Origin of the sequence: Paraburkholderia sp. DHOC27 (assembly GCF_003429005.1) — a bacterium.
Classification (GTDB): Bacteria; Pseudomonadota; Gammaproteobacteria; order Burkholderiales; family Burkholderiaceae; genus Paraburkholderia.
This window is the reverse complement of record NZ_QVQV01000006.1, coordinates 57,672-171,795: the sequence shown is the minus strand read 5'-3', so window position 1 is coordinate 171,795 and position 114,124 is coordinate 57,672. Positions and strand designations below refer to the sequence as shown.

The 114,124-nt window shown below is 63.0% G+C and carries 103 protein-coding genes and 1 other RNA gene (1 of these 104 running past the window's edge); 45 read left to right on the top strand and 59 right to left on the bottom strand.

The window, feature by feature from the left end; translation table 11 throughout:
* Nucleotides 1-112: 112 nt before the first annotated feature.
* A complete protein-coding gene (gene secD, locus D0B32_RS19480; protein ID WP_117335929.1) occupies nt 113-2,155 on the top strand; it encodes a protein translocase subunit SecD in 2,043 nt (680 codons plus the stop codon).
* Between the two features lie 19 nt (nt 2,156-2,174).
* Nucleotides 2,175-3,125: a protein translocase subunit SecF gene (gene secF / locus D0B32_RS19475; RefSeq protein WP_117335928.1), complete on the top strand. Its 951-nt coding sequence runs from the start codon at nt 2,175-2,177 to the stop codon at nt 3,123-3,125.
* 93 nt (nt 3,126-3,218) lie between these two features.
* On the opposite strand, the gene D0B32_RS19470 is transcribed toward secF, so the two are convergent.
* Nucleotides 3,219-3,791 carry a YceI family protein gene (locus D0B32_RS19470; protein WP_117336299.1) on the bottom strand — a complete coding sequence of 191 codons (573 nt, stop codon included), beginning with the start codon at nt 3,789-3,791 and terminating at the stop codon, nt 3,219-3,221.
* Nucleotides 3,792-4,220: 429 nt separating this feature from the next.
* Here D0B32_RS19470 and D0B32_RS19465 point away from each other — a divergent pair, with 429 nt between their 5' ends.
* The 8 genes from D0B32_RS19465 (at nt 4,221) to D0B32_RS19425 (ending at nt 13,575) form a co-directional block, all read left to right on the top strand.
* Nucleotides 4,221-4,931, top strand: a complete 711-nt coding sequence (locus tag D0B32_RS19465) for a paraquat-inducible protein A (RefSeq protein ID WP_117335927.1) — start codon at nt 4,221-4,223, stop codon at nt 4,929-4,931.
* Between the two features lie 7 nt (nt 4,932-4,938).
* Nucleotides 4,939-5,685 carry a paraquat-inducible protein A gene (locus tag D0B32_RS19460; RefSeq protein ID WP_259295054.1) on the top strand — a complete coding sequence of 249 codons (747 nt, stop codon included), beginning with the start codon at nt 4,939-4,941 and terminating at the stop codon, nt 5,683-5,685.
* Nucleotides 5,678-7,333, top strand: a complete 1,656-nt coding sequence (locus D0B32_RS19455; protein WP_117335926.1) for an intermembrane transport protein PqiB — start codon at nt 5,678-5,680, stop codon at nt 7,331-7,333. Before D0B32_RS19460 ends, D0B32_RS19455 begins: the two co-directional genes overlap by 8 nt.
* Complete coding sequence (locus D0B32_RS19450; RefSeq protein WP_117335925.1) at nt 7,330-8,163, top strand: membrane integrity-associated transporter subunit PqiC; 834 nt, start codon at nt 7,330-7,332, stop codon at nt 8,161-8,163. Before D0B32_RS19455 ends, D0B32_RS19450 begins: the two co-directional genes overlap by 4 nt.
* 292 nt (nt 8,164-8,455) lie before the next feature.
* The gene (locus tag D0B32_RS19445; RefSeq protein ID WP_117335924.1) at nt 8,456-10,579 is read left to right on the top strand and encodes a site-specific recombinase; all 2,124 of its coding nucleotides are present in this window, start codon (nt 8,456-8,458) and stop codon (nt 10,577-10,579) included.
* A gap of 30 nt (nt 10,580-10,609) precedes the next feature.
* Nucleotides 10,610-11,902, top strand: coding sequence for a class I SAM-dependent RNA methyltransferase (locus D0B32_RS19440; protein ID WP_117335923.1), 1,293 nt, complete (start codon nt 10,610-10,612; stop codon nt 11,900-11,902).
* Between the two features lie 421 nt (nt 11,903-12,323).
* Complete coding sequence (locus D0B32_RS19430) at nt 12,324-12,710, top strand: VOC family protein (RefSeq protein WP_117335921.1); 387 nt, start codon at nt 12,324-12,326, stop codon at nt 12,708-12,710.
* Nucleotides 12,711-12,834: 124 nt separating this feature from the next.
* Entirely contained in the window at nt 12,835-13,575 is a 741-nt protein-coding gene (locus D0B32_RS19425) for a YafY family protein (RefSeq protein ID WP_117335920.1), read from the top strand.
* A gap of 117 nt (nt 13,576-13,692) precedes the next feature.
* Here D0B32_RS19425 and D0B32_RS19420 read toward each other — a convergent pair whose 3' ends face one another.
* Genes D0B32_RS19420 through D0B32_RS19410 form a run of 3 tightly spaced genes read right to left on the bottom strand, consistent with a single transcriptional unit; the run spans nt 13,693 to nt 16,660 of the window.
* Nucleotides 13,693-15,147 (bottom strand): NAD(P)(+) transhydrogenase (Re/Si-specific) subunit beta, encoded by a 1,455-nt coding sequence (locus tag D0B32_RS19420; protein ID WP_117335919.1) that lies wholly within the window; start codon nt 15,145-15,147, stop codon nt 13,693-13,695.
* The gene (locus tag D0B32_RS19415; protein WP_117335918.1) at nt 15,144-15,473 is read right to left on the bottom strand and encodes an NAD(P) transhydrogenase subunit alpha; all 330 of its coding nucleotides are present in this window, start codon (nt 15,471-15,473) and stop codon (nt 15,144-15,146) included. Before D0B32_RS19415 ends, D0B32_RS19420 begins: the two co-directional genes overlap by 4 nt.
* Before the next feature lie 44 nt (nt 15,474-15,517).
* Nucleotides 15,518-16,660: a Re/Si-specific NAD(P)(+) transhydrogenase subunit alpha gene (locus D0B32_RS19410; RefSeq protein ID WP_117335917.1), complete on the bottom strand. Its 1,143-nt coding sequence runs from the start codon at nt 16,658-16,660 to the stop codon at nt 15,518-15,520.
* A gap of 194 nt (nt 16,661-16,854) precedes the next feature.
* On the opposite strand from D0B32_RS19410, the gene D0B32_RS32970 reads away from it, so the two are divergent.
* The 4 genes from D0B32_RS32970 (at nt 16,855) to D0B32_RS19390 (ending at nt 21,359) form a co-directional block, all read left to right on the top strand.
* Complete coding sequence (locus tag D0B32_RS32970; protein WP_259295053.1) at nt 16,855-17,358, top strand: NUDIX hydrolase; 504 nt, start codon at nt 16,855-16,857, stop codon at nt 17,356-17,358.
* A complete protein-coding gene (mnmA, locus tag D0B32_RS19400; protein ID WP_259295052.1) occupies nt 17,355-18,500 on the top strand; it encodes a tRNA 2-thiouridine(34) synthase MnmA in 1,146 nt (381 codons plus the stop codon). Before D0B32_RS32970 ends, mnmA begins: the two co-directional genes overlap by 4 nt.
* A gap of 238 nt (nt 18,501-18,738) precedes the next feature.
* Entirely contained in the window at nt 18,739-20,349 is a 1,611-nt protein-coding gene (locus D0B32_RS19395) for an FMN-binding glutamate synthase family protein (RefSeq protein WP_117335914.1), read from the top strand.
* Between the two features lie 143 nt (nt 20,350-20,492).
* Nucleotides 20,493-21,359, top strand: a complete 867-nt coding sequence (locus D0B32_RS19390; RefSeq protein ID WP_220444946.1) for an FkbM family methyltransferase — start codon at nt 20,493-20,495, stop codon at nt 21,357-21,359.
* Nucleotides 21,360-21,378: 19 nt separating this feature from the next.
* On the opposite strand, the gene D0B32_RS19385 is transcribed toward D0B32_RS19390, so the two are convergent.
* Nucleotides 21,379-21,993, bottom strand: a complete 615-nt coding sequence (locus D0B32_RS19385) for a glutathione S-transferase N-terminal domain-containing protein (RefSeq protein WP_117335912.1) — start codon at nt 21,991-21,993, stop codon at nt 21,379-21,381.
* 230 nt (nt 21,994-22,223) lie between these two features.
* Here D0B32_RS19385 and D0B32_RS19380 point away from each other — a divergent pair, with 230 nt between their 5' ends.
* From D0B32_RS19380 to purH, 5 genes are all read left to right on the top strand, one after another.
* Nucleotides 22,224-23,636, top strand: a complete 1,413-nt coding sequence (locus D0B32_RS19380; protein WP_117335911.1) for an aminopeptidase P N-terminal domain-containing protein — start codon at nt 22,224-22,226, stop codon at nt 23,634-23,636.
* Nucleotides 23,637-23,658: 22 nt separating this feature from the next.
* Nucleotides 23,659-24,927 (top strand): UbiH/UbiF/VisC/COQ6 family ubiquinone biosynthesis hydroxylase, encoded by a 1,269-nt coding sequence (locus D0B32_RS19375; protein WP_117335910.1) that lies wholly within the window; start codon nt 23,659-23,661, stop codon nt 24,925-24,927.
* A 280-nt stretch (nt 24,928-25,207) separates the two neighbouring features.
* Nucleotides 25,208-26,272, top strand: coding sequence for a tRNA dihydrouridine synthase DusB (gene dusB, locus D0B32_RS19370; RefSeq protein ID WP_117335909.1), 1,065 nt, complete (start codon nt 25,208-25,210; stop codon nt 26,270-26,272).
* Entirely contained in the window at nt 26,269-26,502 is a 234-nt protein-coding gene (locus tag D0B32_RS19365; protein WP_007180440.1) for a Fis family transcriptional regulator, read from the top strand. The genes dusB and D0B32_RS19365 overlap by 4 nt, the downstream gene beginning before the upstream one ends.
* A 56-nt stretch (nt 26,503-26,558) precedes the next feature.
* Nucleotides 26,559-28,124 (top strand): bifunctional phosphoribosylaminoimidazolecarboxamide formyltransferase/IMP cyclohydrolase, encoded by a 1,566-nt coding sequence (gene purH, locus D0B32_RS19360; protein WP_117335908.1) that lies wholly within the window; start codon nt 26,559-26,561, stop codon nt 28,122-28,124.
* Between the two features lie 128 nt (nt 28,125-28,252).
* Here purH and D0B32_RS19355 read toward each other — a convergent pair whose 3' ends face one another.
* Entirely contained in the window at nt 28,253-28,492 is a 240-nt protein-coding gene (locus D0B32_RS19355) for a hypothetical protein (protein WP_117336298.1), read from the bottom strand.
* Between the two features lie 142 nt (nt 28,493-28,634).
* On the opposite strand from D0B32_RS19355, the gene ruvC reads away from it, so the two are divergent.
* From ruvC to D0B32_RS19335, 4 genes are all read left to right on the top strand, one after another.
* Nucleotides 28,635-29,177 carry a crossover junction endodeoxyribonuclease RuvC gene (ruvC, locus tag D0B32_RS19350; RefSeq protein WP_117335907.1) on the top strand — a complete coding sequence of 181 codons (543 nt, stop codon included), beginning with the start codon at nt 28,635-28,637 and terminating at the stop codon, nt 29,175-29,177.
* 71 nt (nt 29,178-29,248) lie between these two features.
* The gene (gene ruvA, locus D0B32_RS19345; protein WP_117335906.1) at nt 29,249-29,830 is read left to right on the top strand and encodes a Holliday junction branch migration protein RuvA; all 582 of its coding nucleotides are present in this window, start codon (nt 29,249-29,251) and stop codon (nt 29,828-29,830) included.
* Nucleotides 29,831-29,985: 155 nt separating this feature from the next.
* Nucleotides 29,986-31,050: a Holliday junction branch migration DNA helicase RuvB gene (gene ruvB, locus D0B32_RS19340; protein ID WP_117335905.1), complete on the top strand. Its 1,065-nt coding sequence runs from the start codon at nt 29,986-29,988 to the stop codon at nt 31,048-31,050.
* 34 nt (nt 31,051-31,084) lie between these two features.
* On the top strand, nt 31,085-32,047 hold the full coding sequence (locus tag D0B32_RS19335; protein WP_117335904.1) for an oxygenase MpaB family protein: 963 nt from the start codon (nt 31,085-31,087) through the stop codon (nt 32,045-32,047).
* Here the strand turns inward: D0B32_RS19335 and D0B32_RS19330 are convergent.
* The 3 genes from D0B32_RS19330 to tyrS all read right to left on the bottom strand — a co-directional run bounded on the left by D0B32_RS19330 (nt 32,044) and on the right by tyrS (nt 34,620).
* Nucleotides 32,044-32,715, bottom strand: a complete 672-nt coding sequence (locus D0B32_RS19330; protein WP_117335903.1) for a histidine phosphatase family protein — start codon at nt 32,713-32,715, stop codon at nt 32,044-32,046. The two genes, D0B32_RS19335 and D0B32_RS19330, sit on opposite strands and share 4 nt — an antisense overlap.
* Before the next feature lie 59 nt (nt 32,716-32,774).
* On the bottom strand, nt 32,775-33,233 hold the full coding sequence (gene dtd, locus D0B32_RS19325; RefSeq protein WP_117335902.1) for a D-aminoacyl-tRNA deacylase: 459 nt from the start codon (nt 33,231-33,233) through the stop codon (nt 32,775-32,777).
* Between the two features lie 139 nt (nt 33,234-33,372).
* Nucleotides 33,373-34,620, bottom strand: a complete 1,248-nt coding sequence (gene tyrS, locus D0B32_RS19320) for a tyrosine--tRNA ligase (RefSeq protein ID WP_117335901.1) — start codon at nt 34,618-34,620, stop codon at nt 33,373-33,375.
* Nucleotides 34,621-34,855: 235 nt separating this feature from the next.
* Between tyrS and D0B32_RS19315 the strand changes: the two genes are divergently transcribed.
* Complete coding sequence (locus D0B32_RS19315; RefSeq protein ID WP_259295051.1) at nt 34,856-35,989, top strand: anhydro-N-acetylmuramic acid kinase; 1,134 nt, start codon at nt 34,856-34,858, stop codon at nt 35,987-35,989.
* A gap of 140 nt (nt 35,990-36,129) precedes the next feature.
* Here D0B32_RS19315 and erpA read toward each other — a convergent pair whose 3' ends face one another.
* From erpA to rplM, 3 genes are all read right to left on the bottom strand, one after another.
* Nucleotides 36,130-36,495, bottom strand: a complete 366-nt coding sequence (gene erpA, locus D0B32_RS19310) for an iron-sulfur cluster insertion protein ErpA (protein WP_117335900.1) — start codon at nt 36,493-36,495, stop codon at nt 36,130-36,132.
* 266 nt (nt 36,496-36,761) lie between these two features.
* On the bottom strand, nt 36,762-37,154 hold the full coding sequence (rpsI, locus tag D0B32_RS19305; protein WP_117335899.1) for a 30S ribosomal protein S9: 393 nt from the start codon (nt 37,152-37,154) through the stop codon (nt 36,762-36,764).
* 11 nt (nt 37,155-37,165) lie between these two features.
* Nucleotides 37,166-37,594 carry a 50S ribosomal protein L13 gene (gene rplM / locus D0B32_RS19300; protein ID WP_007587440.1) on the bottom strand — a complete coding sequence of 143 codons (429 nt, stop codon included), beginning with the start codon at nt 37,592-37,594 and terminating at the stop codon, nt 37,166-37,168.
* A 646-nt stretch (nt 37,595-38,240) separates the two neighbouring features.
* On the opposite strand from rplM, the gene D0B32_RS19290 reads away from it, so the two are divergent.
* Nucleotides 38,241-38,663, top strand: a complete 423-nt coding sequence (locus tag D0B32_RS19290; protein WP_117335897.1) for an OsmC family protein — start codon at nt 38,241-38,243, stop codon at nt 38,661-38,663.
* A gap of 103 nt (nt 38,664-38,766) precedes the next feature.
* Here the strand turns inward: D0B32_RS19290 and rnpB are convergent.
* The 3 genes from rnpB to pyrC form a co-directional block, all read right to left on the bottom strand.
* An RNA gene (rnpB, locus tag D0B32_RS19285) (RNase P RNA component class A) lies at nt 38,767-39,179 on the bottom strand.
* Between the two features lie 117 nt (nt 39,180-39,296).
* Nucleotides 39,297-40,139, bottom strand: coding sequence for a DUF3025 domain-containing protein (locus tag D0B32_RS19280; protein ID WP_117336296.1), 843 nt, complete (start codon nt 40,137-40,139; stop codon nt 39,297-39,299).
* Nucleotides 40,140-40,227: 88 nt separating this feature from the next.
* The gene (gene pyrC, locus D0B32_RS19275) at nt 40,228-41,289 is read right to left on the bottom strand and encodes a dihydroorotase (RefSeq protein ID WP_117335896.1); all 1,062 of its coding nucleotides are present in this window, start codon (nt 41,287-41,289) and stop codon (nt 40,228-40,230) included.
* Between the two features lie 207 nt (nt 41,290-41,496).
* Between pyrC and D0B32_RS19270 the strand changes: the two genes are divergently transcribed.
* Nucleotides 41,497-42,441, top strand: coding sequence for a class II glutamine amidotransferase (locus D0B32_RS19270; protein ID WP_117335895.1), 945 nt, complete (start codon nt 41,497-41,499; stop codon nt 42,439-42,441).
* Nucleotides 42,442-42,581: 140 nt separating this feature from the next.
* Here D0B32_RS19270 and D0B32_RS19265 read toward each other — a convergent pair whose 3' ends face one another.
* From D0B32_RS19265 to D0B32_RS19250, 4 genes are all read right to left on the bottom strand, one after another.
* The gene (locus D0B32_RS19265) at nt 42,582-43,307 is read right to left on the bottom strand and encodes an amino acid ABC transporter ATP-binding protein (protein WP_117335894.1); all 726 of its coding nucleotides are present in this window, start codon (nt 43,305-43,307) and stop codon (nt 42,582-42,584) included.
* A gap of 195 nt (nt 43,308-43,502) precedes the next feature.
* Nucleotides 43,503-44,396: a glutamate/aspartate ABC transporter substrate-binding protein gene (locus D0B32_RS19260; protein ID WP_117335893.1), complete on the bottom strand. Its 894-nt coding sequence runs from the start codon at nt 44,394-44,396 to the stop codon at nt 43,503-43,505.
* A 246-nt stretch (nt 44,397-44,642) separates the two neighbouring features.
* The gene (locus D0B32_RS19255) at nt 44,643-45,947 is read right to left on the bottom strand and encodes a Glu/Leu/Phe/Val dehydrogenase (protein ID WP_117335892.1); all 1,305 of its coding nucleotides are present in this window, start codon (nt 45,945-45,947) and stop codon (nt 44,643-44,645) included.
* A 168-nt stretch (nt 45,948-46,115) separates the two neighbouring features.
* A complete protein-coding gene (locus tag D0B32_RS19250) occupies nt 46,116-47,072 on the bottom strand; it encodes a LysR substrate-binding domain-containing protein (protein ID WP_117335891.1) in 957 nt (318 codons plus the stop codon).
* Between the two features lie 201 nt (nt 47,073-47,273).
* Here D0B32_RS19250 and purB point away from each other — a divergent pair, with 201 nt between their 5' ends.
* The gene (purB, locus tag D0B32_RS19245) at nt 47,274-48,662 is read left to right on the top strand and encodes an adenylosuccinate lyase (RefSeq protein WP_117335890.1); all 1,389 of its coding nucleotides are present in this window, start codon (nt 47,274-47,276) and stop codon (nt 48,660-48,662) included.
* Between the two features lie 143 nt (nt 48,663-48,805).
* Here purB and D0B32_RS19240 read toward each other — a convergent pair whose 3' ends face one another.
* The 4 genes from D0B32_RS19240 to edd form a co-directional block, all read right to left on the bottom strand.
* On the bottom strand, nt 48,806-49,300 hold the full coding sequence (locus D0B32_RS19240) for a gluconokinase (RefSeq protein ID WP_117335889.1): 495 nt from the start codon (nt 49,298-49,300) through the stop codon (nt 48,806-48,808).
* A gap of 9 nt (nt 49,301-49,309) precedes the next feature.
* The gene (locus D0B32_RS19235) at nt 49,310-50,701 is read right to left on the bottom strand and encodes a GntP family permease (protein ID WP_117335888.1); all 1,392 of its coding nucleotides are present in this window, start codon (nt 50,699-50,701) and stop codon (nt 49,310-49,312) included.
* Nucleotides 50,702-51,042: 341 nt separating this feature from the next.
* The gene (eda, locus tag D0B32_RS19230; RefSeq protein WP_117335887.1) at nt 51,043-51,684 is read right to left on the bottom strand and encodes a bifunctional 4-hydroxy-2-oxoglutarate aldolase/2-dehydro-3-deoxy-phosphogluconate aldolase; all 642 of its coding nucleotides are present in this window, start codon (nt 51,682-51,684) and stop codon (nt 51,043-51,045) included.
* Between the two features lie 2 nt (nt 51,685-51,686).
* On the bottom strand, nt 51,687-53,573 hold the full coding sequence (edd, locus tag D0B32_RS19225) for a phosphogluconate dehydratase (protein ID WP_117335886.1): 1,887 nt from the start codon (nt 53,571-53,573) through the stop codon (nt 51,687-51,689).
* 293 nt (nt 53,574-53,866) lie between these two features.
* Between edd and D0B32_RS19220 the strand changes: the two genes are divergently transcribed.
* A complete protein-coding gene (locus tag D0B32_RS19220; RefSeq protein ID WP_117335885.1) occupies nt 53,867-54,703 on the top strand; it encodes a MurR/RpiR family transcriptional regulator in 837 nt (278 codons plus the stop codon).
* 227 nt (nt 54,704-54,930) lie between these two features.
* Here D0B32_RS19220 and D0B32_RS19215 read toward each other — a convergent pair whose 3' ends face one another.
* From D0B32_RS19215 to D0B32_RS19170, 10 genes are all read right to left on the bottom strand, one after another.
* Nucleotides 54,931-60,051 carry a YadA-like family protein gene (locus D0B32_RS19215; RefSeq protein ID WP_117335884.1) on the bottom strand — a complete coding sequence of 1,707 codons (5,121 nt, stop codon included), beginning with the start codon at nt 60,049-60,051 and terminating at the stop codon, nt 54,931-54,933.
* Nucleotides 60,052-60,580: 529 nt separating this feature from the next.
* Nucleotides 60,581-60,997, bottom strand: a complete 417-nt coding sequence (locus D0B32_RS19210; RefSeq protein WP_117335883.1) for a CopD family protein — start codon at nt 60,995-60,997, stop codon at nt 60,581-60,583.
* A 109-nt stretch (nt 60,998-61,106) separates the two neighbouring features.
* Nucleotides 61,107-62,378, bottom strand: coding sequence for a glutamate-5-semialdehyde dehydrogenase (locus D0B32_RS19205; protein WP_117335882.1), 1,272 nt, complete (start codon nt 62,376-62,378; stop codon nt 61,107-61,109).
* 246 nt (nt 62,379-62,624) lie between these two features.
* Nucleotides 62,625-63,782: a DNA polymerase III subunit delta gene (gene holA / locus D0B32_RS19200; protein ID WP_117335881.1), complete on the bottom strand. Its 1,158-nt coding sequence runs from the start codon at nt 63,780-63,782 to the stop codon at nt 62,625-62,627.
* 99 nt (nt 63,783-63,881) lie between these two features.
* The gene (lptE, locus tag D0B32_RS19195) at nt 63,882-64,433 is read right to left on the bottom strand and encodes an LPS assembly lipoprotein LptE (protein WP_117335880.1); all 552 of its coding nucleotides are present in this window, start codon (nt 64,431-64,433) and stop codon (nt 63,882-63,884) included.
* 88 nt (nt 64,434-64,521) lie between these two features.
* Nucleotides 64,522-67,113 carry a leucine--tRNA ligase gene (gene leuS / locus D0B32_RS19190; RefSeq protein ID WP_117335879.1) on the bottom strand — a complete coding sequence of 864 codons (2,592 nt, stop codon included), beginning with the start codon at nt 67,111-67,113 and terminating at the stop codon, nt 64,522-64,524.
* 126 nt (nt 67,114-67,239) lie between these two features.
* The gene (locus D0B32_RS19185) at nt 67,240-67,671 is read right to left on the bottom strand and encodes a biopolymer transporter ExbD (protein ID WP_117335878.1); all 432 of its coding nucleotides are present in this window, start codon (nt 67,669-67,671) and stop codon (nt 67,240-67,242) included.
* A gap of 80 nt (nt 67,672-67,751) precedes the next feature.
* Complete coding sequence (locus D0B32_RS19180) at nt 67,752-68,453, bottom strand: MotA/TolQ/ExbB proton channel family protein (RefSeq protein ID WP_117335877.1); 702 nt, start codon at nt 68,451-68,453, stop codon at nt 67,752-67,754.
* Between the two features lie 57 nt (nt 68,454-68,510).
* Nucleotides 68,511-69,308, bottom strand: coding sequence for a 4-hydroxy-tetrahydrodipicolinate reductase (gene dapB / locus D0B32_RS19175; RefSeq protein ID WP_117336295.1), 798 nt, complete (start codon nt 69,306-69,308; stop codon nt 68,511-68,513).
* Between the two features lie 176 nt (nt 69,309-69,484).
* Nucleotides 69,485-70,300, bottom strand: coding sequence for an outer membrane protein assembly factor BamE (locus tag D0B32_RS19170; protein ID WP_117335876.1), 816 nt, complete (start codon nt 70,298-70,300; stop codon nt 69,485-69,487).
* Nucleotides 70,301-70,464: 164 nt separating this feature from the next.
* On the opposite strand from D0B32_RS19170, the gene fur reads away from it, so the two are divergent.
* Complete coding sequence (gene fur / locus D0B32_RS19165; RefSeq protein ID WP_074262478.1) at nt 70,465-70,893, top strand: ferric iron uptake transcriptional regulator; 429 nt, start codon at nt 70,465-70,467, stop codon at nt 70,891-70,893.
* A gap of 341 nt (nt 70,894-71,234) precedes the next feature.
* On the opposite strand, the gene gap is transcribed toward fur, so the two are convergent.
* Together gap and tkt are read right to left on the bottom strand one after the other, a co-directional pair.
* Nucleotides 71,235-72,245, bottom strand: coding sequence for a type I glyceraldehyde-3-phosphate dehydrogenase (gap, locus tag D0B32_RS19160; RefSeq protein WP_117335875.1), 1,011 nt, complete (start codon nt 72,243-72,245; stop codon nt 71,235-71,237).
* A gap of 98 nt (nt 72,246-72,343) precedes the next feature.
* Nucleotides 72,344-74,365 (bottom strand): transketolase, encoded by a 2,022-nt coding sequence (gene tkt, locus D0B32_RS19155; protein WP_117335874.1) that lies wholly within the window; start codon nt 74,363-74,365, stop codon nt 72,344-72,346.
* Nucleotides 74,366-74,965: 600 nt separating this feature from the next.
* Here tkt and D0B32_RS19150 point away from each other — a divergent pair.
* Both D0B32_RS19150 and D0B32_RS19145 read left to right on the top strand, forming a co-directional pair.
* Nucleotides 74,966-75,379, top strand: coding sequence for a glyoxalase/bleomycin resistance/extradiol dioxygenase family protein (locus D0B32_RS19150; RefSeq protein ID WP_117335873.1), 414 nt, complete (start codon nt 74,966-74,968; stop codon nt 75,377-75,379).
* Nucleotides 75,380-75,398: 19 nt separating this feature from the next.
* Nucleotides 75,399-76,139, top strand: coding sequence for a 16S rRNA (uracil(1498)-N(3))-methyltransferase (locus D0B32_RS19145; RefSeq protein WP_117335872.1), 741 nt, complete (start codon nt 75,399-75,401; stop codon nt 76,137-76,139).
* 142 nt (nt 76,140-76,281) lie between these two features.
* Here the strand turns inward: D0B32_RS19145 and D0B32_RS19140 are convergent, their stop codons facing one another.
* From D0B32_RS19140 to D0B32_RS19130, 3 genes are all read right to left on the bottom strand, one after another.
* Nucleotides 76,282-76,851, bottom strand: a complete 570-nt coding sequence (locus tag D0B32_RS19140; protein WP_259295050.1) for a barstar family protein — start codon at nt 76,849-76,851, stop codon at nt 76,282-76,284.
* Between the two features lie 7 nt (nt 76,852-76,858).
* Nucleotides 76,859-77,281: a ribonuclease gene (locus D0B32_RS19135; RefSeq protein ID WP_117335871.1), complete on the bottom strand. Its 423-nt coding sequence runs from the start codon at nt 77,279-77,281 to the stop codon at nt 76,859-76,861.
* Nucleotides 77,282-77,652: 371 nt separating this feature from the next.
* Nucleotides 77,653-79,947: an NADP-dependent malic enzyme gene (locus tag D0B32_RS19130; RefSeq protein WP_117335870.1), complete on the bottom strand. Its 2,295-nt coding sequence runs from the start codon at nt 79,945-79,947 to the stop codon at nt 77,653-77,655.
* A 220-nt stretch (nt 79,948-80,167) separates the two neighbouring features.
* Here D0B32_RS19130 and thiL point away from each other — a divergent pair, with 220 nt between their 5' ends.
* The 4 genes from thiL (at nt 80,168) to D0B32_RS19110 (ending at nt 82,923) form a co-directional block, all read left to right on the top strand.
* Nucleotides 80,168-81,163: a thiamine-phosphate kinase gene (gene thiL / locus D0B32_RS19125; RefSeq protein WP_117335869.1), complete on the top strand. Its 996-nt coding sequence runs from the start codon at nt 80,168-80,170 to the stop codon at nt 81,161-81,163.
* Nucleotides 81,153-81,779 (top strand): phosphatidylglycerophosphatase A, encoded by a 627-nt coding sequence (locus D0B32_RS19120; protein ID WP_181969848.1) that lies wholly within the window; start codon nt 81,153-81,155, stop codon nt 81,777-81,779. Before thiL ends, D0B32_RS19120 begins: the two co-directional genes overlap by 11 nt.
* 25 nt (nt 81,780-81,804) lie before the next feature.
* Nucleotides 81,805-82,305, top strand: coding sequence for a CinA family protein (locus D0B32_RS19115; RefSeq protein WP_117335868.1), 501 nt, complete (start codon nt 81,805-81,807; stop codon nt 82,303-82,305).
* A gap of 114 nt (nt 82,306-82,419) precedes the next feature.
* Entirely contained in the window at nt 82,420-82,923 is a 504-nt protein-coding gene (locus D0B32_RS19110) for a cupin domain-containing protein (protein ID WP_117335867.1), read from the top strand.
* Nucleotides 82,924-83,039: 116 nt separating this feature from the next.
* On the opposite strand, the gene pyrF is transcribed toward D0B32_RS19110, so the two are convergent.
* From pyrF to D0B32_RS19050, 12 genes are all read right to left on the bottom strand, one after another.
* Entirely contained in the window at nt 83,040-83,855 is an 816-nt protein-coding gene (pyrF, locus tag D0B32_RS19105) for an orotidine-5'-phosphate decarboxylase (protein ID WP_117335866.1), read from the bottom strand.
* A 72-nt stretch (nt 83,856-83,927) separates the two neighbouring features.
* Complete coding sequence (locus tag D0B32_RS19100; protein WP_117335865.1) at nt 83,928-85,049, bottom strand: aldose 1-epimerase; 1,122 nt, start codon at nt 85,047-85,049, stop codon at nt 83,928-83,930.
* A gap of 217 nt (nt 85,050-85,266) precedes the next feature.
* Nucleotides 85,267-86,166, bottom strand: a complete 900-nt coding sequence (locus tag D0B32_RS19095) for an SMP-30/gluconolactonase/LRE family protein (RefSeq protein ID WP_117335864.1) — start codon at nt 86,164-86,166, stop codon at nt 85,267-85,269.
* Nucleotides 86,163-86,963 carry an SDR family NAD(P)-dependent oxidoreductase gene (locus tag D0B32_RS19090; RefSeq protein WP_117335863.1) on the bottom strand — a complete coding sequence of 267 codons (801 nt, stop codon included), beginning with the start codon at nt 86,961-86,963 and terminating at the stop codon, nt 86,163-86,165. Before D0B32_RS19090 ends, D0B32_RS19095 begins: the two co-directional genes overlap by 4 nt.
* A 114-nt stretch (nt 86,964-87,077) precedes the next feature.
* Nucleotides 87,078-88,094, bottom strand: coding sequence for an L-arabinose ABC transporter permease AraH (araH, locus tag D0B32_RS19085; protein ID WP_117335862.1), 1,017 nt, complete (start codon nt 88,092-88,094; stop codon nt 87,078-87,080).
* A gap of 71 nt (nt 88,095-88,165) precedes the next feature.
* Nucleotides 88,166-89,695: an L-arabinose ABC transporter ATP-binding protein AraG gene (gene araG, locus D0B32_RS19080; protein ID WP_117335861.1), complete on the bottom strand. Its 1,530-nt coding sequence runs from the start codon at nt 89,693-89,695 to the stop codon at nt 88,166-88,168.
* Nucleotides 89,696-89,893: 198 nt separating this feature from the next.
* Nucleotides 89,894-90,892 carry an arabinose ABC transporter substrate-binding protein gene (locus D0B32_RS19075; RefSeq protein WP_117335860.1) on the bottom strand — a complete coding sequence of 333 codons (999 nt, stop codon included), beginning with the start codon at nt 90,890-90,892 and terminating at the stop codon, nt 89,894-89,896.
* Nucleotides 90,893-91,160: 268 nt separating this feature from the next.
* A complete protein-coding gene (locus D0B32_RS19070) occupies nt 91,161-91,967 on the bottom strand; it encodes an SDR family oxidoreductase (protein ID WP_117335859.1) in 807 nt (268 codons plus the stop codon).
* The gene (locus D0B32_RS19065) at nt 91,964-92,644 is read right to left on the bottom strand and encodes a 2-dehydro-3-deoxy-6-phosphogalactonate aldolase (protein WP_117335858.1); all 681 of its coding nucleotides are present in this window, start codon (nt 92,642-92,644) and stop codon (nt 91,964-91,966) included. Before D0B32_RS19065 ends, D0B32_RS19070 begins: the two co-directional genes overlap by 4 nt.
* Nucleotides 92,645-92,682: 38 nt before the next feature.
* Entirely contained in the window at nt 92,683-93,849 is a 1,167-nt protein-coding gene (locus D0B32_RS19060; protein ID WP_117335857.1) for a 2-dehydro-3-deoxygalactonokinase, read from the bottom strand.
* Entirely contained in the window at nt 93,846-94,793 is a 948-nt protein-coding gene (locus D0B32_RS19055) for an IclR family transcriptional regulator (RefSeq protein WP_117335856.1), read from the bottom strand. The genes D0B32_RS19060 and D0B32_RS19055 overlap by 4 nt, the downstream gene beginning before the upstream one ends.
* A gap of 348 nt (nt 94,794-95,141) precedes the next feature.
* Complete coding sequence (locus D0B32_RS19050) at nt 95,142-96,095, bottom strand: glycosyltransferase family A protein (protein ID WP_181969847.1); 954 nt, start codon at nt 96,093-96,095, stop codon at nt 95,142-95,144.
* 243 nt (nt 96,096-96,338) lie between these two features.
* Between D0B32_RS19050 and D0B32_RS19045 the strand changes: the two genes are divergently transcribed.
* Nucleotides 96,339-97,154 (top strand): hypothetical protein, encoded by an 816-nt coding sequence (locus D0B32_RS19045; RefSeq protein ID WP_147329545.1) that lies wholly within the window; start codon nt 96,339-96,341, stop codon nt 97,152-97,154.
* 36 nt (nt 97,155-97,190) lie between these two features.
* Here the strand turns inward: D0B32_RS19045 and mtgA are convergent, their stop codons facing one another.
* The 5 genes from mtgA to mpl form a co-directional block, all read right to left on the bottom strand.
* The gene (gene mtgA / locus D0B32_RS19040) at nt 97,191-97,913 is read right to left on the bottom strand and encodes a monofunctional biosynthetic peptidoglycan transglycosylase (RefSeq protein WP_117335853.1); all 723 of its coding nucleotides are present in this window, start codon (nt 97,911-97,913) and stop codon (nt 97,191-97,193) included.
* Nucleotides 97,914-97,976: 63 nt separating this feature from the next.
* On the bottom strand, nt 97,977-98,867 hold the full coding sequence (gene aroE, locus D0B32_RS19035) for a shikimate dehydrogenase (protein WP_117335852.1): 891 nt from the start codon (nt 98,865-98,867) through the stop codon (nt 97,977-97,979).
* Complete coding sequence (locus tag D0B32_RS19030) at nt 98,864-100,981, bottom strand: ribonuclease catalytic domain-containing protein (protein ID WP_117335851.1); 2,118 nt, start codon at nt 100,979-100,981, stop codon at nt 98,864-98,866. Before D0B32_RS19030 ends, aroE begins: the two co-directional genes overlap by 4 nt.
* A 121-nt stretch (nt 100,982-101,102) precedes the next feature.
* Entirely contained in the window at nt 101,103-101,705 is a 603-nt protein-coding gene (locus tag D0B32_RS19025) for a YqiA/YcfP family alpha/beta fold hydrolase (RefSeq protein ID WP_117335850.1), read from the bottom strand.
* Nucleotides 101,702-103,156, bottom strand: coding sequence for a UDP-N-acetylmuramate:L-alanyl-gamma-D-glutamyl-meso-diaminopimelate ligase (gene mpl / locus D0B32_RS19020; protein WP_117335849.1), 1,455 nt, complete (start codon nt 103,154-103,156; stop codon nt 101,702-101,704). Before mpl ends, D0B32_RS19025 begins: the two co-directional genes overlap by 4 nt.
* 272 nt (nt 103,157-103,428) lie before the next feature.
* Here mpl and D0B32_RS19015 point away from each other — a divergent pair, with 272 nt between their 5' ends.
* The 9 genes from D0B32_RS19015 to D0B32_RS18975 all read left to right on the top strand — a co-directional run bounded on the left by D0B32_RS19015 (nt 103,429) and on the right by D0B32_RS18975 (nt 111,160).
* Nucleotides 103,429-104,106: a UDP-N-acetylmuramate--alanine ligase gene (locus tag D0B32_RS19015; RefSeq protein ID WP_117335848.1), complete on the top strand. Its 678-nt coding sequence runs from the start codon at nt 103,429-103,431 to the stop codon at nt 104,104-104,106.
* Nucleotides 104,107-104,125: 19 nt separating this feature from the next.
* Complete coding sequence (locus D0B32_RS19010) at nt 104,126-104,680, top strand: TlpA disulfide reductase family protein (protein WP_117335847.1); 555 nt, start codon at nt 104,126-104,128, stop codon at nt 104,678-104,680.
* A gap of 195 nt (nt 104,681-104,875) precedes the next feature.
* Nucleotides 104,876-105,331, top strand: coding sequence for a type II 3-dehydroquinate dehydratase (aroQ, locus tag D0B32_RS19005; RefSeq protein ID WP_117335846.1), 456 nt, complete (start codon nt 104,876-104,878; stop codon nt 105,329-105,331).
* A gap of 69 nt (nt 105,332-105,400) precedes the next feature.
* The gene (accB, locus tag D0B32_RS19000) at nt 105,401-105,871 is read left to right on the top strand and encodes an acetyl-CoA carboxylase biotin carboxyl carrier protein (protein WP_117335845.1); all 471 of its coding nucleotides are present in this window, start codon (nt 105,401-105,403) and stop codon (nt 105,869-105,871) included.
* A gap of 93 nt (nt 105,872-105,964) precedes the next feature.
* Nucleotides 105,965-107,332 carry an acetyl-CoA carboxylase biotin carboxylase subunit gene (accC, locus tag D0B32_RS18995; protein ID WP_117335844.1) on the top strand — a complete coding sequence of 456 codons (1,368 nt, stop codon included), beginning with the start codon at nt 105,965-105,967 and terminating at the stop codon, nt 107,330-107,332.
* Between the two features lie 3 nt (nt 107,333-107,335).
* Complete coding sequence (gene prmA, locus D0B32_RS18990) at nt 107,336-108,229, top strand: 50S ribosomal protein L11 methyltransferase (protein ID WP_117335843.1); 894 nt, start codon at nt 107,336-107,338, stop codon at nt 108,227-108,229.
* Between the two features lie 69 nt (nt 108,230-108,298).
* The gene (locus D0B32_RS18985) at nt 108,299-109,546 is read left to right on the top strand and encodes a zinc-ribbon and DUF3426 domain-containing protein (protein WP_117335842.1); all 1,248 of its coding nucleotides are present in this window, start codon (nt 108,299-108,301) and stop codon (nt 109,544-109,546) included.
* A gap of 82 nt (nt 109,547-109,628) precedes the next feature.
* Nucleotides 109,629-110,129 carry a thiol peroxidase gene (gene tpx, locus D0B32_RS18980; RefSeq protein WP_117335841.1) on the top strand — a complete coding sequence of 167 codons (501 nt, stop codon included), beginning with the start codon at nt 109,629-109,631 and terminating at the stop codon, nt 110,127-110,129.
* A 92-nt stretch (nt 110,130-110,221) separates the two neighbouring features.
* Entirely contained in the window at nt 110,222-111,160 is a 939-nt protein-coding gene (locus D0B32_RS18975) for a carbohydrate kinase family protein (RefSeq protein WP_117335840.1), read from the top strand.
* 175 nt (nt 111,161-111,335) lie between these two features.
* Here the strand turns inward: D0B32_RS18975 and D0B32_RS18970 are convergent, their stop codons facing one another.
* The 4 genes from D0B32_RS18970 to D0B32_RS18950 all read right to left on the bottom strand — a co-directional run.
* On the bottom strand, nt 111,336-111,920 hold the full coding sequence (locus tag D0B32_RS18970; RefSeq protein WP_117335839.1) for a histone H1-like DNA-binding protein: 585 nt from the start codon (nt 111,918-111,920) through the stop codon (nt 111,336-111,338).
* Nucleotides 111,921-111,950: 30 nt separating this feature from the next.
* Nucleotides 111,951-112,277 (bottom strand): hypothetical protein, encoded by a 327-nt coding sequence (locus D0B32_RS18965; RefSeq protein WP_117335838.1) that lies wholly within the window; start codon nt 112,275-112,277, stop codon nt 111,951-111,953.
* A gap of 95 nt (nt 112,278-112,372) precedes the next feature.
* On the bottom strand, nt 112,373-113,617 hold the full coding sequence (locus D0B32_RS18960) for a ribonucleotide-diphosphate reductase subunit beta (RefSeq protein ID WP_117335836.1): 1,245 nt from the start codon (nt 113,615-113,617) through the stop codon (nt 112,373-112,375).
* A 499-nt stretch (nt 113,618-114,116) separates the two neighbouring features.
* Nucleotides 114,117-114,124, bottom strand: the end of a protein-coding gene (locus D0B32_RS18950) for a ribonucleoside-diphosphate reductase subunit alpha (protein ID WP_117335832.1). It continues 3,004 nt past the right edge of the window; the window shows 8 of its 3,012 coding nt (coding positions 3,005-3,012); its start codon lies off the right edge, out of view; it ends in the stop codon at nt 114,117-114,119.

Below are 114,124 nucleotides of genomic sequence, written 5' to 3'. Positions count from 1 at the left end.
GGCCTCGCGGAACTGAAGCCACCATGCCTATCATCTCCACAGGCACGCTTCGACTGCCGCGCTCATCGCCGGACGCATCGCTTCCAAGCCAACCTTCCCGTTGGACCACTCCATGAATCGTTACCCCCTCTGGAAATATGTCGTGATGGTCGTGGCGCTTGCCATCGGCCTCATCTACACGCTGCCCAATTTCTTCGGCGAAGCGCCGGCGGTGCAGGTGTTGAGCGGCAAGGCAACGGTCAAGCTCGATGCGACGACGCTGTCGCAAATCGAAGGCGCACTCGCTGTCAATCAGATCACTCCGTCAGACGTGACGTTCGACAACTCGTCGACCAACGCGAACATCCGCGTGCGCCTTGCGGACACCGACACGCAATTGCGCGTGAAGGACCTGCTGTCGAAAACGCTGAACAGCGACCCGAACGACCCGAACTTCATCGTCGCGCTGAACCTGCAAAGCGCCTCGCCGCGCTGGCTCACCGCCCTGCATGCATTGCCGATGTATCTCGGCCTCGACTTGCGCGGCGGCGTGCACTTCCTGCTGCAGGTCGACATGGCCGGCGCGTTGAACAAGAAGCTCGACTCCGACGCGGCGGACGCCCGCACGCTGCTGCGTGATAACAACATCCGTGATGGCGGCGTGAATCGCGTCAACCAGACGGTGGTGATCAACTTCGCGGACAAGGACACGGCGGAAGCCGCGTCCAGGCAACTGTCGCGCAGCGTCAGCGAGCTCCAGTGGGCCACGCAGACGGCGCCCGACGGCGGCTTCCAGCTGGTCGGCACCTTCACGCCGGCCGTGCAGCGCACCGTGCAGGACGCCGCCCTCAAGCAGAACATCCAGACCCTGCATAACCGGGTGAACGAACTGGGCGTGGCCGAACCGGTGATCCAGCAGCAAGGCGACGACCGCATCGTGGTCGAACTGCCGGGCGTGCAGGATACGGCGAAGGCGAAGGACATCATTGGCCGCACGGCAACACTCGAAGCGCGCCTCGCTGATCCGATCAACCTTCATCCGAATCCGGCTGATCCGGTTCCGCCGGGTGACGAACTGTTCACCGAGGGCAACCAGGCGCCGGTGCTGCTGCGCAAGCAGGTGATCTTCACCGGCGACCGCATCATCGACGCCTCGGCCGGCTTCGACGAACATCAGCGTCCGTCGGTCAACATCCGTCTCGACTCGGCCGGTGGCCGCGCCGTGGCGAGCGTGTCGCGCGACAACATCGGCAAGCCGATGGCGATGGTGCTGTTCGAAAAGGGCAAGGGCCAGGTGCTGACCGTCGCGACGATCCAGTCGGAACTGGGCGACCGCTTCCAGATTACCGGCCAGCCGACCCCGCAAGCCGCCGCCGACCTCGCGCTGCTGCTGCGCGCCGGTTCGCTCGCGGCACCGATGGACATCATCGAAGAACGTACGATCGGCCCGAGCCTCGGCGCGGACAACATCAAGAAGGGCTTCCACTCGGTGGTGTGGGGCTTTGCCGCCATCGCCGTGTTCATGATCGCCTACTACATGCTGTTCGGCGTGATCTCGATGATCGGTCTGTCGGTCAACCTGTTGCTGCTGGTTGCCGTGCTGTCCATGTTGCAGGCCACCCTTACGCTGCCGGGTATCGCCGCTATCGCGCTCGCGCTCGGTATGGCAATTGACGCCAACGTGCTGATCAACGAACGCGTGCGTGAAGAGTTGCGCAATGGCGCGCCGGCTCAACTGGCCATCCAGAACGGCTACGCGCACGCCTGGGCGACCATTCTCGACTCGAACGTCACCACGCTGATTGCCGGTCTCGCGCTGCTCGCGTTCGGCTCCGGGCCGGTGCGCGGCTTCGCGGTCGTGCACTGTATCGGCATTCTGACCTCCATGTTCTCCGCGGTGTTCTTCTCGCGCGGCCTCGTCAACCTCTGGTACGGCGGCAAGAAGAAGCTGAAGTCGCTGGCCATTGGTCAGGTGTGGAAGCCGGAAGGCGTGGCCGTGGCCGGCGCGGGTGCCGCGTATCTCGGCAGCGATGACGCCGCTACGGACACAGCCCAGGCGGTCGCCGCCGTCGCTGCCAAACCGAAGGCCAGCGCCCAGGCGCGTGCCGGAAAGCCCACGGTGCGCCGCCGTAACGCGCCCGGCAACACGCCGCAGAAACCGGGTTCATCCCGCTGAGTCCCGGAGAAACTAGACCATGGAATTTTTTCGCATTCGCAAAGACTTGCCGCTCATGCAGCGCGCGTTGTTGTTCAACGCGATCTCGCTGCTGACGTTTATCGCGGCGGTGTTTTTCCTGTTGCATCGCGGGCTGCATCTGTCGGTGGAATTCACCGGCGGCACGGTCATCGAAGTGCAGTATCCGAACGCCGTACCGCTCGAACCGGTGCGCGGCACGCTGTCCAGGCTTGGCTATCCGGACGCTCAGGTGCAGAACTTCGGCACCTCGCGTGACGTGCTGATCCGTCTGCCGGTCAAGCAGGGCCTCACTTCCGCGCAACAGAGCGATCAGGTGATGGGCGCGCTGACCTCCGAAGACAAGAGCGTGCGCTTGCAGCGTGTCGAGTTCGTCGGTCCGCAGGTCGGCAAGGAACTGGTCACCAACGGCCTGCTCGCGCTGGCGTGCGTGGTGGCCGGCATCGTGATCTATCTGTCGTTCCGCTTTGAATGGAAATACGCAGTGGCGGGCGTGATCGCCAACCTGCACGACGTGGTGATCATTCTTGGCTTCTTCGCGTTCTTTCAGTGGGAGTTCTCGCTGTCGGTGCTCGCTGCGGTGCTGGCGGTGCTGGGCTACTCGGTGAACGAATCGGTGGTTATCTTCGACCGGATTCGTGAGACCTTCAAACGCGAACGCAAGATGACGGTGATCGAAGTCATCAACCACGCCATCACGAGCACGATGTCGCGGACCATCATCACCCACGGCTGTACGCAGATGATGGTGCTGTCGATGTTCCTGTTCGGCGGCCCCACGCTGCACTACTTCGCGCTGGCGCTCACGGTCGGTATTCTGTTCGGTATCTATTCGTCGGTGTTCGTTGCGGCAGCCATCGCCATGTGGCTCGGCGTGAAGCGCGAAGACCTGATCAAGGACAAGAAGGAACGTCACGATCCGAACGACCCGAACGCGGGCGCGCAGGTTTAACTCGCGCAATCCCGAGGTCGTAGCGTTGCAAAAACAAAGGCCGGTTCAGTCGAACCGGCCTTTGTCTTTTACGGGCGTAGCCTTTACACACGCTCACCGCGACTGCTTGATCCCTTCCGCCTGGATATGCAGCTTCGTATCCATGTCGAATCCGTACTGCGCCCCAAAGTCCATGCCGTAATCCGCGCGGTTGAAATGCGCGCTTGCCTCGACGCCACAGACTTCCCGTTTGAGCACGGGATGCGCGATGCACTTGAACGATTCAATGGTCAGGTTCAGAGGCTTCGTCACGCCATGCATTGTCAGGTTGCCGATCACCTCAACCGGCTTGTCGCCGTCGAACTTGATGTCCGTGCCCTGGTAGGTGACGGCCGGATATTTCGTGACGTCGAAAAACGCATCGGATTCGAGATGCTCGTCGAGCTTGGTATTGCCGGTCTCCACCGAAGCGGGGTCGATGGTCACGTCGAGCGAGCCGGTCCTCGCCGCTCGATCGAGCGTCACCATGCCTGTGCTTTTGGTAAATTTGCCGCGCCATATCGACAGCCCGCCAAAGTGATCCGCCTCGAACGCCGGATAGGTATGCGCAGGGTCGAGCTGATAAGTATCGGCGGCCAATGCGCCACACGACACCGCGCTTGCCAGCACGCCCGCGGCAAACAGCAGGAAGGTCTGCAATTCGAACTCCGTCAGAAAACACGCCATGCCTGTCACGCGGCGGAGATTACCCGGGGCGCCCAGTTCAAGACATGCATCGTGCAATCGAAACACTGGGGCCGATCACGGGTTAACGGCATCACGCGGGATCCCTTTATTTGATGCGCGATTTGATGCGCGACGGCATGGGCAGCGGCGACTCTTCAGGACGCACCCGGCCGCAATCGCGACGGAACAGTGAACAATTGGGGCCGGACAGTGTCCGATCCGCAACAAACCCGGCTTTCCGCCCCGCAGGCAGGCCCCGTCAGGCGTGCAGCCTGCTGGCCTAATCGCCACCGGAGGAGCGCGTTTGGTACTATTGCTCCACGCTTTCGCCCGTCCCTGCCGTGCAAGCTTGCGTTGCACCCCGTTCACGCCGTTTCGCCCCTCCGCCGTATGGACCTAGACAACCTGATTGCGTGCCATGAGTGCGATACGCTGTACACCAAGCCGAAACTGAGCGGCCGCCGTTTCGTGGCGCGCTGTCCGCGTTGCGGCGCGACGCTGTATCGCGGCGCCACGCGCCGGCTCGACATCATCAGCTCGGTCACGCTGGCGGCGCTGTTCACGTTCCTGATCGCGCAGGGTTATCCGATCATCGAACTGGACGCCAACGGCATCACCACCCAGACCACCTTGTTCGGCGCGCTGGTCGCGTTATGGAGCGAGGACATGCAGATCGTCGCGGTCATGGTGTTCTGCGCCACCACGCTGTTTCCGCTCACTGAACTCGTCGCCCTGCTGTACGTGCTGATCCCGATCCGCTCCGGCTTCGTGCCGAAGGGTTTCAACACCGTGCTGCGCGCCATCCAGTTCGTACGCCCGTGGGGCATGATCGAAGTGTTCATGCTCGGCGTACTGATCACGATCGTGAAAATGGTGAGTCTCGCGCGCGTGATTCCCGAGGCTGCCCTGTTTGCTTTCGGCGCGCTCACGCTGATGTTCGTGGTGGTCGTCATGTTCGACCCGGCCACGCTGTGGGATATGGCCGATGAAGTGAGCGCCCGGCGCGCCCGCCCCTTGCCGCGCACCGCAGCCGACAGCGCGGCGGTCGCAGTCAGCGCAGCCACGGCAAGCGCGCCGCCATCCACGTCGGGTCAGGGATAGGCGCACGATGAAATACGTCACCGCGTTGCGCGCTGGCCTCGTCTCCTGCCACGCGTGCGGCCGCGTCGAACCGCGCATCCGGTCGATCACCCCTCAGCATTGCTCGCGCTGCGGCGCGCGGCTGCACCGGCGCAATCCCGACAGTCTGATGCGCACGTGGGCGCTATTGCTTGCCGCAGCGTTGCTGTATATTCCGGCGAATCTGTTGCCGGTCATGCACACGGCCTCGCTGCTCGGCTCGGAAGACGACACGATCATGAGCGGCGTGGTCTACTTCTGGACCTCGGGTGACTGGCCGCTCGCGGTCATCGTGTTCATTGCCAGCATCATGGTGCCCATGCTCAAGCTGAGCGTGCTGGTGCTGCTCACCGTCACTGCGCAGCGTCGCTCACGCTGGCGCCCGATGCAGCGCATGAAGCTGTACCGGATGGTCGAGCGCATTGGCCGCTGGTCGATGCTCGACGTGTTCGTGGTCACGCTGACCGTCGCGCTGGTGCGCTTCAAGTCGCTCGCCGTGATTACGGCTGGGCCCGGCGCGATCGCGTTCGGCTCGGTCGTGATCCTGACGATGCTCGCGTCCATGCAGTTCGATCCGCGGCTGATCTGGGACCCGGTGGACAGTGCGCGCGCCGCAGCCGATGCGGCAGATGCATCAGGTTCGGCTGGTGCAGCAGATGCAGGCACCCAAAGTGCTATAGACACGCTCGGTGCAACAGGCGGCACCCAACAATCTCAGGACCAAAAACATGACTAGCCCGCAAGGACCGACGCCTGCTCCCACGCCGCGTAACGATTCGAACGGACCCAAGCTGCCGCCCAACCTGCCCGATCCGGAGATCGAGCCGCGCAGCCACTGGCTGCCCTCGCTGGTCTGGGTGATCCCGCTGATCGCGGCGCTCATCGGCATTGCGCTCGTGATCAAGTCGGTCACCGAGAAAGGGCCCACCATCACCATCAGCTTCAGCAACGCGGAAGGGCTCGAACAGGGCAAGACCCAGGTCAAGTACAAGGACGTCGACATTGGCCTCGTGAAGAACATCCGGCTTTCCAAGGATCTCTCGCATGTGCTGATCGAGGTCCAGTTGACCAAGGAAGCCGAGAACTTCGCCGTCAAGGACACGCGCTTCTGGGTGGTGCGCCCGCGGGTGGGCGCGAGCGGGGTGTCAGGCTTGAGCACGCTGCTGTCCGGTGCCTATATCGGCGTGGACGCCGGGCATTCGTCCGACTCGTCGACCAACTTCGTCGGCCTCGAGACGCCGCCACCTATCACCGGCGACCAGAAGGGCCACCGCTACACCCTGCATGGCGATTCGCTCGGCTCGATCGACATCGGCTCGCCGATCTTCTACCGGCGCGTGCAGGTCGGTCAGGTGGTGGGCTTCTCGCTCGACAAGGACGGCACCGGCGTGACCATGCAGGTGTTCGTGGCGGCGCCGTACGACCAGTACGTCGGCGTCAACACGCGCTGGTGGCATGCGAGCGGCGTCGATCTGCGGCTCGACTCGAGTGGCTTCAAGCTGAACACGCAGTCGCTTGCCACGGTGCTGGTCGGCGGTCTGTCGTTCCAGTCGCCACCCGGTCAGGCGATGGGCACCCAGGCGGCCAACAACACGACTTTCCGACTCGGCTCGGATGAATCCGACGCCATGCGCGAACCGGATGGCGTGCCGCTGCGCGTCGTGATGAACTTCAACCAGTCGCTGCGCGGGCTGTCGATCGGCGCGCCGGTGGACTTCCGTGGCATCGTGCTGGGGCAGGTCACCAACATCGGCATCGACTACGATCCGAAGACCCGCAACTTCACCATGCCGGTGACGATGAACCTGTACCCCGACCGCCTCGGCAAGCGCTTCCGTCAGACGGCGCCGGAACCGGGCAGCGCCGCCGGTCAGGATCTGTTGCAGCGCCTCGTGCAGCACGGCCTGCGCGGACAGTTGCGCACCGGCAACCTGATCACGAGCCAGTTGTACGTAGCGCTCGATATGTTCCCGAAAGCGCCGCCGGCCAAGGTCGACGTGACGAGCGATCCGCTCGAACTGCCGACCATCCCGAACACGCTCGACGAACTGCAACTGCAGGTGGCGGACATCGCGAAGAAACTCGACCAGGTGCCGTTCGACCAGATCGGCGCGAACCTGAACAGTTCGCTGAAGAACGCCGATCAACTGTTCACGCGCCTGAACAGCGAAGTGGTGCCCGAGGCCCGTGACACGCTGGCTGCCGCCAAGCAGACCTTCGGTTCGGCCGAAGCCACCTTGCAGCAGGACTCGCCGCTGCAGTCCGACGTCCATCAGGCGTTGCAGGAACTGACCCGCACGTTGCAGTCCTTGAATGCGCTGTCGGACTATCTGGAACGTCATCCGGAATCGCTGTTGCGCGGAAAACCAGGAGATAAACAATGATGTTTGCCCGGCCGACCCGCCCGTCCCGCTCGCCGTCCGCCCTGCTGCCTGTGTGTGCTTCTGCGCGTGCCTCTGCATCCAGCCCCGCACCGCATGGGCTGCGGCGCGCCGCAGCCTGCCTCGCTGTCGGCGCGGGGCTGCTGGCACTCGCCGCGTGCTCGTCGCCGGCGAGCCACTTCTACACGCTGGGGAACGCCGATGCGCCGGTCACCGCGCACAGCATGGCGGCGCCCAACCTGCTGATCGAAGTGCCGCCCGTGGATGTGCCGTCGCAAGTCGCCAAGAATCAATTGGTGGTGCAAACCGGTCCGACCCAGGTGCAGATTCTCGAGCAGGAACGCTGGGCTTCGCTGCCGGGCGACGAAATCCGCCGCGCGTTGTCCACGGATCTGACGCAGCAACTCGGCACCATCGACGTATACGGCACGGCGTATCCAGAAGGCACGCCGGTGTACCGCGTGAGCGTCAACGTGCAGCGCTTCGAATCGTGGCCGGGCTCGCACGCGCTGATCGATGCCGTGTGGAGCGTACGCGCCGTTGGCAATCAAACCGTCATGACGTGCCGCAGCGTGGTGAATCAGCCGGTGACCGGCAGCTACGATGCGCTGGTAGACGGGCATCGCCAGGCGGTGCAGCAGATTTCCGCGCAGATCGTTGCCGGTATCAAGGAGATGGCGGCCGCGCCGCAAGTCCATACGGCCGCGCCGCCGAAGAAAGCGTCCGGCGTGTCCGCACGCGTCGCGCCCGCCTCGTTGCCCTGCCCGGCCTCGGCGGAGCCCAATGCCGCCGCGAGCGGCGCCAGTGTGCGTGTGAGCAACAACAACGGTTGACCCGCTCCACATCGAGGCCGCAAGCGCTTCGTATTGCAGTAGATCCAACCCGCCCTCGGCCTGCGATGACCGAGGGCGCTCGGATGCGTTTTCACCAGATGTTTCCCGCAATCAAAGGCGGCGACGCGCAAGTCTGGCAGAATGCCGCGCTTGATCCCATCCCGCTGCGTCCGCCGGACAATAACCTTTCCATCATCGCCTGGCCATCCGGCCAGCTTGTCGAAACCGTTGTGTTTAGCGATCCTGAGAGTCTTCTTGACGTCCCACGCAGCCAACGACCATCTGATCGCCCATGTTCCGTTCCATCCAGACCCTCGTTAGAAAATGGCGCGCGTCGCGCAATAGCGGCCATCAGCTCGACGCGCTGCTCGTCATGGCGGACCAGCACGCGTCCTATGCCGAGCGCAGCGAGTGGCTGATCGAGCTGGCCCACTGGATCCGCCGCCGCGGCACAGTGCAGGCTCAACCCGTCAGACCTGACGCAGCAGCGGCCGAGGGGCGCTCGCTGTCCGAGCACACCCGGCTGCGCTACATGCTGCAGGTGCTCGACCGCAACCCAGCGTGGAAGGCCAACGTAGCCGGCATCCTGCGGGCACTGCTGCGCGAGAGCGACGGCATCTCGCTGCTGTGCGATTCCGGCATGCCGGTGCACTCCGCGTTCTTCGGCGCGCTGTTCGGACGCTTCGAGTCATCGCTGATTCCGCCGGCGCCGAACCGGCGCGATCTGGGTGCGATCTTCACGCTGATGTTCACCTCCGAACGCGACGCCGAGTGGATCGCCGCGCTACCCGCCGACCTCCTGACTCGCATCCGCGACCTGTTCGATTTCGACGTGGCGGCAAGCGAGCCGCGCCTCACCGGTGCGCTCTCGCTGGACCTCGTGGCCGCGCTGCACAACCTCACCTGCCAGATCAGCTCAACCGGGCTTTCGCAGACGGTGCGCAGCCGTCTGGGCGATACCGACGTGCGCGTCGCCATGGAGAAGCAGCCGTTCTACCGCCTCACGCGTGCGATGCTCGCGGTTGAAGCGGCCCATCATGCGGTCGAAGCCGGCGCGGCACCGGGCGAACTGCTGCACGAAGTCAACTATCTGCGCCTGCTGCTCGACGAGTGCCGCATTGCCACGGACAACGTCTTTGCCCACCTGTACCGCAACGGCGTGAGCGTGGACATCGTGTTTCAGGTGGAACGCATGCGCATGCGGATCCAGCGCGCCGAGCACCTGCTGGACGCCTGGATGGCCGCCGACGATCCGCACGCCGGCTCGCGCCTCGCCGCCGAACTGGTGAAGGCCAATCACGCGAGCCAGAGCGTCGCGCATCTGCTGCGCAGCAACTTCTCGTTGTTGGCGCGCAAGGTCGTCGAATACAGCGCTGACACCGGCGAACACTACATTGCGCGTGACCGGGCCGAGTATCTGAAGATGCTGCGCATGGCGGCGGGCGGCGGACTCGTCACCGTAGTCACCGTCTGCGTGAAGTTCGCGATTACGGGCGCGCATCTGCATAACATGGTGGAAGGCTTGCTCGCCGGCATCAATTACGCAGCCAGCTTTCTGCTGATGCACTTCCTGCATTTCTCGCTCGCCACCAAGCAGCCAGCCATGACGGCGCCGACCATCGCGCGCGAACTGGATGGCACCGGCACCCCAGAGGGCGTGCAGCGCTTCGTGAACTCCGTAGTCGCGCTGATCCGCACCCAGGCGGCGGCCGTGTTAGGCAATGTGATGCTGGTGTTTCCCGTGTGCCTGGGCGTGCAGTTACTGTGGCACGCGCTGTTTCACACGGACATCATCTCGCCGGAGAAGGCGCACGCCACGCTGCATTCGTTCTCCCTCGCCGGACCCACGCCGTTTTACGCCGCCCTCACCGGCGTGCTGCTGTGGTCGTCCAGCCTGATCGCGGGATGGGCCGACAACTGGTTCGTACTGCACCGCGTAGCGGACGCACTCACATACAACCGGCGGTTGCGCATGACGCTGGGTGCGGCCGGCGCCGCCCGGCTCGCCGCGTTTTGCCGCTCCAACGTGGCCGGGGTGGTGGGCAATATCACCCTGGGTCTGATGCTTGGACTCGTACCGGCCATTCTTACGGCCTTCGCCTTTACCTTCGAAGTGCGGCACGTCACGCTCTCGGCGGGGTCGATCGGCGTGGCGCTCGGTGTGCTCGGCAAGGATGCGCTGGATTTGCCGGAGTTGTGGTGGGCGGTGGCCGGCGTGTTCAGCATGGCCATCCTCAACGTGGCGGTCAGTTTCGCGCTGGCGTTCTACATGGCCGTGCGTTCACGCGATCTGCGCCGCAGCGACGTGCGGCCGTTGCGCGCCGCGATCTGGCGCCGGGTGTTCCGGCGGCCGCTGGATCTAGTGTGGCCGGTCGGCGCTACGAGCAAGCCCGCGCATCCTGACCGCGTACAATAGCGCCTTAATCAACGCCTCCCGGCAACATCAATGTCCTTCGAATTCTTCATCCCCTGCCCACGCGGCCTCGAGGCCGCGCTCGCGGCTGAGCTCGCCGAAATTGCCGCACGCCATCTGAACGGCGCACCGTTCACGCCCGGCGCACAAGTACCGGGCGGCGTGCATTTCCGCGGGGGCTGGGCTGCCGGGATGGCGGCGAATCTGCATTCCCGACTTGCCAGCCGCGTACTGCTGAAAATCGCGCACCGGCCCTATCGCGGCGAGCAGGACATTTACGAGCTGGCGGTCGAGCAGCGTTGGGAACAGTGGTTCTCGGCCAACGAAACGCTGCGCGTGGACGTCACCGCGATCAAGTCGCCGCTGCGCAGCCTCGAATTCACGACATTGCGCGTCAAGGATGCGATCTGCGACCGTCTGCGCGAAGTGAGCGGCGCGCGTCCGAATATCGACACCAGCGCGCCGGATGTACGCGTGTTCGCTTTTCTCACCGCCACCGATTGCACGCTCTATCTCGACACCTCCGGCGACCCGCTTTTCAAGCGCGGCTGGCGGCTGGACAAGGGCGCGGCACCGCTGCGCGAAAATCTCGCGGCCGGCATTCTGCGGCTGACCGGCTGGACCGCCGGCACGCCCCTGTACGACCCGATGTGCGGCAGCGGCACCTTCCTCGCGGAAGCGGCCCAGGTGGCGCTGAATATCGCGCCGGGCGCCGAGCGGCGTTTCGGTTTCGAGAAGTTCAAGCAGTACGACACGAAGGCGTGGCAGGCGCTGAAGGCGGCTGCGCTGGATGCGAAGCATGCGGCGCGCAGTTCACGCGCTGATCTGCAGATTTTCGGCAGCGACATTTCGGGCGACATGCTCATCAAGGCGCGCGCCAATTTCGAACGGGCCGGTTTGCCGGCCTTTGTGCTCAAGCAGCTCGACGCGCGCAACATGACGCCGCCGTCGTCGCAGCCAGGCATTCTCGTCGCGAATCCGCCGTACGGTGAGCGCATTGAAGTACGCGGTCGCAACGCGCGCGGCGAGCTTCGTGAGACGGGCCGAGAAAGCCGCGATGACGACAGTTTCCGCCGCGCCCAGGAAGAAGCGCCGGACAGCGAGTTCTTCAAGTCGCTCGGGGACGCGCTCAAGCAGCGCTTCACCGGCTGGCACGCGTTCATCCTCACATCGGACCGCAAGCTGCCGGGTCAGTTGCGGCTGCGCGAATCGACCAAGACGCCGCTCTTTAACGGCGCGCTCGAATGCCGCCTGTTCCGCTTCGACCTGATTGCGGGCAGCGTACGGCAACGGCCGGCCAACCCGGACACGCCGCCCGCGGCCTAAGCACACGCGCCGGCGGCAGCGAACTTCCGTGCCGCAATGCAAGCCAGATAACGGGGACGCGAGTCCCCGTTTGCGTTTCTATGCGGCGCGTAGCGGCGTCGCGCCGTCATCCGCTTGCTTGCTGCGGTCTCTGCGGTCTCTGCGGTCTCTGCGGTCTCTGCGGTCTCTGCGGTCTCTGCGGTCTCTGCGGTCTCTGCGGTCTCTGCGGTCTTTGCGGTCTTTGCGGTCTTTGCCCTCTCTGCTTTCTCCACCCTCTCGTCCGCCGCAAGCCATTCCGCCGCTCCAACCCATCCTGCTCCGGTAAGCGTAAAGCAAAGGCTACTGACAGAACGTTGTCAGTAGCCCCGCCTCACACTCCCTCTCACGCCATCTGGCGCGCCCTCGAACTGGGCACCCCAACCTTCTTGCAAGGGAGAGAGTCATGTCATCACCCGCTTCCCATATCGTTTCGTGGTTCGAAATTCCGTCCGTCGACTTCGAACGTGCGGTCCGCTTCTACGAGACCGCGCTCGGCACCACGCTGCGGCGTGAAGACTTCGGCGGCCAGCCGATGGGCATCTTCCCGTACGCCGAACCGGCCACGGGCGGCTGCATCGTTGCGAAAACGAAGGCCAGCCCGTCTACGGATGGCGTGCTGATCTACCTGAACGCGCAACCGAGCGTAGACGCCGTGCTGGCACGCGTCGAAAAGGCCGGCGGCAAGGTGGATGGCCCTGTCGTCGAACTGCCCCAGGGGATCGGCTTTATCGGTTTCATCATCGACACCGAAGGCAATCGCGTCGGCCTGCATTCGCCCACCAACGGCTGACGGTCGCGTACGTTGGTGATCGCTCAACCCGATCGAATCACCTGACTAGCCGGACGACCACGCGCGTGGCCGTCCGGATGGACCATGCCGCACCCCGTCAGACCACGCATCACGCGGCGCAATCATGCAGCGCTATCATCGCGGGAGTCTCCCCGCCCCTCTCTACCGAACGCCCACAATGACGCGCCGCGCCGACCGCCTGTTCCAGATCGCCGAACTGCTCCGCGGGCGGCGTCTGACCACCGCGCAACAACTCGCCGACTGGCTGCATATCTCGCTACGCACCGTCTACCGGGATGTGCGCGACCTGCAGCTATCCGGCGTGCCGATCGAAGGCGAAGCCGGCATTGGCTACCGGCTGAGCCGCTCGGCGAGCCTGCCGCCGCTCACCTTCACGGTAGACGAACTCGCCGCGCTTGCCGCCGGCGCGCGCATGCTCGAAACCTGGGGCGGCGCGAGTTTCGCCAAGGGCGCGCGCGGCGCGCTGGCGAAGATCGCGTCCGCAATGGCCGCCGACAAGCGCGCCACACTGGAACGCCTGCCGATCTTCGCGCCGTCGTTTCACATCAAGGAAGATTTCTCGGAGAAGGTGGATGCCATGCATCTGGCGATCAACGACAAGCGCGTGGTGCGCTTTGCCTACCGCGATCGCATCGGCGCGCAAACGGAGCGCCGCGTGTGGCCACTGGGCCTGGTGTATTGGGGCGCGCGCTGGACCATCGGCGCCTGGTGTGAATTGCGCGGAGACTTCCGCAATTTCGATGTCGAGCAGATTCGCGAACTACAGGTGCTGGAACCGTTTCCTGACACGGAAGGCAAACGGCTCGCGGACTATCTTCGGCACGTGGAAGTGAAGCAGCGCTGAGTCGGTTCGCACGGCGGCTGTGGAAGCCGCCGCGCCAGCACAGGAAGAATGCAACGCCCGCATGCAGCCCCAAAACAAAATCACCCCCGGGCCACATACGTTCAGACAATCGGCCTGTCACTCCACCGACTTCACCATATCCTCAATGACCTTCTTGGCATCGCCGAACACCATCATGGTCTTGTCCATGTAGAACAGGTCGTTGTCGAGCCCGGCGTAACCGGCCGCCATCGAACGCTTGTTGACGATCACCGTGCGTGCCTTGTATGCCTCGATGATCGGCATGCCTGCAATCGGCGACTTCGGATCGTTCTTCGCTGCCGGATTCACCACGTCGTTCGCGCCGAGCACCAGCACCACGTCCACCTGGCCGAACTCGCTGTTGATGTCCTCCATCTCGTAGACCATGTCGTAGGACACCTCGGCCTCGGCCAGCAGCACGTTCATGTGCCCCGGCATACGCCCCGCCACCGGATGAATCGCGTAGCGCACGTCGATGCCGCGCTCGGTCAGCTTGTCCGTCAGTTCCTTGAGCGCGTGCTGGGCGCGCGCCACGGCCAGCCCATAACCCGGCACGATCACCACGGTTTCGGCGTTGCCCAGCATGAACGACGCATCTTCCGCCGAGCCGGACTTGACCGGACGCTGCTCCTGCGCACCGCCTGCCGCGCCCGCGCCGGCTTCCGCGCCGAAGCCGCCCAGCAGCACATTGAAGAACGAGCGGTTCATGGCGTGACACATGATGTACGACAGGATCGCGCCCGACGAACCCACCAGCGACCCCGCGATGATCAGCATCGGATTGTTCAGAGAGAAGCCGATGCCCGCCGCCGCCCAGCCCGAATACGAGTTGAGCATCGACACGACCACCGGCATGTCCGCGCCGCCAATCGGAATGATGATCAGCACGCCGAGCGCAAAGGCGATCAGCGTCATGATGATGAACGGCAGCCACGCCTGCGTGATGAAGAAGATCACGCCGAAGCCGACCATGGCGATCGCCAGCATCAGGTTGATCAGATGCTGCCCCGGATACACGACCGGCGCGCCCTGAAAGAGCCGGAACTTGTATTTGCCTGAGAGCTTGCCGAAGGCGATCACCGAACCAGAGAACGTGATCGCCCCGACGAAGGTGCCGATGAACAGTTCAATGCGGTTGCCGTACGGCAGGAAGCCGACAATCGGGTTGTCGACGTCCACGAGGCCGAAGGCCGCCGGCTCCGACACCACCGCGTAGGCAATGCAGACGGCCGCGAGACCGATCAGCGAGTGCATGGCCGCGACCAGCTCGGGCATCTTGGTCATCTCGACGCGCGCCGCGACGAATGCGCCGATCGCGCCGCCCACCACCAGCGCCGCGAACAGCAGACCGAGCCCCAAGCCGAGATTCGAGCCCAGACCCGCCGCCTGTTTGGCGATCAGCGCAATCGTGGTGAGAATGGCAATGGCCATCCCGGCCATGCCGAACGTGTTGCCGATGCGCGCCGTCTTCGGATTGGACAGTCCCTTGAGCGCCTGGATGAAGCACACCGAGGCGAGCAGATAAAGCAGCGTAACGACGTTCAGACTCATTGCGCGCCCCCTTCCTTGTTGGCCGCCAGCTTCTTCGGCTCTTTCTTCTTGAACATCTCCAGCATTCGCCGCGTGACGAGGAAGCCGCCGAACACGTTGACCGCCGCCAGCGCCACGGCCAGCGTGCCGAAGAACTTGCCCGCGCCGCCAATGGTGAGGCCGGCGGCCAGCATCGCGCCCACGATGACGATGGCCGAAATGGCATTGGTGACCGCCATCAGCGGCGTGTGCAGCGCCGGCGTGACGTTCCAGACCACGTGGTAGCCCACGTAGATTGCCAGGATAAAAATGATCAGATTGATGACGGTGTGGTTGATGACTTCCATCGCCGTTCTCCCAGGTAGTGGTTCGCTTGGTTTTGTCGAAACGCCTACGCCTTGCGCGTGACTTCGCCGTCACGGGCGAGCAGGGTGGCCGCCACGATATCGTCTGCAAGATCGATGTTCAGCGTGCCTTCCTTGCTGACGATGAGCTTCAGGAAGTCGAGCAGATTGCGCGCGTAGAGCGAGGACGCGTCAGCCGCCACCATCGACGCCAGATTCGTGTAGCCCACGATCTGCACGCCGTTTCTCGTGACGATCTTGTCGGCCTCGGTGAGCGGGCAATTGCCGCCGCGCCGGCCCTCGTACTCGGGGCCACGGCCGGCCGCCAAGTCCACGAGCACCGAACCCGGCTTCATGGCCTGCACGGTTTCCACGGAGATCAAGGTCGGCGCGGGGCGGCCGGGAATCAGCGCGGTCGAGATGACCACGTCGGCCTGACGGGCGCGCTCGTGCACTAGCGCGGACTGGCGCATCAGCCACGACGGCGGCATGGGGCGCGCGTAGCCGCCCACGCCCTGCGCTGCTTCGCGTTCCTCATCGGTTTCGTAGGGGACGTCGAGAAATTTGGCGCCCAGCGATTCGATCTGCTCTTTCACGGCGGGGCGCACGTCCGAGGCCTCGATCACGGCGCCGAGGCGCTTGGCCGTCGCGATGGCCTGCAGACCGGCCACGCCCGCGCCGAGGATCAGCACGCGCGCTGCCTTGACGGTGCCGGCTGCGGTCATCAGCATGGGCATGAAGCGGGGATAGAGGTCCGCGGCCAGCAGCACGGCCTTGTAGCCGGCAATATTGGCCTGCGACGACAGCACGTCGAGGCTCTGGGCGCGCGTGGTACGCGGCGCGGCTTCGAGTGCGAAGGCGGTCACGCCCGCGGCGGCGAGTTTCGCGGCGTTGTCGGCATTGAACGGATCGAGCATGCCGACCAGCACTGCGCCGCGTTTGAGCAGCGGGAGTTCGGCTTCTGTGGGGGATTGGACCTTGAGCACGAGGTCAGCGCCAAAGGCCGCGCCCGCCTCGACAATCTCGGCGCCGGCCGCGCTGAAAGCTTCGTCAGGAAAGCTGGCGCCCGTGCCGGCACCGCTCTGGATCGTGACCCGATGGCCCTGCGAGACATATTTCTTGACCGTCTCGGGCGTGGCGGCGACGCGTGTTTCGTGTGCTCGCGTCTCGGCTGGCACTCCAATGTGCATCGTTGACTCCTCCTCGACTTCCTGTTGTGACCACAGATCTGCCGACGAGGCACGCCGGCCTGCTCATGCAACGATTACGCTGCCACTTTAACCGAAACATGGGGCCGCATCGGAATCTATGTCAAGCGGCGGAGGAAATGGCTTCTGTACCGCTGCCGGGCAGCCTGGCGGCATACCCGGTAAAATGCTGCCCCATGAATCCGGAAACCTGGGCTGCACACGTTACGGTGGCCGCCATCATCGAGCGTGACGGACGCTTCCTGCTCGTCGAGGAACACACGGACGACGGGCTGCGTCTCAATCAGCCCGCCGGCCATCTGGAAGCGGGCGAAACGCTCGTGGAAGCGGCGGCGCGTGAAACGCTCGAAGAGAGCGCGCACCGCTTCACGCCCGAGGCGCTGGTTGGCGTCTATATGGCGCATTTCGCGCGCGCTGAAAGCGCAAGCGGCGCCACCTACCTGCGCTTCACCTTTTGCGGCAGCAGCGGCGAGCCCGAGGCGGGCCGCGCGCTGGATCCCGATATCGTCCGCACGCTGTGGATGAGCGCCGAGGAATTGCGCGCGTGCCCCGAGCGGCATCGCACGCCGCTCGTCATGCGCTGTATCGACGATTACCTCGCAGGCCGGCGTTTCCCGCTCGACTTCGTGCATACGCATTCGGTCGGGCCCACCCGATCAAGCAAGTCAGGCACACAATGAGCAAGCAGAAAGTCGTAGTAGGCATGTCGGGCGGCGTCGATTCGTCGGTGACCGCATGGCTGCTCAAGGAACAGGGTTACGACGTGGTCGGCCTGTTCATGAAGAACTGGGAAGACGATGACGACGGCGAGTACTGCTCGACACGGCAGGACTGGATCGACGTCGTCTCCGTGGCGGATCTGATCGGCATCGACGTCGAAGCCGTCAATTTTGCCGCCGAATACAAAGACCGCGTCTTCGCCGAATTCCTGCGCGAATACTCGGCCGGCCGCACGCCGAATCCGGACGTGCTGTGCAACGCGGAAATCAAGTTCAAGGCCTTCCTCGATCACGCCATGTCGCTCGGCGCGGAAACCATCGCCACGGGTCACTATGCGCGCGTGCGTGAAGTGGACGGCCGCTTCGAACTCCTGAAGGCGTTCGATCATACGAAGGATCAGTCGTACTTCCTGCATCGCCTGAATCAGGCGCAGTTGTCGAAGACGATGTTTCCGCTCGGCGAGATTCCAAAGACCAAAGTGCGCGAGATCGCCGAACAGATCGGCCTGCCGAACGCGAAGAAAAAAGACTCCACCGGCATCTGTTTCATAGGCGAGCGGCCGTTCCGCGATTTTCTGAACCGCTATCTGCCCACCAAGCCGGGTCCGATGAAAACGCCGGACGGCACCGTGGTCGGCGAACATATCGGCCTCGCGTTCTATACCTTCGGCCAGCGCAAAGGCATTGGCCTCGGCGGCAGCAAGGAAGGCAGCGGCGAGCCGTGGTTCGTCGCGGGCAAGGACATTCCGTCGAATACGCTCTACGTCGCGCAAGGTCACGATCACCCCTGGCTGCTGAGCCATACGCTGAGCGCCGGCAATACGAGCTGGGTGGCGGGTTCCGCGCCGGCTGAGGGCTTTGCCTGCGGCGCGAAAACGCGCTACCGGCAAGCCGATGCGGCCTGCACCTTCGGCACGGCCGGGGAAGCCGGCGGCCATTTCGCGTTGACCTTCGACGACGCGCAGTGGGCTGTCACACCGGGGCAATCAGCCGTGCTCTACGATGGCGAAATTTGCCTCGGCGGCGGCATCATCGAAAGCGCGGTTACTGCACAACCGGCCACGCGGCAGCCGCAAACCGCCGCGCTGCTGACCACGCGCTAGTCTTTCGGCCAACGGATATTGAACGGACGCTGTCGTGAACTTCACCACTCCGTCCGTTCCTGCTTTAGACTTGCCGCGGCGCGACGACCACGCGTCAGTGCAGTACGTTTCATCTTCACCCTATAGCAGTCGCCCATAAGACCTCGCAGCGGACTCCGCCTGCGCCAGAAGCTGGCGATCCCACTGCGAGAAAACCAGAAAACTCAGCGCCCAGACGCATTCTGCAACGGAGTCCCCCATGTTTTCTCGACGCTATCTGGCCATGTGGTGTGCGGTGGTGCTGCTCGTCGTGTGTGCGGCGCTGGCCGCGACGAGTCACCTGTCGTGGTTCTGGATCATCATCCCCGTTTTGCTGGTGGCGCTGGGTGCGTTCGATCTGACCCAGGAGCGTCACGCGATCCTGCGCAACTACCCGATCTGGGGACACGCGCGCTTCATGTTCGAGTTCATCCGGCCGGAGATCCGCCAGTATTTCGTCGAGGACGACACGGAAGAAAAGCCGTTCTCGCGCGCCCAGCGCAGCATCGTCTATCAGCGTGCGAAGAACGACGTGGATAGCCGCCCATACGGCACCGAACTCGACGTGAAAGCGGTCGCGCACGAATGGATCAGCCACTCGCTCGCGCCGACCAAACTGGACAGCCACGACTTCCGCCTCGTAGTCGGCCCGGATCGCGCGCAGCCCTACTGCATGTCGATCTTCAACGTGTCGGCCATGAGCTTCGGCTCGCTCTCGGCGAACGCCATCATGGCGCTCAACCTCGGCGCCAAGAAGGGCAACTTCGCGCACGACACCGGTGAAGGCTCGATGTCGAAATATCACCGTGAGCATGGCGGCGACATCATCTGGGAAATCGCCTCGGGATACTTTGGCTGCCGCAACGACGACGGCTCGTTCAACGCCGACAAGTTCGCCAAGCAGGCGCAAGAACCGCAGGTGAAGATGATCGAGGTGAAGCTCTCGCAAGGCGCCAAGCCCGGTCACGGCGGCGTATTGCCCGCCGCGAAGATCACGCCGGAAATCGCCGAGACGCGCGGCGTGCCGATGGGCCGCGACTGCATTTCACCTGCCACGCATTCGGAGTTTTCGACGCCGCGCGGCTTGCTGGAATTCGTCGAACGCCTGCGTAATCTGTCAGGCGGCAAGCCGACTGGCTTCAAGCTGTGTATCGGCCATCCGTGGGAATTCTTCGGCATCGCCAAAGCCATGCTCGAAACCGGCATCCTGCCCGACTTCATCGTCGTGGACGGCGCCGAGGGCGGCACCGGCGCGGCGCCGCTGGAGTTCACCGATCACGTGGGCGTGCCGTTGCAGGAAGGGCTGCTGCTGGTGCACAACACACTGGTGGGCATCGGTCTGCGGCAACGGATTCGCATTGGCGCGAGCGGCAAGATGATCACCGCTTTCGACATCACCAAGACGCTGGCCATTGGCGCCGACTGGGTCAATGCGGCGCGCGGCTTCATGTTCGCGGTGGGCTGCATCCAGGCGCAGACCTGCCACACCGGCCGCTGTCCGACGGGCGTCGCCACCCAGGACCCGGTGCGTCAACGTGCGCTGGTGGTGCCGGACAAGTCGGACCGCGTGTTCAATTTCCATCACAACACGCTGCACGCGCTGAAGGAAATCATTCAGGCGGCCGGCCTCAAGCATCCGGCGGAATTGCGCGCGCATCACATCGTGCGGCGCGTGTCGTCGCATGAGGTGAGCCTGATGTCGGATCTGCTGAAGTATCTGGAGCCGAACGATCTCTTGAACGGCAACTACCGTTACTCGCTGTTCGAGAAGTGGTGGCCCATTGCGAGCAGCGAGACGTTTGCGCCGAAGGTGGAACTGGCGGCAACGTGAAACTCACGGCGTCGCTTCGTGTTGTTCGGTCTTATGTTTTGGTGTTTTTCTCACCAAAACATAAGACTCCATAAGAATTCGTCTCATATACAACGAACACGCCGGGTCGTACATTTAGGGGTTGTTTCTCTTCGACTCGAGATATGGCCACCACGCCCGCCGCTCCGCTTTCCCCTCTTCCACCTCTCCTCCCGCTCTCTGCTCACGCGCAACTGGTCCAGAGCCGCCACGGCTGGATGATGGCCAATCCGAACGACTTCTATCTGGGCCGCGCGCTGATCGAATACGGCGAGTGCTGTGAACTGGAGTCGGCGGTGCTACGGCAGTTGCTGGTGCGACCGGGTGTCATCGTGGAGGTCGGTGCCAACATCGGCGTGCATACCATCGCGCTCGCACGGCAGGCGCTTCAGCAGCGCCAGGTGCTGGTGGCCTTCGAACCGCAGCCGGTGATTTTCCAGAACCTGTGCGCGAACCTCGCCGCCAACGGCATCACCAACGTGCTCGCGTGGCCCTATGCGTGCGGCAACGACATCGGCACGCTCTACTTCGAACAGCCGGACTACGAAGCGCCGGGCAATTTCGGGGCCGTCGCCATGCGCGCCGAGCCAGGCGCCGGCACGTTGCCGGTGCCCTGCGTGCGGCTCGACGACGCGTTGCGCAATCACACCGTGAGTCTCATCAAGGTAGACGTGGAGGGGTTCGAGCTGGCCGCATTGCAAGGCGCCGAACAGACGCTTGCCCGCTGCCGTCCTACGCTCTATGTCGAGAACGACCGGCTCGACCAGTCACAGGCGCTGATCGAATGGTTGTGGTCGAAGGACTATCGCTTGTGGTGGCATTTGCCGCCGCTCTTCAACCCCGCCAATTTTTTCGGCCGCGACGAGAATATCTACGGGCAGCTTCTGTCCTGCAACATGCTGGCGTTGCCGCGCGAACTCGATCTGAACATCAGCGGCTTCACCGAAGTCACCGATTCCGCCACCCACGCATTGATGGATCTGATCAGCTAGTCGCGTACGTGCCGCGCACTCAGTCCGACGGCAGCGTGTCGATGAACGACTGCCGCTGCGAGAGCTTCTGGAAGTGCTTGTCCAGGTTGGGATGCGACTCGCGCCAGTTCAGCTCGGGGGTGCGGAAATCGAGGTAGCCCAGTGCACAGCCCACGGCGATATCTGCCAGCGAATAGCGGTTGCCCGCGCACCACGGTTTGTTGCCAAGCCCTTGCGACATGGCAACGAGCCCATCGTGAACCTTGTGTTGCTGGCGTGCGATCCACGCTTCGGAGCGATGTTCGGGCTCCCGCTGGGTGCCTTCGAGACGAATGAGCACGGCCGCGTCCAGCATGCCGTCAGCGAGTGCTTCCCAGCATCGCACTTCCACACGCTCGCGTCCCGACGCGGGAATCAGTTTGCCGACCGGCGACAGCGTATCCACGTACTCGCAGATCACGCGCGAATCGAACACCGCCTCGCCGTCGTCCATCACCAGGCACGGCACCTTGCCGATCGGATTGAACGTGTGGATGGCCGTATCCGGCGCCCAGACGTTCTCCAGCACCAGGTTGTAGTCGATCTTTTTTTCGGCGAAGACGATGCGCGCCTTGCGGACAAACGGGCTGGCGTACGAACCGATGAGTTTCATCATCACAGTGGCCTTTTTTGAAATTGGGCGGAAGTATACGTGGGTTGGCGGCGATTCATACAGGCTCCCCTATCTTCCGGAACGGCACCCAGCGCGGCTGTGGGCGGATAGCAACATTGCCGCTTTACGCGCGCGCCGTCCAGCCCGCCGAATGGCCAGCGGCCATGACATCCGGCTCCCCCCGCTCGCTGGCCGCGCGGAAAAAATAAAGCATTGGGCGCTACAATCGCACGATGAACCAGCCGAACGAACCCACCCTCGCCATCGACGTCTACCGCAAGCGCCGCGAGCGCGTGCTCGCCGCGCTCCGCGCGGCAGGTGGAGGCGTCGCCATCGTGCCCACGGCGCCCGAAGTGCTGCGCAACCGGGACGCCGATTATCCGTATCGGCACGACAGCTATTTTTACTACCTGACCGGCTTCACGGAGCCCGAGGCGCTGCTCGTACTCGACGCCAGCGCGGCGTCCGGCGAACCGGCCTCGATCCTGTTCTGCCGCGCCAAAAATGTCGAGCGCGAGACGTGGGAAGGCTTCCGCTTCGGCCCCGAGGGCGCGCGCGAGGCGTTCGGGCTGGACGCCGCCTTCCCGGTGGACGAAATCGACAGCCAGATGCCGCTGATCCTCGCGGACAAGCCCTCGCTACATTACGCACTCGGCACCTCGGCGGCACTCGACCGGCAGGTGCGCGGCTGGCTGGACGGCGTGCGCGCGCGAGCCCGCAGCGGCGTGGCGGCGCCGCAGGCCGCCATCGACCTGTTGCCCTTGCTCGACGAGATGCGCCTCATCAAGGACGCGCACGAACTCGCGATCATGCGCCGGGCCGGCGAGATTTCCGCGCTGGCGCACCGGCGCGCGATGGCCGCGTGCCACCCCGGCATCCGCGAGTACGAACTCGAAGCCGAACTGCTGTACACGTTCCGCAAATACGGCGCGCAGGGTCCGGCGTATGGTTCGATCGTCGCGGCGGGCGCCAATGCCTGCGTGCTGCATTATCCGGCCGGCAACGCCATCGCCAGGGACGGTGACCTGATCCTGATCGACGCCGCCTGCGAGCTGGACGGCTACGCCTCCGACATCACGCGCACCTTCCCGGCCAGCGGCCGCTTCACGCCGGCACAGCGCGAGCTGTACGACATCGTGCTGGCCGCGCAACAGGCGGCGATCGACGCCACGCGGGCAGGCGCCACCTTCGACGATCCGCACAACGCAGCGGTGCGGGTGCTCTCGCAAGGCTTGCTGGACACGGGCATCGTGGACCGCGCGGTGTATGCGTCCGTGGACGACGTGATTGCCGAGCGCGCCTATGCGCCGTTCTATATGCACCGCACCGGCCACTGGATCGGCATGGACGTGCACGACTGCGGCGACTACCGCGAACGCGGCGCGCCGCGCGACGCCCAGGGCGCCTTGCCGGCGCGCACGCTGCAGCCGTCGATGGTGCTGACCGTCGAACCCGGTCTGTACATTCGCCCGTCCGAGAACGTGCCGGAACGCTACTGGAACATCGGCATCCGGATCGAGGACGACGCCGTCGTCACTGAAGACGGCTGCGAACTGCTCACGCGCGGCGTGCCGGTCAAGGCGGACGAAATCGAGGCGCTGATGCAGGAGGCCCAGGCGGCCGCCGGCAAGACGCGCGACGCGTAACGGCACGGACCCGCTCGCTCCCATGAACGATGATGTTTCTCGCCCAGCCGGCGCGGTGCAGTCTGGCGCAGCGGCTGAGGTCAATGCACCCGCTGCGGCCACTTCACGTGACGGCGCGTTCGATTTCGACGTCACCATTGTCGGCGCCGGTCCGGTCGGGCTCGCGCTCGCTGGCTGGCTGGCGCGCCGCAGTGCTACGCGCGCGCTGTCGATCGCGCTGATCGACGCCCGCGAACCCGACGACGCCCGCCACGATCCACGCGCCATTGCGGTATCGCAGGGTAGCCGGATGATCCTCGAGCCGCTGCGCTGGCCCACCGACGCCACCGCCATTCAACGCATCCACGTCTCGCAGCGCGGCCATTTTGGCCGCACGCTGATCGACCATGCCGAACACGGCTTGCCCGCTCTGGGCTACGTGCTGAAGTACGGGTCGATCGTGCATGCGCTCGCCGAGGCGGTGCAGTCCACGGCCGTGCACTGGTTCCGCTCGGCTACGGCGCAAACGCCCGTGCAAGAGAACGACGGGGTCACGTTGCAGGTCCAGACCGCGCATCTCACCCGCACGTTGCGCACGCGCATTCTGGTGAACGCAGAAGGCGGCCTCTTCCACGAGCAGCGGAAAGGCGGTGACGACGGCAAGCGCGGCGACAGCCGCGATTACGGTCAGACCGCGCTGGTCGGCACAGTGAGCGTGTCGGCGCCGCAACCGCACGTGGCCTGGGAGCGCTTCACGCCGCAAGGGCCGATTGCGCTGTTGCCGGTGGGGGGCGCGCGTGGCGCGGACTACGCGCTCGTCTGGTGCTGCGCGCCGGAAGAAGCGGCGCGCCGTGCACGCTTGCCGGACGAGGCGTTTTTGTGTGAACTCGGCGTGGCGTTCGGCGACCGCATGGGACGCTTCACGCGTATTAGCGGACGCGCGGCCTTCCCGCTCGGTCTGAACGCGCTCGATACGCTCGTCAAGGGCCGCATTGCGGCGATCGGCAACGCGGCGCAGACGCTTCATCCGGTGGCGGGGCAAGGGCTCAACCTCGGACTGCGCGACGCCCATGCGCTCGCTGACGCGCTCTCGCAACTCGGGCCGACACCGCTGGCGCTGGCTTCGTTTGCACAGCGTCGCGCGCTCGACCGGCGCATGACAATCGGCGCAACCGACACACTGGCGCGTCTGTTCACCGTCGACTTTCCGCCGCTCGCCACCCTGCGCGGCCTGGCACTCACGGCGCTCGAATTCGTGCCGCCGGTGAAGACCGCTCTCGCGCGGCAGATGATGTTCGGGCAGCGCCGCTGAATATTGGCTTAGACGCGGCTCGCTGTGACCGGCGGCGTATGTGCGGTTCACCACCGTCTTCGCCGCCATCATCACCTTGGGCACCGCCAGTGCCGCCGCAATCCGCGAAGCGACTCTGCGGGTTCTATGACTCGACCCACTTTCATAGAAGATTTAATGGGTTACGTCTAAGTCAGGGCAGGTGCAGCTACCCCGTTAACGCTAAAATAGCAGTTTTCCCTCGTATTTAGCGGCTGCCCGGCTTGCCTCTTCACTAGCCCGCCGGCCGCTGCATTTCCTCATGCCCACTCTCGGCTCCCACAATTTGCGCAACAACCTGTTCGTCGCGCCTATGGCGGGCGTGACTGATCGCCCGTTCCGCCAGCTTTGCAAGCGGCTCGGCGCGGGTTATGCCGTGTCGGAAATGGTCGCCTCGAACGCGCAGTTGTGGAAAAGCGAGAAGACCATGCGCCGCGCCAATCACACGGGCGAAGTGGAACCCATCGCCGTGCAGATCGCCGGCGCCGATCCGGCCATGATGGCCGAGGCGGCCCGCTACAACGTGGCCAACGGCGCGCAGATCATCGACATCAACATGGGCTGCCCCGCCAAGAAGGTGTGCAATGTAGCAGCCGGTTCCGCGCTGCTGCAGAACGAGCCGCTGGTGCAGCGCATCGTCGAGGCCGTGGTGGCCGCGGTGGGTGTCGGGCCGGACGCCGTGCCCGTCACGCTGAAAATCCGCACGGGCTGGAACCGTGAGAACAAGAACGCCCTGAACGTGGCGCGCCTTGCCGAAAGCGCCGGCATTTCCATGCTGACCGTGCACGGCCGCACGCGCGCCGACCTGTATCACGGCGACGCCGAGTACGAGACCATCGCCGCGGTGAAGGCCGCGGTGCGCATCCCGGTGGTCGCCAACGGTGACATCACTTCGCCGAAGAAGGCGCGCGAGGTTCTCGCCGCCACCGGCGCGGACGCCATCATGATTGGCCGCGCGGCGCAGGGGCGCCCGTGGCTCTTTCGTGAGATCGAGCATTTCCTGCAAACGGGCGAGTTGCTGCCGCCGCCGCGCATCGACGAGATCCAGCAGGTCATGAACGAGCATCTGGAAGATCACTACGCGTTCTACGGCGAATTTACGGGCGTGCGGACTGCGCGCAAGCACATCGGCTGGTACACTCGCGGCCTTTCCGGTGCCAACGTGTTTCGTCACCGCATGAATACGCTCGATACGACGCGCGAGCAGCTTCTCGCCGTCAACGAGTTCTTCGACGCCCAAAAGGCGCTCTCCGACCGCCTCGTCTACGTGGAAGAGGATGTCAACCCGAACGGCGAGCCGGACCATACCGACCGACTAGCAGCATGAGCAAGAACAATATCGAACAATCAGTCCGCGACAGCCTGGGCATGTACTTCCAGGACCTCGACGGCTCCAATCCGCACGACGTTTACGACATGGTGATTTCCTGTGTCGAAAAACCGTTGCTCGAGGTGGTGCTCGAGCAGGCGGGCGGCAATCAGTCGCTCGCCGCCGAGTATCTCGGCATCAACCGCAATACGCTGCGCAAGAAGCTGCAACAACACGGTTTGCTGTAGCCCTTCATCGTTTTCTTGCGCCCCGCCACGTCCCCAACGGCTTCTCATTCTTCATCATGATCAAGCAAGCGCTCATCTCCGTTTCCGACAAGTCCGGCATTGTCGATTTCGCCAAATCGCTGTCGGACCTCGGCGTCAAGATCCTGTCCACCGGCGGTACCGCCAAGCTGCTGGCGGAGGCAGGCTTGCCTGTCACCGAGGTGGCTGACTACACGGGCTTTCCGGAAATGCTCGACGGGCGCGTGAAAACGCTGCATCCGAAGGTGCACGGCGGCATTCTCGCCCGCCGCGATTTGCCGGAACACATGGCGGCGCTTGAAAAGCACGACATTCCGACTATCGACCTGCTGGTGGTGAATCTGTATCCGTTCGTGCAGACCGTGTCGAAGGAAGAGTGCTCGCTGGAAGATGCGATCGAGAACATCGACATTGGCGGCCCGACCATGCTGCGTTCGGCCGCGAAGAATCACCGCGACGTGACGGTGGTGGTCGACCCGGCGGACTACGCAGGCGTGCTCGAAGAAATGCGCGGCAACGGCAACACCGTGTCGTACAAGACGAACTTCCGTCTCGCCACCAAGGTGTTCGCGCACACCGCGCAGTACGACGGCGCGATCACGAACTACCTGACGAGCCTGCCCGAAGAACTCCAGCATTCGTCGCGCAACACGTTCCCGGCCACCTTCAATCTGGCTTTCGACAAGGTGCAGGATCTGCGTTACGGCGAAAACCCGCATCAGAGCGCCGCGTTCTATCGCGACCTCACGGTGCCGGCCGGTGCTCTCGCCAACTACGAGCAGTTGCAGGGTAAGGAACTGTCGTATAACAACATCGCCGATTCCGACGCGGCGTGGGAATGCGTCAAGACTTTCGACGTGCCGGCCTGCGTGATCGTCAAGCATGCGAATCCTTGCGGCGTCGCGATTGGCGCGGACGCGCACGACGCCTATTCGAAGGCGTTCCAGACCGACCCGACTTCGGCATTTGGCGGCATCATCGCCTTCAATCGTGAAGTGGACGAAAACGCCGCTCAAGCCGTGGCCAAGCAGTTCGTCGAAGTGCTGATCGCGCCGTCGTTCAGCGCAGCCGCGCGCCAGGTGTTCGCGGCGAAGCAAAACGTACGGTTGCTGGAAATTGCCTTGGGCGACGGCCATAACGCGTTCGATCTGAAGCGTGTGGGCGGTGGCCTGCTGGTGCAATCGCTCGACTCGCACAACGTGCAGCCGCATGAATTGCGCGTGGTGACGAAGCGTCATCCGACGCCGAAGGAAATGGACGATCTGCTGTTTGCGTGGCGCGTCGCGAAGTTCGTGAAGTCGAATGCGATCGTGTTCTGCGCCAACGGCATGACGCTTGGCGTGGGCGCGGGCCAGATGAGCCGCGTGGACTCGGCACGCATTGCAGGCATCAAGGCGCAGAACGCAGGCTTGACGCTGGCGGGCTCCGCCGTGGCGTCGGACGCGTTCTTCCCGTTCCGCGACGGCCTCGACGTGGTGGTGACAGCAGGCGCAACCTGCGTGATCCAGCCGGGTGGTTCGATGCGCGACGACGAAGTGATCGCGGCAGCCGACGAGCACAACATCGCGATGGTGCTGACGGGCGTGCGGCACTTCCGACACTAAGCACAGTTAAGCTCATTTCATTGGGTAAGCGAGGGCGCTAGTCGCAGCGTCTTTGCTAAACGGGCCGGGCAGATTTTTCTGCCGGGCCCGTTTCTTTTTGGTCGGCGGACCTTGGTACACGGTCAAAGTCACTCGTCGGATTCCTTCCTCGCGTAACCCGCGCTTACCTCCGGATACGTGCTGATGTACGTGCTCAGCCCCTGTCCTCGCAGGGCCAACTGCTTCATGGCAGCGAGGTGCTTTGGTCCGACGCTGGCCGCGGTGTACCAGTACGTCACGCCATGTCTGAACCGGACCTGGATGAAATCGTCGCCGGTTTCGTAGGCCACCACGCCAGAGTTGCCGCTCAGGTTTCGATAGCGTTTCACCATGCGCATGCCTCTCAAGATCACCGAAGCCCCGCCGTGGGCGTCCGGGCTGTTGCATTTATTGCGTCCGCGCCGCCGCACAGGGTTCGCCGTGTGAGCGGTTCGTTGTAGTATCGCAGGCACTTAGTCTGCGACGCACTACATGAGAATCCTCGGCATCGACCCCGGCTTGCGTGTCACCGGTTTTGGCGTGATCGACCAGAACGGGCACCAGTTGACCTACGTGGCAAGCGGCGTCATCAAGACCGCCGATGCCGATCTGCCATCGCGCCTGGGCACGATCTACGAAGGCATCTCGACGCTGATCCGCCAGCACGCGCCGGATCAGTCGGCGATCGAAAAGGTCTTCGTCAACGTCAATCCGCAATCCACGCTCCTGCTCGGCCAGGCACGCGGCGCCGCGATCTGCGGGCTGGTGGCGGGCGGCGTGCCGGTGGCCGAGTACACCGCGCTGCAACTGAAGCAGGCCGTGGTGGGGTACGGACGCGCCACCAAGGAGCAGATGCAGCAGATGGTGGTGCGCCTGCTGAGCCTCTCCGGCGTACCCAGCACCGACGCCGCCGACGCGCTCGGCATGGCCATCTGTCACGCGCACGGCGGCAGCACGCTCAGCACGCTGGGCGGCATTGCACCTGCGCTGGCGAAAAAGGGCCTGCGGGTACGGCGCGGACGGCTAGTCGGTTAACGCCTCGCGCCCATGACTCACGTGCCGCGCGCTGCGCTACACTCGCCCTTTCTGTCATCACTGAACCTGTCATGATCGGTCGCATTGCCGGCGTACTGCTGGAAAAAAACCCGCCGCATCTGCTCGTGGACTGCAACGGCGTCGGCTACGAAGTCGACGTGCCGATGAGCACGTTCTACAACCTGCCCGCGACCGGCGAGCGCATCGTGCTGCTCACCCAGATGATCGTGCGTGAAGACGCGCATCTTCTGTTCGGTTTCGGCACCGCCGAGGAGCGTTCCACCTTCCGCGAGCTGCTGAAGATTTCGGGCATCGGCGCGCGCATGGCGCTCGGCGTACTCTCGGGCATGAGCGTGGGCGAACTGGCGCAGACCGTCACGATGCAGGACGCCGCGCGCCTCACCCGGGTGCCGGGCATTGGCAAGAAAACGGCCGAGCGCCTGCTGCTCGAACTGAAGGGCAAACTCGGCGCCGATCTGGGCGCGATGGCGAGCGCGGCGTCGGCCTCCGACCACGCCTCCGATATCCTGAATGCGTTGCTGGCATTGGGTTACTCCGAAAAAGAAGCCTTGGCCGCCGTCAAGAACGTGCCGGCCGGCACCGGCGTTTCCGAGGGCATCAAGCTCGCGCTGAAGGCGCTTTCCAAGGCGTAGCGGTGCGCCCACGCTTGATGCTGAGTGCCGTGCTTCGCCTGCGTCAAAGCACGCGCGGCCATGCGTTGAAGTGAAGCTTCCCACATCGCGCCGCGTCGCGCACCCTGGCCATTCGGCCAGCTTCAGTTGCGGGCGCTGCGCGGTACAATGTCCGCATGATCGAAACCGACAAACTCGCCGCTGAGCGCATCATCGCGGCCACGCCCGTCTCGCCGAACGAAGAAGCGTTCGAGCGCGCGTTGCGCCCGCGTCAGCTCGACGAGTATGTCGGGCAGGAGAAGGTGCGTGGCCAGCTCGAAATCTTCATCGAGGCCGCGCGGCGCCGTTCGGAGTCGCTCGATCACGTGCTGCTGTTCGGGCCGCCGGGTTTGGGCAAGACCACGCTGGCGCACATCATCGCGCGCGAAATGGGCGTCAATCTGCGGCAAACGTCCGGGCCCGTGCTCGAACGCGCCGGCGACCTCGCCGCGCTGCTGACCAACCTCGAAAAGAACGACGTGCTGTTCATCGACGAAATCCACCGGCTCTCGCCGGTTGTCGAAGAAATTTTGTACCCCGCGCTCGAGGATTATCAGATCGACATCATGATCGGCGAAGGGCCGGCGGCACGCAGCGTCAAACTCGACCTGCAGCCGTTCACGCTGGTCGGCGCCACCACTCGCGCCGGCATGCTGACCAATCCGCTGCGCGACCGTTTCGGCATCGTCGCGCGGCTCGAGTTCTACAACGCCGAGGAACTGGCGCGCATCGTCACGCGGTCGGCGGCGCTGCTCAATGCGCAAATCCATCCGGATGGCGCGTTTGAGATTGCGCGGCGTGCACGCGGTACGCCACGTATCGCCAACCGGCTGCTGCGGCGCGTGCGTGACTACGCCGAGGTGAAGGCGGACGGCAATATCACCGCGCAGGTGGCCGACGCCGCGCTCAAGATGCTCGACGTCGACCCGGTCGGCTTTGATCTGATGGACCGCAAGCTGCTCGAGGCCATCCTGCACAAGTTCGACGGCGGCCCGGTCGGCGTGGACAACCTTGCGGCGGCCATCGGCGAAGAGCGCGACACCATCGAAGATGTGCTGGAGCCGTATCTGATCCAGCAAGGCTTCCTGCAACGCACACCGCGCGGCCGCGTCGCCACCCTGCTCACCTATCGCCACTTCGGCCTCGCCGCGCCGGATTCGTCGAATCCCGTGCGCAATCTGTGGGACTCGGAAGCACAGTGAGCCGATCGAACGTCGCCTGAGGAACGCATCTGCGATGTCCGATCAAACCAGTCAGCACAATCAGCACGCCAGGCCAGAAGGTCTTGCGCAACGGCTGATTAACCGCGTCCGTTCGAAGCTGGCAAACGGTGTCACGCATCTGACCAGCGGCAGCGGGCCAATGCTCGACTACTCCTCGCCGCCCGGCGATCCTGGTCTTTTCGGCCCCGATTCGGTTTGCTGGAAAGTCCACGCTGATTTCACTTCCATGATGGCGGGCGGCATCAGCGCGCTGCTGCTGCAGGCCTTGCATCCCCTCGCACTCGCGGGCGTCTGGGATCATTCGTCGTTTCGCACGGACATTCTCGGGCGGCTGCGTCGCACCGCTACTTTCATCGCGGGTACCACTTACGGCAATCGACGTGACGCGCTCGCGCTGATCGAACGCGTCAAGACAATTCACCTGGGCGTGACGGGCACCGCACCCGATGGCCGCGCGTATCGCGCAAGCGATCCTGCGTCGCTGACCTGGGTTCATGTTGCCGAAGTGTCGAGCTTCATGGCCGCGCATCTGCACTACGTCAACGCGTCGTTGCCGGTTGCCGAACAGGATAAGTACTTTGCGGAGACGGCGCGGATCGCCGAGATGCTGGGGGCGGTGGACGTCCCGCACTCGCGCGCCGAGATCGACGCCTACTTGCGGCGCATGCGTCCCGAGCTGGAAAACAGCAGCAGGACGCGGGAAGTCGTGCGGGTGCTGATGGAAGCTCAGCCGCCAAACCGGATGATGCGGCCTGCGGGGGCGTTGATGCTCAACGCGGGAATCGATCTGCTACCGCCCTGGGCGCAAGAGATGCTCGGCTTCGACACGCTTGCGAGTGTGCGCCGGGCCATCGTCGGCCCTGGCGTGAGGATGGTTGCGCCGGTGATCCGCTGGGCACTGATCAATGGCGTGTCAAAGCGGGCGCGGCGACGCGTGGCCACAGCGGCTGCGCCGGCCGGTCAGGCAAACCGCTAGCGTCCCGGTTCCGGCATGCGTCGCAGCGTGTCGTCGTCGCTAGGCGCGTCCAGGTGTGAAACGTCGGCCCACGACACCACTTTCCCCTTGCCACCCTCGAAGTCCACCACGTTGACGCTCGTGTTGAGCAGCGCGTAATCGCGCGGCACCTCCAGCGTCAGATCACGTGCAAACCGGTAGACACAGTCGAGCACGCCGCCGTGTGCCACGCACGCCACCCGCCCGCCGGGATGCGCGGCAACGATGGGCGTAATCGTGTCCATTACGCGGTGATAGAACGCCCGCATCGATTCGCCATCCGGCGGCGCGAAACCGCCGTCGCGGGTTTGCCAGTGCTCGAATTCATCCGGATAGCGTTCGGCGATCTGGTCCCGGTCATACCCTTGGAACGCGCCGTACGAGCGCTCGCGCAGACCCTCGCGCAGTTGCATCGTCAAGCCGAGTGCGCTGGCAATGGGTTGCGCGGTTTGCTGCGCGCGTTGCAGATCGCTCGAGTAGATCGCGTCGAGACGTGCGCCGCGTTTGGCTTCGTCAGCGAAACGCTGTGCCAGACGCTGCGCCTGCTCGAGGCCCGTCTTCGCAAGCGGAATGTCAATGTGACCCTGGATGCGTTTGATACGGTTCCAGTCGGTCTCGCCGTGCCGGATGAAGAGAATCTGCGTGGGCATAAGTGGTGGCGTCGCGGCCGCCTGGCGCGGCCGCTATCCTCGCAAAAGTGGTTGGGACATCACGCGTGCGTCTGAAGCCAGAACGTGACTGGCCCGTCGTTGACTAGCGAGACCTGCATATCCGCGCCGAACTCGCCGGTTTCGACAATGGGATGCTTCGCGCGCGCGGCCGCTACGAAGTAATCGAACAGCCGCTTGCCCTCGTCGGGCGGTGCGGCCGGAGTGAAGCTCGGGCGCAGGCCACTGTTGGTATCGGCGGCCAAGGTGAACTGCGAGACCAGCAGCAAACCGCCCGCGCGCCCGGCGCCGTCGAGATTTTGTACGGACAGATTCATCTTGCCGGCGGCGTCGCTGAATACGCGGTAGCCAAGCACCCTTGCGAGCAGGCGGTCGGCGGCCGCATCGGTATCGCCGCGTTCGGCGCACACCAGCGCAAGCAGGCCCGCTTCGATGGCGCCGGTGACACGCTCGCCCACCCGCGCCTCCGCGCGCCTCACGCGCTGGATCAGCGCGATCATGCGCGGCACTCCGGCTTTGCGACCCGACCCGCATGCAAGCGTGATGCAACCGCCGCCGGGTGGTCGCGCATAGTCAACGCATGACACGACTCAGCTTCATGCAGGCTACCTTCGACAACCCGCCGCGTGTACGGCGTCATCACGCCGTCAGCGTCACGCGCGCAAAACGGCGCTTGCCGACCTGCACGACATACTCGCCCGCTGCGACCTTCAGGCCCTTGTCCGACACTGTCGTGCCGTCGATTTTCACGCCACCCTGCTCGATATTGCGCAACGCCTCGCTCGTCGACGGGGCGAGGTTGGCCTGCTTGAGCAACTGGCCGATAGCGAGCGGTGCGCCCGCCAGCGAAACCGCCGGGATATCGTCAGGCACGCCGCCCTTTGCGCGATGATTGAAGTCCTCCAGCGCGCGCTCGGCGTCCGCCGGCGAATGGAAGCGCGCCACGATCTCCTGACCCAGCATCACCTTGAAATCGCGCGGATTGCGGCCGCCTTCGATTTCCTTCCTGAAGCCGGCGATTTCGTCCATCGGGCGGAACGACAGCAATTCGAAGTAACGCCACATCAGATCATCGGAAATGCTCATCAGCTTGCCGAACATATCCGTCGGCTTTTCGCTGATGCCGATGTAGTTGTTCTTCGACTTCGACATCTTTTCGACGCCGTCGAGCCCTTCGAGCAGCGGCATCGTCAAGATGCACTGCTGTTCCTGGCCGTACTGCTTCTGCAATTCGCGGCCTACCAGCAGATTGAATTTCTGGTCTGTGCCGCCGAGTTCAAGATCGGCGTTGAGCGCGACCGAGTCGTAGCCCTGCATCAGCGGGTAGAGGAACTCGTGAATCGAGATCGGCAAGCCGCCCTGATACCGCTTGGTGAAATCTTCGCGTTCGAGAATGCGGGCCACGGTGTAGCGCGACGCGAGCTTGATCATGCCGTCGGCGCCGAGCGGCATCGACCATTCGCTGTTGTAGCGAATTTCGGTCTTCTCGCGATCCAGCACCAGCGCGGCCTGATCGAAATAGGTCTTGGCGTTCGATTCGATCTGCTCGCGCGTCAAGGGCGGTCGCGTGGCGTTGCGACCGGAGGGGTCGCCGATCAGCGAGGTGAAATCGCCAATCAGGAAAATCACCGTGTGGCCGAGGTCCTGCAACTGACGCATCTTGTTCAGCACCACGGTGTGGCCGATGTGGATATCAGGCGCAGTCGGATCGAGACCGAGCTTGATGCGCAGCGGCGTGCCGGTGGCCGCGCTCTTCGCGAGTTTCTGTGCGAATTCTTCCTCGATCAGCAGTTCGTCGACACCGCGTTTGGTAACGGCGAGCGCGTGACGGACTTCGTCGGTGATCGGGAAGGCGGGAGTGGGCTTGGAGGTGGACTCGGTGCTCATGCTGGAACGTGATGTCGCGAAAAGGGAGATTGTCCCATAGATGGGCGTTGGCGCGTCCGTTTGACGTGGCGGCGGCGTGGCCGTTTTACGTGCGGGTAGTACGGCCGTGCGGCGCGTGGCGGTTGTGCCGGGGCGCGCGCCTTGTGCATTGCCACGTGCGGGCACTATCTGCCCGGCGCCAGCGCTGCTAATCTGCTAACACGCTTCACCACCAACGATTCACAGGAGCAGCAACGTGGCGCAACAAACCACTGCGGACGGCATCTACTTCGGTTTGATGTCGGGTACCAGCATGGATGGCGTGGACGGCGTGGCCGTCCAGTTCGCCAAAGGCAAGCCCCCGGTCGTGCTGGCCGAGGCGTTTGTCGGCTTCGCGGAGGGGCTGCGGGACGCCCTCTTCAGTCTGCAACAGCCCGGCGACAACGAAATCGAACGCGAGGCGCTGGCCGCCAATGCGCTCGCCACCCGCTATACCGTGTGCTGTCACGAGCTGCTGCGGGCCGGCAATCTGTCGGCGGCGGACGTGCGCGCGGTTGGCGTCCACGGGCAGACGGTGCGGCATCGTCCCGAGAAGGGCTATACGCGCCAGATCAACAATCCCGCGCTGCTGGCGGAGATGACGCACATGGACGTGATCGCGGATTTTCGTAGCCGCGACGTAGCAGCCGGTGGCCAGGGCGCGCCGCTCGTGCCCGCTTTCCATGCGACCGTGTTTGGCGCCAAGGGTGAGACGCGCGTGGTCTGCAATTTGGGCGGCATCAGCAACATCACTATTCTCAATGCGGCGGGCAGTGTGCGCGGTTTCGACTGCGGTCCTGCCAATGCATTGCTCGACGAATGGGCCCAACGCCATTTGGGCAAGCCGTTCGACGAAAACGGCAATTTTGCGGCGAGCGGCCAGGTGAACCGGCCGTTGCTGCATGCGTTGCTCGATGAGCCGTTCTTCTCGCAGCAGCCGCCCAAGAGCACGGGCCGCGATCTGTTCAATCCCGCGTGGCTCGACGCCAAACTACAGCCGTATGCCGCCGTGGCGCCGGAAGACGTCCAGGCCACGCTCGTGGCGCTTACGGCAATTACGGTCGCGCGTGAGATCGAGCGTCACGCTTCGGACGCCCGGGCGGTCTATGTGTGCGGCGGCGGGGCGCGCAATCCCGAGCTGATGAAGGCCATTCAGACGGCACTGGAAGATACCGGCGTCAACGGTGTGCCCGTCCTGACCACCGACGCGCTCGGCGTGCCGCCCAACCAGGTCGAGCCGCTGGCTTTCGCGTGGCTTGCGATGCGCTGTGTGGCGCGGGAGCCCGGCAATCTGGCCTCGGTGACCGGGGCGGCAGGGGAACGGGTGCTGGGGGCGATTTATCCGCGGTGAGTGCCCGTGCAGACCGCGAGCGGTGGCGATTCGATTTATGCTGCTGTTCGCGAGCCGCCACTTGAGACCAGCAAACCTCACAGCCAATAAAAAACGGGGCCGAAGCCCCGTTTTTTATGCAATACGCAATGCTCAGTCGATCAAACCGAGAACGACGAGCCGCAACCACAGGTGGTCGTGGCGTTCGGATTCTTGATCACGAACTGGGCACCGTTGATGTCGTCCTTGTAGTCGATCTCAGCGCCGACCAGGTACTGGTAGCTCATCGAATCGATCAGCAACTGCACGCCGCTCTTGTTCATCACGGTGTCGTCTTCGTTGATCGCTTCGTCGAAGGTAAAACCATACTGAAAGCCCGAGCAGCCGCCACCCTGCACGAATACGCGCAGTTTCAGCTCCGGGTTGCCTTCTTCGTCGATCAGCTGCTTGACCTTGTCAGCCGCTGCGTCGGTGAAAACGAAGGGGCTAGGCATCTCGGTCACAGGGGTATCGGTGACTGCGTTCATTCGAACTCTCCAAAAAAGCTTCTAACCGCTATTGTAGGGCTGATCTCAATATCGTGCCGAAGCCCACAAAATCAATGGGTTCTCTTCGGTCCATCTGGCGGCCGGACTTGGCGCACTGTGAACCTTCGAGCGTTCGAACACCATGACCCACCACTGGTTCCCGAATGTCGGGTTCCAATAGCAAGCCCCAATACGAAAAAAGCCGCCAACGCACGCGTTGGCGGCTTTTGCAGTGAACCAGCCCGAAGGCCGGCGCACCGAAGCGATTAACGCTTCGAGAATTGCTTCCTGCGACGTGCCTTGTGGAAACCGACCTTCTTACGTTCCACTTCACGTGCATCACGCGTAACGAAGCCAGCCTTCGACAGTTCCGGCTTCAGCGTTGCGTCGTAGTCCATCAGCGCGCGGGTGATGCCGTGGCGAACCGCACCGGCTTGACCCGTTTCACCGCCACCCGACACGTTGACCTTGATGTCGAACGTGACGCCGTGGTTCGTGAGTTCCAGCGGCTGACGCACGATCATCAGCGACGTTTCGCGCGAGAAGTAATCGGCGATGGGCTTGCCGTTCACAACGATATCGCCCTTGCCTGCCTTGATGAACACACGTGCAACGGCGCTCTTGCGGCGGCCCGTGCCGTAATTCCAGTTACCGATCATGTGGGCTCCCCTTAGATCTCGAGCGCTTTCGGCTGTTGTGCCGAATGCGGATGCGTTGCTTCAGCGTAGACCTTCAGCTTCTTGATCATCGCGTAGCCGAGCGGGCCCTTCGGCAGCATGCCCTTGACCGCTTTCTCGAGCGCACGGCCCGGGAAGCGTTCCTGCATCTTGCCGAACGTCGTTTCATAAATACCGCCCGGGTAACCCGAGTGACGGTAGTACTTCTTGTCTGTGGTCTTGTTGCCCGTGACCTTCAGCTTGCCAGCGTTGATAACGATGATGAAATCACCGGTGTCGACGTGCGGAGTGAATTCAGGCTTGTGCTTGCCGCGAAGACGGTGTGCCACTTCGCTGGCGACACGCCCGAGAACCTTATCCGTCGCGTCAATCACGTACCATTCACGCGTAACCTCATGGGCTTTTGCGGAAAACGTCTTCATGATCGATCCAAAAATAATTGCTGCGCCCTATGTTTTTTTCCTGCTTGTAGTGTGCGCATCGAGGCGCGTGCAGGCTCTCCCTGTTCTTCTTCCGCGGGCACGAATGCGGAAAAGCTCTGAATTATAAAGGAAATTCCACGACCGCGTCAAAACTTGCGGGGATTGACCATGGCAGCGCGCGGCAAGGCAGGAAAAGCCGGGCACGCGGACAGCATACGTTGGACGAAAAAAAGCCCGAACGAGCGGTTCGGGCTTAATCCACCAAAGGAGGAGGGTGGAGGAGACATGCGGAGGTTGCCGAACTGCGACAACCAATGGAAGTGATTATATGAGGCGACCTTGTGCGACGCAAGATTATTTATATTGCGAAACGCGATTTCATAATGCAAAAATCACGAAATGCATCAAACCAGGCCATCAATTCGTTTTTAATCAACGAGATAGGCCCGCTCAAACGCTCGATTTCACCGTCCAGACTAGAGTAAAACCCCTAACGCCTTCAGGGCATTCCCGAACCGCCGCAAACATGCCGCAACGCAACATGCAAGCGCCGATCCAGCATATCTTCACGCTGAAGTACCCTCGGGCGAACGTGTAAACAGCGGGCTACAATGACTGCCTCGCATACAAGCAAGCAGGTACCGGTATGGAATGCAAAGTAAGCTGGATGGGGCAAGACGGCATGGCGTTCGCCGCCGAGACAGGCAGCGGTCACCTCGTCAACATGGATGGCGCGCCCGAAGGCGGCGGCCGCAATCTCGCTCCGCGACCGATGGAAATGGTTCTCCTCGGCACCGGCGGATGCACGGCGTACGACGTGGTGATGATCCTGAAGAAGAGCCGTCAGGAAATCGTGGGGTGTACGGTTGCGCTCAAGGCGGAGCGGGCGAGCGAAGATCCGAAGGTGTTCACGAAGATCCACTTCCACTTCACCGTGACCGGCAAGAATCTGAACCCGGCTACCGTGGAGCGGGCCATCAATCTGTCGCACGACAAGTACTGCTCGGCGTCGATCATGCTGGCCAAGACGGCTGAACTGACCCACTCGTTCGACATCGTCGCCGCCTGACGTTGGCTAAGCCCCGCAAGCGGCGCCCAGCGCCGCCACGAGCGTAGCGCGCACAAAAAAGAAATGCCGACGTCCTTCCGGACGCCGGCATTTTTCTATTCAGCGGCAAAGCAGGCCGATAAGCCGGATTCTGTGCACGCGCTGCGCCGAAGCACCGCGCGCGTGGCAGTCATTCCTCTAGGCGCGCCATTACTGACGCGCTCAAGCTTCCTACCCGCAGACGTGACGGGGGCCCCGTCCTGCATCTCGAAGATGCTAGCCTGCCTACTTGGAATTGCTCCGGGTGGAGGTTACCGTGCCGGTCTGCCTCGCAGCAGCCGCGGTGCGCTCTTACCGCACCGTTTCACCCTTACCTGATCCCGACTTGCGCCGGGCCATCGGCGGTTTGCTTTCTGTTGCCCTGTTCCGCGTGTTGCCACGGATGGCCGTTAGCCATCACCCTGCCCTATGGAGTCCGGACTTTCCTCGCCCTCTTTTGACCGAAGCCGCAGAGGCCGCGACTGCCTGGCCTGCTTTGCTGGCCGCGATTTTAACACTCGCGGGCCATGCAGACCGCCGCACGAAGGAAACGGGACAAGACGAGGCGGAAAAGACACCGGCTTGGCCATCAAACGGAAGCAACCGCCACGAAGCTCAACGCACCCGCCGCCCGGCACGAAACACCGTGGCATCGTCATAGAAAGACGGGGCTTCGTTGGCCGGCCACCAACCAGGAATGCCCAGCACGGGTAAAGGTGCAAACAGACGGCTCGTCAGTTGCACGTCGCTCAGGAGCGTAGCGCTGACAGACTCGTCGATCCACGCATTGCGACGGTCAAGCGGCCACGAGAAGTACGCCGGAGGCACCGCTACGATCCACGCATGCCCGGTGCAGGCCTTATATGGCGAGATCAGTTTCTCCAGCAACGCGTGACCAAAACAGCGCACCTCGCACGTCACACCCCAGGCCGCGCGCTGCTCGACCAGCAAAGTCCGCCAGTCGAAGCTGCGCAACGCGGTCTCCAGCGCAGCGTCCGCGCAGGCGAACAGCAACGCGTTCTCATCGAACAAGGTCAGTGCATCACGCACGCCGCCGCGGGTCGGACCGACGCCGAGCGCGTCGATGGCTTCTGCCTGTCGCGCATTCAACGCCGCCTTGATCCGTGGGAACGCGAACCACATTGAAGCATTGAAGAAGTCGTGCAGGTTATGGCGGGTTGGCACGCAGCCGGTCGCCGCGATATGCGCCTCGTACGCGGCGCCTGGCGGCAATGCGTCCTGCGCAATGAAGGCGAGACGCTGGCCGCGGCCGCTGTGCTGCTGCGACTGCGCGGCGTCGGCGTTCATCGTGGCGAGCAAGGACGCTTCACTCGCCAGCGCGGCCTGCTGCCACCGTTCACCACGAGTGGCGAACGGCGCGAACCACGGCATGGACCAGTCGATGTCGGCGAAGCCGGCTTGTATCGGGTGCTTGAGTTTGACGGAGTCCGGATCCATGCCACGAGCATTCGACTCGCCAATCACCTCGCCCGTCAACGGTGCATCTCGAGACACCGCCCGCTCCCCGATCAGACTCACGCGAGACTCAGACCAGCCGCCAGCCGATCGGCTCACCGCCGCGCAGCGGCACGACCGGCGTATCACCCACCGCTACTTCGGCCGGCAGCGTCCATTGCTCGCGGCGCAGCGTCACCTGCTCGCTGCTGCGGGGCAGGCCGTAAAAGTCCGCGCCGTAGAAACTCGCAAAGCCTTCGAGACGCTCGAGTGCGCCCGCCTGATCGAACGCCTCGGCGTACAGCTCCAACGCATGCAGCGCCGTGTAGCAGCCCGCGCAACCACACGCATTTTCCTTGAGGCCCTTCGCGTGAGGTGCGCTGTCGGTGCCAAGGAAGAAGCGCGGATTACCGGACGTTGCCGCCTCAACCAGCGCCACGCGATGCGTCTCGCGCTTCAGCACCGGCAGACAGTAGTAATGCGGACGAATGCCGCCCTGGAAGATGGCATTGCGGTTGTACAGCAGGTGATGCGCGGTGATCGTCGCGCCGAGCAGTTCGGCCGGAGCGCCTGCTTCGCGGATGTAGTCCACGGCGTCCTTCGTCGTGATGTGCTCGAACACCACCTTTAGCGCCGGGAAGTCGCGGCGCAGCGGCGTCATCACGCGGTCGATGAACACTTTCTCGCGGTCGAACAGATCGATCGACGCATCCGTCACTTCGCCGTGCACCAGCAGCGGCATGCCGGTTTCCTGCATGACCTCGAGCGTCTTCGCACACTTCATGACGTCGGTCACGCCCGCGTCCGAGTTGGTGGTCGCGCCTGCCGGGTACAACTTCACACCATGCACGAAGCCGCTTTCGCGCGCGCGACGGATCTCGTCGGGCGGCGTGTTGTCCGTCAGATACAGCGTCATCAGCGGCTCGAACTTCACCCCGGCGGGAATCGCCGCGATGATGCGCTCGCGGTAGGCCTGCGCCATCGCCGTCGTCGTGACGGGCGGCTTGAGGTTGGGCATGATGATCGCGCGGCCGAACTGGCGCGCGGTGTGCGGCAGCACGGCCGCGAGCATCGCGCCGTCGCGCACATGCAGATGCCAGTCATCGGGGCGGGCGAGCGTCAGGGAATCGAGGGAGGCAGTGGCAGCAGTCATGGCGAAAAGTAGACGAGCCCAGTGGTCAACAACGCGGCTTTGGCACCGCTTTGCAAAGCGGCTCGGGCGTGGGCAAACCGCAACGTTGCGGCCTGAACACCCGCCAAATTAGGTATTTGACGCGCCTGGCTCGGTGATATGCTTGGAAATCGTCATTGTAACGGGTTGCCCTCAGACGGGGCGTCCGCCCAGCCCTGCCCCAGCAATATGTGCCAACTTCTCGGAATGAACTGCGCCGCGCCAACGGACGTCACGTTCTCGTTCACCGGCTTTGCGGCGCGCGGCGGCGTCACCGATCATCACGCTGACGGCTGGGGCATCGCCTTCTTCGAAGACAAGGCGTGCCGCCTGTTCATCGATCATCAATCGTCGGCCACCTCGCCGATTGCCGAGATGGTCAAGCGTTACCCCATCAAGTCTAAGAACACCATCGCGCACATCCGCAAGGCCACGCAGGGGCAAATCCAGTTGGAGAACTGCCACCCGTTCATGCGTGAACTGTGGGGACGTCACTGGATCTTCGCGCACAACGGCGATCTGAAGGACTATTCACCGTTCCTGACGGGCGTGTATCAGCCGGTCGGCACCACGGACAGCGAGCTGGCGTTCTGCGCGTTACTGCAAGGTCTGCGTAAGACGTTCCCGGGCACACAGCCGCCGCTCGATGAACTGTTCGCCGCGCTCGCCGTCCTCACGCGCGAGATCACGCAGTTCGGCGTGTTCAATTTTCTGATGTCGAACGGTCAGGCCTTGTTCGCGCACTGCTCCACCAACCTGCATTACATCGTGCGCCGCTGGCCGTTCTCGACGGCGCATCTGGTCGACGCGGACGTGTCGATCGATTTCGCCAAATACACCACGCCCGAAGATCGCGTTGCCGTGATCGCCACCCAGCCGCTCACCGACAACGAAGTGTGGACCGCCTTCGAACCCGGTGACCTGCTGATGTTCCAGCATGGCGACGTAGTGAACCGCGTGAACGTTCCGGTGCCGCCCATCGTGCTCGAGAAGTTGCGTAACCCGGCAACGGATGCGTCGGCTTCCGCGAGTACGGCTTCGGCGATGACGATCGCGATTCGCAATCCGGGGCCGAGTGAGGCCACCACGCTGGACGTGGAGGCCGCTGACGACGCCGCGGCGTTTGAATCCTGAACGGTGCGCAAGCTAGACAGCGCCGCGATCACTCACAAGCACCCAACAAAAAAGCCGCTTCATAGAAGCGGCTTTTTGCTGACCATCGCATGAGCGAGGGGCTACTGCAACCTCACGCGTCGGCGATCCCGTCACCCCACTCAATGCAGGATCTTCGCCAGAAAATCCTTGGCCCGGTCGGACTTCGGGTTCGCAAAGAAATCCTCCTTGCGGTCGTCTTCGACGATCAAGCCCTTGTCCATGAAGATCACGCGGTGCGCGACCTTCCTGGCAAAGCCCATCTCGTGCGTCACGCACATCATGGTCATGCCTTCCTGCGCGAGTTCGACCATCACGTCGAGCACTTCGTTGATCATCTCGGGGTCGAGCGCCGACGTGGGCTCGTCGAATAACATCGCGATCGGGTCCATGGAAAGCGCGCGCGCAATCGCCACCCGCTGCTGCTGACCGCCGGAAAGTTGCGCAGGAAACTTGTCCGCCTGTCCGCGCAGACCGACGCGGTCCAGCAACTTCAACGCCTTGGCCGTCGCTTCGTCTTTCGAGCGGTCGAGCACCTTGATTTGTGCGAGCGTCAGGTTATCGGTGATGGACAGATGCGGGAACAGTTCGAAGTGCTGAAACACCATGCCGACTTTCGCCCGCAGCTTCGACAGGTTGGTCTTCTTGTCGCCGACCGACTGCCCGTCGATGGTGATCTCACCTTGCTGGAACGGTTCGAGGCCATTCACGGTCTTGATGAGGGTCGACTTGCCGGAACCCGACGGACCGCACACCACCACCACTTCGCCCTTTTTGACCTCGGTCGTGCAGTCGGTCAACACCTGGAACTGGCCGTACCACTTCGAAACGTTCTTGAGAGAAATCATCTGGCAACCTTTTCTTTAGACCTTAGACAAGGCCAGGCGCGTAGCGCGGACCTCGTCACGATAAGCATGGGCGAACAGTAGCATTTCACCATAAGGTCGGTGCGGGCCGTCAGTGCGGTCAATATTCCGGTGAGGCGTCGCCCCCCCGGCAAGGCAAACGGAGCGTGCCGGCCAGTCCACAGGCTTGAAGATCAGCTAGTCAATCGCCTTGTCGTTCGGGCTCTTGAACAGCGCCTTGACCTCGTCGCTCTCGGGGAAATTCAGATTGAGGCCCTTGGGCGGAATCGGCGACTGAAACCACGTCTGATAAATGCGGTCGGCTTCGCCCGAGAGTTCCATCTTCGTGATGGCGCCGTCCACCACCTTTTTGAATTCCGGGTCGTTCTTGCGCATCATGCAACCGTAAGCTTCTTCGGATTGCGGCGTACCGATGATGACGAACTCGCTCTGGTTGGTCGCCTTGGCGCGCTCGCCGGCGAGCAGCGCGTCGTCCATCATGAACGCGGAGGCGCGGCCATTGGCGAGCGCCGCGAAGGCCTCAGCGTGATCCTTCGCACTCACGATGTTCATGCCCATGCTCTTGTCCTGATTCATCTTGCGCAGCAGACGCTCCGAGGTCGTGCCCGCCGTGGTCGACACCGTCTTGCCCTTGAGATCGGACCAGCCCTTGATGCCCGAATCCTTCTTCGTCATCAGGCGTGTGCCGATCACGAAAATGCTGGTGGAAAACGCCACCTGCTGCTCGCGCTCGGCATTGTTGGTGGTCGAGCCGCATTCGAGGTCCACCGTGCCGTTCTGCACGAGCGGAATGCGGTTCTGCGGCGTCACGGGGATGAGCCTGATACCCAGATTGGGCATATTGAGTTTCTGCTTGATGGCCTCCACGGCCTTGGCCATGAACGCCTGCGAATAGCCGATTACGTTCTGATGTTCGTCATAGTAGGAAAACGGGATCGACGACTCGCGATAACCCAGCGAGATCACGCCAGTGTCCTTGATCTTTTTCAGCGTGCCGGCCTCCTGCGCATGCGCGCCGACCGAAATCAGCCCGATAGCCGCGAGCGACACCGCAGCTTTCCTCACCTTCATGTGGGTCTCCTCAGCGAGAACACGCGCCCAATTCGCAATTTAGAGCAATTTAAACCACTACTGTATTCCAGGTGTTCAGAGATTACCCTGCTGGACGCCGATACCCGCTTTATGAGCGTATCCGGCGCAGTTGCAAAAAAACGGGCGGCATCGTTTCGATGCCGCCCGCCAGGTGAGACCCGCGGCCTCTTCAGCCGCGTTGACGCAGGGGAAAACTATAAGAAAAACAAGGCTGAAACGCTGCGCTCAGGGATACAGGCCACGCAGTTCACGCGCTTGCAGGATGCGCTTACAGGCGACGATAAACGCAGCCGTCCGCACCGACACGTTCTGTTCGCTCGCCACTTGCCACACGGCGGCAAATGCTTCGCGCATCACGCGCTCGAGACGCTGGTTGATTTCGTCTTCGGTCCAGAAGAAGCTGGAGAAGTCCTGCACCCATTCGAAGTACGACACGGTCACACCACCCGCATTCGCTACCACGTCAGGAATCACGAGGATGCCCTTGTCGTGCAGGATGTCGTCCGCCGCCGTCGTGGTCGGGCCGTTTGCGCCTTCCACGATGATCTTCGTCTTGATCTTGTTGGCGTTCTTTTCGGTGATCTGATTTTCCAGCGCGGCAGGGATCAAGATGTCCGACTCGACGCTCCAGAAATCTTCGTTCGCAATCGCGTCGGCCTCGGGGAAGCCGCCCACGCCGCCATGCTCGGCCACGTAGCTGAGCAACGCGCCGGCGTCGATACCGGTGGACTTGTGGATCGTACCCGTGTGGTCCTGCACCGCGACGACCTTCGCGCCCGCTTCCTGGAACAGACGCGCCGCAATGCCGCCCACATTACCGAAACCTTGCACCGCGATACGCGCGCCTTCTATGTCGAAACCGATCCGGCGTGCCGCTTCCGAGCCCACCACGAACACACCGCGCCCGGTCGCTTCCTTGCGGCCCAGCGAACCACCGAGTGTGATCGGCTTGCCGGTTACGACGCCGGTGGCCGTTTGGCCCTGGTTCATGGAGTACGTGTCCATCATCCATGCCATGACCTGCTCGTTCGTATTCACGTCCGGCGCAGGAATGTCGGTGTTCGGTCCGATGATGATGCCGATCTCGCTGGTGTAACGGCGCGTCATGCGCTCGAGTTCACCACGCGACAGAGTGCGCGGGTCGACGCGGATACCGCCCTTGGCGCCGCCGTACGGCACGTTCACGGCCGCGTTCTTGACCGACATCCACGCCGACAGCGCCATCACTTCGGAGAGCGTCACGTCCTGGTGATAACGCACGCCGCCCTTGCCCGGACCACGCGAAACGTTGTGCTGCACGCGGTAGCCTTCGAAGTGCGCCACGGTGCCGTTATCGAGTTCGATAGGCACGTCGACGATGAGAATGCGCTTGGGACGCTTGAGCGTTTCGAGCCAGCGCGACAGCGGCCCGAGATACGGCGCCACGCGATCCACCTGGCGGAGGTAGTTGCCCCAAGGGCCGAGGTTATCGCTATTGAGGTAGGAAGGAACCGATTGCAACGACGATGCGGACTGCGGTTGGGATGACATGCACGCTCCAGGCGTTTTGATCGAATGACGCCATTGTCGAAAAACGCCCTTTTGAAATCCAATGCCGTTTGATCATCCCGTTATGCTTTTCTTGCATAACGCTCAATTCCTGCAAAAACGTGTCGCAGAGCGCGTAACAATGCCTGTCATCACAGGCTTCCAGGCGGCTTACGTCGCGCCGTCGGCAAGCTCGCCTGTCACCACCTCCCACAGTTCGCGACCCAGCACCTGGCGCGGATCGTCGCCTTGCGCCGCAAGCTTGTCGCGATACAGACGGATCTCCATGGTCAGCGTGAACTGCCCTTCCGGCGTGCCACGCGAAGCGCGATCCAGACGGATCAGTTTGCCCTCGGCCACCGCGTCCTCCACTGCGCTGTGCGGCAGAAATGCGATGCCGTGACCGGCCAGCGCCATCGCCTTGAGTCCTTCGGCCATGTCGGTTTCATAGACGCGATCGAGCGACAGACGGGTCGGCGCATTCGCGATGATTACTTCGGTCATACGTCCGAGATAGGCGTTCGGCGTGTACGACAGGTAAGGCACGGGTTCGTCCGCGCTGCCCGGCAGCGTGTAGCGCGGACGCCCTGCGCGTCCCGGTGCCGAGAACGGGCTGATCGGCTCGTTGCCGAGTGTCAGCATGTCGTAACGGGCGGGATCGAGAGCCACGGGATGGCTCGGATGGTGATAGCCCATCACCAGATCACAGCCGCCTTCCACCAGTGACAGCACCGCGTCGTGCACGTTCAGCGCGCGCAGTCGCGTATGCACAGGACCGAGCTGCGCCTCGATGCGCTGCAGCCAGCGCGGAAAGTAGGTCAACGACAGCGTATGCGGCACGGCGAATTCAATGGTCGCCGCCGGCGTGGCGGTGTGGCCACGCAGCAGCGTGCGCGCTTCGTGGAACTGCGACAGCATGGCCAGCGCCTGCTCGTAGAACACCTGCCCCGCCGCCGTCAGCCGCGTGGGATAAACCGAACGGTCGATCAATTCCGTGCCGAGCCACCCTTCGAGCGCCTGGATGCGCCGTGAAAAAGCGGGCTGCGTCACGTGCCGAAGCTCCGCGGATCGGCTAAAGCTGCGCGTCTCCGCGAGCGAAACGAAGTCTTCGAGCCATTTCAGTTCCATGCGGACCCTGTGACCTGCGGCAAAGGAGAAGTCAGCATTCTAGCGGGGCGGCCCCGGCGGGGGCTGCCTGAGCCTCGCTGGGGCCGGACTGGAGCAGGACTGGAACCGGACTGGAACCTGAGCGGAGCTATCTCATTACGGTGGTAAAATTCCGGGTTCCCTCCGTTTCCGATCCGCTCACCGAGCGCTCACGCCTCCATCATGTCCGACACCCGTCCCGATACCCTGTTCGCGCTCACCGCGCTCTCCCCGCTCGACGGCCGCTACGCGTCGAAAACCGAAGCCCTGCGCGACTGGCTCTCGGAAGCCGCTTTCATGCGTCATCGTGTGACGGTCGAAATTCATTGGTTGATCGCGTTGTCGCAAGCAGGCTTCGCCGAAGTGCCGCGCTTCTCGGCCGCATCCGAACAGTTCCTGCTGCAACTGGCCGAGCGCTTCACCGCGCACGACGCCGCGCGCATCAAGGAAATCGAACGCGTCACGAATCACGATGTGAAGGCGGTCGAATACTGGCTGAAGGAATCGGTGAAGGGTCAACCGGAACTGGAACGGGCAAGCGAGTTCATCCACTTTGCCTGCACCTCGGAAGACATCAACAACACCTCGCACGGTCTGATGCTGGCCGGCGCGCGCGAACACGTGATCGTGCCGGCGCTGCGCTCGGTGCACGCGCGCCTCGTGGCGCTCGCGCATGCGCAAGCCGCGCAGCCCATGCTCTCACGCACGCACGGCCAGCCTGCCAGCCCGACCACGCTCGGCAAGGAAATCGCCAACGTGGCAGCGCGTCTCGCACGCGCCATCGAACGTATCGAGAAGGTCGAACTGCTCGGCAAGATGAACGGCGCGGTGGGCAACTTCAACGCGCATCTGTCCGCGTATCCCGAGTTCGACTGGGAAGCGTTTTCGCGTGAAGTGGTCGAGAAGCGCCTGAAGCTCAAGTTCAATCCGTACACCATCCAGATCGAGCCGCATGACTACATGGCCGAACTGTTCGATGCGGTGTCGCGCGCCAACATCATCCTGCTCGATCTTGACCGCGACGTGTGGGGCTATATCTCGCTGGGTTACTTCAAGCAACGTCTGAAAGCCGGCGAGATCGGTTCTTCGACGATGCCGCACAAGGTCAACCCGATCGACTTCGAAAACTCGGAAGGCAATCTCGGGCTCGCCAATGCCACGCTGCGGCATCTCGCCGACAAGCTGCCGGTGTCGCGCTGGCAGCGCGATCTGACCGACTCGACCGTGCTGCGCAATATCGGCGTCGCGTTCGGTTACTCGCTGCTGGCTTACGACGCGCTGATTCGCGGTCTCGACAAGCTCGAAGTGAACCCGCAACGTCTCAACGAAGATCTGGACAACTGCTGGGAAGTACTCGCGGAACCGGTGCAAACGGTGATGCGCCGTTTTGGCATCGAAAATCCGTACGAGCAGTTGAAAGAACTCACGCGCGGCAAGGGCATCACGCGCGAGGCGCTGCAGACGTTCATCGGCGGCCTGGCCATTCCTGCTGATGCGAAGGAACGCTTGCTCGCCATGACGCCGGCTTCGTATGTCGGCAAGGCGGTTGAACTGGCCAAGCGAATTGCTTAAGTGACGCCAGGGTCGGCGCATACGCTGGCCGACATTGTCATTGTCTGAGCGGGCGAATCGCTCAAATAAAAATGGCGCTCCGTGAATCGACGGGCGCCATTTTTTATTGCTGTCCGCTGAACAAGCCGCTTCGAGGCTCGGTTTCAGCGCAGCTTCATCTGCCGCAGCACCTCTTCGACAATGTCTTCAGGCGTCAGCTCGATACTCACCGTGATCGCCTCATCCGGGCCCGGCTCTTCGAGCGTATCCAGTTGACTCTGCAACAGCGAAGGTTCGAAGAAATGGCCCGTGCGCGTCTGTAGACGCTCGTGCAGCACCTCGTACGAGCCCTTCAGATACACGAACACCACATCCGCGTTGCCGCCGCGCAGCACGTCGCGATACGACCGCTTCAGCGACGAGCACGTGAACACCGCCGTCTCGTCCGCGCGCTGCTTTTCTTCAATCGCCGCGCGGATCGTCTTGAGCCACGGCCAGCGGTCTTCGTCGGTGAGCGGAATGCCCTTGTGCATCTTCTCCTTGTTGGCTGCGCTGTGAAACGCGTCGCCATCGGTGAAGGTGCAGTGCAGACGCTCCGCCAGCATCTCGCCAATGCGTGTTTTGCCGGCGCCCGACACGCCCATTGCAATCAGAATCATAAATACTCCTTACAAGACCGTCGCGAGTGCGAAGGTCAAAGCCAAACCCATCAACGAAATGATCGTTTCGAGCAGCGACCAGGTCTTGAACGTCTGCCCTACCGTCATTCCAAAGTATTCCTTGATCAGCCAGAAGCCGCCGTCGTTCACGTGCGAAAAAATCAGTGAACCGGAGCCGGTTGCCAGCACCAGCAGTTCAGGGCGCACCTGCACCGCGCCCGCCGCCGCGATGGGCGCGACGATGCCGCAAGCGGTCGTCATGGCGACCGTGGCCGAACCGGTTGCGAGGCGGATCAACGCGGCCACGCACCACGCGAACAGCAGCGGCGACAGATGCGCCGCCGTGGCCGCGTTGACGATTTCCTTGGAGATGCCGCTGTCCATCAGCACGCGTCCAAAACCGCCGCCTGCGCCCACGATCAGCGTGATACCCGCGATCGGCGCCAGACATTCACCGCAAAACTTCTGGATCTGCTCGCGGTTGAAACCGCGCTTCGCACCGAAGGTCCAGAAGCTGACCAGCACCGCGATCAGCAGCGCCACGTCCGAATTGCCGATGAAATGCAGCAGGTCGTTAGGCAAGGTTTTCGGCGCGAACACGAGGTCCGCCCAACTGCCGATCAGCATCAGGATCACCGGCAACAGGATCGTGAACAGCGTCACACCGAAGCTCGGCAAATCGCGCGGCTTTGGTTTGTCCTTGTCTTTCTCTTTTGCGTTGTCGTCCACGGCAGAACCGAGGAACTGCGCGGCCAGCGGATTGTTCTCAGGGAGCTTGATGTAGCGGCTGATCAGCAGCGCAAACAGCGGCCCTGCCACGATCGCGCAAGGCACGCCCACGATCAGCCCATACGTGATCGTCCTGCCAATGTCAGCGTGATACGCCTGCACCGCGAGCATCGCGGCCGGATGCGGAGGAATCAATCCGTGCACGACGGACAGGCCCGCGATCATCGGCAAGCCAACCAGCAGCAGCGATTTGCCGGTGCGCTTCGCAACGTTGAACGCAATCGGAATCAGCAGCACGAAACCCACTTCGAAGAACACTGGCAGACCGACGATGATAGCCACCACCATCATCGCCCAGTGGATGTGCTTTTCGCCGAACTTGTCGATCAGCGTGGTGGCGATACGTTCGGCACCGCCCGACTCCGCCATCATCTTGCCCAGCATCGTACCGAGGCCCACGACGATCGCAATGTGGCCGAGCGTGTTGCCATTGCCGGTTTCGAATGATTTGACGATGGTGCCCATCGGCATGCCCGCCACGAGGCCGAGCAGCAGCGACACGATGATCAGGACGAGGAACGGGTAGACCTTGTAGCGCGTGATCAACAGAATCAGCGCGGCAATGGCCACTACCGCGTACACCAGCAGCAAGCTGCCCTGGTTAGCTCCCATGGAGCTCCTCCTTTTGTGTTGTTGGTTCTGGATGCAAGCGCGCTGCAAGGAGCACGTCGTGCGTCCTGTCTCTCCATCCTGCGGAGGGTCGGTAAGGCTTGAAACCGAAGACCCGTCTGGACGTTGAATTTTACTGTTTGTTTGACGATAAGGCGCGCCAAACCGGCAGCCCAAATGAAAAAGGAGCCTTGCCTGTCCAGCTTCAGTGGCTGCGACGGCAAAGGCTCCTTTGGCGTGCCTGCAAATCATTCATGGTGCTGGCGCTCAACACCAGCCCTTTGTGCATGAGGCCCGCTTGACGCGTTGCACACGCCTCATGCCACCCGACAACCTCGCGCGATTCAGTGCGCCGGTGCGGCGAGCTGGCTGGCAGCGCGCGCGAGACGCGTCACCTCGTCCCAGTTCTGCGCGGCGAGCGCTGCCTTCGGCGTGAGCCACGAACCGCCCACGCAGACCACGTTCGGCAATGCGAGGAAATTGGGGGCGGTTTCTGCGCTGATGCCGCCGGTCGGGCAGAACTTCAGCGTCGGGAACGGACCGTGGAAGGCCTGCAGCATGGGCACGCCGCCCGCTTGCTGCGCCGGGAAGAACTTGACGATCTCGTAGCCCAGTTCGAGTGCCACGATGATATCGCTCGGCGTCATCACGCCTGGCAGCAGCGGCAAGCCCGCATCCTGTGCGGCCTTGTGCATGTCTTTCGTGAGACCGGGCGAGACGCCGAACTGTGCGCCGGCCTTCTTCGCCTGCGCGCAGTGCTCGGGCTTCGTGATCGTGCCCACGCCGACGACGATGTCTTCCGCCAGTTGACTCGCGCGCTCGATGGCTTTCAGACCCGCTTCCGTGCGCAAGGTGATTTCCAGCACCTTCACGCCACCGGCATGCAGCGCACGCGACACGTTTTCACCCTGTTCGGCTGATTCGAATGCCAGCACGGGGATCACCGGGCCGAGGCGCACGATGTCGCTTACTTTTTTCGTCGTCATAGTCAGACTCCTTGTTTCTGCAGCGCTTGGCTTGCGTGAATGTCACTTTCCATCGTCTCGCCCACCATCGGACCGAACACCGACGCACCCAGTTCCGCAGGCGCCGCGGCTGAACGGAACACGCCGAACAGTTCGCGGCCGAAACCGACTTCGTTTTCCGCCTGATGCAGCGGCACCGCCTGCGGACGCGCTGCCCATTCGGCGGCGTCGACTTCAATGTCGAGCACGCCGGCTTCAGCGTCGATGACGATCATGTCGCCCGTCAACACCTTGCCCACCGGGCCATGCAGCAGCGCTTCCGGCGACAGATGGATCACCGCCGGCACCTTGCCCGACGCACCGGACATGCGGCCGTCCGTGACGAGCGCAACGTGGAAACCTTGATCCTGCAACACGCCGAGCAGCGGCGTCAAACGGTGCAACTCGGGCATGCCGTTTGCGCGCGCGCCCTGGAATCGCACCACCGCGACGAAATCGCGCTTGAGTTCGCCCTTGTCGAAGGCTTCCTGCACCGCTTCCTGCGAATCGAACACAATGGCGGGCGCCTTAACCTTGCGATGCTGCGCCGCAACCGCCGAAATCTTGATGACGCCACGCCCCAGTTTGCCCTGCATCAGACGCAGGCCACCGTCCTTCTGGAACGGCTCCGCGATGCCGCGCAGCACGTCCGTTTCCTGACTTTGCGTGACGCCCGGCACCCAGGTGAGCTTGCCGTCCAGCAGCTTCGGCTCTTCGGTGTAGTGCTTCAGGCCCTTGCCCGCTACGGTGTTGACGTCTTCGTGCAGCAAGCCGCCTTCCAGCAGGTTACGCACGAGGAATGCCACGCCGCCTGCCGCGTGGAAGTGGTTCACGTCGGCCTTGCCGTTCGGGTAAATCTTGGCGAGCAGCGGCACGCTTTGCGACAGCTGATCGAAGTCGTCCCAGTCGATCACGATGCCCGCAGCACGAGCGATCGCCACGAGGTGCAGCGTGTGATTGGTCGAGCCGCCGGTGGCCAGCAATGCCACGATGCCGTTGACGATGGCCTTCTCGTCGACCACGTGACCGATCGGCATGTAGTTGCCGCGATCCACCGTGAGGTCGAGCACGCGACGCGCGGCTTGCGCGGTCAGCGCATCGCGCAGTGGCGTGTGCGGATGCACGAACGCCGAGCCCGGCAGATGCAGCCCCATCACTTCCATCAGCATCTGGTTGCTGTTGGCGGTGCCGTAGAAGGTGCAGGTGCCGTGGCTGTGATACGCGGCCGCTTCGGCTTCGAGCAGTGCGCCGCGGTCGCAATGACCGGTCGCGAACTGCTGACGGACCTTCGCCTTGTCGTCGTTGCCCAGACCGCTCGTCATCGGGCCGGCCGGCACGAAGATGGTGGGAATGTGGCCGAACTGCAGCGCGCCGATCAGCAGACCCGGCACGATCTTGTCGCAGATGCCGAGGCACAGCGCCGCGTCGAACATGTTGTGGGTGAGCGCGACCGCCGTGCTCATCGCAATCACTTCGCGCGAGAACAGCGACAGTTCCATGCCCGCATTGCCCTGCGTGACACCGTCGCACATGGCCGGCACGCCGCCCGCAAATTGCGCGACGCCGCCGTTTTCACGCGCGGCCTGCTTGATGATGTCGGGGTAATTCTTGAACGGCGCGTGCGCGGACAACATCTCGTTGTACGAGGACACGATGCCGATGTTCGGCTCGCGGATCTGCTTGATCACGAGCTTGTCGTTGCCTTCGAGGCCGGCGAAACCGTGTGCGAGATTGGCGCAGGACAGCGCGCCGCGCACGGGGAATTTGCCTTGGGCCTTGTCGATACGGGCCAGGTAGGCGGCCCGGGTGGGCTTGCTGCGTTCGATCACGCGTTGCGTGACCTTGAGCAATTGCGAATGCGGGGAAACCATCGAAGCTCCTTCGTCGCTGGCTGAGGCGGACGTGCGCGCAGGGCCAGGTGGGATCGCGGGAATGCCGGACTAGGCCGACGTCGAAAGTTTAGTAGAAAAACTACATAACCGCAATAAAAGGCAGGGAAGCATGACCGCGGTCTAAAATCTCACTCCGCGCCTTGTCACACGGCTGATTGAGGAAAACGCCAAAGCAACTTAGGGAATACACCTACTCACTAAATGTAGTTTTTGTACATACTTAAGCAATCAGCTATAGTCCACGCATTCTTCAGCATAGTGCGAGTTTTCCAATGATGCTGTCTCAGGTGGCGGAGATGCGCGAGCAGTTGCGCCCCTCCGAGCGCAAGCTGGCCGACTACGTGATCGAGGCGCCGCGCGAGGTGCTCGACCTTTCGATGACCGAAGTGGCCGCCCGTGCCGGCGTGAGCCAGCCGACCATTGCGCGCTTTTGTCATGCGCTCGGCTTTTCGGGCTTTCGCGAGTTCAAGATCCGGCTCGCGCAGGGCATCGCGGCGGAAGTGCCGGCCGTCTACCGCGACGTGCGCCCCGACGAACCGACGCCCGGCGTCGCCGCCAAGGTGCTCGACCGGACCATTGGCGCACTGATCCAGGTGCGCAACAATCTGTCGTCGGATAGCGTCGCGGCTGCCATCAAGCTGCTGGCCGAGGCGCGGCGCATCGAGTTTTACGGCGCGGGCGGTTCAGGTGTGGCGGCGCTCGATGTGCAGCACAAATTCTTTCGACTCGGCATGCCGAGCGTGGCGTATTCCGATCCACATACGTTCTTGATGTCGGCGCCGCTGCTGGGCGAAGGCGATGTGGTCGTGGCGATCTCCAACACGGGCCGCACGCGCGACATCGTCGACGCCGCGAAGTCCGCGCTTGCCGCCGGCGCGAAGGTGATTGCGATCACGCATGGGAATTCGCCGCTGGCGCGGCTTGCGACGGTGGGGCTGTTTGCCAACGTCGATGAGGACACCGACATTTTTTCTCCGATGACCTCACGGGTGTCGCATCTGGCCATTGGCGATATTCTGGCCGTAGGGGTCGCGCTCAGCCGGGGACCGGAACTGGTGGAGAAACTGGCGCAGACGAAAGAGGTGATTAATCGGCGGCGGATTGATTAACGGTTAGCGAATGGCAAGGATAGGTCCGACTTTGGTGTCTTGCCACGGCCTCCATTGAGCCTCATGCACTAGCGCGTTTCTGTCCCGCCTCAAAAAAAATGGGCTCCCGATTTTCATCGGGAGCCCATTTTCGTGCTGCTACTACTTACTTCGTTTTACTCACTATGGATTCAGGTCCGTTGACGAAAGCGCCTGACTGCGGCGCCTTCGCCAAGGTCACGAGTGGCTTACCACTGATACGACGCACCCGCGCCCACGGTGGTTTCGCTACCGCTCACGCCAGCACCGATCTTGACCTTCAGGTTTTGCGTGATGCGAGCCGAAGCGCCCACTGCCGCCGCCTGATAACCCTTGTAGGTACCACCACCGACGCCAATTGCAAGCGTCTTGCCAGCATCGACTTCCGGAATCATCGACAGTGCCGTGGCCGCGGCCACACCGCTGTAGGCAGAACGCGCGACATCGTTGACGCCGGCCTGGAACTGACGCATGTTCACGGCATCCGTCGGCGCCTGGCCATCGGCGACGTTCGTGATGCGACGCTCGTTGCCTTGCGAGCCCACGGAGACCGTGTTCGCCTGATCAGCCACCGAACCCGCACCGAGCGCGACCGAGTTGTCACCGCTGGCTTGCGCGCCGCCGCCGATTGCGATCGCGTTGTTGCCCGAAGCCGACGCCGCCGGCTGATTGCCCGTGTTGGACGAGATCGTGGCGCTGCCGCTTTGCTGCTCGTTCTGCACGGCCTGTGTCAGATTCGACAGTTGCTGATTGGTATCCCACAACTGTGAGCCGGTCACCGCATCAGTGCTTGTCTCCGAAATTTCGCCCTGCTGCAGGTTGGTCAGCTTGACTGCCGGAGCATCGGTTGAGCCACCCAATGTCACCTGGTTATGTGCGGACGAATCGTACGACACCGCATTGGCCACCGAACCGCTCATCGTGCCGACCGTGCTCTGCAAGCTGGCGATATCCGAGGTGTTTTGCGTCACGCGACCATCCAGATTGCTGACTGCAGCACCGACGTTGTTCACCACCGTACCGCCAACGTTGTAGCTTGGTGCCGAGACCGTGCCATCGCTGTTGACCGTCGAACCGCCGCCCAATGCCGCCGCCGTGCTGGAGGCATTCGCATACAACTGGCTGCCGTTGATTGCTTCGACACTCGACGCACCTACCGCCCCTGCTGCGACGCCCGTCACCACGCGGTTGCCCGCCGTGCCGGCAACGTTGACGCGCAGGCCGTCGGTGGTCGAACCAACATTGATGTCGCGCGAGGTTGAGTCCTGCGTGACGATCCCGATGCTGCCGTTGTTGATCTGCGTTTCCAGCGAAGACAGATTCGTGTCCAGCGTATCCAGCGCGCCGCCGACCGTGGTCTGCGTGCCGCCCTGCATGTGATACGTCGGGCCGGTGACTGAACCGTCCGCGTTGACCTGCGCACCACCACCGAGCGACGCGACGACCGGGTTCAACTGACCGAGGTTGACGGCCGACGAGTTGGTCGTACCGGCGGCGACGCCAAGCAGTTCACGTGCGCCCGCGGTGCCCGTGAAATCGACGCTCGTGCCACCCGTGCTGCTGGCGACCGTCACGGCACCCGTTGTGGCGTCCTGCTGCACCAGACCGACCGTACCGCTGTTGATCTGGTCCGTCAGGCTGCTCACCGAACCTTCCACGTTCGTCACGCGCGAGTCGAGGTTCGTGATGTTGGTGGTGTTCTGCGCGATATTGCTGGTGTTTTGAGCGATGTCGCTCGTGTTCTGGGCGACGTTCTGGTTCGTCGTGTAGAGCTGCGAGCCGTTCACCGCGTCCATGCTCGATGCCGACACTGCACCTGCTGCTACATTGCTGAGCGTCGTGCCACTCGCACCACCGAACGTTGCCTTGGCCTTCGACGCATCGTCATAGGCAACGAATGCATTCGTAACATTGCCCGAAGCGTCGGTGTTCAGGCCGAGCGATTTCAGCTGGCCAAGGTTGACCGCCGACGTGTCGGTCGTGCCGGCTGCAACGCCGAGCAGTTCACGTGCGCCCGCAGTGCCAGTGAAATCGACGCTCGTGCCGCCCGTGCTGCTGGCAACCGTCACGGCACCTGTCGTCGCATCCTGTTGCACCAGACCGACCGCACCGCTGTTGATCTGGTCCGTCAGGCTGGTCACCGATCCTTCCACGTTCGTCACGCGCGAGTCGAGATTCGTGATGTTGCTAGTGTTCTGCGCGATGTCACTCGTGTTTTGAGCGATGTCGCTGGTGTTTTGCGCGATGTCGCTCGTGTTCTGGGCAACGTTCTGGTTCGTCGTGTAGAGCTGCGAGCCGTTCACCGCGTCCATGCTCGATGCCGACACTGCACCTGCCGCTACATTGCTGAGCGTCGTGCCACTCGCACCACCGAACGTGGCCTTGGCCTTCGACGCGTCGTCATAGGCGACGAACGCATTCGTGACATTGCCCGAAGCGTCGGTGCTCAGACCCAGCGACTTCAGCTGGCCAAGGTTGACCGCCGACGTGTCGGTCGTGCCGGCTGCAACGCCAAGCAGTTCACGTGCGCCCGCAGTGCCAGTGAAATCGACGCTCGTGCCGCCCGTGCTGCCGGCAACCGCCACAGCACCTGTCGTCGTGTCCTGTTGCACCAGACCCAGGCCGCCGCTATTGATCTGGTTCGTCAGGCTGGTCACTGAACCTTCCACATTCGTGACGCGCGAGTCGAGATTCGTGATGTTGCCGGCGTTCTGGGTCACGTTCTGGTTCGTCGCGTACAACTGCGAGCCATTCACCGCATCCGTGCTCGATGCCGACACTGCGCCCGCTGCCATGTTCACGACCTTGCGCTGAAGGCTTGACGAGCCCACCGACACGGTATTGGCAACGTCAGCGACGGAGTTTGCCCCTAGAGCGACCGCGTTGGTTGCCGACGCACTTGCCCTGTAACCAAACGCAATGGCCAGTTTGCCATTGGCAATGGCGTTATAACCAACTGCCGTTGCAGAGCCACCACTTCCCGAGCCGACAGCCTGGGCATTTGCGCCAAGCGCCGTATCGCCGTTTGCGCTTGCAGTTGCGCTCGTACCGAGAGCCACGGTTTGAATCGCAGTTGCCGCCGCATCGGTGCCAACGGCGGTCGCCGCAGCCCCGCTACCACCCACAGCGGTAGCACGCCCGCCAATTGCGACATCTCCAGGCGCTGTTGTAACTGAATCCGTATTCGTGCCGCTGATGGCCTGTACGTGGACGTACTTGATGCCAACACCATTGCTGATGTTGTTCACCGTGCTCTGCAAGTTCGTGACGTTCGAGTTCGTGGCATACAACTGCGAGCCGTTCACTGCGTCCGTGCTCGAGGCCGACAAGCTGCCGGCGGTCAGATTCGTCAGCTTCGTGCCCGACGTGCCGGCCAGCGTGATGGTGTCATGCGCCGACGAATCGTATTTCACGGCATCCGTCATCTCGCCGTTAATCGCACCGACCTGGGTATTCAGCGTCGCGATGTCGCTTGTGTTCTGCGTGACGCTCTGGTTCGTCGTGTACAACTGGCTGCCGTTGACCGCGTCTGTGCTTGACGCCGAAAGCGTGCCCGCTGCCACATTCGTCAGCGTGGTGCCTGATGCGCCACCCAGCGTGACCTTGCCCAGCGTCGTGTCGTTGTAGGCAACAAACGAGTTCGTTGCATTGCCGCTCGAATCGACTTTCAGACCGGCCGATTTCAATTGACCATAGTTCACCGCATCGGTCGATTGCTGCCCGGCCGCGACATTGACAATCTGACGTTGCAAGGTGCTATTGCCGACAGAAACTGTGTTACTGGCGCTGGACACGGAAGATTGGCCCAATGCAATGCCCGCGGAAGCGGAAGCGGCTTGGCCTAGCGCCACAGCACCACCGCCGCTCGCGGTAGAGCTGCCACCTACCGCGACCGAACTGTTCGCATTTCCCGATGCTCCTCGACCTACCGCGACTGAATACGAGCCGTTGGCGGTCGCAGTGTAACCAACCGCGGTGCTGCTACCTGTCGCATAGGCACCCGAGCCCAACGCTGTCGGTCCGTAGAAACCATTGCTGGCTGCCGTCGCGCCGCTACCAATTGCAATGCTGCCCGTGTAGTTTCCCGTATCAGCGTGCGCGTTAACGCCGATAGCAATCCCACCGCCACTTGTCGTGGATGCGCTGTCACTTCCGTCGCCCGCGCCGCCATTTACTTTGACATAGGCCGAATTGGCCACTCCAGTGCCGTTGCTTATGTTTGTTACCGTAGTCTGCAAGTTGCTGATGCTGGATGCGTTCGTCGTCACACGCCCATCAAGGTTCGTGAGCGCCGCACCCACGTTGCTCACGGTTGTACCACCTACGACATACGACGGCGCGGAAATCGTGCCACTTGCCGTCACGCTGGAACCGCCGCCCAAGGCAGACGCCGCGCTTGCGGCATTTGCATACAGTTGCGAACCGTTGATGGCGTCCGTGCTTGACGAAGACACTGCGCCTGCTGCGAGATCTGTAAGCGTCGTGCCGCTTGCACCCTTCAGGGTGACCTTGCCGAGCGTCGAGTCGTCGTAGGCAACAAACGAGTTGGTCGCATTGCCGCTCGAATCGGTTGTCAGGCCTGCAGCCTGCAACTGACCCAAATTGACTGCATCGGTTTTCTGCTGTCCAGCGGCTACGTTCACGAGCTGGCGTTGTTGGGAGCTGCTACCCACGGAAACCGTGTTGGCACGATTGGCTACTGAATTCGAGCCGAGCGCGACGGCGCCCGCGCTGCTAGCGGTGGCAAGTGCACCCAGCGCAACCGAACCTACCCCCGTTGCCGAGGAAGTTTCCGCCATTGCAAGCGAAGAGTTACCGGATGCGGTGGCGTTGTGGCCAATTGCGACCGCAGAAATTCCGCTCGTCAGCGAGCGGTCGCCAATGGCCAGCGCCGCCGTCGCGCTGGCACTGGCGCCAACCCCCAAGGCCACCTGGTTGTACCCGGTTGGATTGCCGGCAGCAATGGTCGTGTCAGTCAATCCGCCCAGGGATGAGCCAGTACCCACGCCCCCCGCTGTGGTGGCGGCTCCGATCGCGATCGAACTGTTCCCAGTAGCACTTGCACAGTACTTCGAGCTCGCGCCGTCAATTGCAATACTGTTGCTCGGATCCGTCGGAGTTGTGTCGGTGACCGTACAGCCCCCAGCCTGGTAGCCGTTACCGGCCGTGGTGGCCTTGGCATCTACGGAAGCTCCGATGCCCAGTGCCATCAACGCCGCTGCGAGCGCCTTCTGGCTCTTGCCTGCCTTTCCGCGGCTCTTCGCCGTTTCCGAAGCGGCCACGTACGTGCCCGTGGTTTCGTTCCAAACAGTTTTATACGACTTGTTCATGATTTCATCCTTCTGGAGATGGGATAACGGTTCTGTGCGTGGCGCTTTATCGAGGCGCCTTTACGCGTCAGCGGTGACAGAAGGATTGAAATCAGGATCGACCAGTTAGCGTATTTCAGGCCATCCCTTTAATCCTTCCGGGATGGAGCCAATATAAAATTTATCAATTCCTGGATTAATAAGACGGTTCTTAAATTGGTATCAGACCAGAGTTTCCCTACGATCAAAACGAAATAAAACGACCTGCAGCATTGGAGATACCTACAAAGCAGGGAAACCAGAGGACAGCTTAGATGGAACGCAGGCAAAAGCATGCCATCGTTTGCAGATGCAGATCAGGAAAATTCTGGAGGCGAGAACCGAGGAAAAATAATTTGCGACGGGAGATGTTTGACAGCGAAATGCGCTAGACCGGTTGTCCGGCAAGGAATGCCGGACAATATAAGATCAAATATACAAACAGAACTCACGCATTAACAATTAACACGCGAATCAATCACGACAATTTCAATAAGAATATTCTTATTATTTAAAACGGCTTCAAAATCACCAGCGCCACCGCCGCCAGCATGCCCAGCACCGGCAATTCATTAAACATGCGATACCACTTATGCGAGCGTTTATTCTCCCCACGCTCGAACGTCGCCAGCAATCGTCCGCAATAAAAGTGATAGACGATCAGCAGCACGACCACGCCCAGCTTCGCGTGCATCCAGCCCTCGCCGCGTCCAATGCCGATCACGAGCCACAACCACAGCCCGCAGGCCAACGCCGGAAACGCGATGAACGTCATGAAACGATAGAGCTTTCGCGCCATGATGAGCAGGCGCGCGGTCGCAGCGGGTTCGGTTTCCATCGCCAGATTGACGAAGATGCGCGGCAGGTAGAACAGGCCGGCAAACCAGGAAGCAATCAGAACGATGTGAAACGTCTTCACCCAAAGCATCGGGAGTCCAAGCACGGCTAGTTGACCTTATTGTTGGCTATTGCGTAATGCAGGTAACGACCCGCAGTCGAGACCCGCAGTCGACCGCCAGCGGCTGGCGGCCCACCTCTCATTGCCGGCCTTCACCGTGTCCGAGCACGATGTACTTCAGCGACGTCAGGCCGTCCAGCCCCACCGGCCCGCGTGCATGCAGCTTGTCATTGGAAATGCCGATCTCCGCGCCCAGGCCGAATTCGAAGCCGTCGGCGAAACGCGTGGAGGCATTCACCATCACGCTCGCCGAATCCACTTCGCGCAGGAAACGCATCGCGCGGTCGTGGTCTTCGGTGACGATCGCGTCGGTGTGCTGCGAGCTAAACGTGTTGATGTGCTCGATGGCGGCGTCGAGATCGTCCACCACCTTGATGGCCAGCACCGGCGCCAGATATTCCGTGCGCCAGTCTTCTTCCGTGGCCTCGACCAACGGGCCCACACCCGCGTCCGCCAGCACGGCGCGCGCGGCGGCGTCGACACGCAGTTCGACGTCCTTCTCGCGGTACAGCTTGCCCAACGGCGGCAGCACTTCCGCTGCAATGCCACGTGCCACCAGCAGTGTTTCCATCGTGTTGCAGGTGCCGTAGCGGTGCGTCTTGGCGTTATCGCAAACCGTTAGCGCCTTCTTGAGATCCGCACGATCGTCGACGTACACGTGACAGATGCCGTCCAGATGCTTGATCATCGGCACGCGCGCTTCTTCCATCAGACGTGCGATCAGGCTCTTGCCGCCGCGCGGCACGATGACATCCACGTACTCGGTCATGGTGATCAAGGCGCCGACCGCGGCGCGATCCGACGTGCCGACTACCTGCACTGCGTCCTGCGGCAAACCCGCGGCCTCGAGCCCTTCGCCGATCAGCTTGGCCAGGGCTGTGTTGCATTCGAGCGCTTCCGACCCGCCGCGCAAGATCGTCGCATTGCCCGACTTCAGGCACAGCGCGGCAGCATCAATGGTAACGTTGGGACGCGATTCGTAGATGATGCCAATCACGCCCAGCGGCACACGCATCTGGCCCACCTGGATGCCGCTCGGCCGATACTTCAGGTTGCTGATCTCGCCAATCGGATCGGGCAGCGCAGCCACCTGGCGCAAGCCTTCCACCATCGTCTTCAGCGCTTTGTCAGACAGAATCAGACGGTCGATAAAAGCGGCGTCGTGCCCTTTCTCGCGTGCCTTGGCTACGTCGCGCGCATTGGCTTCTTTCAACTGCGCGGCGTCACGTTCGATGGCGTGGGCCACCGCATCCAGCGCGGCATTCTTCGCGGCCGTCGACGCTCGCGCCATCGCACGCGAAGCGTGACGGGCACGTTGGCCGAGGTCGGTCATGTACTGGTTGATATTCATGGTGATTCTCGTGGTGCCGCGCCCGTCTTGCGGCCCGTTTTAAGGCCAGTGAGGAGGCAGAATTATCAAAGCATCAAACGATTGTAAGGCGGGTAAAGCCGTCTTGCTCGGTGTGATATCAACAATCGGGACGTGAATGTTTCGGACGGCGGCGCAGCCAGGTCATGTCAGCGCGGACCGCATCACATTGCAACCCGACGGCATGGCATTGGCCGCAAGACAATCCGCGCGAACACCAGGCGCGGTCTAGACTGGGCGCCGCGTTGGCATCACCGGGCGAGCTGGCGCTGCTGGTGCGCCCGGTGGCCTTGCCCTGCCCGCCGCCGCGCCAGGCGCAGCGCCTGCGGTCTTGCCCGGCGAGGCCACCGTCATGGCCAGCTCGAAAAGCCCATCCCACGGATCAGGCGGCGGATCATTACGATGATCGCCACGCGAGCCGCCCGACAGCCCCTTCACCTGACGGTCGAGTTTGGCAGCCAGTGCCAAACCCTTCTCCAGCGCCGCTTCCGTCACACGTGACAGCGCCGGTCCGATCAAGCGTTCGCGCGGCCCCCAGACCCGGTTCTCGCGCGTGAGCATGGCGAGCGGCTTGCCCGCCGCGACACCCCGCTTGATCCGCAGCAGCGTGCGCACTTCCTCCACCACGGCCCACAACACCAGCACCGCCGCTTCGCCCTCGCCGCGCAAGCCGTCGAGCATGCGTGCAAGGCGACCCACGTCACCGGCCAGCATGGCTTCGTTCAACTTGAACACGTCGTAGCGCGCGACGTTCAGCACGGCGTCCTGAACCTGTTCGTAGCTGAGCGCGCCTTCCGGATACAGCAGCCCGAGCTTCTGAATCTCCTGATGCGCCGCGAGCAGATTACCTTCCACCCGTTCCGCGATGAACTGCAACGCACGCCGCCCTTCTTCACCCGCCGCGACCCGCTGACCCTGCTGCGAGAGCCGCTGGCCAACCCAGTTGGGCAACTGCGCCCGTTCCACGGGGTCGATCTTCAGCGCGACGCCCGCTTCGGCCAATGCCGTGAACCAGCCGGATTTCTGCGTGGCCGCATCGAGCCGCGGCAGCGTCACCATCGTGAGCACGTCGGGATTCACGGCGTCGGCCAGCGACTTCAACGCGTCCGCGCCTTCCTTGCCGGGCTTGCCTGACGGAATGCGCAGTTCGACCAGCTGACGGTCGCCGAACAGCGACATCGACTGGCTCGCGCCAAGCAGTGAACTCCAGTCGAAGCCGCGCTCGACCGTGAACACCGAGCGATCGGTGTAACCCGCCGCCCGTGCGGTTGCCCGGATGCGGTCGCACGCTTCCTGCGCGAGCAGGGGCTCGTCGCCGTACACGACGTACAGGCCGGCGAGTCCCTTCGCGAGGTGCGCTTCGAGCGCGTCAAGTCGCAGTTGCATGGCGATAGGTCGTCAACACGTCATCAAGGTTGGCAAGGCGTTCTGCACTGAGCATGCCGCGCCCGCAAAACATGCCGGGCGCACAACAGACACAGGTGCTTAGAGAGGCGGCGGCGGCAACGGAGCGCGCGGCGAAACGCCCGGCACGCCCTGCCCCGGTGCCGGGTGCAGTGAACGCACCACGCCGAGACGGCGCGTCAGTTGATCGACTGCGTCGTTGCGCATGTCCGCGTACAGCAGGTCGGCTTCCGCGAATTTTGAGTTCGCGTATTGATCGCTATACGTCATCGCGCGATTCAGCGCGATATTGCTCGGCGGAATCAGTTGCGTGCCGTCTGCGCCGACGAGTGTGTAGCTCAGCGTGTAGTTCAGCTGATATTCCTCGACGACGCCCAGCGAATTCATCGTCAGCACGCTATTACCAAGACCTTCCGACACGTGCAGGATGGCGTCGGCATTGCCCGGCGACGTGACGACGACCGTGTCACTGCCGCCCTGGATCACGCGGCTCAGACGTCCCAGGAAGGCGGGAGGCGCGCCCGTCACGGCAAGACGCTTGAACGGATAGTCCTGCTGGCCGCGTAGCTGGAAGCCACAGGCGGATAGCATCATCACCCCACACGCCAGCGTCAAAAACGATCTGCGAGTCACATTGGCTCCTGGTTCGCAGTAAATCCCGTACCCCATCCGGATGGCGCCACGTCTCGCGGCGCCTCTCCGCTCACTGACCGCTGAAACATCAAACGACGATATTCACCAGACGGCCAGGCACGACGACGATCTTCCTGGGTGCGTTGCCTTCGCTGAACTTCGCGAACATCTCGTGGGCAAGCGCAGCTTTTTCGATCTCTTCACGCGGCGCGTCTTTGGCGACTTTCACCGCGCCGCGAACCTTGCCGTTCACCTGCAGCACGAGTTCGATCTCAGCCTGTTCCAGCGCCTTTTCGTCGACTTTCGGCCACGGCGCGTCGAGCAGCGTACCAAACTCGTCGGCATAGCCCAGTTCCTGCCACAACTGGAACGTGGCGTGCGGTACGACCGGGTACAGCACGCGCAGCATCACGCTGTAGCACTCGCGCAGCACGGCCGGGTTCGCGCCCTTGGCGCTATCCAGAGCGTTGAGCATTTTCATCGCCGCCGAGACCACCGTGTTGTATTGCAGACGCTGGTAGTCGAAGTCGGCCTGCTTCAGCACGCTGTAAATTTCGCGACGCAGCACCTTGTCGGTTTCGCCGAGTTGCGCGGCATCGAACGATGCACGCTCACGCAAGGCTGCTTCGTTGGCATGACCGAAGCCCCACACGCGACGCAGGAAGCGGCTCGCGCCTTCCACGCCCGCGCCCGACCACTCGAGCTGCTGCTCGGGCGGCGCGGCGAACATGACGAACAGACGCGCGGTGTCGGCGCCGTGCTGGTCGATCAGCGTTTGCGGATCGACCCCGTTGTTCTTCGACTTCGACATCTTCTCGACGCCACCCAGCACCACCGGCTGACCGTCCGAATTCAGCACCGCGCCGACCGGACGACCCTTGTCGTCGTGCGTTACTGTGACGTCGGCCGGGTTGTACCAGGTCTTCTTGCCCGCATCGCTCTCGCGATAGAACGTTTCGTTGAGCACCATGCCCTGCGTGAGCAGGTTTTTGGCAGGCTCGTTGAATTTCACGAGGCCCATGTCGCGCATCACCTTCGCCCAGAAACGCGAATACAGCAGGTGCAGGATGGCGTGCTCGATACCACCGATGTACTGGTCCATCGGCGCCCAGTAATCCGTGCGCTCGTCGACCATCGTCTTCGCGTCCGGCGCGGCGTAGCGATAGAAGTACCACGACGAATCGACGAAGGTGTCCATCGTGTCGGTTTCGCGCTTCGCAGCTCCACCGCAGGTGGGACAGGTGCAATTGACGAATGCCTCGGACTTCGCCAGCGGGTTGCCCGTGCCATCCGGCACGAGGTCTTCCGGCAGCACCACGGGCAGATCTTTCTCCGGCACCGGCACGTCGCCGCACGTCGGGCAGTGGATGATCGGAATCGGCGTGCCCCAGTAACGCTGGCGCGAAACGCCCCAATCACGCAGACGGTAGGTGATCTGCTTGTCGCCGAGGCCCAGTTCCTTCAGGTCGCTCGCGATCGCATCCACGGCCTGCGTGTAGCCCATGCCGTCGTACTTGCCGCTATTGACCAGCGTGCCGGTTTTCTCGCCGTACCATTCCTGCCAGGCGTCAGTGGAAAACTCCTTGCCTTCGACCGCGACCACCTGCTTGATTGGCAGACCGTATTTCTTCACGAACGCAAAGTCACGCTCGTCGTGCGCCGGCACGCCCATCACCGCGCCTTCGCCGTAGCTCATCAGCACGTAATTGCCGATCCACACTTCGACGCGCTCCTGCGTCAGCGGATGCGTGACGTAGAAACCGGTGCCCATGCCCTTCTTTTCCATCGTCGCGACGTCGGCCTCGGCCACACCGCCGCGCTTGCATTCTTCGATGAAGGCCTGCAGTTCCGGCTTGTCCTGCGCGAGACGCGTGGCGAGCGGATGCTCGGCGGCGATGGCGCAGAAGGTGACGCCCATGATCGTGTCGGCGCGCGTGGTGAACACGCGCAGCAGCTTCTGCTCGCCGTCGATCTCGTACGGGAAACCGAAGTTCACACCGAAGCTCTTGCCGATCCAGTTCTGCTGCATGATCTTGACGCGCTCGGGCCAGCCGAGGCCTTCGAGGTCGTTCAGCAGTTCATCCGCGTACTGCGTGATACGCATGTAGTACATCGGGATTTCGCGCTTCTCGACCAGCGCGCCGGAACGCCAGCCGCGCCCGTCGATCACCTGCTCGTTGGCGAGCACGGTCTGATCGATCGGATCCCAGTTGACGGTGCCGGTCTTTTTGTACGCGATGCCCTTTTCCAGCATCTTCAGGAACAGCCACTGATTCCACTTGTAGTAATCGGGGCTGCAGGTGGCGACTTCGCGCGACCAGTCGATGGCAAGGCCCATCGACTGCATCTGCTTCTTCATGTACGCGATGTTGTCGTAGGTCCACTTCGCCGGCGGCACGTTGTTGGCCATCGCGGCGTTTTCCGCCGGCATGCCGAACGCGTCCCAGCCCATTGGCATCAGCACGTTGTGACCGTTCATCCGCAAATAGCGGTACATCACGTCGTTGATCGTGTAGTTGCGCACGTGGCCCATGTGCAGCTTGCCCGACGGGTACGGCAGCATCGAGACGCAGTAGAACTTGGGCTTGTCGGTGATTTCCGTTGTCTTATAGGCGTCGACAGCGCGCCATTGCCCTTGCGCGGCGGATTCGACGTCGGAGGGAACGTATTTTTCGTGCATGGTGTGGTGGGATCGCTCGGTTCGGTGCTTTCGCACCGGACCTGGTGCTCTGCTGGATGAAATGGCGTCGTTTCCCCGTGGTTGGACCGTCAGGGAAAAGGTTGATTATACCGTCCGCCCGCCCGGCTAATGGCTCGCCGCGGCGGGCGGCGGGTCGGTCACGAAACCGATGCGTTCGAGCCCCGCCTGCTGGGCCGCGCCCATCACCTGCGCGATGACCTCATAACGCGTGGAGCAGGCCGCGCGTAGCTGGATTTCGGGCTGATCCTGCTGCTTGCCCGCCTCGACGAAGCGCGCGCGCATCTGGTCGAGCGTCAGGATGGTGCCGTTCCAGTAAATCTTGCCAGCCTCGTCGATGGACAGCGTGATGGTCTGCGGCGTCTGCCGCGCGGGTGCCGCCGCGACCTTTGGCAAATCGAGCCGGATCGCGTGGGTGAACAGGGGCGCGGTGATGATAAAGATGACGAGCAGCACCAGCATGACGTCGATCAGCGGCGTCATGTTGATCTCCGCCATCGGCGCTGCCGACTGCTTTTTTTCGAGTCCGCCGAATGCCATGCCGACCTCCTGATTGTGCCGTCTGAGCGGGTTGCGCTGCGTGCAGGTTCTGATGCACTACCCGTGCAAGCCCGAACCGCTCATCGTGTCTGCGCCAACACGCCTTCCGGTGTCCGCGTAGGCACGGGCGCGCATACATACGCGTGCAGATCGTGCGCGAAACCGTCCAGTTCCTCGGACAACTGCCGCACCATGCGGCCCAGTACGTTGTAAGCAAGCACTGCGGGAATCGCGACCACGAGGCCGAAGGCGGTCATGATCAGCGCCTCGCCGACTGGTCCAGCGACGTTCTCGATCATCGCCTGCCCGCTCGCGGCAATGCTGCCCAATGCGTGATAAATGCCCCATACGGTGCCGAGCAGCCCCACGAAGGGCGCCGTGCTGCCCACCGACGCCAGCAGCACCTGACCGAACTCCAGCCGGCGCTGCGACGCATTGAGCGCCTGGCGCAGCGCCCGCAGCACCCGCTCGCTACGATCGACACGGGCCAGCAACGCTCCGGGAATATCCACCTCGCTCACCTGCAGCGCGGCCTCGGCAAGGGGCGTGAAGACGCGCTCGGTATCGGCGCGGCGCAGCTCCGCGACACCATCGGACAAGGTGGAGGCCTGCCAGAAGCGGGCAATCGCAGGCGCCGCCTGGCGCTTCGCGCGGCTGAGGATCCAGCTTTTGACGATCAGGAAACACCAGCTTGCGATCGACATGGCCAGCAGTACGTATGCGACTGCGTGCGTGATGGCATCGCTGGTTTGCAGGTAGTGGAGGATACCGGTGCCTGCCATTGGACCTCACGGTTCAAAGGTGCGCGCGCGGCGTGCGCGCACCGGGTGCGAACGCGCTCAGCGCAGGCCGAGCACGTCCTGCATGTCGTAAAGGCCCGTTGCATGGCCTTCGAGGAAACGCACCGCGCGCAGCGCGCCTTGTGCGTAAGACAAACGGCTCGCCGACTTGTGGGTGATCTCGACGCGTTCGCCAATGCCCGCGAACAGCACCGTGTGATCGCCCACGATATCGCCGCCACGAATCGCGGCAAAGCCGATGGTGGACGGATCGCGTTCGCCGGTGATGCCTTCGCGACCATAGACCGCGCAGTCGTCGAGCGAACGGCCCAGCGCGCCGGCGATCGCTTCGCCCATAGCGAGCGCCGTGCCGGACGGCGCGTCGACCTTGTGACGGTGATGCGCTTCGATGATCTCGATGTCGTAGCCCGTCGCGAAATGGCGCGCGGCGAACTCCAGCAGCTTCAGCGTGACGTTGACGCCCACGCTCATGTTGGCCGAAAAAACGATGCCGATCTTCTCGGCTGCCGCGCGCAATTGCGCCTTTTGCTCGGCCTCGAAACCCGTGGTGCCGATGACCATCTTGACGCCGTGACGCTGCGCCGCCGCCAGATGCACGAGCGTGCCTTCGGGGCGCGTGAAGTCGATCAGGTAGTCGGATTCGGCGAAAACCCGTTCGATGTCGTCCGTCAGCACGACGCCCGTTGTCTTGCCGAGGAACGCGCCCGCATCCTGACCGAGTTGCGGCGAACCGGTACGGTCGAGCGCGCCGGACAGCGTGACGCCGGAATCATTCAGGACGGTTTCGATGAGCATTCGGCCCATCCGGCCGGATGCGCCCGCAATGGCAATTTTCATGGCAACCACGTGGAAGAGCGGCAAAAAACGGCGAACGCGTCGCATTCATTGAGCGGACGAAATGCCGTCAACGGAAGCGTCGCAAAAGCCAGCAAACAACCGAAATAAAAGCACCTACAAAAGCAGAAATGACGGGCCCGCGCGGCGCGCGTTGCCCGTCATCAGAGACAACGATATTAGCTACCCGTTCCCGACGGCGCAGGCTGCGACGACGTGAGCGGTGCGTTATACGTCACACCGTTGTTGCTCTGCGAGCCTGCCGGCCCAACCGGATTGGTCTGCTGCTGATCCGGCACCTGCGGCGGCGGCGGACGCGAGAACTGGAACTGCGGCGCGCCCGGCGACGTTGCGCCTTCCGGCACGATGCCGCCATTTGCGGTGGGCGTGCCCGCACGTACGGACGGCGTGATCTTGCCGGTCGGCGCCTGCACGGCATCCGTTGCGCGGTTGGCAGCTTGCGCCGCCTGAGCGTTCGGGTCCATCGACTGCGCGGCCGCCTGGGCAGCGTTGGTTGGCGGCGCAGCCGTAGCCGACGCAGCCACCGGCGCGGTAGCGACCGCCGGCACGCTGGCCGACGCGACCGGGACTGCCTTCTTGTTGCGCTTGTCGCCGTCGATCTCAGCCAGCAGTTCGAGATTGGACGGCAGGTCTTCACCACCCGACCAGCTCGCGACACGGTCTCCCGCGAAGTTCACGACGAAGTCGCGCTGCTGCACGACGCTCGTGTTGCCGCGCTTGAAATAGAACACGTAGTCCCAGCGGTCCGCGTGGAACATGTCGGCCAGCAACGGCGTGCCGAGCAACTGGCGCACCTGGTCACGCGACATGCCGGCCTGCATCTGCGCGGCTGCTTCGGCTGAGACGAAATTGCCCTGCACAACGGTAATCCGGTACGGCGTGATGCTTTGAGCAATGCGCTGCGTTACGCTGTCGTAAGTGGAGCATCCGGCAAGCACCGCGACAGTCGCTGCAGCAATCAAGGTACCCCGCATGCGGCTCCCCCGGTAGAACAATAAGGATTTTGAAATCATTTCACTCACCGTGCGGGCCCTGCCTCAAGGGCGAGCCGCGCGAGTTTCATTGCATCGAAGATGACCAGAACAGCGTAAACACATTACTATTAGAACCCTGCATTGTACTCTAGGGATCCCTTGTCATGACCAATCCAACCGATCTGAAAAATATCGGCCTCAAGGCGACCCTACCGCGCCTCAAGATCCTCGAGATCTTCCAGCACAGCCCGGTGCGCCACCTGACCGCAGAAGATGTGTACCGCAATCTGCTGCACGAAGAGCTCGATATTGGCCTTGCCACCGTGTATCGCGTCCTGACCCAATTCGAGCAGGCGGGCCTGCTCTCGCGCAGCAACTTCGAATCCGGCAAGGCCGTGTTCGAACTGAACGAAGGTACGCATCACGACCATCTGGTGTGTATCGACTGCGGGCTCGTCGAAGAATTTTTCGACCAGGAAATCGAATCACGCCAGCAAGCCATTGCCAAGGAACGTGGCTTCAAGTTGCAGGAACATGCCCTCGCGTTGTACGGCGCCTGCACCAAGGAGAATTGCCCGCATCGCAAACATTGATGCGTGTTGCCCGCTTGGGGGTCGCAAGACGTACGGATTGAGGGTCGTAAAAGGAAACCCGGTCGAGCTGGCTCACCGGGTTTTTTTGTGTTCGCAAACCGTGGCGTCTCGTGCTTCGAAGACCTTCGCGCATGCAGCGCATCGCATGCCTCACGTCACGCGCGACGCCGCTCATTGTGCCTCGTCAGAATGCGCCGCGGCCCGACCATCTCTTGTGACAGCATTACGCAACGTTACGATGCCGCTCGCGCGGACTCCGTCGTTCTCCAAACAAAAAAGCCGCTCCAGAGAGCGGCTTCTACATCGGCGGTCACAGCGGCGCGCATGCGCCGCCATGCCGCTTACTTTGCGTTCGCGAGCGCCACAGCCGTGTCCAGCATGCGGTTCGAGAAGCCCCACTCGTTGTCGTACCAGCTCGACACCTTCACCAGACGACCCGAGACCTTGGTCAGCGTCGCGTCGAAGGTCGACGAAGCCGGGTTGTGGTTGAAGTCGATCGACACCAGCGGCGCCTTGTTGTAGCCGAGAATGCCCTTCAGCTCGCCTTCCGACGCTTCCTTCATGATCGCGTTGACTTCGTCTACCGTCGTGTCGCGCTTGGCGATGAACGACAGGTCGACGATCGACACGTTGATGGTCGGCACGCGAATCGCATAGCCGTCCAGCTTGCCGTTCAGTTCCGGCAGCACGAGGCCGACCGCCGAAGCAGCGCCCGTCTTCGTCGGGATCTGGCTGTGCGTAGCCGAGCGCGCGCGGCGCAGGTCTTCGTGATACACGTCCGTCAGAACCTGGTCGTTCGTGTACGCGTGGATCGTGGTCATCAGACCGTTTTCCAGACCGATCTTGTCGTTCAGCGGCTTGACGAGCGGTGCCAGGCAGTTGGTCGTGCACGATGCGTTCGAGATCACCGTGTCCGATGCCTTCAGCACGTTATGGTTCACGCCGTAGACGATCGTTGCATCCACATCCTTGCCGCCCGGTGCCGAGATGATGACCTTCTTCGCGCCACCCTTGATGTGCGCGCTGGCTTTTTCCTTGGTCGTGAAAAAGCCCGTGCATTCCATCACGACGTCGACGTTCAGTTCGGCCCACGGCAGTTCAGCCGGATTGCGGATAGCTAGCACGCGGATGCGGTCGCCGTTGACGACGAGGTAATCGCCATCCACCGACACTTCGCCAGGGAACTTGCCGTGTGCCGTGTCGTATTGCGTCAGGTGAGCATTGGTATTGGCATCACCCAGGTCGTTGATGGCAACGATCTGGATGTCGTGCTTCTTACCGTTTTCGTAGAAGGCGCGCAGCGTGTTGCGGCCGATCCGGCCGTAGCCGTTGATTGCGACGCGAATCGTCATGGTCTATCTCCTGATGGCTGAAAAAATACATCCATGTTTCTTCTGCTGGGCCGGACCCTGCCGGGCGTGGGGCGCACGCAGCAGGGTCGCATGACCCGTCAGTCCAGCGCGGCTTTGGCCGTCTCTACGACATGCTCGACGGTGAAGCCAAAATGTTTGAACAGCACGCCAGCCGGGGCCGATTCGCCGAACGTGTCGATACCCACCACGCCGCCTTCCAGACCCACGTACTTGCGCCAGAAATCCGTCACACCTGCTTCGATTGCAACGCGGCGCACGCCCTTCGGCAGCACGCGTTCGCGGTACTCCGCGTCTTGCTGGTCGAATACGTTGGTGGACGGCATCGACACCACGCGCGCGGCAATGCCTTCCTGCGCGAGCGGCTCGACCGCCTTCAACGCGAGTTCGACTTCCGAACCCGTCGCGATCAGGATGATCTTGCGAGCGACGATCTCGTCGTTCCAGTCGCGCAGCACGTAACCGCCCTTCGCGATGTTGGCGATCTGCGCGTCCGTGCGCTCCGAGAACAGCAGGTTCTGACGGCTGAAGATCAGCACCGACGGGCCATGATGCTCGACCGCCTGGGTCCACGACACCGCCGTTTCGACGGTATCAGCCGGACGCCACACCTGCAGATGCGGGATCAGACGCAGGCTCGCCACGTGTTCGATGGACTGGTGCGTCGGGCCGTCTTCGCCAAGGCCGATCGAATCGTGCGTGAACACGAAAATGGTGGGCGCCTTCATCAGCGCGGCCACGCGCAGCGCGTTGCGGCTGTAGTCGGAGAAGGTCAGGAACGTGCCGCCGAACACCTTGAAGCCGCCGTGCACCGCGATGCCGTTCATCGCCGCGCTCATGCCGAATTCGCGCACGCCGTAGTTGACGTAGTCGCCAGCAGCGCGGCCTTCCGCATTCACGCGCACCGGCTTGGCCGCTTTCCAGTTGGTGAGGTTCGAACCGGTCAGGTCAGCCGAGCCGCCGAGCAGTTCCGGCAACACGGTCGAGAGACCTTCAATGGCTTGCTGCGATGCCTTGCGGGTAGCGATGGTTTCAGCGCGCTCGTTAGCACCGGCGATGATGCCCTGCGACTTTTCCGGCCAGTCTGCCGGGAGTTGCTTGGCCATACGGCGCGTGAATTCAGCGGCTTCCTGCGGGTACTTGGCCTGATAGGCAGCGAACGCCTTGTTCCACTCGCCTTCGTTCTGCGCGCCGGCCTCTTTCGCGTCCCATGCGGCGTAGACTTCCGCCGGGATTTCGAACGGCGCCCACTTCCAGCCGAGCTTTTCACGCGCGCCGGCAATTTCCTTCTCGCCAAGCGGCGCACCGTGCGAATCGTGGCTGCCGGCCTTGGTCGGCGCGCCTTCGCCGATCACGGTCTTGCAGCAGATCAGCGTCGGCTTGTCCGACAGTTTGGCTTGCTTGATCGCGGCGTCCACGGCTTCCACGTCGTGGCCAATCACGTTCGGGACCACGTTCCAGCCGTAGGCCTCGAAGCGCTTCGGCGTGTCGTCGTGGAACCAGTTCACCACTTCGCCGTCGATCGAAATGCCGTTGTCGTCGTAGAACGCGATCAGCTTGTTCAGCTTCAGCACGCCCGCGAGCGAGCAGGCTTCGTGCGAGATGCCTTCCATCAGGCAACCGTCGCCCACGAACACGTACGTGTGGTGATCGACGATCTTCGCGTCCGGCTTGTTGAATTCAGTGGCGAGCAGCGACTCGGCGAGCGCCATGCCGACCGCATTGGCCAGGCCCTGACCCAGCGGGCCAGTCGTGGTCTCGACGCCCGGCGTGATGCCGTATTCCGGATGGCCCGGCGTCTTCGAATGCATTTGCCGGAAGTTCTTCAGCTCTTCCATGGGCAGGTTGTAGCCGGTCAGATGCAGCAGCGAGTACAGCAGCATCGAGCCGTGGCCGTTCGAGAGCACGAAGCGGTCGCGGTCAGCCCATTGCGGATTGTTCGGGTTGTGGCGCAGATGGCGCGACCACAGCGCGACGCCGATTTCAGCCATACCCATCGGCATGCCGGGGTGGCCGGAATTGGCTTGCTGAACAGCGTCCATAGCCAGCGCGCGGATCGCATTGGCCATCAGGGAGGTGGAGGCAGGAGACGAGGTCGTCATGTCGAGGTCCGGAGAACGAGTCCAAAAAGCGGGGCGCGGGCGGTGGTCCGGAAGCTCGGCGGCCCGTGGATCTGGCGCACGATGCGGCGCCTGATGACGCGAAACGGGCAGAGCAAACGGACAAGGCTGCAAAGCGGGTCATTCTAGCAGATGCTTGTTACCTGGCCGGCGCGATACCACACGGAAAGGCGGGGTTCCGGCCATATAATCCTGCCGTCCCAATTTCCGGTGCCCGCCCGTGCCTGCTGACCGCGCGCGCCCCTTGGCTGTTTCATGCCGCCGCATACGTGCCCATACGTGCCATATGGCTCCCCGCGGCAAGCGTCAGCGAACCCCCCGGCCTTGCCGCCGCGCTGACTCATGCCTAAGCGGACCAGCGCTTTGCCTGACCCGGGATCGACAAACTGCGCTACTACGACAGCGGCCCCCATGCCGGGCGATGCTCGGCATCTCGGGCCTTGCGCGATAAACTAAGTCAATTCTTAAAGCCTTCACGGTGACGCGGCGGCAGAATGTGCGGTTGGTCGGCGCTGTCGTCTTATGCGCCTACCGCCTGGCTGTGCTGCACTCGCCCCGCTGTCCTTAGATCCGGAGAACCCCATGACCGCCTTCCGCCCTGCCGGTGTGCCCTGGTTGACCCCTTATCTGACGGTACGCGACGCGCGTGCCGCGATTGCGTTCTTCGAGGCCGCCTTCGGCTTCCAGGTGCGTGACAGCGTCCAGGACGACGGCGTCGTCATGCATGTCGAGATGGTCTATCAGGGCCAACTGATTGTGATGTTCGCGCCGGAAGGCGCGTTCGGCTCGACCGCGAGGACGCCCAAGAGTGCGGGGGCAATTGCTCCGCAATCGTTTTATGTCTATGTCGACGATGTCGACGCGGTTTATGCGCGGGCGCTCGCCGCTGGTGCAAAATCGCTGAGCGAGCCGCAGGATCAGTTCTGGGGTGACCGTTTCGCCCAGGTTGAAGACCTGGACGGCTACCGCTGGGCGCTCGCTCGCCACCTTTCGTGAACCAATGAGTATTTTCCTGATGCCTCGCTTCTTCGTCGGTACTTCTCTTACCCCCGACGACATCATGCAGCTTCCCGATGACGTCACACGGCACATCCAGGTTCTGCGTCTGCAGCCAGGCGATTCAATCGTGCTTTTCAATGGCGATGGCGGCGAGTTCAGCGCAGAACTCGTCGAAGTCGAGCGCCGCTCGGCAAGCGTGCGGATTCGCGAATTCCGCGAAATCGAAGTGGAAGCGCCCTATCATCTGACGCTCGCACAAGGCATCGCCGGCGGCGACAAGATGGACTGGCTGATTGAGAAAGCGGTGGAGCTGGGCGTGTCGAGTTTCGTCCCGCTCACCACGACGCGCAGCGTGGTGCGGCTGTCGGGCGAGCGCGCTCAACGTCGGCATGCGCATTGGCAAGGTATCGTCCGTTCGTCGTGCGAACAATGTGGGCGCAACCGCCTGCCGGACGTGGCACCCGTGCGCGAGATCGCGACGTGGCTGGGCGCCCTGCCGCGCGAGGCCGAGCCCGGCGAGATGCGCCTGCTGCTGTCGCCGCGCGCCAGCATCAGCTTTACCGCGCTGCCGTCCTCTCCGCCGCCGGGGCGCGTCACGTTACTGATTGGACCTGAAGGCGGTTTTTCAGCCGCTGAAGAAGCCGCGGCCACCAGCCACGGATTTACCGCTGTCGGGCTTGGCCCGCGTGTGCTGCGCACCGAAACGGCGGGTATTGCCGTGCTGGCCGCGTTGGCGGCGCGCTGGGGCGCCTGGTAAGCACATCAAGGCGAGCGCATGACGCCGCCCGAAACCACTGGGTGACGCGCGGTGACGCAGTCGCAAAGTAAAAGGCCCGCCAGATGGCGGGCCTTTTACTTTCATGCTGACTTTTACTTCGCTGACCTATCTGCCGCGTTGATCAGGCAAACGAATAAAACACCCTGAACGCGACCTTGCGCTCGGCCCAATACTCAGCGGCCTCGCGGAACACGTCGAGCAGCGTTTCGCGCCCTTCCTTATCGAATTTCTGCGCTACCGGCAACGCTTCCAGCACGATCACGAAGCCAGGCTGATTGCCCGCCTTGGCAACCAGTTCCGTCAGGCAATCGTAAAGCGCGTCGTAGTTCTTGCCGAAGTGTTTCGGAAACAGAAAGGACGTCGCAATCGTCTCCATGACCTCCTGTCTCGACTGCGCATTTGCGCAATACGCATACAGGAAGTGCTGGCCAAGCTGGCTGGCTTCGTCGGCGAGATCCTGCACGCGAAACGCGCGGATCGACTGTACGATGTTTGGTCGTACGGTCTTGAAAAGACTCATAGGCCCCTCGTTCGATGAAAGCTCAATGCTTGCTTCGCTCTGAGTGTCCCGTCCGTCACCGGCGGCGCGCATCTGCATGACGCGCTGAAAGAGATTGCCGTCGCCGGCCGCGAACAGATCAGTCGCGACTCCGGAGTCGTGCGCGTAGATGTTGTCGCTCATGCCGTTCATCCCGATGTCATTCAACAATACGATTAAAACTGGTGTAGTGGTCGTCCGAGTAAAAGCAGTTGTCGGTTCGCTGCAGCGGACCCCCACAGACGATGCGACGCGCGCCGCGATTGCGGGAACGCGGCGTGGGAACGGTGTATTCGTGGTAAAAGCCGCGCCGATGCGGCGGTAGCAGCCGTTCGCGGTTGCCGAATACGATGCCGTCCTTCTCATACGGGTAAGGCCCGCCTGCGGCAATCAAGTTCAAAGTATTGACCGCTTCTCGTGGCAACTGCGCCACCGCGATGGTGCCCTGCACCTGATTGTCGCTATTGCCGGACGCCCAGAAGTCTCGCGCAAACGCGCCCGAAATCAGACCCGGCGCCCCGCACATACTGCCAAACGTAATGACGCTGAGAAGCACGCCATTGCGGAGCCACTTGCGCGCCATGTAGCACGGTTCCCGTTGTTAGATCACGAGTTTGACGACCATGAAAGACGTAAGGGTATCGCTAATGGCCCCCGGAATCAACGTTGCTTCGGCCAACGAACGGTCTGCTAGTCGCGGCAAAGCCCCGTCAGCACGGGCTTGACGACATTTGACAGATTATTTTAGCGTGCTCAGGATAAAATTAGCTCGACGGCAACGTTCGGAGTCATCCCGGGGTTTGTCCCCCCGCTCCGAATCTGTCTGGAGGTGGCGTGCCGTCTCTGTTGTTCTTGGTGGGATGCAATCCCCTGCAGTACCCACAGGCGTGCCCATTGCGGGCACGCCTTTTTTTGCCCGCACGCGTTCGTGCGGGCCATTTCTGTATCTAACGCTTAACGGGCGGCGATCACGTCCGCCACCAGCAGCGCCGTCATATTGACGATCCGGCGCACCGTCGCCGATGCGGTCAGCACGTGCACCGGCTTGGCCGCGCCCAGCAGGATCGGACCAATCGCGATGTTATTGCCGGCCGCCGTCTTCAGCAGGTTGTACGAGATGTTGGCGGCGTCGATATTCGGCATCACCAGCAGGTTCGCATCGCCTTCCAGCGTCGATTCCGGCAGCACTTCGCGGCGCAGGTTGTGGTCGAGTGCGACGTCGCCGTGCATTTCGCCGTCCACTTCCAGATCCGGCGCACGTTCGCGCAGGATCTCCAGCACTTCGCGCATCTTCACGGCAGAAGGCGCGTTGCTCGTGCCGAAGTTGGAATGCGACACCAGCGCGATTTTCGGCTCGATGCCGAAGCGGCGCACTTCCTCGGCCGCCATGATCGTGATCTCGGCGAGCTGCTGCGGCGTCGGATCCATGTTGACGTGCGTATCGACGAGGAAAATCTGCCGACCCGGCAACACCAGCCCGTTCATCGCCGCATACACGTTGCAGCCTTCTTTCTTGCCGATCACCTGGTCGATGAAGTGCAGATGGCGATGGGTCGTGCTGACCGTACCGCAGATCATGCCGTCCGCTTCGCCCTTCTTCACCAGCATCGAGCCGATCAGCGTGGTCCGGCGGCGCATTTCCAGCTTGGCCATCTGCTCGCTGATGCCCTTGCGGCCCATCAGCTTGTGATACGACTGCCAGAAGTCGCGGTAGCGCTCGTCGTGATCCGTATTGACGACCGTGTAGTCCTGTCCGTTGACGAGACGCAGGCCATAACGCGCAATGCGCTGCTCGATGACCGCCGGGCGGCCGATCAGGATCGGTTTGGCCAGCTTTTCATCGACGATGATCTGAATGGCGCGCAGCACTCGCTCTTCTTCACCCTCGGCAAACACGATGCGCTTCTTCTCCGGCTCGACGCCACGCGCGAGTTGGAAGATCGGCTTCATGGTCGTACCGCTGTGGTACACGAACTGCTGCAGATGCTGCTCGTACGCGTCCATGTCTTCGATCGGCCGCTCGGCCACGCCCGCAGCCATCGCCGCCTTTGCCACCGCCGGCGCGACCTTGACGATCAGGCGCGGATCGAACGGCTTCGGAATCAGATATTCCGGGCCAAACGAGAGATCCTGAATGCCGTACGCCGTGGCGACGATGTCGCTTTGCTCCTGGCGCGCGAGTTCGGCAATCGCATTGACCGCGGCAATTTCCATTTCCCGCGTGACCGTGGTCGCGCCCACATCCAGCGCGCCGCGGAACAGGAACGGGAACACCAAAACGTTGTTCACCTGATTCGGGTAATCGGTACGGCCCGTGCACAGCACCGCGTCCGGACGCACTTCCAGCGCCAGTTCCGGCAGAATTTCGGGAGTCGGGTTCGCGAGGGCCAGGATCAGCGGCCGCTCGGCCATCTGCTTGACCATGTCCTGCTTGAGCACGCCGCCAGCCGAGAGGCCGAGGAACACGTCCGCGCCGCCAATCGCCTCAGCCAGCGTGCGGGCGTCGGTTTCGCGGGCAAAGCGCTCCTTGTCCGGGTCCATCAGTTCGACGCGGCCCTTGTAGACCACGCCGGCCAGGTCGGTCACCAGAATATTTTCGAGCGGCAGACCCAGATCCACCAGCAGATCCAGACAAGCCAGCGCCGCCGCGCCCGCGCCGGAGGCCACCAGCTTGACCTCGCGGATGTCCTTGCCGACCACCTTCAGACCGTTGGTCACCGCCGCCGCCACGACGATCGCCGTGCCGTGCTGGTCATCGTGGAAAACCGGAATCTTCATGCGCTTGCGGCATTCGCGCTCGACGATAAAGCAGTCCGGTGCCTTGATGTCTTCCAGGTTGATGCCGCCGAAGGTCGGCTCCAGCGCGGCGATCACCTCGACCAGCTTGTGCGGATCGGACTCGTTCAACTCGATATCGAACACGTCGATGCCGGCGAACTTCTTGAACAGCACCGCCTTGCCTTCCATCACGGGCTTCGAGGCGAGCGGGCCGATATTGCCGAGCCCGAGCACGGCCGTGCCGTTGGTCACGACGCCCACGAGATTGCTTCGCGCGGTGAAACGGGCAGCATTGAGCGGGTTCTCGACGATTTCTTCGCACGCGAACGCAACGCCAGGCGAGTAGGCCAGCGCGAGGTCGCGCTGGTTGATCATCTGCTTGGTCGGCGCGATCGCGATCTTCCCGGGCGTGGGAAACTCGTGATAATCGAGAGCGGCTTCGCGGAGATTGGTTTTGACGGGAGTCGACATAAGGCGGGCTTGGAGTGCAGATTAGAATAGGTGTTCGACCGCATTGTAGCGCCAATCCCCGAGACGATTCCTCCAATCCGGGCACAGGTGCCGCGACCGGAATAAAGTGAAAGCGCCGGCCGCATTTCAAGACACTGAATGCGGCATCGCAGCAATATGACCTCGCAATGCACGCAGTTAGCCTCACAATCCGGCCACTTCCGAACACGGACTCCGCTTCATGCTCTCTGAGTTTTCGCTGATCGACCAGTTTTTCGCGCGCCGCGCCGCCAAGGCTCGCACCATTGCCAATGGCACGTTGGGTATTGGCGACGATTGCGCGCTGCTCGCACCGCTTCCCGGCGAGATGCTGGCCATTTCGACGGACATGCTGGTAGAAGGACGCCATTTCTTTCCGGACATCGACCCGCACGCGTTGGGTCACAAGGCGCTCGCCGTTAATCTGTCGGATCTCGCTGCGATGGGCGCTAAGCCCCAAGCCTTTACGCTCGCCTTCGCGCTTCCGCAGGCGAGCGAAACCTGGCTGTCCGGTTTTAGCGCGGGGCTTTTCGAACTCGCGGAACGCTTCGATTGCGCGTTGATTGGGGGCGATACCACCGCGGGGCCGCTCAACCTGTGCCTCACCGTGTTTGGCAGCGTGCCGCCCAAGGTCGCGCTCAGACGCGATGCGGCGAAGGACGGCGACGACATCTGGATCTCCGGCACCCTTGGCGACGCTCGTGCGGGATTGGGCGTCCTGCGCCGCGAGTGGACAGCCGATGCCACCGACACTGCGACATTTCGCCGCGCCCTGGAACGCCCGGAACCGCGCGTCGCGCTTGGCCTGGCGTTGCGCGGCATCGCGCATGCAGCGCTAGACCTGTCGGATGGACTCGCGGGCGATCTGCTGCACATCCTAGAACGCTCCGGCATGCACGCAATCGTGGATATCGAAGCCATTCCGCGCTCCGCCGCGCTACGTCGTCTGGACCCGCAAATCCAGCAACGCTGCACGCTGGCCGGCGGCGACGATTACGAGTTGTGCTTCACCGCGCCATCCACCGCCCGGGCTGCAGTTGAAGCAGCGGGCCGCGCGGTCGATATTCCGGTGACTCGCATCGGTACAATAGCTGCACGCCAATCGGCAACCGAGCGTCCCGCCATTAGCTGGCGCGACGCCGGCGGCAACCCGCTCAGCTTGAGCTTGCAGGGCTTCGACCACTTCCATGCAGACTGAACCTCCGCTCGGATCGAGCGACGACTTCGCCAGCGGCGCAACGCGCAGCGGCCTGCCGCCAGACGCTGCCAGGCCGGACACGCCCGAACCCAACGCGCCTGGACCGGACGCCCCCAGGCCGCAAGCCTCACGGCCGCGCCGCGCAACCGCGCAGTTCATGCTGTCGCATCCATTGCACCTGATCTCGCTGGGTTTCGGCAGTGGCCTGTCGCCGTTCGCCCCCGGCACCTTCGGCACCCTGTTCGCGTGGGCGTCCTTCGATGTGCTGAACCGCTATCTGACCGTGCTCGATTGGGCCGCGCTGATCGTGGTGGGCTTCCTCGCCGGTATTTCGATCAGCGCCTTCACGGCGAAGCGGCTGGGCACCGACGATCCATCGTCGGTCGTCTGGGACGAGATCGTCGCCTTCTGGCTGGTCCTGCTGATGGTGACGCCGGCCACCTTCACCGGCCAGGCGTGGGCCTTCGTGGTGTTCCGCTTCTTCGACATGGTGAAGCCACCGCCCATCCGTTACTTCGACCGCCGGCTGAAAGGTGGTTTTGGCATCATGTTCGACGACCTGGTCGCGGCGTTTTTCACCTTGCTGGTCATTGCGCTGTGGCGCATGAGTGTCTGACCGTCCACGCTTTCCGGATATTTGCATGCCTACCGATTCCGTCGTCCACCAACTCGCCATCCGCGTAAGCAACCGGCTGCGCGACGAGCGCCTGATGCTCGTGACCGCCGAGTCCTGCACGGGCGGCATGGTCGCCACCGCCATCACCGATATCTCGGGCAGCAGCGGCTGGTTCGAGCGCGGCTTCGTCACTTACTCCAACCAGGCCAAGTCCGAGATGATCGGCGTGCCGGCCGATCTGATCGACAAGTACGGCGCGGTCAGCGAACCCGTGGCCCGCGCGATGGCGGAAGGCGCGCTGCGCAATAGCCGCGCGCAGGTTTCCGTCTCCATTACCGGCGTGGCCGGCCCAGGTGGCGGCACGGAGAACAAGCCGGTTGGCATGGTGTCGTTTGGCTGGAGCAACCGGCTGCATACATCGGTGGAGACGGTCGTGTTCAAGGGCGATCGCGAGAAAATCCGCGTGCAGGCGGCGGCGCATGCGCTGCGCGGGGTGCTGGCGTTGCTCGACGAGCGTGAACGGTAAGCGTGAGCGCAGACTTTACGCGCTCACCTGGCGCGAACCTTAAGCGCCGCAAACCGGCACCTTGAATCCGTTTCCATCCCCGCCTAACATCCACTCTTTTCGACCCTTCCCGCCGTGGACAAAGACGACCTGATACGCCGCTTCGATCTGCAACCGCATCCGGAAGGCGGATATTTTCGTGAGACGTATCGCGCGGTCGAGGCAGTGACGCGTGTGGGAGCGGACGAACCACGCTCGGCCTCCACAGCGATCTACTACCTGCTGTGCGACGGCGCCCACTCCGCGTGGCATCGGATTCGTTCGGACGAAGTCTGGCACTTCTACGCCGGCGCACCGCTCGACGTACACGTGCTAGATCAGGCCGGCAAGCTGATCACGCATCGTCTGGGCAATCCGTTGAGCGATCCGGGCACGGTGTTTCAGGCGGTGGTGACGGCCGGGTTGTGGTTCGCGGCGGAGTGCGAAGACCCGGCCACGTTTGCGCTAGTGGGATGTACGGTCGCACCGGGATTCGAATTCAGCGAGTTTGAAGTCGCGGACGTGAGCGCGTTGCAAAGCGCGTACCCCGAGCACGCGGAGATCATTGCCAGGCTCGGCCCGGCGAACGAGATCCGCTAACCGGGCGGCGTACCCGGTCACATCGACACTCACCGGGTTACGCCAAACCACGCCAGATCACGCCAATCGCTCAAACCCACGCCAAAGCAAAGCCGGACCACACCAACGCGTGACCCTCACCGATACGCGTTGATCCGGTCGCGCGTTTCCTTCGCTGCCTGCGCGGCGGCCGCTCCGAAGTCCTCGCCCTTGCCCGCGTAGATGATGGCTCGCGACGAGTTGATCAGCATGCCCGTGCCTGCCGCCGTGCGACCCGCCTGCACGGTTGCTTCGACGTCGCCGCCCTGCGCGCCGATGCCCGGAATCAGCAGCGGCATGTCGCCGACAATCCCGCGCACCACTTTGATTTCCTTCGGAAACGTCGCGCCGACCACGAGTCCGAGTTGCCCGCTGGCGTTCCACTTTTCCGCCGCCAGTTGTGCCACCACCTGATACAGCGGACGCCCAGCGGTGTCGAGGAATTGCAGATCGGAGCCACCGGGGTTGGACGTGCGGCACAGCACAATCACGCCCTTGCCGGCGTGTTCGAGATACGGCTGGATCGAGTCGAAGCCCATGTATGGATTCACCGTCACGGCATCCGCGCGATAACGCTCGAACGCCTCGCGCGCATATTGTTCGGCGGTGCTGCCAATATCGCCGCGCTTCGCATCGAGAATCACCGGCACGCCGGGATGCTTCTCGTGGATGTGCGCAATCAATTGCTCGAGCTGGTCTTCCGCGCGATGCGCCGCGAAGTAGGCGATCTGCGGTTTGAAGGAGGACGCGAACGGCGCGGTCGCATCGACGATCGTGCGGCAAAAGTCGAAGATCGCGTCAGCGCGGCCCGCCAATGCGGCGGGGAATTTGCTGGGCTCGGGATCGAGGCCGACGCACAGCAGCGAGTCAGTGCGCTGCCATGCGTCGTTAAGTGTCTGAATGAAGGTGGACATGGTGGGTCTCGCAACGAGCCGATAAGAGGAGTGGCGCGTATTTTACCCGTCCTCGTCGCGAGACCGCGCCGCTCACTGCCGGCGCCGCGTCCCGCGCGCACCTGCCACCGCACGCAAACCGGTGCGCTCCACTTCGAAGCGGAACGACCGCGTCAGGCGCTCGCCGCGCGCCAGCATCGTCATGCCGTGCGAAGCCGCGCCGCCCGGCAGGTTCATCGCGTTGATGGGATGGTCCACCGGTTCGAAGCAGAAAAAGTCCTCACCCGGTGGCGTGTACAGCACGTAGTAATCCGTGTCCGCGGAGACGGTCAACGAGAGGCGCCGCTTCGGCCAGACCACCGCCGCCTGGCCACTCCACCCCGTGAAGGCGTGATTGACGATGGTGGACGGCAACGGATACGCCACACCGAATTGCCATGCCGGCGGCGCGGGCACGTGACGCAGCGGCAACCAGTCGTCGCCCTGCAGCCAGAGTCCTCCGGCAGCCGCAGATAGCTCGGTCTGTGCATCACGCACCAGAAACGGATGAATGCCGAGACCAAAAGGCAACGCGTCACGTCCGGTGTTTTCGATTTCCAGCGTGATGATGAGCGTCGCGCCGTCGAGCGTGTAGGTTTGCGCCGCACGGTACGCGTACGGTTTGCCGTCGCGGCGATCAAGGGTCAGGCGCACGTTTTCGCGGTCCGAGTCGGCAACCTCCCAATGCGCGAGCCAGCCATCGCCGTGGATGGGCAGCGGCTCTCCCGGACGATTGCGCGGCACCTCGATGCGCCGTTCGCCCACGCCGAAGTGACCGCCGCCAATCCGGTTCGAATACGGCAGCATGGAATAGCACGCCAGTTCGTTCGGATCCGTATTCGCGGCCACATGCCGGCAGCGTCGAAAGATCGGCACGAGTGCGCCGTCGCTGCGCCAGTCGAAACGCGTGATGCCGCCGCCCAGCGACGGTGCCACATCGAGCCGCAACTGCGTGTTGGCGAGCGTCACGCAGGCGAGGCCGCCCGTCGTGCCCTCGCCCACCGCGACCGCCGAGGTGCTCGGCCCCGCGAGCACCGGATTGGCTGCCGCCGCAAGCCGTGCACGGCGCGTCTGTGAAGGCTGGGAAGTAGAAGAAGGAGCAGCAGAAGAAGCGTTCGGAGAAGCTGGGGAACCAGCGGAACCAGGCGGAGAGGAAACGAGATTCGCAACTGTCATATCAGGCTCCATCGAGAGGCGTGAGACGTTGCCGTCATCGCTGACGGATCTTTATGCGGGCGCCGTGACGGGCCGCCTCTTTGTGTCCTTGAGCTTTTCGGGTCAGCCGCATGCTGCACGGACCGCGCTGCGGTCCGCTCTGCGGCCGTCATCCATCCTCCAAGCCGTGGCTGCACGTATAAACGTGCGCCTCCCAGAGAATATTCAATCCAACCGATTAGGGATGCTGCGGTTTTCCCTTGAATAGCGGCTCAGGCAAGCCCCGTTGTCCCGGCACCGCCACGAAAACGCCGCCGGCGTTGGCATCGGAGGCGAGCGCGGCCGCATCCAGATCGACCCGCGCACTGGTGATGTACAAGGTGCCCAGTTGCGCGCCGCCCAGTGCGACACAGCTCGGCTGTGCCGTGGGCACCGTCACGCGCGCCGTTTCTTCGCCGTTCGGCGCGTAACGCACCACGCGCGCACCGGCCCATTGCGCGTTCCACAAACCGCCGTCGCGATCCACGGTCGAGCCGTCGGGCTCGCCGGTCGCATCGGTGAGCGCCGTGAAAACGCGATCGTTCGTGATCGTGCCGTCGGCGCTGTAATCGCACATGCGAATCTCGCGGGTCGGCGAATCGCAGTAGTACATCGTCGCGCCATCGGGACTAAACGCGATGCTGTTCGAAATCGCGGGTGCGGGCAACGGCAACCGTTCGAGCGACAGATCATGATTCAGACGGTAGAAACCGCCTACCGCGCGCAGGGGCGAACCCTCGTCTTTAGTGCCGAACACGAAACGCCCTTGCCGGTCGCAACGCCCGTCGTTCAGACGCGTATTCAGGTCCGGTTCGACCTCGACAATGCGCTGGGTTTCGCCCGTCGCCAGATCGAAAAACGCCAGATGCGTGGCGAGTCCCAGCAAGAGAAAATGCGGGTCTTCACACAGCGCAAAAGTCGTGAGCCGCTCCGGCATGCGCCACGAAGTATGGCTGCCGTCGCTCGGGTCGTAGCGCCACAGGCGCGCACCTTCGATATCGGTCCAGTAGAAGCGGCCGCTGCGCGCGCACCAGGTGGCGCCCTCGCCCAGCTTGCATTTGCTGTCGATCAACAGTGCTGCACGGATCGGATTGCTCACGCCCAACCTCCGTCGACGATAACGTCCTGCGCTGTGATCATGCGGCTGTCGTCAGCGGCGAGGAACAGCGCCATGCGCGCCAGGTCGTGCGGCATCAGTTCGGCGTCGATGCACTGACCCTCCTTGATCGCCCGGCGTCCGGCGTCATCCAGCCACAGCCGTTTTTGCTTCTCGGTCATGACCCAGCCCGGTGCCAGCGTGTTCACGCGGATATTGAAGCGCCCAAGGTCGCGCGCGAGACCGCGTGTGAGTCCCTGCACCGCTGATTTCGACATCAGATACACCGGATAGCCGCCGTTCTTGAGCATCCAGCTAATCGAACCCAGGTTGATGATGGAGCCGCGCCCCGCGGCTTTCATGTCGTCCATCACGGCCTGCGCGACGAACAGTTGATGGCGCACGTTGACGGCGATACCCGCGTCGAACGACGCAGGGGTCACGTCTTCGATTTTTTCGCGGCGGTCGTTGGCCGCGTTATTGACGAGAATTTCGATCGGCCCGAGCGCGGCCTTGACGTTGGCCACGGCCTTGCGCAGCGCGTCGATGTCGGTCAGGTCGCAGTGCAGGAAGAGCGGCTTGTGACGCGCATCGCCAAGTTGATCGGCCAGCGCCTCGCCGGAACTCACGTCGAGATCGAAGAAGGCGACCCGTGCGCCTTGCGCGACGAAGTGTTCGACGAACGACGCGCCGATTCCCGTCGCACCACCCGTGATGAGCACCGTCCGGTCTACGAGACTGGGATAACGCGCGTACAGGTTATCCGCCTCACTGACATTGGCATTGGCTGGAGACGACATCGTTCGATTCCTCGGATTATTAAGTGCCCCCAGGCTTTTTGCTTCGCGCGGCCGCCGGGGGCACATGACCCGGCAGCCGCGCGACCCTGCTGCGACCTGCGTGTCGCGACCTGCTTAATCGCGCGAACCGCGGTTCTTCAACTGATCCAGCAGCACAGCGGCGAGCAGGATCGCACCGCGCACGAGGTACTGGTAGAACGCGTCGATGTTCAGCAGGTTCATCACGTTCTCAACCGTGCCCATGATCAGCACGCCGATCACGACGCCCGAAATCGTCGCACGGCCGCCGAGCAGCGAGACACCGCCCAGCACGCACGCGGAGATCACGTTCAGTTCGAAGCCTTCCGCGGCGTTCGGCTGCCCGGACGTGATACGCGAGGCCAGAATCACACCGGCCAGCGCCGTGACCGCGCCCTGCACCAGGAAGATGTACACACGCGTGCGCTCGACGTTGATACCGGCAAGACGCGACGCTTCCGGATTGCCGCCGATGGCCAGCGTATTGCGGCCATACACGGTCTGGTTCAGCATCACGCCGAACACGATGAAGCACAAGAGCGTCACCCAGATCGGCAGCGAGACGCCGAACATGGACAGGCCGCCGAGCGCGATGAACGTATCCGAAGAGACGCCCACGGCCTGACCGTGCGACACGATGAAGCCGAGACCACGCACGATTTCCATCGTAGCCAGGGTCGTGATCAGCGCATTGATGCGCAGATACGCGATCACCGCGCCGTTGATGAAACCGATCGCCGAACCGGCCGCGACCGCCGCGATGATCGCGATGAACGTGTTGCCCGTGGCGTTGAGCACCATCGCGCACAACACGCCGGAGAAGGCGATCGTGGAACCCACGGACAAGTCGAAGTCACGTGAGGCGAGACAGAACATCATCGTGCAGGCGACCATGCCGATCTGCGAGATCGACAGGGCCAGACCCAGCATGTTTTCGATCGAGAAAAAGTGATCGACCGTCAGGGACATCGTGATGAACATGATCGCGAAGATCACGATCAGGCTGTAGTCCGTGACCTGTTGCCACCACTTCTGCTTGTCGTTGCTCTGCGGAATCAGCGCATCGGCGGCGCTCTTGGCGGCCTGTTGCGCGAGGTTTTCTCTGGCTTGCATTTGAATACTCCTCCCGTTTTCGTCACGGGCTGACGGGTTATTAAGGACTTACGTCCGGTCTCTGGTCAAGCTCAGGCCGCTTCGGCTGCCACCGCGTTTGGATCGGTCGAACTCTGCGGCAGCGCGAGATTCAGCACCGACTGTTCATTCGCTTCGCCACGCGGCAATTCGCCGGAAATACGCCCCTGCCGCATCACGACGATCCGGTCGGACACGCCCAGCACTTCCGGCAGTTCCGACGAAATCATCACGATCGCGCAGCCACGTTCCGCGAGCTGATACATCACGTTATAGATCTCGTGCTTGGCGCCGACGTCGATTCCTCGCGTCGGTTCGTCGAGAATCACCACTTTCAGATCAGGTTCCGCGAGCCAGCGCGACAGAATCGCCTTTTGCTGGTTGCCGCCGGAAAGAAAGCGGATTTTCTGGCGACGGCTCGGCGTCTTGATCTTCAGCAGCTTGATAAAACGGTCCGCCGTCTGCGCTTCTTTCTTGCGGTTCAGGAAGATTCCGCCGCGCAGATAATGACGACGGCAACTGATGTTGATGTTCTCCGACACCGTCGCCATTGCCACGATGCCTTCTTCCTTGCGGTCTTCCGGACACAGCACGATGCCATGACGAATTGCTTCGCCGGCGCTGCGCACCTTGATGGTCTTGCCGTCCAGCACGATCTCGCCGTTCTTCTTGTTGTCGGCGCCGTACACGAGATGCATCAGTTCGCTGCGGCCCGCACCCACCAGGCCAAAGAAGCCAACGATCTCACCGCGCCGCACTTCGAAGCTGGCCGGCTCCTTGAGCGGATGGCCTTCGACCGCCTTGGCCGAGAAACGCACTTCGCCCAGTTCGCGCGGCTTGTAGCTATAGATGTCGGAAATCTCGCGACCCACCATCTCGCTCACGATCGTCTCGCGCTTCACGCCTTCGAGCGTCGGATGCGAAGCCACCTTGCGGCCGTCACGGAAAATCGTGCAGGCGTCGCAAAGTTCGTAAATTTCGTCCATCCGGTGCGAGATGTAGATCATCGCCCGGTTGTCGGCGCGCAGATCGCGCACCAGCTTGAACAGCACTTCGGTCTCGCTGTGCGAGAGCGAGCTGGTCGGCTCGTCGAGCGCGATCACGCGCGCATTGCGCATCAGCGCCTTGCAGATTTCCACCATCTGCCGTTGCGCGATGGAGAGCTTGCCCAGCCGGGCATTCGGATCCAGCGCCACGCCCATTGCTTCGAGGCGTTCGCGCACGAAGCGCTTGGCTTCGCGCTTGTTGACCCAGCCGAGCGAGTTGGGCAACTGGCCAAGGAGCAGATTTTCCGTGACCGTGAGATCGGGCACGTACTGCAGCTCCTGGTGAATCACCGCGATTCCCGCCCCGATCGACGCAGCGGCGCTGCCGAAGCGCACCTCGTTGCCGTCGATCATCACGCGTCCGGAATCCGGCTGGTATTCACCGCCGAGAATCTTCAGCAGGGTGGATTTCCCCGCACCGTTTTCGCCCATCAGACCGTGCACCTGGCCGACGTTCACGTCGAATGACACTCCGTCGAGCGCACGCACGCCTGGAAAGACCTTGCCGATATTGTCAAAACGCAGCGTCGCTGACACTTCGCCTCCTGTTGCATCCTGTGAACCGCATGGCCCGGCGCGGCTTGCCGCATTGCCAGTCCGACGGTCTGCTTCAACCTGTGTTGCGCCTGCCGGCGCGCGCATCCCAAAATTGAGCTGCGCGCGCCGCCTTGCTGGACAAAGCCGCCGGAACCCGTGAGTCCGGCGGCCGTCCGCTACACGTCAGTGCCTGGCGGCTTACTTCGATGCCAGACCCATCTTTTCACGCACGTCCGCGACGTTGTCACGCGTGGCCAGCATGCCGGTCGTCAGCGTGAGCGGGGGCGGTGCCTTGCCTTGCGTGATCCAGTCGTACATCAGCGTCGAGGTTTCTTCGCCGTGACGCTTCGGGCTGATGATGACCGTGCCGTAGAAGCCCGTCGGGGTCGGCTTCTTGAATTCGTTCAATGCCGAATCCGAACCGCCGATACCGATACCGATCATGTTGTCAGCCTTGAAGCCACGGCCTTCCGCTGCGCGGACTGCACCCAGCACGGCTTCGTCGTTCAGGCCGTATGCCACCCAGTGCTTGTACTGCGGGTTCTTGGTCAGCGCGATGTTGGCGGCGTTGAAAGCGTTTTCCGTGTCGGTCTTCGCTTGCGGCGCTTCAACCACGTTCGACTTCGGGAAACCGGCTGCCACGAGTGCGTCGGTTGCGCCGCTGGTGCGGTCAACAGCCGTCGGCAACTGGTTGTAGGTCACGTCGATCGCGCCCACGTCCTTCATGTCCCAGCCGCGCTTCTTGATTTCCGCAGCCAGGCCTTCGCCAACCTGCTTGCCGATGTTGTACGCCGAGATGCCCATATGCGGCACCGAAGCGATCGGCTTGCCCGAACCGTCGACGAGGCGGTCATCCACCGTCATCATCTTCAGACCATCAGCCTTGGCCTTGGCAACGATGCCCGGTCCCAGCTTGACGTCAGGCGTGCAGATGATGAAGCCCTGTGCCTTTTGTGCCGACAGGTTGTCGATCGCGCTCATCACCGTCTCGCCCGAGGGTGCGCCGATTTTCACCAGCGTGAAGCCCTTTTCCTTCGCGGCCATCTCGGCAAACTTCCACTCGTCCTGGAACCACGGCTCTTCCGGCTGCTTCACGAGGAAGCCGATCTTGACCTGGTCAGCGGCCTGCACGACCGGTGCGGTGAACGCCACGGTCGTTGCTGCTGCCACCAGCGTGAGGAAAATTCTACGTTTCATGATGCAGTCTCCTGACTAATTAGTAGATAACGAGAAGGTATTGGCCGCGTCTTCTTATACCGGTCCTGACACACGCGGCCAGCGCGTCAACCGGCTAAAACAAAACGTCGCGCTCTGTGGCGCTTTCCTACGGCATGCGCCTCACGGGCGCGTGCCACCTCTGTCTGGTTGCTGCTGCTTGGTTGCTTCTTTTTTGCTTCGATGCTTCGATGCTTCGATGCTTCGATGCTTTGGTACTGCTTCGTTGCTGCTGTTTCGTTGCGCTCGCTCAGTCGTGGTACAGCGCCGAGCGCCCGCCGTCGACCGTGATACAGCTGGCGTTGATGAACGGCGCCTCGTCCGATGCGAGGAACACCGCCGTCATCGCCACTTCTTCGGGGCGGCCGATCCGCTTCATCGGCTGCAGATCCAGCGTGGCCTGCTGCGCCGCCGCCGGGTCGGTCTGCCCGTTCCACCAGTCATGCGTCAATTGCGTCTCGATGTAGCCAGGCGCGATGGCATTGACCCGCACGTTGCGCGGCGCGTACTCGATGCCGAGCGCACGCGTCAGGCCGATCACACCGTGCTTCGCCACCGGATACGGGAAGCAGCCCGGAATGATCTTGAATGAATGTGTCGAGGCAATGTTGACGATGCTGCCCGCACCGCGTTCGACCATGCCCGGCAGTACCGCACGGCAACCGTTCCAGACACCGTCCAGATCGACGGCAAAACAGCGCCGCCAGTCGTCGTCCGTCATCGTCAACGGATCGCAGAATACATTGATACCCGCGTTGTTCACCAGCACATCCACGGCACCGAAGGCCTGTTCGGCCTCGCGCACGGCGTGCTGAACCGAGGCCGATTGCGTGACGTCGGTCTGCACCGCGAGAACCTTGCTTGCGCCGCCTGCGTTGTTTGCGCCGGCTGCAACCATCGCGCCTTCGATTTCACGCGCGGTGCGCTGCGCCATCTCCAGATCCAGCTCCGCCAGCACGACCGCCGCACCTTCGCGAGCGAAGGCGAGCGCAATCGCTGCGCCGATGCCACGCCCGGCGCCCGTAATCATTGCGACCTTGTTGGCGAGCCGGTTCATTTCTTCGCGCTCGCCCGGGCAATGCGCAGACCGTTGATGTACGCCTTCGCGTGCGAGGCCGTCGCCGCCACGCTCTGACCCGGCTTGTAGAGTGCCGAGCCCAGACCGAAGCCGTTCGCGCCAGCCGTGAGGAACGGGCCCATGTTGTCCGGCGTGATGCCGCCCACCGGTACCAGCGGCACTTCGGTCGCGATCACCGCGCGCCACGCCTTGACGACGTGGCAGCCGAGTTGCTCGGCAGGGAACATCTTCAGCACGTCCGCGCCGTTCTTCAGTGCGAGGAAGGCTTCGTTCGGCGTTGCGACACCAGGCGCGCATGCCAGCCCCTGGGCCTTCGCGGCGCTGACCACTTCCGCGTCGCTATGCGGCATCACGATCAATTCGCCACCGGCCGACTTCACTTCGTTGACGAAGCTCGCATGCAACACGGTTCCCGCGCCTACGATCGCATCGGCCGGCAGCACCTTGCGGATCGCCGCAATGCTGTCGAACGGCTGCGGCGAGTTGAGCGGCACTTCGACGATGCGAAAGCCGGCTTCGTACAGCGCCTGACCGTGCTCGGCGGCATCCGCGGGCGTGACGCCGCGCAGAATGGCGATCAGCGGACACGCTTCGAAAGCCGCGATCAGGCCCGCGTGCGGCATGTACGGGGCGGGCAGATTGATGTGAGGTTGCATGTCGATTCCTTGTCTTTGTCGTACGCGGCGCCGGCGCGTTAGCCGGCGTGTGCGCTGTGCGCGGCGCCAGCCGCCGGGCTGACCAGTCCAGCCTGGGCGGCGATGCGCCACAGACCGTGCTCGGTGGCTTGCTTGACCAGATCGGCCTGGGTGCAGCCAAACTGGGTCAGTGCAAGCCGGTAACGTTCGCACAATGCTTCATTGCCAATCAGGCGCAACGCGTGGCCGGCGAGGCCGGTCTGCTGCTGCGCGAGCACGGCGTCGAGGCCGACCAGTTCGTGACCGATCAGCAGCCCCGACAGATAGTCCGGTTGCTGTTCGCTTTTCAGTTCGCCCGTCAGGCCGAGCGTGCGGGTGCTGAACACCGTGGCGAGCGGGCCGGCCTGCCCTTTCAGACGGGCGATGTTCACGCCGCGCAAAAATGCTTCGGTATCCAGATGATCCGGCGTCGCCATCGTGCGGCCGAGAATCGTATGGTCGCGCAGCGCTGCGAAAATCTCGCCGGTCATGAAGGTGTGAAAACGTTCGATCTGATCGCCGCGCACCACGACCCACTTGGCGTGCGTGCCCGGCAGGCCGATCAGCTCGCGCTCTGTTGCAGTTGCTTCCGCAGTTGCGCCCGCCGTTGCCCCCGCAGTTGCCCCATTAGCGCTTGCGGCTGTATTCAGGTTGGCGTGGTTCGCGTCTGCCGTTGCCGGGTCGCTCAATGCGCCAAAAATTTGCGTCTCTTCGCCGCGCATCACGTTCGGCAATTCACCGCGCTGCAACACGCCGGGCACGATATGCAGGGTCACGCCGCGCGCCGTCTGCACGCGCACGATGCCTGCCACCAGCGCGTCGGCGCTCGCCGGCGCCGTCACATAGGGCGCTTCGAGCCAGCCTTGCGCGCTGCCCACCATGCCGGCTGCGATGACCGGCAGGTTCGGCATGCGTTCGAGCCATTCGCCGCAAACCGCATCGAAAGCGGCGTCGAAGCCACCTTGCGCGGCGGGGCGCGGCAGATTCATGATGCCCGCAGTCGATTCACGCGCGTCCAGCACCTTGCCTGTTGCGTCGAACAGATAGGCACGCAGCGAGGTCGTGCCCCAGTCGAGCGCGACCAGCGCCGCCTGGTCGAGACCAGCGGCACGCACTTGCGGCGCGCTATCGACACTGGTGAGCGTCGGCGCTTGAGCGACCGGCGAGGAAAAACCCGATTGCGTCATCGTTTGATCCTGCGCGTCGCGGGCTGCGGGACACGCCAGCCGAGTTCTTCCGAAATGGCGCGCGCCTCGCGCTGCACGACGGGAATCAGTTCGTCCATCCGTTCGAGCGACATATAAGGAATCGTGCTCGCCACGGAAAGTGCCGCGACCACCGCGCCCGATGCATCACGCACCGGCGCTGCGACGCAGCGAATCGCCGCCTCGTTCTCTTCCAGGTCGAACGTGTAGCCGCCCGAGGAATACGTGGTCATGCGTTGCATGAAGGTGGGCAGATCGGGACGGTTGTCCGGCTTGAAGCTGACGCCCGCCAGTGCGCGCCGCGACGCTTCGAAGAGCGACGTCCACGCATCCGGCGTGAGGTCGAGCATCATCGCCTTGCCGATGCCGGTCGAGGCGAGCGGCATGCGGTGTCCAACGCGCGAACGCATTTCGAGGCCACGCGTGCCGGGAATCTTGTCGATGTACAGCACGTCGTCGCCGTCGCGCACGCCCAGATGGATGGTGTCGTGCGTCTGTTCGGCGAGCGATTCGATGTGCGGGCGCGCTACCGTGGTGAGCGGCATCTGTTCGAGCGCAATCGTGCCGAGTTCGATCAGCTTCGGGCCGAGCAGATAACCGCCCTGCACCTGACGCAGATAGCGCGCCTGCACGAGGCTGCTCACCAGACGATGGGTCGTGCTGCGCGTCGTGCCAAGCGCGGCACCGAAAGTACGCAGGTCGCGCACGCCAGCGGCGGCAGCTTCGAGAATGGCCAGACCGCGCAACAACGTCTGCGTACCGGCCTGCTGCGGCGTGATGTCGAGCAACGTGCTGGGCAATGCGATTTCGTCGGCGCTCCTGTGCGAAGCGACAGCGCCGTTCAGGGCACGAGGACGTGACTGGGGAGCGGCGTCGGAGCCTGGGCCGGACTCAACGGTGGCGTGAGTGGACATCGCTTTATTCATGGCGAGTGGGCGAATGATGGGGATTTACCGCGCGGAGCCGGCCGGACGGCCTGCGATACGTGACGGAACACGGCGAGTGCGTGCTTCCTGCCTGACGATGATGGGCATGGCTAGTTGTCTCCGATCGTTGGGTCCGCGCCTGCCGCACGACTCCGTGCGGACGGGAAAGAGCCTATTTTTCGTCCGGCTGCGGGTGGATCTGCGGGGTCTGATGAGCCCCGAAATCCCGCTATGCGGACGTGGTGGAACGGATTGTAGGACGGGCGTCGCGAAATCTCCAATATGTGAGTGTGACGCTCATATATTGGGACTCGCTTGCTTTAGTGGGACGACGTTTCAGATTTGCGCTCAGCGGCCGGAGGTTGCGGCCGCGGCGAACATGCTGGCATGGCTGGGATCGGTCGCGTAGCGGTAGAAATCCGTACGGCTCGCAAAGCCGCCCAGCAGCGTCTGGAAGAAACAGACCAGTTCGGTCATCTGCCGGTTGCGCAGGCAGCGCTGGAAGGCGGCCAGGGCTGGCTCGCCGGCGTTATCCAGAAACAAACGCGGGCCCGACGCAAAGAGCGCCTGTGCGATCACGGCCGCGACTTCGACACGCACCCTGCCCTGCGCTTCGCGGATTGTGTTGTTTTGATGCACCCGATACGCGATGTGTTCGAACTGAAGATCGAGGAATACCGTGCTGTGGCGGCACGCAAACATCAGGAAGTCGAGGTCGTGGCAGTAGCGCAGCGGCTGGAAGCCACCCGACGCGTCCCACAGCGCCCGCGAGAAGACCATGTTCGACGTCGTGGCGACGAAGTTGTCGTTCAGTAGCGCGAGTTGCGGCAGATGGGTTTCGTCCAGAAAACGTCGGGCGCGGCCGAGCCATTCGACCGCAAAACCTGAGTCTTGCCGCACGCCTGCGTGATCGATGAGTTGCAGATCGCCGGAGATCAGGCCAATGTCGGGCCGCTGCTGAATGATCGCCCGGCACCGCTCGAGCTTGGCGAGGGCGAACAGATCGTCAGAATTCAGCACGGCGATATATTCCCCGTGACTCAGCGCAATGGCCCGATTCAGCGTGTGATGGGCGCCCGCGTTCTCCTGTTTGTATGTTTTCGCGTTGGGCGCTTTGGCCAACACCCGCTGCGCGATTTCGTAGCCATCGTCCGACGAGCCGTCGTCAATCAGGATGATTTCGTCCGCTGCCGAGGTCTGCGATAACACGCTTTCCAGCGCCGCCTCGATGTAATGCGCATGGTTGTAAAGAGGGATGACGACGGAAATGGTCGTCGCAGGGAGCGGGTTCAAAATCGACATGGCGGACCAATTCGGTGATTCGGCGAATTCAGACAAAGGCGCCATTCTAGTGCCAATTATTCAATCAGCCATGTTTTTATTGAAAACATTATTTGAAATATCTGCAGCCATCATTTTATAAAGTATTTTAAGACTCCTCCGATGGACCTATTACTACTATACAAATAATATTGATCGGATTTTTTCAAGAAAAACACCACCTCAATGCGCGTATTTGTAGCAACTGCGTCGAACGACACCTACTTGCCCCTGCTTCAGGGCCTCCTCGATTCCCTCAAGCAATTCGGCAATCCACTGCCGTTCTCGGCTGTCGGATGTCTCGACGTGGGGCTGAGCGAAGGAAACCGCGCATCGCTCGCCACCCAGGGCGTGCAGGTCGTAGAAGCTCGCTGGGATTTGCCCGTCGAACCTGCCTTGCAAAAGCTCACGCCGCATTTACGCTCGCTCACCGCCCGGCCATTTTTGCCCGATTATTTCCCCGGCTACGACATCTATCTCTGGATCGACTGCGACGCGTGGGTACAGGAGCGATTCGTTTTTGAATGGTTTTTCCGCGCGGCCAAAGACGGTGCATTAGCCGTCGCGCCAGAAATCGACCGCTCATATAATCAGCGCATTGGCCATTCCTGGAAAGCAGATCGCCTCCGTCGCTATTACGGAGAAAATGCCGCAGAGAAAATGCTCACGCAGCATTATTTCAACGCCGGCGTATTCGCCATGCGAGCGGACGCGCCGCATTGGTCTCATTGGGCCGCCCATTTCGAAGCGGGTCTAAAAGCAACCGGCGGCACGCTGGTTTGCGATCAAACCGCGCTCAATCACGCCATCTGGTCGCACCAGCTTCCCATGCATCCGTTGCCGTCCACATGCAACTGGCTGTGTCACCTGGCGTTACCCGCGTTCGATTTCGCGCGGCAGAAATTCTGCGAACCGCTGTTCCCGCACAGCCCGCTCGGTGTGCTGCATCTCACCGCGAATACCAAAGACCTGCGCGTCACGCTGAATGATGAAAGCAGCGGCACCTTCCGCGCAGCCGGCTTGCGCTTTCAGGCTGCCTGACGCGCACTGGGTCGGCGGCGGCGCGCGCCTTTCCGACTAGTCCGGCAACTCCGCCATCCCCATCCGGTGCGCAATCACGCCCGCCCGGTGTGTCAGATACGGCGAGCTGCGGTGCTCATCGAAGTATTTCGGGCGCGGCAACATCACGGCGAGACGCGCCGACTGTCCGGCGGTGAGCTTCGCCGCCGAGGTCTTGTAGTAGTGCTGCGCGGCGGCCTCCGCACCGTAAATGCCGTTTCCCCACTCCACGGAGTTCAGGTAGATCTCGTAGATGCGCTCCTTGTCCATCAAGGTCTCGAGCATCCACGTGATGATCAATTCCTGGCCCTTGCGGATATAACTTTTCTCCCGCGATAGAAACAGGTTGCGCGCCAGTTGCTGCGTAATCGTCGACCCGCCCGCCACGATCTTGCCGCGCGCCTTGTTCTTCTCCCATGCCTGCAGGATGGCGTCGGTTTCGTAGCCGTTGTTGTTGACGAAGTCGGCGTCCTCGGACGCGATGATCGCGCGCTTCAGGTTGCGCGAAATCTGCTCGTAAGGCACCCAGGTGTGCTGAATGGACAGATCGGAATGGTCCTCCGAAAGACGCCACGCGTCGGAGCGCATGAACGCCGTCGACTGCGGATTCACGTTGTTCCAGATGGCGATCTGCGCGAAGTAGAACAACTGCGTGGCGATCCAGGCAAGGGCGACGACTGCGCCAACGTAAAGAATCCATCGGGCTGGCCCGAGCCGGATTGTTCGCCTCGCTCGCGTCATCGTCGTCACGGTCTCTGGTTCGAACGGTTGTGGAAGAGTTACTTCGAGTCAATGCGCGGCGGTTCAGGCCGCGCTAGATCCAGCCAGCATTTGACGCAATTGCGCCAGCACGGGCGCGCCGCTCGGACGCACGCCACGCCACACGAAAAACGATTCGGCGGCCTGTTCGACGAGCATGCCGAGGCCATCGGCGGCGCGGGCACCCAGCGTCTGCGCGTGCTGCATGAACACCGTCGGCTGCGCGCCGTACATCATGTCGTACGCAAGCGTGCCGCTGCCGAACGCGCGCTCGTCGCACTCGGGCAGCGCATCATCCAGACTACCGGCCGTCGCGTTGATGATGACGTCGTACGCGCTCGCCTCGACTGCCGCGGCGCCTCCGCCCGTCAGTTGGCAACCGGCCGTGCGCGCCGCTGCGCCGAACTGCTCGACCAGTTCGCTGGCCTTTGCGGCGGTCCGGTTGACGATCGTCAGTGAGTGCGGCGAGCGCTCCAGCATGGGCAGCACCACGCCGCGCGCGGCCCCGCCTGCGCCCAGCAGCAGGATGCGCGCGCCCTTGAGCGGCGTGCTCAGATTCACTTCGATATCACGCACGAGGCCAAAGCCGTCCGTGTTGTCGCCATAGATGCTGCCCGCGTCAGCACGCAAAGTATTCACCGCGCCTGCCGCTGCCGCGCGAGGCGACAGCGTCGTGGCCAGTGCGTGCGCCTCGAGCTTGAACGGCACCGTTACATTGAGACCGCGTCCACCCGCCTCGAAGAAGGCGCGCACGTGCGGCACGAATGCATCCAGAGGCGCCAGCAGGTGCGTGTAGTCGACCGGCTCGCCGGTCTGCTCCGCAAAGCGCGCGTGAATGAACGGCGACTTGCTATGGCTGATCGGATTGCCGATCACCGCATAGCGGTCGCGCGGTACGGCATGAGACTGTGCGCCTGACTGTGCCGGCGCGCTCATTGCCCCGGCTCCGCGACCTGCTGACCGGCGGATGCGTCCTCGCCTTCCGCGCCGTTGCCGCTTGCCTCTCCCTGTCCGTCAGGGTCGGCGTCAGTTGCAGCATCAGACTCGGCTTCGGCCTCGGCCTCGCTCTCAGGAGAGTCGTCCGCCGCGTCGAGCAATTCTTCTTCACCCTCGTCCGCTTCTTCGGCTTCCGTGCCGCTCGTGACGGTGGGCGCGTCGAGCACCTTCAACATCCGCACGGACGCTTCCACGGTCAGTTCGTCAATCGACATCACTTCCATCAGCAGGCGTGTGCCGCGGGCATGCACGCCGAGCGCCGGCACATGCAGCAGCAAGGGAATCTCTTCGAGCCGAACCAGATCGTCCTTCACCACCGTTGCCACGACCTGCTTCTTGTCTTCCTGCTTCAGCCAGCGCAAGCACCAGAAATACTCCATGCGCCGCTGATGGTCGGCGTAGGCCGAGTACGTGTCGTCGAAGCCCTGCACGACGGCGAACAGATCCGCGTCTTTCGGCTTGAACGGCGCGGCCAGCTTGGCCGTCACACCATGCTGCACGCAGGCCAGCAATTGCCACTGATTGACGAGGTCCACGTAGCGACGCAACGGCGACGTGCTCCACGCGTATTGCGTCACGCCGAGCCCTTCGTGCGGCGCGGCGTTGGTCTGCATGCGTGTGCGCTTCGGACCGGACGGCGCGCCGAACGCGCGCTGCGTGCGGTAGATGCCGGGCACGCCGTGATCGTGCAGGAACGCGCCCCACGACGAGTTGGCGAGAATGGCCAGTTCCGCGACGATCGTATCGAGCGGCGAGCCACGGCGGCGCGGCGTAATGGTGATGTGCTCGCCGTCCACATAGAAATTGAAGTCGGTGTTGCGCTGCACTTCGCGACGCAGCCCGTAACCGGCCCGCGCCTGTTGACGCTTCTCGAACAGCGCGAGCGCGAACGGCCACAGCACCGCAATATCTTCCTTGTGCGGATAGTCGCCCGTGCCGGCGGCGAGCGCCTCTTCGGTGACCAGTTCGTCCAGCGTGTTGTGGCGCAGATTGTTCTTCACGAACACGCGCTCCGCGCGCGTCTCGCTCGCGACGATCTCCTGGGTTTCCCGATTGACGATCACATACAGCGACAGCGCCGGGCGCAAGCCGCCTTCGGCCAGCGTGAACGCCTCGACGACGCTGTCGGGCAGCATCGTGATCTTGTCGCCCGGCATATAGACGGTGGACAGACGATTGCGCGCGATCGCATCCACTTCGTCGCCGCGCTGAATACCGAGCGCCGGTGCCGCGATGTGCACGCCGATGCGCACACGGCCATCCGCGAGATGCTCGACAGAAAACGCGTCGTCGATTTCCGTGGTGGTCACATCATCAATGGAGAACGCCTGCACGTCTGCTTCCGGCAGATCCTCCGGCAACGAGCCCACCGTCACCGGCGCGAAACCGGTGCCGTGCGGGAAGAATTCGGACAGGAAACGCGCCTCATGCAGCGCCCGCGCCGACGGAATACCGCCGCACTCGAGCATCAGCCGCGCCTGCGAAATACCGCGCGCCGCCGCTGCGGCTTCCAGCGCCTTGTATTCAATGGTGTTCTTGTCGGGCTTCGTCAGCAGACCCAGCGCCTTGCCGGCCAATGCCTCGGGCAGACGGCCCGCCTTCAGTTCTTCCTCGTAGCCTGCCTGCACCAGACCCTGCTGACGCTTGCGCTCGAGCGAAGCCAGCGCCAGCTTCAACTGCTCCTGCGGCGCGCGTTGATACTGGCCGCGGCCTTTGCGGCGGAAGTAGACCGGCGACGCATGCATGCGCAGCACCAGTGCCGCGCGCTCGACCGGCCCGAACGAAGCACCGAAGTAATCGGCGCCGAGCGTTGCAAAGGGAAACTCGTCTTCCGGCGCGCATTCCCACAGAAAATCCAGATCGATTTCCTGGGCGGCGGCATCGGCTTGCTGGATCAGATCGCCCGCGCTCGGCTTCTCGAACTCGATCAGCACGTCTTTCGCGCGCACCTTCGTGCGGCGCCCGCCAGGCAGCTCGACCTGAAATGCATCGCCCTGCCGCGACAGCACGCTGCCTGCCTTGAAACTGCCCGATTCCTCAAAGAAAACGTTCACTCAATACTCTCGTTCTGACTTGCATGTACCGCAGCGCCGCGTGGACCAACTCCGCCGGGGCAACGGCAACGTGTTCGTGGTAGTGGCTCCGCCGCGCGCATGCTGGCGCGGGCGGCATGATTCAGGCCGTCGCGCGGGGCGCCGGCGGTTCTACATCCGCTGCATCGCAAAAGGCCAGCACGCCGTCGACGTACTGCTCGAACTCGCTGATCGCGTGGTCGCTGCCTTCAATCAAGGTAGTGCGCGCGCCGGGATAGTGGGCGAGCATCTCGCGGTAATCGAGTACTTCGTCGCCGGTGGCGGCAATCAAATAATAGCGTTCGGGACGGGTGATGGCGGCCACGCTCAAGGCCCGCAGTTCATCCAGATGATGCGGCTCGACGACGATGCTGCCGCCGCCGTGCCACAACGGCTGCTCACCCAGGTATTGGCTCAGGTCGCGCTGCGGCACGACCGCCGGGTTCAGCAACACGGCGCGCCAGCCGTGCTTCTCGGCCAGATACGTGGCGAAGTAGCCGCCCAGCGAACTGCCCACCACCGTGACCCGCGCGGGCGCCGCCGCCGCGACCAGTGACTCGGCGAGCGTAATCGTCTCGCGCGGCGACACAGGCAGCATCGGACAACACCATTCCGCGCTGCGACCGTCTTCAGCCAGGCGCGCGGCCATCACGCGAGCTTTGAAGGAGTTCGGCGAGGAGCGGAAGCCGTGCAGATAAAGGATCACGCGGCGCCTCGTTGCGCCGGGTCAGGCTGCGCCTGAGCCTGTTGCGCCTTGGCCGGCCGCGCCTGAGCCGGCCGCGCCGAGAGCGCATCCAGCAGCTTTTGATGCACGCCGCCAAAACCGCCATTGCTCATGACCAGCACCTGGTCGCCAGGTTGCGCCGCGGCCACCACTGCTTTGACAAGCGCGTCGAGGTTGTCGAACGCTTGCGCCTTGTCGCCGAGCGGGGCCAGCGCTTCTCCGAGATTCCAGCCCAGTGCATCGCGGCCCGTGGGTGCGCCGTAGCCGAAGACGAGATCGGCATCGGCGAGGCTGCCCGGCAGTTGCGCTTTCATCACGCCGAGCTTCATGGTGTTCGAGCGCGGTTCCAGCACAGCCAGAATACGTGTGTGATCACGGCCCACCCGCGTGCGCAGACCCGCAACCGTGGTTTCGATGGCGGTGGGATGGTGCGCGAAATCGTCGAACACCGTCACGCCGTCGACACTGCCGCGCACTTCCATGCGCCGCTTCACATTGCGGAAGCTCGCGAGCGACTGCGCGGCCTGCGCGGGCGGCACGCCCACGCTACGCGCCGCCGCGATCGCGGCAATCGCGTTCAGACGGTTATGTTCGCCCTGCACTTGCCACTCGACCTCGCCCACCCGCGCGCCGTTGTGATACACGGCGAACCTCTCGTCGACCGGCACGCCCTCTTCCGCGGGCAGCGCTTCCCAGCCGCCCTGCACGCCGAAGCGCTCCACTTCGCTCCAGCAGCCGCGCGACAACACGCGCTCCAGCGGCGCCTCGCGGCCATTGCTGACAATGCGCCCCACGCCCGGCACGGTGCGCACCAGATGGTGGAACTGGGTCTCGATAGCGGCGAGATCGGGGAAGATGTCGGCGTGATCGAATTCGAGATTGTTCAGCACCGCCGTGCGCGGCCGGTAGTGAACGAACTTGGAGCGCTTGTCGAAGAAGGCGGTGTCGTATTCGTCGGCTTCGATCACGAAGAAGCTCGAATCGGTGAGCCGCGCCGAGACACCGAAATTCAGCGGCACGCCGCCGATCAGAAAGCCCGGATTCATGCCCGCGTCTTCGAGCAGCCACGTCAGCATGGAACTCGTCGTGGTCTTGCCATGCGTGCCGGCCACCGCCAGCACCCACTTGCCGTTCAGCACGTGTTCACCGAGCCATTGCGGGCCCGACGTATAGGGCAGCCCACGATCGAGGATCGCTTCCATCAGCGGGTTGCCGCGTGACACCACGTTGCCGATCACGAACAGATCGGGGTTCAGATCGATCTGCTCCGCGCCGTAACCCTCTATCAGACGGATGCCTTGCGCCTCGAGCTGCGTGCTCATGGGCGGGTAGACGCCGGCGTCGCAGCCCGTCACGGTATGTCCCGCGCCGCGCGCGAGCACCGCGAGACCGCCCATGAACGTGCCGCAGATACCGAGGATGTGGATATGCATAAGCCTGTCGTGCCGCGCGGGCGTGTTTTTGCGTGGGAAAGGTGAGCAGGAAGGGCCGCGAAGGTCCGCCCGCAAAGGACGTTATTGTAACCGACGCCCTCCGATCGCCCCACGCTCTCCGGGAGCCAGGACCCGTTCCTTGTCAGGAGCCTGGCGCCCGGCGCCGCGCAACGGAAACCTGCCCAGGCAAACGAGACACGGCCGCCGCCGCAGGCCCGCCTGACCTGAGAGAGCCGGAAAAGGCCGACTCCATTCTCTAGTATGATTGAGAGATGACTCGCAAATCACATTTCGATCCACAGCGGGTGCGCGAGGAAATCGCCATCGCCGCTGCGCGGATGATCGCCGAGGACGGTCTGGACTACTCGACGGCCAAGCGCAAAGCCGCGCGGCAGCTCGTCGGGGAGACCCATGTGTCCGGTGAATGGCTGCCGGATAACGACCAGATCGAGGAAGAAATCCGCGAATATCAGGCCATCTTCCAGGGGGATAGCCAGCCGGCAGTGCTGCGCCGCCTGCGCGGCGTCGCGCTCGACTGGATGCAGCGGCTCGCGGCCTTCAACCCCTATCTGACGGGCGCGGTGCTGAACGGCACGGCAGGTGAACATTCGGATGTCTACCTGCAGGCCTTCTGCGACAACCCCAAGGAAGTCGCCATCTATTTTCTGAACGCGAACATCCAGTACGACGTGTCCGAGACGCGTCATTTTGCCGGCCGTGGTTACGTCGAGACGCTGAGCTTCATGTGGCGCCCCGAGCGCGAGGGCCGCGACAGCGAACCGGTCGGCGTGCACGTGGCGCTATATGACGCCAACGATCTGCGCGGCGCGGTGCGCGCCGACGCGCGCGGCCGCTACGCCCGCGCGAGTGCCCAGGCGGTGCAGGCGCTGGTCGACGGCAGCAGCGTCGAAGGCCGTGCCGAGAACCGCGCGGCTTCCCCCAACAATTGATCGACTCGATCGGATGAGTATGAAGACCAAGCGGATTCTGGCAGGCGCGGTGGTGGCGATCGCCGCAGCGGGTATCGGTGCGTTCGCCAGCCACACCTTGTTCAACACTGCGGACGGCGGCGACGTCGCCGAAGCGGCGCAACCGGCCCCGCAAAATGCCGTTGCCCAGTTGTGGACCACCCCGGTCACCGACCCCAGCGGCAAGCCGCAGTCCCTCAATCTGTTCAAGGGCCACCCGGTCGTGGTCAACTTCTGGGCGTCGTGGTGCGGCCCCTGCGTCGAGGAAATGCCGGCGCTCTCCCAGTTGCAGCGTGAGTACGCGCATAAGGGCATCGAGTTCGTCGGACTCGGCGTCGATTCGGACAAAAACGTCCAGACCTTCCTGCAGAAAGTGCGTGTGGAGTATCCCGTTTTCGTGGTGGGCTTCGGCGGCGCGGACCTCGCGCGGGCCTTCGGCAATAATGCGGGCGGCTTGCCCTATACCGTGGTAATTGACGCGAAAGGCAACGTTCGGTCGACAAAATTAGGGCAAATCCAGCCGGCGGAACTGAAACGAACGCTCGACGCGCTTTAAATCTCAAATTGTCATACGTGTCAGTTGGCGGCAAAATACAGCCTGATTGCATGCTAATTGAGTAAAATTGTCCGAAGATACGCAGTCAGCCGGTCCCCGCCGGACCGTCAGGATCAAACCTGGCGCGCGTGAAACTAGACAAGTTTCTCTAATCAGCGCTAAAGTGCGCCCAATTCCACGGAAATAGAAGCGACCATGACGCGACTGCTGGTACTGCACGGCCCAAACCTCAACCTTCTCGGTACCCGGGAACCTGAGGTCTACGGTCGTGTGACGTTGCCGCAGATCGATCAGGCGCTGGCGGACCGCGCAGCGGACGCCGGCGTCGAACTCGCGTCGTTCCAGAGCAATCATGAAGGTGCGCTGGTAGACCGCATTCAGTCCGCGAGACTCGAAAACACCAATTTCATTCTGATCAATCCCGCCGCGTACACGCACACCAGCGTGGCTATTCGGGACGCACTGGCGGGGGTCGGCATCCCGTTCGTCGAGATACATTTGTCGAACGTACATCGCCGCGAGCCGTTTAGGCATCACTCGTATTTCTCCGACCAGGCAGAAGGCGTCATCTGCGGGCTTGGCTGGAAGGGATATCTGTATGCGCTCGAATTCGCGCTCGACCGGCTCGCCGCCGGCTCGTCGCGCGGCTGATTCCAACAAACCAGTTTTGCGCCGGCAGGCTAAGCCGTCGGCACTTCACGCATTGAAAGGGGATGCCCAATGGATCTACGTAAACTGAAGACTCTGATCGACCTCGTCTCTGAGTCCGGGATTTCGGAACTGGAAGTGACGGAAGGCGAAGGCAAGGTCCGCATCGTCAAGAATGCGCCGCCGGTTTACGTGCAGCCGTCCACCTCGTACGCGCCGCAGTATCCGCAGCAGGCACCGGCCGCCGCACCCGGCGCGCTCGACGCACCCGCCGCCGCACCGGCCACGCCCGCTGCCGTCGCGCCGCAAGGTCACGTGGTGACCTCGCCGATGGTCGGCACCTTCTACCGCGCACCGTCGCCGGGCGCCGATCCGTTCGTCCAGGTGGGCGACACGGTCAAGGAAGGCCAGACCATCTGCATCATCGAAGCGATGAAGCTCCTGAACGAGATCGAGTCGGACAAGTCCGGCGTGGTGAAGGAAATCCTCGTCGAAAACGGGCAAGCCGTCGAGTACGGCCAACCGCTGTTCGTGGTCGGCTAACGCGGCACGCATTGCGTTTGCCGTCCGTGCGCCTGTCCGTCTGAGGCGCACGACCGCTCTTCGCAGCGCCCATTGATGAGTCGAAAATCCGCTATGTTTGAAAAAATCCTCATTGCCAACCGCGGCGAGATCGCGCTTCGTATCCAGCGCGCCTGCCGTGAGCTCGGCGTCAAGACGGTCGTCGTCTATTCCGAAGCCGACAAGGAAGCCAAATATGTGAAGCTCGCCGACGAAGCCGTCTGTATCGGCCCGGCGCCTTCCAATCTGAGCTACCTGAACATGCCGGCGCTGATCAGCGCGGCTGAAGTCACCGACGCCGAAGCGATTCACCCCGGCTACGGCTTCCTCTCCGAGAACGCCGACTTCGCCGAGCGTGTCGAACAATCCGGCTTCACCTTCATCGGCCCGCGTCCGGAAACGATCCGCATGATGGGCGACAAGGTCACGGCCAAGCAGACCATGATCAAGACCGGCGTGCCCTGCGTGCCGGGTTCTGAAGGTGCGTTGCCCGACGATCCGAAAGAGATCGTGAAAATTGCCCGCCAGGTCGGCTATCCGGTGATCATCAAGGCCGCCGGCGGCGGCGGTGGCCGCGGCATGCGCGTGGTGCACACGGAAGCGGCGCTGGTCAACGCGGTCAATATGACGCGCGAAGAAGCCGGCCGCGCGTTCGGCAACCCGCAGGTCTACATGGAGAAATTCCTGGAGAACCCGCGGCACATCGAAATCCAGGTGCTGAGCGACTCGTTCCGCAATTCGATCTGGCTGGGCGAGCGCGATTGCTCCATGCAGCGCCGTCACCAGAAGGTGATCGAAGAAGCGCCGGCGCCGGGCATCGCACGCCGTCTGATCGACCGCATCGGCGATCGCTGCGCGGACGCCTGCAAGAAGATGGGCTATCTCGGCGCGGGCACGTTCGAATTCCTGTACGAAAACGGCGAGTTCTATTTCATTGAAATGAACACGCGCGTGCAGGTCGAGCATCCGGTCACCGAACTCATCACTGGCGTCGACATCGTTCAGGAACAGATCCGCATCGCGGCTGGCGAGAAGCTTGCATACCGTCAGCGCGACATCGTGTTCAAGGGACATGCCATCGAATGCCGGATCAACGCGGAAGATCCGTTCAAGTTCACGCCGTCGCCGGGACGCCTCACGTCGTGGCACATGCCGGGCGGCCCGGGCATCCGCGTCGACTCGCACGTCTACAACGGCTATTTCGTCCCGCCGAACTATGATTCGATGATCGGCAAGCTGATCGCCTACGGCGCGACCCGCGAGCAGGCCATCAAGCGGATGCGCATTGCGTTGTCGGAGATGGTGGTGGAAGGCATTCAGACCAACATCCCGCTGCACCGCGAGTTGATGCTCGACGCCAAGTTCGTCGAAGGCGGCACCAGCATTCACTACCTCGAAAACCGGCTGGCGGCAAAGCAGCAAGCCGCACCGGAAGAAGCGTAAGACATGAGCTACCGGGAATTGATCGTCGAGCTGGCGCGTGAGCACGCGGAGGAACTCTCCGACGCGCTGCTCGAGTTAGGCGCGTTGTCCGTGTCGGTTGAGGATGCGGACGCCGACACGCCTGACGAGCAGCCGCTCTTCGGCGAACCCGGTCTCACGCCTGATCGCACCGCCTGGCAGCGCTCGCGCGTAATCGCGCTGCTGGCGCCGGAACACGACCCGGCGGTGCTGCTCACCGCCGCCGCGAACGAACTGGGTCTGCGCCCTACCCCCACCTTTAGTCTGCGCGAAGTGGAGGAACAGGATTGGGTGCGGCTCACGCAATCGCAATTCGATCCGATTCCGATTGGCGAGCGCATCTGGGTGGTGCCGTCCTGGCACGATGCGCCTGATCCCGAAGCACTGGTGCTCGAACTCGACCCCGGTCTCGCATTCGGCACCGGCAGCCATCCGACCACGCGTCTCTGTATGGAGTGGCTCGAGCAGTCGGTGCAGCACAACCAATCGGTGCTCGACTATGGCTGCGGTTCGGGCATCCTCGCGATCCTCGCGAAGAAGTGCGGCGCGAATCCGGTCTACGGTATCGACATCGACCCGCAGGCGGTCGAGTCCGCGCGTCACAATAGTGAGCGCAACCGCGCCGAGGTGACCTACGGTTTGCCCGACGACTGTCCGGCTGGCGAGTTCGACATCGTAGTCGCGAACATCCTGTCCAATCCGCTCAAGCTGATGGCGTCGATGCTGTCGTCGAAGGTGAAACCGGGCGGCCGCCTGGCACTGTCCGGCATCCTCGCGCGGCAGGCCGACGAAGTGGCGCGGGTTTATCAGCAGTGGATCGACATTGGAGTCTGGCGTGAACACGAAGGCTGGGTATGCCTGACTGGAACACGTCGCTGAACGCCTGGCGAAAGCCATTAGAATAAGGCGTATTGTCCAACCAACGGGCCTCCGGCCATCCGGCTCAATATGCATCTGGCGACGCGCTGTCCCTTCTGCGAAACCGTCTTCCGGCTCCAACCGGCGCACCTCGCGCTGCGTCGCGGGCTGGTGCGATGTGGGCACTGCAACGAAGTGTTCGACGCATCGAGCAGCCTGTACGAAATCGAAGATGGCGCCGACTTCAGCACGGCAGCGCCGCTCTCCGCCGAAGCCGCCACCGCGTTGACCTCGGGCCGCGGCGTCAGCGCAAGTTCGGGCGCCGCTAGCGGCACGAACGCTGAGGGCGGCCAGAACGCCGGCACCGGCGATAACCCGGCGCAATACTGGCCGAGTTTCGGCAGGGATGCCTGGGACCCCTGGGCGCCGCCCCCTGACGCCGCCATCGACAACCGTCTCCTGCATAACGCCAACAACCTGCCGCTCACGCCAGTTGCGGCCGGCGTCGCTGTCACCCCCCGGCATGCGTACGAGCCTTCCGCGCCGCACGCAGCGGTGAACGAAGCCGCTGCGACGCATGACGAGCCGGTGTTCAGCGGCACCACCGACGCCCACGCGGACAACAAGACGCCGCCGGTCTGGCGGCCGAACACCCGCGCGGTGGACGACGAACCCGACCTGCAGGACGCACAGGCCGCAGCCGCCACGCTGCGCACCACGCCCGACTCCGAGCCGCATTTCGGCACGACGGAGGCGGCACCCGCCGCCGCTGCGGCCTCCCCGTTTGCCGCGCACCCGCCAGAGGACGACACCGATCCGTTCGCCGTGGTCCGCGAAACGCGCGCGCCGCCGCCCAGCCGGATTGGCTGGAAAATCTTCGGCTCGCTGGTCGCCTTGATCCTGTTCGTTGTGCTGCTGGCGCAGCTTGCCTGGTGGCAACGCGAAACCATCATGGTGTACTGGCCGGGCTCGCAGCCGCTCTACGCGCAGGCCTGCGAGCAGTTCAACTGTGACGTCACGCCGCCGCACGACATTGACGGCCTGCAGGTCGAGCCATCCGATTTGCGGCAGATCGACGGCCCGCACAAGCTCGAACTGAAGATGCCGCTGCGCAACCGCTACAACGTGGCGCTCGCCTATCCGGCCATCGAACTCACCTTGCTCGACAGTCAGAACAACGTCGCCGTGCGCCGCGTGCTGTTCCCGCAGGACTACGTAAAGCCTGGTACGCCGATCGCGGCGGGCCTGCCCGCACGCACGACGCAAACCATGATCGTGCATCTGGATACCGGCGACGCGATCGCCTCGAACTTCCGCGTACAGATTTTCTATCCTTGAACACAAGCGTCATCTTCATGCGCGCCCGGGGGTCTATCGGGCGCGTTCACCGTCAATCCCTGACAAATCTTCGGAGCACAACATGAGTCAAGTCACGCTGGGTGGTAACCCGATCGAAGTAAGCGGCACGTTCCCGACCGTTGGCCAGAAGGCGCCCGCATTCTCGCTGGTCGGCAAGGATCTGAAGCCGGTCACGCTGGCCGATTTCGCCGGCAAGCGCAAAGTGCTGAACATCGTGCCGAGCCTCGATACGCCGACCTGCGCCACCTCGACGCGCAAGTTCAACGAAGCCGCCGGCAAGCTGTCGAACACCGCCGTGGTCGTCATCTCGGGCGACCTGCCGTTCGCGGCATCGCGCTTCTGCACGACCGAAGGCATCGAAAACGTCTCGACCGCTTCGACGTTCCGCGGCCACGACTTCGCGAAGGCGTACGGCGTCGACGTGACGAGCGGCCCGCTGACCGGCCTGACGGCACGCGCCGTGGTGGTCATCGACGAGAACGACAACGTCGTGCACGCTGAACTCGTCGGCGAAATCAAGAACGAGCCGAACTACGACGCCGCGCTCGCCGCACTCAAGTAAGCGTCTCGCGCCTGCTCAAGCGCCGCGCCTCGTGCGCGGCGTTTTCGCATCTTCGCGCGCTTCTCTATTCGATCTCTACAGGACTACTCGCCTTGGCTACGCTCATTTGCGGCTCGCTCGCGTACGACAACATCATGACCTTTGAAGGCCGCTTCCGGGAGCACATCCTGCCGGAGCAGGTCCATATCCTGAACGTCAGCTTTCTCGTGCCGACCATGCGCCGCGAGTTCGGCGGCTGCGCCGGCAACATGGGCTATTCGCTGCACCTGCTCGGCGGCGATGCGCGCATCATGGGTGCGCTCGGCGCCATCGACGCGCAGCTTTACCTGGACCGCTTCGACCAGCTTGGTCTGTCGCGTGAGCATGTGCTGGTTCTGGAGGACACGTATTCCGCCCAGGCCATGATCACCACCGATCTGGAGAACAACCAGATCACCGCCTTCCACCCCGGCGCGATGATGCAGGCGCATCTGAACCACGCGGACGAAGCGAAAGACATCACGCTCGCCATCGTCGGGCCGGACGGCTACCAGGCCATGACCGAGCACGCCGAACGCCTCGCCGCAGCGGGCGTGCCGTTCATCTTCGATCCGGGCCAAGGTCTGCCGCTGTTCGACGGCGCAACGCTGCGCCGCATGATCGAGTTGGCCACCTACGTCGCGGTCAACGACTACGAAGCCAAGCTGGTGAGCGACAAGACGGGCTGGTCGGTTGAAGAGATCGCCGGCAAGGTCGAAGCGCTGATCATCACGCTGGGTGAACACGGCGCGCGGATTCACCATGCGGGCGGCATCGAAGAGATTCCGGTGGTGCCGGCCAAACAGATTCTCGACCCCACCGGTTGCGGTGATGCCTTCCGCGGCGGCCTGCTGTACGGCATCGAGAAGCAACTCGGCTGGGCCACCACGGGCCGTCTGGCGAGCTTGATGGGTTCACTGAAGATCGAGCAGCAAGGACCGCAGAACTACGCGCCGACCCGCGCGGAGATCAATGAGCGGTTCAAAGAGGCATTCGGGTACGACCTGCCCTAAGTGCTGTCAGTGCGACGAGGCAGTCGCATTGCGCGGGTTTCCAGCTTGGGCAAAAAAAATCCCGCCGCTGGAAACCCAGCGACGGGACGGTGATTGAGCAGCGTGAGTAACTTGAATAGCGAGGCTACTCAATCATCGGACACACCGAGGTGTGCCTAACCGCTTCGTCAGCTTCTTACGGACGGCTGCCGGTCGGGAACGGCCATGCTGCAGCCGGGTTCAACGCGGTCTTCACCGTAGCGGCCGGTGCTGCGCTGGTTGCAGTGGGAGCAGCCGGAGCCGGTGCAGCCTTCTTCGCTACAGCCTTCTTCGCGGGAGCAGCCTTCTTCGCAGGCGCAGCGGGGGCTTTCGCAGCCTTCGCGGGGGCCTTCGCAGCCTTCTTCGCAGGGGCCTTGGCGGCCTTCTTCGCAGGAGCCTTGGCAGCCTTCTTCGCAGGCGCCTTCTTGGCAGCGGCCTTCTTGGCGACCTTCTTCGCGGCAACCTTCTTAGCCGGTGCAGCCTTCTTCGCAGCAACCTTCTTCACTGCGACTTTCTTCGCTGCAACCTTCTTTGCTGCGACCTTCTTGGCCGGTGCAGCTTTCTTCGCAGCAACCTTCTTCACTGCGACTTTCTTCGCTGCAACCTTCTTCACCGCGACTTTCTTGGCCGCAACCTTCTTCACTGCGACTTTCTTTGCAGCGGCCTTCTTCGCCGGAGCAGCCTTCTTCGCTGCGACCTTCTTGGCGGGAGCTTTCTTAGCTGCTTTCTTTGCAGTTGCCATCATTTTCTCCTTCAGGTTTTCAGATGAGAGTCAGTTCAAACTACACCCTTCGTCAAAACCCGCTTCCCGCGGACGCTTCTCAGGGCGCGCGCTACGAAGCGGGCTATTCATCGGCGTACGCAGGTGCTGCGCGCTTACGCTAATGAATGCGGTAAGGCGCGCGGTGTCCTCGGACACCGCGCGCCAAATCTGGTCGGCGCTGGTTTGCAGCGCCGGCAATTGCTTGATCGAACCGCCGGCGGCAATGCCAGCGGCCTTTTCCGGGGGGAAGTTTGCCCAGCCCACTGAAGGGTTCGCAAAGTGCCAGTCATGTTCGTGGGCCGCGCGGTCACGCGGCGCACCGGGCACGCTCTGCATCAGGCAGTTAAGCTCCTAACCAAAATTGCCGTGGCCTTTGGCCATCGGCATCCCCATCGAATGATGTCGATTTGCTACTGCGGACACGCGCCGGATCACTCCCAGCTCAGTGCACCGCCGGTCTGATATTCAATGACTCGCGTCTCGAAGAAGTTGCGTTCCTTCTTCAGGTCGATCATCTCGCTCATCCACGGGAACGGGTTTTCCTCGTTCGGGTACAGCGGATCGAGACCGATCTGCTGGCAACGGCGGTTGCAGATGAAGCGCAGATAGCTCTTGAACATCGACGCATTGAGGCCGAGCACCCCGCGCGGCATCGTGTCTTCTGCGTAACGATATTCAAGGTCGACCGCTTGCTTGAAGATTTCGCGGATTTCCGCGCGGAACTCAGCCGTCCACAAGTGCGGGTTTTCGAGTTTGATCTGGTTGATCAGGTCGATGCCGAAATTGCAGTGCATCGACTCGTCGCGCAGGATGTATTGGTACTGCTCCGCCGCGCCGGTCATCTTGTTCTGGCGGCCAAGCGCCAGGATTTGTGTAAAGCCGACGTAGAAGAACAACCCTTCCATCACACAGGCGAACACGATCAGCGAACGCAGCAGCGTCTGGTCTGCCTCGACGGTGCCGGTCTTAAAGGCCGGATCGGTCAGCACATGGATGTAAGGGATCAGGAATTCGTCTTTCGCGCGGATCGAGGAAACCTCGTGGTACGCGTTGAAGATTTCGCCTTCGTCGAGGCCCAGCGATTCGACGATGTACTGGTAAGCGTGCGTGTGGATCGCCTCTTCGAACGCCTGGCGCAGCAGGAACTGACGGCATTCGGGCGCCGTGATGTGGCGGTAGGTGCCCAGCACGATGTTATTGGCGGCGAGCGAGTCGGCCGTGACGAAGAAGCCGAGGTTGCGCTTGATGATGCGGCGCTCGTCTTCCGTCAGCCCGTTCGGGTCTTTCCACAGGGCGATGTCGCGGGACATGTTGATTTCCTGCGGCATCCAGTGGTTCGCGCAACCGGACAGGTATTTCTCCCACGCCCACTTGTACTTGAACGGCACCAACTGATTGACGTCAGTCTGGCCGTTGATGATGCGCTTGTCGGCCACGTTCACGCGCGCTTCGGAAACAGCAGCCGGCGTGGCGTCAGTTCCGTGAGCAGCAGCGCGGGTCACTTCCGGAGCGACAGCGATGTCGTTCGCGAAGATTTCCTGAGCCGAGGGAGCTTGATGAGCGATACGCGTTGCAGCTTGCGTACCGACAGCCGATCCCGCAGCGTTGCGCAACACATTCGGTTGCGTAGCGCTCGAGGGAGTTACGGCAGTGATCTCGTCATCCCAGTTGAGCATAAATGTCACCATCAATTTAGAACGGTTTGTACCATCTTTTCACGAGCGATAAAAGAGTTCGTTCGTGAAAAATCCTGTTTTCGATTCGCGTTGCGACCTTCATACAACACTTTGGTCAACAGACTGTCTATGACGCGTCTCGTGAGGTGACCAAAACATGTGTTGTCGAAGTGCTTCGCTGTGTCGAGCATGCATCGTGTCGAAGTGATTTCGATGCACTGCAAACTGTGTTGCCTGGCTTCTATGTGTTGCCCTGGCTATTGCTGTTTCGTCAGCACCGAGCTGGCAAAGTTCAACGCCACGTTCAACGCTGCCAACGTCACATCAACTTCGGGTCTGGCGATTCGTGAGACGGAGCGGGCCGCGTGACCCGCTTGCTGAGCGCTCATGGCGAGCGCTTCGTGATGATGTCGTTGCGTCGTTGCTATTGCGTTGCTGTTGCGATGTTGCACGGTTGCTGCTCGAGATGCCCGGCGAGCGCCGGGCATCTGTTCAACTCTTACTGGC

Coding starts and splice junctions, on each gene's coding strand:
- secD (WP_117335929.1), top strand. CDS start 113: ATGAATCGTTACCCCCTCTGGAAATATGTCGTGATGGTCGTGGCGCTT.
- secF (WP_117335928.1), top strand. CDS start 2,175: ATGGAATTTTTTCGCATTCGCAAAGACTTGCCGCTCATGCAGCGCGCG.
- D0B32_RS19465 (WP_117335927.1), top strand. CDS start 4,221: ATGGACCTAGACAACCTGATTGCGTGCCATGAGTGCGATACGCTGTAC.
- D0B32_RS19460 (WP_259295054.1), top strand. CDS start 4,939: ATGAAATACGTCACCGCGTTGCGCGCTGGCCTCGTCTCCTGCCACGCG.
- D0B32_RS19455 (WP_117335926.1), top strand. CDS start 5,678: ATGACTAGCCCGCAAGGACCGACGCCTGCTCCCACGCCGCGTAACGAT.
- D0B32_RS19450 (WP_117335925.1), top strand. CDS start 7,330: ATGATGTTTGCCCGGCCGACCCGCCCGTCCCGCTCGCCGTCCGCCCTG.
- D0B32_RS19445 (WP_117335924.1), top strand. CDS start 8,456: ATGTTCCGTTCCATCCAGACCCTCGTTAGAAAATGGCGCGCGTCGCGC.
- D0B32_RS19440 (WP_117335923.1), top strand. CDS start 10,610: ATGTCCTTCGAATTCTTCATCCCCTGCCCACGCGGCCTCGAGGCCGCG.
- D0B32_RS19430 (WP_117335921.1), top strand. CDS start 12,324: ATGTCATCACCCGCTTCCCATATCGTTTCGTGGTTCGAAATTCCGTCC.
- D0B32_RS19425 (WP_117335920.1), top strand. CDS start 12,835: ATGCAGCGCTATCATCGCGGGAGTCTCCCCGCCCCTCTCTACCGAACG.
- D0B32_RS19420 (WP_117335919.1), bottom strand. CDS start 15,147: ATGAGTCTGAACGTCGTTACGCTGCTTTATCTGCTCGCCTCGGTGTGC.
- D0B32_RS19415 (WP_117335918.1), bottom strand. CDS start 15,473: ATGGAAGTCATCAACCACACCGTCATCAATCTGATCATTTTTATCCTG.
- D0B32_RS19410 (WP_117335917.1), bottom strand. CDS start 16,660: ATGCACATTGGAGTGCCAGCCGAGACGCGAGCACACGAAACACGCGTC.
- D0B32_RS32970 (WP_259295053.1), top strand. CDS start 16,855: ATGAATCCGGAAACCTGGGCTGCACACGTTACGGTGGCCGCCATCATC.
- mnmA (WP_259295052.1), top strand. CDS start 17,355: ATGAGCAAGCAGAAAGTCGTAGTAGGCATGTCGGGCGGCGTCGATTCG.
- D0B32_RS19395 (WP_117335914.1), top strand. CDS start 18,739: ATGTTTTCTCGACGCTATCTGGCCATGTGGTGTGCGGTGGTGCTGCTC.
- D0B32_RS19390 (WP_220444946.1), top strand. CDS start 20,493: ATGGCCACCACGCCCGCCGCTCCGCTTTCCCCTCTTCCACCTCTCCTC.
- D0B32_RS19385 (WP_117335912.1), bottom strand. CDS start 21,993: ATGATGAAACTCATCGGTTCGTACGCCAGCCCGTTTGTCCGCAAGGCG.
- D0B32_RS19380 (WP_117335911.1), top strand. CDS start 22,224: ATGAACCAGCCGAACGAACCCACCCTCGCCATCGACGTCTACCGCAAG.
- D0B32_RS19375 (WP_117335910.1), top strand. CDS start 23,659: ATGAACGATGATGTTTCTCGCCCAGCCGGCGCGGTGCAGTCTGGCGCA.
- dusB (WP_117335909.1), top strand. CDS start 25,208: ATGCCCACTCTCGGCTCCCACAATTTGCGCAACAACCTGTTCGTCGCG.
- D0B32_RS19365 (WP_007180440.1), top strand. CDS start 26,269: ATGAGCAAGAACAATATCGAACAATCAGTCCGCGACAGCCTGGGCATG.
- purH (WP_117335908.1), top strand. CDS start 26,559: ATGATCAAGCAAGCGCTCATCTCCGTTTCCGACAAGTCCGGCATTGTC.
- ruvC (WP_117335907.1), top strand. CDS start 28,635: ATGAGAATCCTCGGCATCGACCCCGGCTTGCGTGTCACCGGTTTTGGC.
- ruvA (WP_117335906.1), top strand. CDS start 29,249: ATGATCGGTCGCATTGCCGGCGTACTGCTGGAAAAAAACCCGCCGCAT.
- ruvB (WP_117335905.1), top strand. CDS start 29,986: ATGATCGAAACCGACAAACTCGCCGCTGAGCGCATCATCGCGGCCACG.
- D0B32_RS19335 (WP_117335904.1), top strand. CDS start 31,085: ATGTCCGATCAAACCAGTCAGCACAATCAGCACGCCAGGCCAGAAGGT.
- D0B32_RS19330 (WP_117335903.1), bottom strand. CDS start 32,715: ATGCCCACGCAGATTCTCTTCATCCGGCACGGCGAGACCGACTGGAAC.
- dtd (WP_117335902.1), bottom strand. CDS start 33,233: ATGATCGCGCTGATCCAGCGCGTGAGGCGCGCGGAGGCGCGGGTGGGC.
- tyrS (WP_117335901.1), bottom strand. CDS start 34,620: ATGAGCACCGAGTCCACCTCCAAGCCCACTCCCGCCTTCCCGATCACC.
- erpA (WP_117335900.1), bottom strand. CDS start 36,495: ATGAACGCAGTCACCGATACCCCTGTGACCGAGATGCCTAGCCCCTTC.
- rpsI (WP_117335899.1), bottom strand. CDS start 37,154: ATGATCGGTAACTGGAATTACGGCACGGGCCGCCGCAAGAGCGCCGTT.
- rplM (WP_007587440.1), bottom strand. CDS start 37,594: ATGAAGACGTTTTCCGCAAAAGCCCATGAGGTTACGCGTGAATGGTAC.
- D0B32_RS19290 (WP_117335897.1), top strand. CDS start 38,241: ATGGAATGCAAAGTAAGCTGGATGGGGCAAGACGGCATGGCGTTCGCC.
- D0B32_RS19280 (WP_117336296.1), bottom strand. CDS start 40,139: ATGGATCCGGACTCCGTCAAACTCAAGCACCCGATACAAGCCGGCTTC.
- pyrC (WP_117335896.1), bottom strand. CDS start 41,289: ATGACTGCTGCCACTGCCTCCCTCGATTCCCTGACGCTCGCCCGCCCC.
- D0B32_RS19270 (WP_117335895.1), top strand. CDS start 41,497: ATGTGCCAACTTCTCGGAATGAACTGCGCCGCGCCAACGGACGTCACG.
- D0B32_RS19265 (WP_117335894.1), bottom strand. CDS start 43,307: ATGATTTCTCTCAAGAACGTTTCGAAGTGGTACGGCCAGTTCCAGGTG.
- D0B32_RS19260 (WP_117335893.1), bottom strand. CDS start 44,396: ATGAAGGTGAGGAAAGCTGCGGTGTCGCTCGCGGCTATCGGGCTGATT.
- D0B32_RS19255 (WP_117335892.1), bottom strand. CDS start 45,947: ATGTCATCCCAACCGCAGTCCGCATCGTCGTTGCAATCGGTTCCTTCC.
- D0B32_RS19250 (WP_117335891.1), bottom strand. CDS start 47,072: ATGGAACTGAAATGGCTCGAAGACTTCGTTTCGCTCGCGGAGACGCGC.
- purB (WP_117335890.1), top strand. CDS start 47,274: ATGTCCGACACCCGTCCCGATACCCTGTTCGCGCTCACCGCGCTCTCC.
- D0B32_RS19240 (WP_117335889.1), bottom strand. CDS start 49,300: ATGATTCTGATTGCAATGGGCGTGTCGGGCGCCGGCAAAACACGCATT.
- D0B32_RS19235 (WP_117335888.1), bottom strand. CDS start 50,701: ATGGGAGCTAACCAGGGCAGCTTGCTGCTGGTGTACGCGGTAGTGGCC.
- eda (WP_117335887.1), bottom strand. CDS start 51,684: ATGACGACGAAAAAAGTAAGCGACATCGTGCGCCTCGGCCCGGTGATC.
- edd (WP_117335886.1), bottom strand. CDS start 53,573: ATGGTTTCCCCGCATTCGCAATTGCTCAAGGTCACGCAACGCGTGATC.
- D0B32_RS19220 (WP_117335885.1), top strand. CDS start 53,867: ATGATGCTGTCTCAGGTGGCGGAGATGCGCGAGCAGTTGCGCCCCTCC.
- D0B32_RS19215 (WP_117335884.1), bottom strand. CDS start 60,051: ATGAACAAGTCGTATAAAACTGTTTGGAACGAAACCACGGGCACGTAC.
- D0B32_RS19210 (WP_117335883.1), bottom strand. CDS start 60,997: ATGCTTTGGGTGAAGACGTTTCACATCGTTCTGATTGCTTCCTGGTTT.
- D0B32_RS19205 (WP_117335882.1), bottom strand. CDS start 62,378: ATGAATATCAACCAGTACATGACCGACCTCGGCCAACGTGCCCGTCAC.
- holA (WP_117335881.1), bottom strand. CDS start 63,782: ATGCAACTGCGACTTGACGCGCTCGAAGCGCACCTCGCGAAGGGACTC.
- leuS (WP_117335879.1), bottom strand. CDS start 67,113: ATGCACGAAAAATACGTTCCCTCCGACGTCGAATCCGCCGCGCAAGGG.
- D0B32_RS19185 (WP_117335878.1), bottom strand. CDS start 67,671: ATGGCATTCGGCGGACTCGAAAAAAAGCAGTCGGCAGCGCCGATGGCG.
- D0B32_RS19180 (WP_117335877.1), bottom strand. CDS start 68,453: ATGGCAGGCACCGGTATCCTCCACTACCTGCAAACCAGCGATGCCATC.
- dapB (WP_117336295.1), bottom strand. CDS start 69,308: ATGAAAATTGCCATTGCGGGCGCATCCGGCCGGATGGGCCGAATGCTC.
- D0B32_RS19170 (WP_117335876.1), bottom strand. CDS start 70,300: ATGCGGGGTACCTTGATTGCTGCAGCGACTGTCGCGGTGCTTGCCGGA.
- fur (WP_074262478.1), top strand. CDS start 70,465: ATGACCAATCCAACCGATCTGAAAAATATCGGCCTCAAGGCGACCCTA.
- gap (WP_117335875.1), bottom strand. CDS start 72,245: ATGACGATTCGCGTCGCAATCAACGGCTACGGCCGGATCGGCCGCAAC.
- tkt (WP_117335874.1), bottom strand. CDS start 74,365: ATGACGACCTCGTCTCCTGCCTCCACCTCCCTGATGGCCAATGCGATC.
- D0B32_RS19150 (WP_117335873.1), top strand. CDS start 74,966: ATGACCGCCTTCCGCCCTGCCGGTGTGCCCTGGTTGACCCCTTATCTG.
- D0B32_RS19145 (WP_117335872.1), top strand. CDS start 75,399: ATGCCTCGCTTCTTCGTCGGTACTTCTCTTACCCCCGACGACATCATG.
- D0B32_RS19140 (WP_259295050.1), bottom strand. CDS start 76,851: ATGAACGGCATGAGCGACAACATCTACGCGCACGACTCCGGAGTCGCG.
- D0B32_RS19135 (WP_117335871.1), bottom strand. CDS start 77,281: ATGGCGCGCAAGTGGCTCCGCAATGGCGTGCTTCTCAGCGTCATTACG.
- D0B32_RS19130 (WP_117335870.1), bottom strand. CDS start 79,947: ATGTCGACTCCCGTCAAAACCAATCTCCGCGAAGCCGCTCTCGATTAT.
- thiL (WP_117335869.1), top strand. CDS start 80,168: ATGCTCTCTGAGTTTTCGCTGATCGACCAGTTTTTCGCGCGCCGCGCC.
- D0B32_RS19120 (WP_181969848.1), top strand. CDS start 81,153: ATGCAGACTGAACCTCCGCTCGGATCGAGCGACGACTTCGCCAGCGGC.
- D0B32_RS19115 (WP_117335868.1), top strand. CDS start 81,805: ATGCCTACCGATTCCGTCGTCCACCAACTCGCCATCCGCGTAAGCAAC.
- pyrF (WP_117335866.1), bottom strand. CDS start 83,855: ATGTCCACCTTCATTCAGACACTTAACGACGCATGGCAGCGCACTGAC.
- D0B32_RS19100 (WP_117335865.1), bottom strand. CDS start 85,049: ATGACAGTTGCGAATCTCGTTTCCTCTCCGCCTGGTTCCGCTGGTTCC.
- D0B32_RS19090 (WP_117335863.1), bottom strand. CDS start 86,963: ATGTCGTCTCCAGCCAATGCCAATGTCAGTGAGGCGGATAACCTGTAC.
- araH (WP_117335862.1), bottom strand. CDS start 88,094: ATGCAAGCCAGAGAAAACCTCGCGCAACAGGCCGCCAAGAGCGCCGCC.
- D0B32_RS19075 (WP_117335860.1), bottom strand. CDS start 90,892: ATGAAACGTAGAATTTTCCTCACGCTGGTGGCAGCAGCAACGACCGTG.
- D0B32_RS19070 (WP_117335859.1), bottom strand. CDS start 91,967: ATGAACCGGCTCGCCAACAAGGTCGCAATGATTACGGGCGCCGGGCGT.
- D0B32_RS19065 (WP_117335858.1), bottom strand. CDS start 92,644: ATGCAACCTCACATCAATCTGCCCGCCCCGTACATGCCGCACGCGGGC.
- D0B32_RS19060 (WP_117335857.1), bottom strand. CDS start 93,849: ATGACGCAATCGGGTTTTTCCTCGCCGGTCGCTCAAGCGCCGACGCTC.
- D0B32_RS19055 (WP_117335856.1), bottom strand. CDS start 94,793: ATGAATAAAGCGATGTCCACTCACGCCACCGTTGAGTCCGGCCCAGGC.
- D0B32_RS19050 (WP_181969847.1), bottom strand. CDS start 96,095: ATGTCGATTTTGAACCCGCTCCCTGCGACGACCATTTCCGTCGTCATC.
- mtgA (WP_117335853.1), bottom strand. CDS start 97,913: ATGACGCGAGCGAGGCGAACAATCCGGCTCGGGCCAGCCCGATGGATT.
- aroE (WP_117335852.1), bottom strand. CDS start 98,867: ATGAGCGCGCCGGCACAGTCAGGCGCACAGTCTCATGCCGTACCGCGC.
- mpl (WP_117335849.1), bottom strand. CDS start 103,156: ATGCATATCCACATCCTCGGTATCTGCGGCACGTTCATGGGCGGTCTC.
- D0B32_RS19015 (WP_117335848.1), top strand. CDS start 103,429: ATGACTCGCAAATCACATTTCGATCCACAGCGGGTGCGCGAGGAAATC.
- D0B32_RS19010 (WP_117335847.1), top strand. CDS start 104,126: ATGAAGACCAAGCGGATTCTGGCAGGCGCGGTGGTGGCGATCGCCGCA.
- aroQ (WP_117335846.1), top strand. CDS start 104,876: ATGACGCGACTGCTGGTACTGCACGGCCCAAACCTCAACCTTCTCGGT.
- accB (WP_117335845.1), top strand. CDS start 105,401: ATGGATCTACGTAAACTGAAGACTCTGATCGACCTCGTCTCTGAGTCC.
- accC (WP_117335844.1), top strand. CDS start 105,965: ATGTTTGAAAAAATCCTCATTGCCAACCGCGGCGAGATCGCGCTTCGT.
- prmA (WP_117335843.1), top strand. CDS start 107,336: ATGAGCTACCGGGAATTGATCGTCGAGCTGGCGCGTGAGCACGCGGAG.
- D0B32_RS18985 (WP_117335842.1), top strand. CDS start 108,299: ATGCATCTGGCGACGCGCTGTCCCTTCTGCGAAACCGTCTTCCGGCTC.
- tpx (WP_117335841.1), top strand. CDS start 109,629: ATGAGTCAAGTCACGCTGGGTGGTAACCCGATCGAAGTAAGCGGCACG.
- D0B32_RS18970 (WP_117335839.1), bottom strand. CDS start 111,920: ATGGCAACTGCAAAGAAAGCAGCTAAGAAAGCTCCCGCCAAGAAGGTC.
- D0B32_RS18965 (WP_117335838.1), bottom strand. CDS start 112,277: ATGCAGAGCGTGCCCGGTGCGCCGCGTGACCGCGCGGCCCACGAACAT.
- D0B32_RS18960 (WP_117335836.1), bottom strand. CDS start 113,617: ATGCTCAACTGGGATGACGAGATCACTGCCGTAACTCCCTCGAGCGCT.